The 115,343-nt window shown below is 33.6% G+C and carries 113 protein-coding genes, 1 tRNA gene and 1 pseudogene (1 of these 115 running past the window's edge); 53 read left to right on the forward strand and 62 right to left on the reverse strand.

The genetic code is table 11. The features are described 5' to 3' along the window. Positions 1–199: 199 nt before the first annotated feature. The 3 genes from J7E44_RS10740 to J7E44_RS10750 all read right to left on the reverse strand — a co-directional run bounded on the left by J7E44_RS10740 (position 200) and on the right by J7E44_RS10750 (position 5,371). Positions 200–1,381, reverse strand: coding sequence for a hypothetical protein (locus tag J7E44_RS10740; RefSeq protein WP_214829237.1), 1,182 nt, complete (start codon positions 1,379–1,381; stop codon positions 200–202). A 541-nt stretch (positions 1,382–1,922) separates the two neighbouring features. Next, positions 1,923–5,045 (reverse strand): N-6 DNA methylase, encoded by a 3,123-nt coding sequence (locus J7E44_RS10745; protein ID WP_214829239.1) that lies wholly within the window; start codon positions 5,043–5,045, stop codon positions 1,923–1,925. Continuing rightward, positions 5,045–5,371 carry a helix-turn-helix transcriptional regulator gene (locus J7E44_RS10750; protein ID WP_214829241.1) on the reverse strand — a complete coding sequence of 109 codons (327 nt, stop codon included), beginning with the start codon at positions 5,369–5,371 and terminating at the stop codon, positions 5,045–5,047. Before J7E44_RS10750 ends, J7E44_RS10745 begins: the two co-directional genes overlap by 1 nt. A gap of 1,229 nt (positions 5,372–6,600) precedes the next feature. On the opposite strand from J7E44_RS10750, the gene J7E44_RS24120 reads away from it, so the two are divergent. Beyond that, the gene (locus tag J7E44_RS24120) at positions 6,601–6,729 is read left to right on the forward strand and encodes a hypothetical protein (protein WP_285439752.1); all 129 of its coding nucleotides are present in this window, start codon (positions 6,601–6,603) and stop codon (positions 6,727–6,729) included. Between the two features lie 382 nt (positions 6,730–7,111). On the opposite strand, the gene J7E44_RS10755 is transcribed toward J7E44_RS24120, so the two are convergent. Next, entirely contained in the window at positions 7,112–8,323 is a 1,212-nt protein-coding gene (locus J7E44_RS10755; protein WP_214829243.1) for a site-specific integrase, read from the reverse strand. Between the two features lie 552 nt (positions 8,324–8,875). On the opposite strand from J7E44_RS10755, the gene J7E44_RS10760 reads away from it, so the two are divergent. From J7E44_RS10760 to J7E44_RS10785, 7 genes are all read left to right on the forward strand, one after another. After that, positions 8,876–8,949: transfer RNA gene (locus J7E44_RS10760), tRNA-Asn, on the forward strand. 1,056 nt (positions 8,950–10,005) lie between these two features. After that, on the forward strand, positions 10,006–10,530 hold the full coding sequence (locus J7E44_RS10765; RefSeq protein WP_214829245.1) for a hypothetical protein: 525 nt from the start codon (positions 10,006–10,008) through the stop codon (positions 10,528–10,530). Between the two features lie 70 nt (positions 10,531–10,600). Further along, positions 10,601–10,897, forward strand: a complete 297-nt coding sequence (locus tag J7E44_RS10770; protein ID WP_214829252.1) for a helix-turn-helix domain-containing protein — start codon at positions 10,601–10,603, stop codon at positions 10,895–10,897. A gap of 69 nt (positions 10,898–10,966) precedes the next feature. Further along, positions 10,967–11,467 (forward strand): hypothetical protein, encoded by a 501-nt coding sequence (locus J7E44_RS10775; protein ID WP_251040554.1) that lies wholly within the window; start codon positions 10,967–10,969, stop codon positions 11,465–11,467. 94 nt (positions 11,468–11,561) lie between these two features. Continuing rightward, the gene (locus J7E44_RS10780; RefSeq protein WP_214829254.1) at positions 11,562–11,783 is read left to right on the forward strand and encodes a cyclophilin-like fold protein; all 222 of its coding nucleotides are present in this window, start codon (positions 11,562–11,564) and stop codon (positions 11,781–11,783) included. Positions 11,784–11,976: 193 nt separating this feature from the next. Continuing rightward, positions 11,977–12,156 (forward strand): hypothetical protein, encoded by a 180-nt coding sequence (locus tag J7E44_RS23935; RefSeq protein WP_251040555.1) that lies wholly within the window; start codon positions 11,977–11,979, stop codon positions 12,154–12,156. Between the two features lie 25 nt (positions 12,157–12,181). Beyond that, complete coding sequence (locus tag J7E44_RS10785; protein WP_251040556.1) at positions 12,182–12,502, forward strand: cupin domain-containing protein; 321 nt, start codon at positions 12,182–12,184, stop codon at positions 12,500–12,502. Here the strand turns inward: J7E44_RS10785 and J7E44_RS23940 are convergent. From J7E44_RS23940 to J7E44_RS24400, 8 genes and pseudogenes are all read right to left on the reverse strand, one after another. Next, positions 12,430–13,044, reverse strand: coding sequence for a glycosyltransferase family 2 protein (locus tag J7E44_RS23940; RefSeq protein WP_251040557.1), 615 nt, complete (start codon positions 13,042–13,044; stop codon positions 12,430–12,432). The two genes, J7E44_RS10785 and J7E44_RS23940, sit on opposite strands and share 73 nt — an antisense overlap. A gap of 28 nt (positions 13,045–13,072) precedes the next feature. After that, positions 13,073–13,939: a Dabb family protein gene (locus tag J7E44_RS10795; RefSeq protein ID WP_214829256.1), complete on the reverse strand. Its 867-nt coding sequence runs from the start codon at positions 13,937–13,939 to the stop codon at positions 13,073–13,075. A 362-nt stretch (positions 13,940–14,301) separates the two neighbouring features. Then, positions 14,302–14,472: a DUF6759 domain-containing protein gene (locus tag J7E44_RS24255; protein WP_353050477.1), complete on the reverse strand. Its 171-nt coding sequence runs from the start codon at positions 14,470–14,472 to the stop codon at positions 14,302–14,304. A gap of 52 nt (positions 14,473–14,524) precedes the next feature. After that, positions 14,525–14,881 (reverse strand): helix-turn-helix domain-containing protein, encoded by a 357-nt coding sequence (locus tag J7E44_RS10800; protein ID WP_214829257.1) that lies wholly within the window; start codon positions 14,879–14,881, stop codon positions 14,525–14,527. Between the two features lie 13 nt (positions 14,882–14,894). Next, the gene (locus J7E44_RS10805; RefSeq protein WP_214829264.1) at positions 14,895–16,310 is read right to left on the reverse strand and encodes a peroxiredoxin family protein; all 1,416 of its coding nucleotides are present in this window, start codon (positions 16,308–16,310) and stop codon (positions 14,895–14,897) included. A 211-nt stretch (positions 16,311–16,521) separates the two neighbouring features. Continuing rightward, complete coding sequence (locus J7E44_RS10810) at positions 16,522–17,799, reverse strand: FISUMP domain-containing protein (protein ID WP_214829266.1); 1,278 nt, start codon at positions 17,797–17,799, stop codon at positions 16,522–16,524. A 721-nt stretch (positions 17,800–18,520) separates the two neighbouring features. After that, entirely contained in the window at positions 18,521–19,117 is a 597-nt protein-coding gene (locus J7E44_RS10815; protein ID WP_214829268.1) for a Crp/Fnr family transcriptional regulator, read from the reverse strand. Between the two features lie 407 nt (positions 19,118–19,524). Continuing rightward, positions 19,525–19,889: pseudogene (locus J7E44_RS24400) on the reverse strand (hypothetical protein). Positions 19,890–20,172: 283 nt separating this feature from the next. On the opposite strand from J7E44_RS24400, the gene J7E44_RS10820 reads away from it, so the two are divergent. Continuing rightward, positions 20,173–20,655, forward strand: coding sequence for a hypothetical protein (locus J7E44_RS10820; protein WP_214829269.1), 483 nt, complete (start codon positions 20,173–20,175; stop codon positions 20,653–20,655). Between the two features lie 934 nt (positions 20,656–21,589). On the opposite strand, the gene J7E44_RS10825 is transcribed toward J7E44_RS10820, so the two are convergent. Beyond that, positions 21,590–21,781, reverse strand: coding sequence for a hypothetical protein (locus tag J7E44_RS10825; RefSeq protein ID WP_214829271.1), 192 nt, complete (start codon positions 21,779–21,781; stop codon positions 21,590–21,592). 777 nt (positions 21,782–22,558) lie between these two features. Here J7E44_RS10825 and J7E44_RS10830 point away from each other — a divergent pair. The 11 genes from J7E44_RS10830 (at position 22,559) to J7E44_RS10880 (ending at position 28,200) form a co-directional block, all read left to right on the forward strand. Next, positions 22,559–22,969 (forward strand): hypothetical protein, encoded by a 411-nt coding sequence (locus J7E44_RS10830; RefSeq protein WP_214829273.1) that lies wholly within the window; start codon positions 22,559–22,561, stop codon positions 22,967–22,969. A 143-nt stretch (positions 22,970–23,112) separates the two neighbouring features. Next, positions 23,113–23,391 (forward strand): hypothetical protein, encoded by a 279-nt coding sequence (locus tag J7E44_RS10835; protein ID WP_214829275.1) that lies wholly within the window; start codon positions 23,113–23,115, stop codon positions 23,389–23,391. A gap of 231 nt (positions 23,392–23,622) precedes the next feature. Continuing rightward, complete coding sequence (locus J7E44_RS10840) at positions 23,623–23,865, forward strand: hypothetical protein (protein WP_214829277.1); 243 nt, start codon at positions 23,623–23,625, stop codon at positions 23,863–23,865. Then, complete coding sequence (locus J7E44_RS10845) at positions 23,862–24,107, forward strand: hypothetical protein (protein ID WP_214829278.1); 246 nt, start codon at positions 23,862–23,864, stop codon at positions 24,105–24,107. Before J7E44_RS10840 ends, J7E44_RS10845 begins: the two co-directional genes overlap by 4 nt. A 418-nt stretch (positions 24,108–24,525) precedes the next feature. After that, a complete protein-coding gene (locus tag J7E44_RS10850; protein WP_214829280.1) occupies positions 24,526–24,882 on the forward strand; it encodes a hypothetical protein in 357 nt (118 codons plus the stop codon). Continuing rightward, complete coding sequence (locus J7E44_RS10855; protein ID WP_214829282.1) at positions 24,879–25,178, forward strand: hypothetical protein; 300 nt, start codon at positions 24,879–24,881, stop codon at positions 25,176–25,178. The genes J7E44_RS10850 and J7E44_RS10855 overlap by 4 nt, the downstream gene beginning before the upstream one ends. Further along, positions 25,175–25,363 carry a hypothetical protein gene (locus J7E44_RS10860; protein ID WP_214829284.1) on the forward strand — a complete coding sequence of 63 codons (189 nt, stop codon included), beginning with the start codon at positions 25,175–25,177 and terminating at the stop codon, positions 25,361–25,363. The genes J7E44_RS10855 and J7E44_RS10860 overlap by 4 nt, the downstream gene beginning before the upstream one ends. A 59-nt stretch (positions 25,364–25,422) precedes the next feature. Continuing rightward, on the forward strand, positions 25,423–25,668 hold the full coding sequence (locus J7E44_RS10865) for a hypothetical protein (RefSeq protein ID WP_214829286.1): 246 nt from the start codon (positions 25,423–25,425) through the stop codon (positions 25,666–25,668). Positions 25,669–26,150: 482 nt separating this feature from the next. Continuing rightward, positions 26,151–26,510: a DUF6876 family protein gene (locus J7E44_RS10870; RefSeq protein WP_214829288.1), complete on the forward strand. Its 360-nt coding sequence runs from the start codon at positions 26,151–26,153 to the stop codon at positions 26,508–26,510. A gap of 60 nt (positions 26,511–26,570) precedes the next feature. Then, a complete protein-coding gene (locus tag J7E44_RS10875; RefSeq protein ID WP_214829290.1) occupies positions 26,571–26,798 on the forward strand; it encodes a hypothetical protein in 228 nt (75 codons plus the stop codon). A gap of 343 nt (positions 26,799–27,141) precedes the next feature. Continuing rightward, positions 27,142–28,200, forward strand: a complete 1,059-nt coding sequence (locus J7E44_RS10880) for a 3-oxoacyl-ACP synthase III family protein (RefSeq protein ID WP_214829292.1) — start codon at positions 27,142–27,144, stop codon at positions 28,198–28,200. A 139-nt stretch (positions 28,201–28,339) separates the two neighbouring features. Here the strand turns inward: J7E44_RS10880 and J7E44_RS10885 are convergent, their stop codons facing one another. Both J7E44_RS10885 and J7E44_RS10890 read right to left on the reverse strand, forming a co-directional pair. Further along, positions 28,340–28,531 (reverse strand): cold-shock protein, encoded by a 192-nt coding sequence (locus J7E44_RS10885; protein WP_214829294.1) that lies wholly within the window; start codon positions 28,529–28,531, stop codon positions 28,340–28,342. A gap of 94 nt (positions 28,532–28,625) precedes the next feature. Beyond that, positions 28,626–28,817 carry a cold-shock protein gene (locus tag J7E44_RS10890; protein ID WP_214829296.1) on the reverse strand — a complete coding sequence of 64 codons (192 nt, stop codon included), beginning with the start codon at positions 28,815–28,817 and terminating at the stop codon, positions 28,626–28,628. A 455-nt stretch (positions 28,818–29,272) separates the two neighbouring features. Between J7E44_RS10890 and J7E44_RS10895 the strand changes: the two genes are divergently transcribed. The 4 genes from J7E44_RS10895 to J7E44_RS10910 all read left to right on the forward strand — a co-directional run bounded on the left by J7E44_RS10895 (position 29,273) and on the right by J7E44_RS10910 (position 32,266). Beyond that, positions 29,273–29,608, forward strand: a complete 336-nt coding sequence (locus J7E44_RS10895) for a hypothetical protein (protein WP_251040558.1) — start codon at positions 29,273–29,275, stop codon at positions 29,606–29,608. Between the two features lie 300 nt (positions 29,609–29,908). Beyond that, positions 29,909–30,865, forward strand: coding sequence for a zincin-like metallopeptidase domain-containing protein (locus tag J7E44_RS10900; protein WP_214829298.1), 957 nt, complete (start codon positions 29,909–29,911; stop codon positions 30,863–30,865). Between the two features lie 368 nt (positions 30,866–31,233). Beyond that, positions 31,234–31,710 carry a hypothetical protein gene (locus J7E44_RS10905; protein WP_214829300.1) on the forward strand — a complete coding sequence of 159 codons (477 nt, stop codon included), beginning with the start codon at positions 31,234–31,236 and terminating at the stop codon, positions 31,708–31,710. Between the two features lie 100 nt (positions 31,711–31,810). After that, positions 31,811–32,266: a hypothetical protein gene (locus J7E44_RS10910; RefSeq protein ID WP_214829302.1), complete on the forward strand. Its 456-nt coding sequence runs from the start codon at positions 31,811–31,813 to the stop codon at positions 32,264–32,266. Between the two features lie 483 nt (positions 32,267–32,749). On the opposite strand, the gene J7E44_RS10915 is transcribed toward J7E44_RS10910, so the two are convergent. Next, a complete protein-coding gene (locus J7E44_RS10915; RefSeq protein WP_214829303.1) occupies positions 32,750–34,486 on the reverse strand; it encodes a helix-turn-helix domain-containing protein in 1,737 nt (578 codons plus the stop codon). Between the two features lie 276 nt (positions 34,487–34,762). Between J7E44_RS10915 and J7E44_RS10920 the strand changes: the two genes are divergently transcribed. From J7E44_RS10920 to J7E44_RS10935, 4 genes are all read left to right on the forward strand, one after another. Beyond that, positions 34,763–35,008: a hypothetical protein gene (locus J7E44_RS10920; protein WP_214829309.1), complete on the forward strand. Its 246-nt coding sequence runs from the start codon at positions 34,763–34,765 to the stop codon at positions 35,006–35,008. A gap of 228 nt (positions 35,009–35,236) precedes the next feature. Further along, on the forward strand, positions 35,237–36,040 hold the full coding sequence (locus tag J7E44_RS10925; RefSeq protein WP_214829311.1) for a helix-turn-helix transcriptional regulator: 804 nt from the start codon (positions 35,237–35,239) through the stop codon (positions 36,038–36,040). 135 nt (positions 36,041–36,175) lie between these two features. Continuing rightward, positions 36,176–37,681: a DoxX family protein gene (locus J7E44_RS10930; protein WP_214829313.1), complete on the forward strand. Its 1,506-nt coding sequence runs from the start codon at positions 36,176–36,178 to the stop codon at positions 37,679–37,681. Positions 37,682–37,714: 33 nt separating this feature from the next. Next, entirely contained in the window at positions 37,715–37,969 is a 255-nt protein-coding gene (locus J7E44_RS10935) for a DUF6520 family protein (RefSeq protein WP_214829315.1), read from the forward strand. 30 nt (positions 37,970–37,999) lie between these two features. Here the strand turns inward: J7E44_RS10935 and J7E44_RS10940 are convergent, their stop codons facing one another. Genes J7E44_RS10940 through J7E44_RS10950 form a run of 3 tightly spaced genes read right to left on the reverse strand, consistent with a single transcriptional unit; the run spans position 38,000 to position 44,887 of the window. Further along, entirely contained in the window at positions 38,000–40,582 is a 2,583-nt protein-coding gene (locus tag J7E44_RS10940; protein WP_214829317.1) for an alpha/beta hydrolase family protein, read from the reverse strand. Then, positions 40,582–42,009, reverse strand: a complete 1,428-nt coding sequence (locus J7E44_RS10945; protein ID WP_214829319.1) for a RagB/SusD family nutrient uptake outer membrane protein — start codon at positions 42,007–42,009, stop codon at positions 40,582–40,584. Before J7E44_RS10945 ends, J7E44_RS10940 begins: the two co-directional genes overlap by 1 nt. Positions 42,010–42,019: 10 nt before the next feature. Beyond that, positions 42,020–44,887, reverse strand: coding sequence for a SusC/RagA family TonB-linked outer membrane protein (locus J7E44_RS10950; RefSeq protein ID WP_214829321.1), 2,868 nt, complete (start codon positions 44,885–44,887; stop codon positions 42,020–42,022). Between the two features lie 633 nt (positions 44,888–45,520). Here J7E44_RS10950 and J7E44_RS10955 point away from each other — a divergent pair. Both J7E44_RS10955 and J7E44_RS10960 read left to right on the forward strand, forming a co-directional pair. Then, on the forward strand, positions 45,521–45,850 hold the full coding sequence (locus J7E44_RS10955) for a hypothetical protein (protein ID WP_214829323.1): 330 nt from the start codon (positions 45,521–45,523) through the stop codon (positions 45,848–45,850). A 73-nt stretch (positions 45,851–45,923) separates the two neighbouring features. Continuing rightward, positions 45,924–46,643: a hypothetical protein gene (locus tag J7E44_RS10960; RefSeq protein ID WP_214829325.1), complete on the forward strand. Its 720-nt coding sequence runs from the start codon at positions 45,924–45,926 to the stop codon at positions 46,641–46,643. Positions 46,644–46,761: 118 nt separating this feature from the next. Here the strand turns inward: J7E44_RS10960 and J7E44_RS10965 are convergent, their stop codons facing one another. The 7 genes from J7E44_RS10965 to J7E44_RS10990 form a co-directional block, all read right to left on the reverse strand. After that, the gene (locus J7E44_RS10965) at positions 46,762–47,601 is read right to left on the reverse strand and encodes a thiopeptide-type bacteriocin biosynthesis protein (protein WP_214829326.1); all 840 of its coding nucleotides are present in this window, start codon (positions 47,599–47,601) and stop codon (positions 46,762–46,764) included. 4 nt (positions 47,602–47,605) lie between these two features. After that, a complete protein-coding gene (locus J7E44_RS10970) occupies positions 47,606–49,837 on the reverse strand; it encodes a lantibiotic dehydratase family protein (RefSeq protein ID WP_214829328.1) in 2,232 nt (743 codons plus the stop codon). 1 nt (position 49,838) lies between these two features. Further along, the gene (locus J7E44_RS10975; RefSeq protein ID WP_214831303.1) at positions 49,839–50,219 is read right to left on the reverse strand and encodes a prolyl oligopeptidase family serine peptidase; all 381 of its coding nucleotides are present in this window, start codon (positions 50,217–50,219) and stop codon (positions 49,839–49,841) included. 19 nt (positions 50,220–50,238) lie between these two features. Next, a complete protein-coding gene (locus J7E44_RS10980; RefSeq protein WP_214829330.1) occupies positions 50,239–50,388 on the reverse strand; it encodes a hypothetical protein in 150 nt (49 codons plus the stop codon). 39 nt (positions 50,389–50,427) lie between these two features. Continuing rightward, positions 50,428–52,596: a prolyl oligopeptidase family serine peptidase gene (locus J7E44_RS10985; protein ID WP_214829332.1), complete on the reverse strand. Its 2,169-nt coding sequence runs from the start codon at positions 52,594–52,596 to the stop codon at positions 50,428–50,430. Positions 52,597–52,599: 3 nt separating this feature from the next. Further along, complete coding sequence (locus J7E44_RS24125) at positions 52,600–52,728, reverse strand: hypothetical protein (RefSeq protein WP_285439755.1); 129 nt, start codon at positions 52,726–52,728, stop codon at positions 52,600–52,602. A gap of 186 nt (positions 52,729–52,914) precedes the next feature. Beyond that, a complete protein-coding gene (locus J7E44_RS10990; protein ID WP_214829334.1) occupies positions 52,915–54,627 on the reverse strand; it encodes a helix-turn-helix transcriptional regulator in 1,713 nt (570 codons plus the stop codon). Positions 54,628–54,997: 370 nt separating this feature from the next. Here J7E44_RS10990 and J7E44_RS10995 point away from each other — a divergent pair, with 370 nt between their 5' ends. From J7E44_RS10995 to J7E44_RS11045, 11 genes are all read left to right on the forward strand, one after another. After that, complete coding sequence (locus J7E44_RS10995) at positions 54,998–55,921, forward strand: GLPGLI family protein (RefSeq protein WP_214829341.1); 924 nt, start codon at positions 54,998–55,000, stop codon at positions 55,919–55,921. Positions 55,922–55,964: 43 nt separating this feature from the next. After that, entirely contained in the window at positions 55,965–56,135 is a 171-nt protein-coding gene (locus J7E44_RS11000) for a hypothetical protein (protein ID WP_214829343.1), read from the forward strand. 81 nt (positions 56,136–56,216) lie between these two features. Then, positions 56,217–56,387 carry a hypothetical protein gene (locus J7E44_RS11005; RefSeq protein WP_214829345.1) on the forward strand — a complete coding sequence of 57 codons (171 nt, stop codon included), beginning with the start codon at positions 56,217–56,219 and terminating at the stop codon, positions 56,385–56,387. A 344-nt stretch (positions 56,388–56,731) separates the two neighbouring features. Further along, positions 56,732–58,729, forward strand: coding sequence for a prenyltransferase/squalene oxidase repeat-containing protein (locus tag J7E44_RS11010; RefSeq protein WP_214829347.1), 1,998 nt, complete (start codon positions 56,732–56,734; stop codon positions 58,727–58,729). A 3-nt stretch (positions 58,730–58,732) separates the two neighbouring features. Then, a complete protein-coding gene (locus J7E44_RS11015; protein WP_214829355.1) occupies positions 58,733–59,962 on the forward strand; it encodes a zinc metalloprotease in 1,230 nt (409 codons plus the stop codon). Further along, on the forward strand, positions 59,952–61,355 hold the full coding sequence (locus tag J7E44_RS11020) for a radical SAM/SPASM domain-containing protein (protein WP_214829357.1): 1,404 nt from the start codon (positions 59,952–59,954) through the stop codon (positions 61,353–61,355). The genes J7E44_RS11015 and J7E44_RS11020 overlap by 11 nt, the downstream gene beginning before the upstream one ends. Positions 61,356–61,358: 3 nt before the next feature. Beyond that, positions 61,359–62,552: a cytochrome P450 gene (locus tag J7E44_RS11025; protein ID WP_214829359.1), complete on the forward strand. Its 1,194-nt coding sequence runs from the start codon at positions 61,359–61,361 to the stop codon at positions 62,550–62,552. A gap of 1 nt (position 62,553) precedes the next feature. Beyond that, positions 62,554–63,207 carry a hypothetical protein gene (locus tag J7E44_RS11030; protein WP_214829361.1) on the forward strand — a complete coding sequence of 218 codons (654 nt, stop codon included), beginning with the start codon at positions 62,554–62,556 and terminating at the stop codon, positions 63,205–63,207. Beyond that, positions 63,200–64,015 (forward strand): hypothetical protein, encoded by an 816-nt coding sequence (locus J7E44_RS11035; RefSeq protein ID WP_214829368.1) that lies wholly within the window; start codon positions 63,200–63,202, stop codon positions 64,013–64,015. The genes J7E44_RS11030 and J7E44_RS11035 overlap by 8 nt, the downstream gene beginning before the upstream one ends. Positions 64,016–64,060: 45 nt before the next feature. Next, positions 64,061–66,724 (forward strand): hypothetical protein, encoded by a 2,664-nt coding sequence (locus J7E44_RS11040; protein WP_214829370.1) that lies wholly within the window; start codon positions 64,061–64,063, stop codon positions 66,722–66,724. Positions 66,725–66,734: 10 nt separating this feature from the next. Then, a complete protein-coding gene (locus J7E44_RS11045) occupies positions 66,735–67,646 on the forward strand; it encodes an ACP S-malonyltransferase (protein WP_214829372.1) in 912 nt (303 codons plus the stop codon). A 69-nt stretch (positions 67,647–67,715) separates the two neighbouring features. On the opposite strand, the gene J7E44_RS11050 is transcribed toward J7E44_RS11045, so the two are convergent. After that, positions 67,716–68,948: a MutS-related protein gene (locus J7E44_RS11050; RefSeq protein WP_214829374.1), complete on the reverse strand. Its 1,233-nt coding sequence runs from the start codon at positions 68,946–68,948 to the stop codon at positions 67,716–67,718. A 285-nt stretch (positions 68,949–69,233) separates the two neighbouring features. Here J7E44_RS11050 and J7E44_RS11055 point away from each other — a divergent pair, with 285 nt between their 5' ends. Then, entirely contained in the window at positions 69,234–69,476 is a 243-nt protein-coding gene (locus J7E44_RS11055; protein WP_251040560.1) for a hypothetical protein, read from the forward strand. A 241-nt stretch (positions 69,477–69,717) separates the two neighbouring features. Here the strand turns inward: J7E44_RS11055 and gwsS are convergent, their stop codons facing one another. From gwsS to J7E44_RS11075, 4 genes are all read right to left on the reverse strand, one after another. Then, positions 69,718–70,821 (reverse strand): grasp-with-spasm system SPASM domain peptide maturase, encoded by a 1,104-nt coding sequence (gwsS, locus tag J7E44_RS11060; protein WP_214829376.1) that lies wholly within the window; start codon positions 70,819–70,821, stop codon positions 69,718–69,720. 172 nt (positions 70,822–70,993) lie between these two features. Further along, positions 70,994–71,923: a grasp-with-spasm system ATP-grasp peptide maturase gene (gwsG, locus tag J7E44_RS11065; protein ID WP_214829382.1), complete on the reverse strand. Its 930-nt coding sequence runs from the start codon at positions 71,921–71,923 to the stop codon at positions 70,994–70,996. Positions 71,924–71,930: 7 nt separating this feature from the next. Continuing rightward, positions 71,931–72,098: a hypothetical protein gene (locus tag J7E44_RS11070; protein WP_214829383.1), complete on the reverse strand. Its 168-nt coding sequence runs from the start codon at positions 72,096–72,098 to the stop codon at positions 71,931–71,933. 66 nt (positions 72,099–72,164) lie between these two features. After that, complete coding sequence (locus tag J7E44_RS11075; RefSeq protein ID WP_214829385.1) at positions 72,165–73,076, reverse strand: GLPGLI family protein; 912 nt, start codon at positions 73,074–73,076, stop codon at positions 72,165–72,167. A 67-nt stretch (positions 73,077–73,143) separates the two neighbouring features. Between J7E44_RS11075 and J7E44_RS11080 the strand changes: the two genes are divergently transcribed. Continuing rightward, complete coding sequence (locus J7E44_RS11080) at positions 73,144–73,644, forward strand: TlpA family protein disulfide reductase (RefSeq protein WP_214829387.1); 501 nt, start codon at positions 73,144–73,146, stop codon at positions 73,642–73,644. 968 nt (positions 73,645–74,612) lie between these two features. Further along, entirely contained in the window at positions 74,613–74,942 is a 330-nt protein-coding gene (locus J7E44_RS11085; RefSeq protein ID WP_214829389.1) for a hypothetical protein, read from the forward strand. Positions 74,943–75,072: 130 nt separating this feature from the next. On the opposite strand, the gene J7E44_RS11090 is transcribed toward J7E44_RS11085, so the two are convergent. The 24 genes from J7E44_RS11090 to mobC all read right to left on the reverse strand — a co-directional run bounded on the left by J7E44_RS11090 (position 75,073) and on the right by mobC (position 97,199). After that, positions 75,073–75,711: a thymidylate synthase gene (locus J7E44_RS11090; protein WP_214829391.1), complete on the reverse strand. Its 639-nt coding sequence runs from the start codon at positions 75,709–75,711 to the stop codon at positions 75,073–75,075. A gap of 153 nt (positions 75,712–75,864) precedes the next feature. Further along, complete coding sequence (locus tag J7E44_RS11095; RefSeq protein WP_214829393.1) at positions 75,865–76,569, reverse strand: hypothetical protein; 705 nt, start codon at positions 76,567–76,569, stop codon at positions 75,865–75,867. 8 nt (positions 76,570–76,577) lie between these two features. Further along, on the reverse strand, positions 76,578–77,984 hold the full coding sequence (locus J7E44_RS11100; protein ID WP_214829395.1) for a hypothetical protein: 1,407 nt from the start codon (positions 77,982–77,984) through the stop codon (positions 76,578–76,580). 79 nt (positions 77,985–78,063) lie between these two features. After that, positions 78,064–78,672 carry a hypothetical protein gene (locus tag J7E44_RS11105; RefSeq protein WP_214829396.1) on the reverse strand — a complete coding sequence of 203 codons (609 nt, stop codon included), beginning with the start codon at positions 78,670–78,672 and terminating at the stop codon, positions 78,064–78,066. 19 nt (positions 78,673–78,691) lie between these two features. Continuing rightward, positions 78,692–79,876: a DUF3945 domain-containing protein gene (locus J7E44_RS11110; RefSeq protein WP_214829399.1), complete on the reverse strand. Its 1,185-nt coding sequence runs from the start codon at positions 79,874–79,876 to the stop codon at positions 78,692–78,694. Beyond that, entirely contained in the window at positions 79,866–80,708 is an 843-nt protein-coding gene (locus J7E44_RS11115; RefSeq protein ID WP_214829401.1) for a M23 family metallopeptidase, read from the reverse strand. Before J7E44_RS11115 ends, J7E44_RS11110 begins: the two co-directional genes overlap by 11 nt. A 42-nt stretch (positions 80,709–80,750) precedes the next feature. After that, on the reverse strand, positions 80,751–82,730 hold the full coding sequence (locus J7E44_RS11120; RefSeq protein WP_214829403.1) for a type IV secretion system DNA-binding domain-containing protein: 1,980 nt from the start codon (positions 82,728–82,730) through the stop codon (positions 80,751–80,753). A 74-nt stretch (positions 82,731–82,804) separates the two neighbouring features. After that, complete coding sequence (locus tag J7E44_RS11125) at positions 82,805–83,695, reverse strand: DUF4138 domain-containing protein (protein ID WP_214829405.1); 891 nt, start codon at positions 83,693–83,695, stop codon at positions 82,805–82,807. Between the two features lie 3 nt (positions 83,696–83,698). Continuing rightward, entirely contained in the window at positions 83,699–84,715 is a 1,017-nt protein-coding gene (traM, locus tag J7E44_RS11130; protein ID WP_214829407.1) for a conjugative transposon protein TraM, read from the reverse strand. 236 nt (positions 84,716–84,951) lie between these two features. Next, on the reverse strand, positions 84,952–85,332 hold the full coding sequence (locus tag J7E44_RS11135; protein WP_214829414.1) for a hypothetical protein: 381 nt from the start codon (positions 85,330–85,332) through the stop codon (positions 84,952–84,954). Further along, positions 85,332–85,946, reverse strand: a complete 615-nt coding sequence (gene traK / locus J7E44_RS11140) for a conjugative transposon protein TraK (RefSeq protein ID WP_214829416.1) — start codon at positions 85,944–85,946, stop codon at positions 85,332–85,334. Before traK ends, J7E44_RS11135 begins: the two co-directional genes overlap by 1 nt. A 2-nt stretch (positions 85,947–85,948) precedes the next feature. After that, positions 85,949–87,121 (reverse strand): TraJ family protein, encoded by a 1,173-nt coding sequence (locus J7E44_RS11145; protein WP_214829418.1) that lies wholly within the window; start codon positions 87,119–87,121, stop codon positions 85,949–85,951. 17 nt (positions 87,122–87,138) lie between these two features. Then, positions 87,139–87,957 carry a hypothetical protein gene (locus tag J7E44_RS11150; RefSeq protein ID WP_214829420.1) on the reverse strand — a complete coding sequence of 273 codons (819 nt, stop codon included), beginning with the start codon at positions 87,955–87,957 and terminating at the stop codon, positions 87,139–87,141. A 12-nt stretch (positions 87,958–87,969) separates the two neighbouring features. Continuing rightward, a complete protein-coding gene (locus tag J7E44_RS11155) occupies positions 87,970–88,647 on the reverse strand; it encodes a hypothetical protein (protein WP_214829422.1) in 678 nt (225 codons plus the stop codon). A gap of 1 nt (position 88,648) precedes the next feature. Next, on the reverse strand, positions 88,649–89,323 hold the full coding sequence (locus tag J7E44_RS11160; RefSeq protein ID WP_214829424.1) for a hypothetical protein: 675 nt from the start codon (positions 89,321–89,323) through the stop codon (positions 88,649–88,651). After that, positions 89,320–89,979 (reverse strand): hypothetical protein, encoded by a 660-nt coding sequence (locus J7E44_RS11165; RefSeq protein ID WP_214829426.1) that lies wholly within the window; start codon positions 89,977–89,979, stop codon positions 89,320–89,322. Before J7E44_RS11165 ends, J7E44_RS11160 begins: the two co-directional genes overlap by 4 nt. Then, the gene (locus J7E44_RS11170; RefSeq protein WP_214829428.1) at positions 89,966–93,025 is read right to left on the reverse strand and encodes a TraG family conjugative transposon ATPase; all 3,060 of its coding nucleotides are present in this window, start codon (positions 93,023–93,025) and stop codon (positions 89,966–89,968) included. The genes J7E44_RS11165 and J7E44_RS11170 overlap by 14 nt, the downstream gene beginning before the upstream one ends. Positions 93,026–93,036: 11 nt before the next feature. Further along, the gene (locus J7E44_RS11175; RefSeq protein WP_214829436.1) at positions 93,037–93,345 is read right to left on the reverse strand and encodes a DUF4133 domain-containing protein; all 309 of its coding nucleotides are present in this window, start codon (positions 93,343–93,345) and stop codon (positions 93,037–93,039) included. 2 nt (positions 93,346–93,347) lie between these two features. After that, entirely contained in the window at positions 93,348–93,683 is a 336-nt protein-coding gene (locus tag J7E44_RS11180) for a DUF4134 family protein (protein WP_251040561.1), read from the reverse strand. A gap of 145 nt (positions 93,684–93,828) precedes the next feature. Further along, the gene (locus tag J7E44_RS11185; RefSeq protein ID WP_214829443.1) at positions 93,829–94,371 is read right to left on the reverse strand and encodes a hypothetical protein; all 543 of its coding nucleotides are present in this window, start codon (positions 94,369–94,371) and stop codon (positions 93,829–93,831) included. 8 nt (positions 94,372–94,379) lie between these two features. Beyond that, the gene (locus tag J7E44_RS11190; RefSeq protein ID WP_214829445.1) at positions 94,380–94,766 is read right to left on the reverse strand and encodes a hypothetical protein; all 387 of its coding nucleotides are present in this window, start codon (positions 94,764–94,766) and stop codon (positions 94,380–94,382) included. Next, complete coding sequence (locus J7E44_RS11195) at positions 94,754–95,389, reverse strand: ParA family protein (RefSeq protein WP_214829447.1); 636 nt, start codon at positions 95,387–95,389, stop codon at positions 94,754–94,756. The genes J7E44_RS11190 and J7E44_RS11195 overlap by 13 nt, the downstream gene beginning before the upstream one ends. Next, entirely contained in the window at positions 95,386–96,828 is a 1,443-nt protein-coding gene (locus J7E44_RS11200) for a relaxase/mobilization nuclease domain-containing protein (RefSeq protein WP_214829449.1), read from the reverse strand. Before J7E44_RS11200 ends, J7E44_RS11195 begins: the two co-directional genes overlap by 4 nt. After that, the gene (mobC, locus tag J7E44_RS11205; RefSeq protein WP_214829451.1) at positions 96,825–97,199 is read right to left on the reverse strand and encodes a plasmid mobilization relaxosome protein MobC; all 375 of its coding nucleotides are present in this window, start codon (positions 97,197–97,199) and stop codon (positions 96,825–96,827) included. The genes J7E44_RS11200 and mobC overlap by 4 nt, the downstream gene beginning before the upstream one ends. 348 nt (positions 97,200–97,547) lie before the next feature. Here mobC and J7E44_RS11210 point away from each other — a divergent pair, with 348 nt between their 5' ends. Then, positions 97,548–97,853 carry an NUMOD4 domain-containing protein gene (locus J7E44_RS11210; RefSeq protein WP_214829453.1) on the forward strand — a complete coding sequence of 102 codons (306 nt, stop codon included), beginning with the start codon at positions 97,548–97,550 and terminating at the stop codon, positions 97,851–97,853. A gap of 38 nt (positions 97,854–97,891) precedes the next feature. Next, positions 97,892–99,220 carry an NUMOD4 domain-containing protein gene (locus J7E44_RS11215; RefSeq protein ID WP_214829455.1) on the forward strand — a complete coding sequence of 443 codons (1,329 nt, stop codon included), beginning with the start codon at positions 97,892–97,894 and terminating at the stop codon, positions 99,218–99,220. 229 nt (positions 99,221–99,449) lie between these two features. On the opposite strand, the gene J7E44_RS11220 is transcribed toward J7E44_RS11215, so the two are convergent. Further along, a complete protein-coding gene (locus J7E44_RS11220; protein WP_251040562.1) occupies positions 99,450–100,571 on the reverse strand; it encodes a PDDEXK nuclease domain-containing protein in 1,122 nt (373 codons plus the stop codon). Between the two features lie 119 nt (positions 100,572–100,690). Then, a complete protein-coding gene (locus J7E44_RS11225; RefSeq protein ID WP_214829457.1) occupies positions 100,691–101,920 on the reverse strand; it encodes a site-specific integrase in 1,230 nt (409 codons plus the stop codon). 629 nt (positions 101,921–102,549) lie between these two features. Here J7E44_RS11225 and J7E44_RS11230 point away from each other — a divergent pair. Then, positions 102,550–105,075 carry a DUF5686 family protein gene (locus J7E44_RS11230; protein WP_214829459.1) on the forward strand — a complete coding sequence of 842 codons (2,526 nt, stop codon included), beginning with the start codon at positions 102,550–102,552 and terminating at the stop codon, positions 105,073–105,075. Between the two features lie 91 nt (positions 105,076–105,166). Here the strand turns inward: J7E44_RS11230 and J7E44_RS24405 are convergent, their stop codons facing one another. The 4 genes from J7E44_RS24405 to rplU form a co-directional block, all read right to left on the reverse strand. Next, positions 105,167–105,334 carry a bacteriocin-like protein gene (locus J7E44_RS24405; protein WP_261510377.1) on the reverse strand — a complete coding sequence of 56 codons (168 nt, stop codon included), beginning with the start codon at positions 105,332–105,334 and terminating at the stop codon, positions 105,167–105,169. Positions 105,335–105,509: 175 nt separating this feature from the next. Then, positions 105,510–105,677, reverse strand: a complete 168-nt coding sequence (locus J7E44_RS11235; RefSeq protein WP_214829461.1) for a bacteriocin-like protein — start codon at positions 105,675–105,677, stop codon at positions 105,510–105,512. Positions 105,678–106,058: 381 nt separating this feature from the next. Next, a complete protein-coding gene (gene rpmA, locus J7E44_RS11240; protein WP_007842221.1) occupies positions 106,059–106,316 on the reverse strand; it encodes a 50S ribosomal protein L27 in 258 nt (85 codons plus the stop codon). An 18-nt stretch (positions 106,317–106,334) separates the two neighbouring features. Then, the gene (gene rplU / locus J7E44_RS11245) at positions 106,335–106,910 is read right to left on the reverse strand and encodes a 50S ribosomal protein L21 (protein WP_214829463.1); all 576 of its coding nucleotides are present in this window, start codon (positions 106,908–106,910) and stop codon (positions 106,335–106,337) included. 183 nt (positions 106,911–107,093) lie between these two features. Between rplU and J7E44_RS11250 the strand changes: the two genes are divergently transcribed. From J7E44_RS11250 to J7E44_RS11275, 6 genes are all read left to right on the forward strand, one after another. After that, a complete protein-coding gene (locus J7E44_RS11250) occupies positions 107,094–107,975 on the forward strand; it encodes a neutral zinc metallopeptidase (RefSeq protein WP_214829476.1) in 882 nt (293 codons plus the stop codon). 112 nt (positions 107,976–108,087) lie between these two features. Further along, positions 108,088–109,176 carry an acyltransferase family protein gene (locus tag J7E44_RS11255; protein ID WP_214829478.1) on the forward strand — a complete coding sequence of 363 codons (1,089 nt, stop codon included), beginning with the start codon at positions 108,088–108,090 and terminating at the stop codon, positions 109,174–109,176. Positions 109,177–109,239: 63 nt separating this feature from the next. Continuing rightward, positions 109,240–109,818 (forward strand): MiaE family protein, encoded by a 579-nt coding sequence (locus J7E44_RS11260; protein WP_214829480.1) that lies wholly within the window; start codon positions 109,240–109,242, stop codon positions 109,816–109,818. 24 nt (positions 109,819–109,842) lie between these two features. Continuing rightward, the gene (locus J7E44_RS11265) at positions 109,843–110,460 is read left to right on the forward strand and encodes a DUF502 domain-containing protein (protein WP_214829482.1); all 618 of its coding nucleotides are present in this window, start codon (positions 109,843–109,845) and stop codon (positions 110,458–110,460) included. Positions 110,461–110,545: 85 nt separating this feature from the next. Continuing rightward, positions 110,546–111,922, forward strand: coding sequence for a tryptophanase TnaA (gene tnaA, locus J7E44_RS11270; protein WP_214829484.1), 1,377 nt, complete (start codon positions 110,546–110,548; stop codon positions 111,920–111,922). A 274-nt stretch (positions 111,923–112,196) separates the two neighbouring features. Then, positions 112,197–114,632, forward strand: coding sequence for a TonB-dependent receptor plug domain-containing protein (locus J7E44_RS11275; protein WP_214829486.1), 2,436 nt, complete (start codon positions 112,197–112,199; stop codon positions 114,630–114,632). A 56-nt stretch (positions 114,633–114,688) separates the two neighbouring features. Here the strand turns inward: J7E44_RS11275 and J7E44_RS11280 are convergent, their stop codons facing one another. After that, a protein-coding gene (locus J7E44_RS11280) for a PQQ-dependent sugar dehydrogenase (RefSeq protein WP_214829488.1) crosses the window boundary here: on the reverse strand, positions 114,689–115,343 show its 3' portion. The gene runs 563 nt beyond the window's last position; only the last 655 of its 1,218 coding nucleotides appear in the window; the start codon falls outside the window, past its right edge; it ends in the stop codon at positions 114,689–114,691.

Consider the following 115,343-nt stretch of genomic DNA (forward strand, 5'->3'; position numbering starts at 1 on the left):
TTTCAATAGGCCACATGGATCCTTTAAAGGAAAAACGCCTTATGAAATATTAAAAGCTAAACTAAAATAATTATCTTTAAGTCTACGAAGCCATGAAGTACGACACCTGTAAAGTTTTTTCTCTAGACGCTGTGGTAAAGGCAAAGAAAGAAATGTTAGGTTGCTGTCCACGGTTTTGAGCAGAGGCTTCTTCTAAAATCTAATCATAGATATTTACCACATCAAAGATATTTTCATAATGCTCGTTCAGAATTTTACAGATAGCTTCGGCTATAAAAGTTGTACAATCTAAATTTTGAGAATATGTGTTAAAGGTATCCTTCAATACATAGTATCCACTATGAATGTCGACTTTGCCATTCTCAAAAAGATAACGTATGGTTGGATTGTCAGCCTCCCAACTAACAATGTGACTCCAACCATAAAGTCCTCGTGTTTCATGTGTTTCTAAATACTCTTTTCTAAGTCTTTCTGCTTCCAACTTGCAGAATTCCAATACCTGATGTAATTTCTCAATTTTCTCCTGACTAAGCGGAATATAATTAAAGGTATAGAATACATTACTTGGAAGATCTTCTATTTTTTTTAATTTTCCTTGATTGAATAATTCAATAGCTAGGTCAAGAACAAGAAATTTAATATTTGCATAAAACAGGCCTGAACGTGTATGACCACTTTCTTGTATGGGTCTGATATACCTTTCTAGTTCCACAGCATCTTGCCTACTCTTAACAATAAAAATAACTTCCTCAAAAAATTCTCCATCAAAAAGATAAAGACCACGAAAGAAGTCGTCATCGATATCAATGTTAGGAAATATATCATCCTTACCTGCAATCCTCCATTCTCTTTCATGAGTCCAATCAATATTCTTTGTACTTCCTAACTGAAAAGCAACGTAGCGGTATTGTTCTTCTAATGGTAAAATGGACTCTTTAATAATCCTGAGATTGGGATTCTGCTCTGCCGAATCATCAAATTCAAAAACGTTATTAGGGGATAGACCATAGATAACAGGTCTTCCTCCTTTCTTAAAAAAATCCTTCTTTTTGACTGCTATTCCATAATCAGAAATCCGATAGGGGTTCTTTCTTAAATTATTATATTCCAACAGATTGAATAATGGCATTTCAGTGAAGCATACCACTGGCTTAGTACCATATATAGTCGCTTTTCCATTTCTAAAAGAGAACCCAGCTCTTAACCCCCCTTCAGATATTATATTAAACATACATTCCATCTCGGTCATTTGGGCAATCTTCTCGTATTCACTTAAGTGCATTCTTCCCCCGGTTTCAAATACAAAAGGAAGGTCTTTTACATCCTGTCTCCGTAGAAAATGAATAACATAATCTGAAATATCTGTCCTTTTAGTTTGCATTATTTACTTCTTGGTTACTTTGAATAAAGAATTCTCTCTAGTTTAAATATCTTAATTTGATAAACTTTAATTTTTACTTTCAACTATTATTTGGATCTTATACAATGTTTACTCCAAATAATTATAATTGAATCTAAGTTACTAATTATTTTTTATCCTTATCGCATTCAAAACTAATCATTCTATTATATGAAGAAAAATCATTTTACGATTATTATGACATTTTTGGGGACGATATATGAATTTACCCAAAGTGAAATTTAACGTTGTCATACTTATTGTTTCAGCTAGAATCGCATTTTATAGTAAATACTATTGCTCGTGAAATAAACAATACGTTTAAAAGAAAAATCCCATTTTTTACATTTCATGATTGTTTAGTGGTTAAGGAATCTGATTTAGATCAAGTTCATAAATTGATACATGAAATATTTATCCGCGAGATTGGCTATTCACCCAATATGACTAAAAAGATTTGGAATTTTTATATACGAAGCAGTGCACATTACTTGATTTATAATTTTGAATTTATTAAAAATGCCTACTCAAAGTCTATTTCTATTTTTGATATTCTGTCTAGTTCAGATATTATACTTTTTTTGATAAGTTGGATTTTATTTTGTTTGTCTGAAATTTCTTTTTGTATTTCAAGATCATATAAACTTTGCTTATTAACAGGAATGAATAATTCTATATTTTTTATTTTCCCAATTGTTGGTTTATTTTCCCAATTAAAATTGTGATCCGCAAATGCATTTATTAATTCAAATGTTAAGTAAGTATAGTCCAAGTCATCACTTTTCTTTATTAATAATCTTGCATCACCATTGATGCTAAATTTATGTTTTTCTCTAAAGAAAACGGTTCCCGCATAAACACCATTTGTTGTAATTTGGATACATTCAACATCATAATCAAAAGTTTTAATAAATCCAAAAACCCCATTTTCTTTTGTATTTGCAGAATAAACAACATATTCACCTCTATTTGCGTTTAGAAACTTTTGGGTTAGGTGTGAGTTTCCACTCTTTATATCAAATAGTTCGTCAATTGTAAATTTCTTTAAAATTGAAGTATTTTCTATCTCTACTGCAAGATTTTCGATTTGAGATTTGTATTCTTCAATAGCTTTTTTAATGTCTTCGACATATAAGATTTTATCTACAATATCTTTTTGTATTTCTAAATCAAAATTACCTTTCTCGTCAACAGGAATAATAATTTCAACCTCTTCAACCATTCTTGGATAAACTTTTGTAAATTCATCTGAACCGTTTTCTCCCTTTCTTCCCTTTGCTAATTCTCTTAATTTTGGCTCAACAATATTTTTTACATAAAGCAAATTAATGTTTGACATTTTAGGCTTTAATAAACCTCTATCCCCATTAATTGAGAATTTCCCATCAATCAACATCATATAACCTGCAAATCCATTTGTTGCCCAAGTCAGATATTGTCCATCATAATCATTCGTGTTGATATAGGTTAGAGGTGCATTATTAGATGCAGAATAAACAGGATTGTCTCCTTTATTTAAATTACCGTAATTTTTGGTGTATAGAGATTTACCTTTTTCAATATCAAAAAGATCTTTGATTTTATAGGCTTTCTTATTTAGTTCAGACTTTTTTTTTTCAGACAATTCCTTTATGCCCTCTTGAAAAGTCTTTAAAGAAATTGACATATCTTCTACCAATGAAGAAAAGTCGAGCAATCCTAATTTGTCTTTTTTCTCACTTATTCCAAGTTCGATTTTTTCTTCTTTACTCCACCATTTATCTATTATCCAAGAATTTTCTAATGAACCTGTGAAGTCTGTAAAAGGAAATACTTTACACCTTTTGTCAGTATTAATTTTTGCAAAACTTATCTTGTTCCCTTTGAAAAAAGAATATAGAGTAACTGCTTCGCTTAAATCATCTTGATCAATATCAAATCTGTAAACGTCTCTTGTTTCTCCCATTTCACTTACTAAATAAGTAAATACAGGGTCAGTTTGAAGGTCCTTTTTGTTTGCTTTTTTGGTTAAGCAAAGAATGTATGTCTTTTTGTTTGTGGTAAAAAATGTGTTTAATGGTAATGAAACGATACCATCAATATAACATTCGTCTACTATAAACTGTCTTAAATTTTTATCATTTTGACGATTGAAAATTCCATCGGGAACAATTATAAAAGCCTTTCCATTTGGTTTTAATGCCCTAATAATCCACTCCATAAACAAACCTTCAACACCAATTGCATTGATTTTGTAATAGTTTACGAGAGTTCCGTCTTTTTTGATTTCTTCCTTTAAGTTACTACTCCCACTTGTTACATAAGGTGGATTTGTTACAATAAGGTCGTACTCATTTTCAACTGGTTCAGAAAGTGTCCCTAAAATGGAATTTGTTTTGAGTAAAAAACTATCGTTAAAAAGCTGGGCAAATTCCACTGTAATACCTGGGTTTTCTTTGATAATATCAGAAAAGTAAATCAACATATTGGCTTTTGCCAATATGATTGTTTTTTGTTCATCTTTATCAAAGCCTTTGTCGTAACCATGAATAGTAATTTTAGGAACTAATTTTCCTTCCTTAATTTCGTAGAACTGATCAAGTTTTGTAATTATAGGTTCTAATAAGAATTTTCCAACACCACAAGCTGGGTCACAAATTTTCGCACCTACTTTTATGTCGTCTTTTGCCATTTCTACGACAGCTCTAACTACTTTTAGAGGTGTGAAAAATTGTCCCCAATTTTTCTTGCTGATACTTTCTTTTAGGAAACTCTCAAAAAGTTGACTTTTAAAATCGTAATCAATATGTTCAAGTTTTCCGTAGTCTTTAAACTTGGTCAATACTTTTTTGAAAACTGTACTATATCCTTTTACAGCTTTTTGGTCTTTACTGACAAAAATAGTTCCGTTAATAATGGTTGTCTTGTCTGCTGGATTTTCAGGAAACAAAGTTTTGATCTTAGGACGTATAGTACTTGCATACGTCTCTAAAACTTCGTCTTCTGTATTTCCTCTAAAACTATTATAAAGAGTATTGAAGTTATACATTCCTTGCAATACTCCTAAATCACTTAAATATTTAAAAATGAAAAGCTCAACAAATGTATAAAGACAATTTTCTGGTGTTGCTCCACTTACTGACCAAATGTCTTGCCAAATCTGTTTAGCCAAGTCAGTTGGATTTACCAATTGTTTTGGCTTAATTTGATCATTTAATTCGTTTATCGAAAAAATAATTTTCTCAATAAGTTCTGGTAATTTTTCGTCTTTTAAGTCAAAATTTGTTTTTATTTCTTTTCCACTCTCGTCCTTGATTTTATTACCTGTTAAGACATTTACCCAAACAGTTTCTTTAGTGTCTGTTGCAATAATTATATGAGCATCAAGTTTTCGAGCAACTTCTAATTCTTGTTTTATTGCCTTATTTTTCTGGGCTGCTGTTTTAAATTCAGACGGTTTCTTATATTCGATAACAGCAATTACATTTTTCTTCTGAACAATTAAGCCGTCAACTTTCTTTTTTTCTTCAGCTCCGTAATTTACATTGCGAATAATCCCGTGTTCTTTTAATGCTTTTACAGACGTTGCACCAATATTGTAGAAATCCCACTTGCCAAGCTTTTGGCAGTTGTCAATCAAATCTCTTTGTAATAGTTCCTCACTCATCAGTCGAAATTTATTTTGCCTTGTTTAACATTTGTATTTTGTAGATATTTAACATTGTTATTGGCAACTACAAAGACATTTTCTGAACAATGGTTTTTGTACGCTTCAACTGCAAATTTATCTGCATAAAATAAATCATTTACTTTCTGAAATTCCATTTCAAAAAGTTCTGCAAGCTCTTTCAGTTTTGTTTTGCTGAATTTTTGGGAATCATTTTCAATTTTACTGATAGCAAAAGCATTGATGCCAATTTTAGCACCAAATTCGGTTTGTGTCCAACCATGTTTTTCTCTTTCTTCTTTTATAAAATGTCCAAAACTTGCCATTTTTATATCTGTATATTTTTAACTTGACCTATAATTCGCAAACTTAAATAAAGTTATTCAAATAGTCAACTATATTTTGTTAAAATATTTAATATTTTTTAGGATAAGTACTAAGAAAAGGTTACAGGATTTACTTGTCGCTAAAATTTCAAATTTGATCAAGAACAAGAATTGTAGTTTTACCTCCTTAAATGCTACAGAAGATAAAATAAATTCGATCTTGCATTAAAGAAAATTACTTTAGAAGATTTAAGTATATCTTCTAAAGAAGAAAAAATGAGTTCTTAGGATTATGACTCAAAAGCTTAATACTTTGAAAGGCGATAAACTAGAAAGGTTTTACGATCAGATACAAGAAATAATGCACTCCAAGAGTTAAAAATCAGCTTTGGGAAAATAACCACATCAATATTATGTAAGGAATATCCTGCTTTTCAAGGAATACTAATACTTTTCTCCTTTCATCATCAAAAATCCTTTTCTCCACTGAAATCAATAATTAGACTGCTCAAAGAAATATTCTTTTTTGCACAAAGTTTTTTCCATTTTTCTTTCTTCTGTTTTTGGATTCCTATGAAAATACGTGCTTCTTTATTCTATTATTCGTCATTTGTACTTAATAATTGGACTCAAAAATTCTGAGGCAAATTAGTATTAAAAAAACAATAAGTCAATAGTAATGAGTATACTTAACTCAAATAAGAGTATTCTGGAATCATCTAGAACTTCAAAAGATTAAAAAGAATATTCTGGGTTAATCTGGAATCCTTAAATAATGTTTCAAAACAAAAAAACAAGTTCCGCCGTTTTTTCTCCTTTTTGCAAAAAAGGCAAGATCGTCTTTGGACATACAACTTGAAAAGTTTGTATCTCCAAAGACACATCTTGCAGCCAAAACCCACTCATTTTTCAGCACTCTGAAAACAACAATTACTACAAATCAAAATACTGATATCCAATCATTTAACTTTAAATGCATTTTTTTGCTTTTGAACGAAAAAGGTACTTCAAATACTTGAAAGAAAAATACATTAACCTATATTCATGTAACTCATGTAAGAATGTAATCTGATACTATTTTGTACAGGTATTACAATAAGGTGGGTGAATTTTACTCAGGCTAGAAGAAAACCTGCGTAATTTTCATGCATGTTCAACTTTTACCTGTTACTATTATACTCACGTAAAGGGCAATAAGAGCAGATGATGTTCTTAATATCAACCTTTGGATGAGACTGGACAAGCCATTAATTGACGAAAATAATCCGCCTGCCTGCATGAACCTGTCTCTTAATGATCTTCCTGATGAAAACTGGAAGTCTGTACCTGATTTTGAAGAGACGTATCTTGTTTCATAAAGGGAGAGTTAAGCGATTGAGCGGATGGGTTACCGGGAAAAGTAAAACATACATGGGCGAACAGATTATGAGGCTTAAGTGTGAAGCTAAGCCCAATAATAAAGATATAGTTCGTTTCTGTGTCTCTCTAAGGAAAGGTAAAGAAAAGACAAAAAAAGAAACAAGGATAATTTTTGTATGAAACTACTTTTATGGAACTACACTTTCTAAAATTCGATCCCAAGATAGCTTTTTCTTAAAAATAAAGTCTTCCTCATTTGCGAAAGAAAGGTTTTCAAAACACAAACACTAAGGATGAAAAAATAAACATCATTATCTAAAACGAAACTCTACAATCTGCTTACCTCATAACTTTCTAAATATTGGCTTAGAAAATGGTAGATTATCTTAAAACGTCTTCAATTATCCTATCCAACTTGTTATCAGGAAGGGTGTTAAGATATGACATGGTGGATTTAATATCTTTCTGTCCCAATGCTTCTCGAATGGTTTCAATCGAAATATTATTAAACTTTAATACGGTAGCAAATGAATGACGGGCGCAATAATAAGAAATATGTTTATTGATCACCAGCTCTTTCATTATTTCTTTCAATTGTTGGTTAATATAATACGTCAATACCTTTTTTGATCGATTCTTAAGATAGACCTGTGTGGGGTTTTCCGTATTGATAATATTGAAAATATATTTGGAATCTTCCTTTGAGCAATATTGCTGAATGATATTATGGGTATATTCATTCAGTTTAAAACTGACAGGAACTCCGGTTTTACTCCGTATATAGTTTATTCTTTCTCCATTAAGAGCGCTTTTCTCCAGCTTAATCAAATCCAAAAAATTAATACCTCTGGAATAATAGCTAAAAAGAAACATGTCTCTTGCAAATCCATATTTTTCGTCTTTTGGTTCGTAAGTTTTTAGTAGCTCCATTTCATTTTCATTCAAGTATTCTTTTTTACCACTCACTTTTAGCTGTGATATTTTATATTGTTTAAACGGATATTGTTTTTCTGTTATAATCTGGCTTTTAATTGCCTGGTTAAAAACAGAACGCAAAGTCCGCATTCTGATGGCGATGCTCGATTGTTTGTTTCCTCTCGAAATACAATAAGACTCAAATTTTTTCAAAGCGACGTAATCAAGCTCATTGAATCCAATTTCTCTTTTCCGGAAAAACCGTCTCAAGGAATTCAGAGTGTCTTTCTCTATTTGGGCGGTTCCTATTTTATCCGCTTTATTCAAATCATCAATCACACCTTCATGAAATTTCGTATAGGTTAAGGTTAATTTTCGACCGCTTATGGTTTTTAACTTGCTGGTCAAATCTGTTAAAGTAAAGAAAATACCATTTTTATCATATTCATCTATGATCTCGTCTATGATTTTAATTCTTCTGTCTATGAATTTATTAATGTTATTATGGTTAGGATGTGATTTTTTAACCCTCGACGTCTCAAAGCTCCAGTCTTTTTCTTTACAGGTTTTACCTATCGAAAGACTGGTATTTTTCCGGTCTTTGATAAAAGATATGATAATGCTTTTTTCTCCGTTTACATTCTCTTTGGGTGCTAAAGTAAAGTTATAAGTGATCATTTTGTTTTTTTATTTATAATTTTCACGAACATGAAGTCAATAAACATTTTATTTATCTACATTCATCTATTTATTTTTCACGAACACTTCACGAACATTCTGCTTACAAATATAAAATATTATATGTAAAAATAAACAAAATAAAATTATAAATTACTGATTAACAGAACATATAAAGAAAACTAAAGTATTCTGTAATAATTATAAAATAGCCAAAATCCGACTGTTAATCAGAGGGTCGCTGGTTCGAGCCCAGCAGGAGGAGCCAAAAAGAGTTGCAAATTTTGCAACTCTTTTTTTATTTCTACCTTTCAATTCTATTTTTTTAATTTCTAATTCCAACTAAATAGATAGACTTATTCGTAATTTTCAATTCCAAAATATTGAAATAGAGACTGATAAAAAAATCTTCTCTATCATGCATCAAACCTGAATAAACCTGCTTTTACTCAAATTTTGAATTTTCTTAATTTTTTATGGTAATTGCCCTAAAAAAATTTGCTTCATATTAATATTCATATTATATTTGCACCACTTAAAACAAAGGAAAATTCCTCCTTAGCTCAGTTGGTTAGAGCATCTGACTGTTAATCAGAGGGTCGCTGGTTCGAGCCCAGCAGGAGGAGCTGCTGAAAATCAAGCACTTGCATTAATTTGTAAGTGTTTTTTTTGGCTTATACAATTTTAAGTACAACATTAGTACAACAAAACTATTCAAAGTTACAAAATAAAATTCCACTTTTATCAATCAATGTTTTTCAGTTACTATTTTTGTAATTTGGTTGTATTAGAGTTGACCCAGCATAAGTTACTCAATTCTCAACAATAGCTCTCAAAATATATTAAAAAATAAGTTAATTCATAGAATATGAAATTCATAAGTAAACATTTCAAATTAAGATGTTTTTAGTAATTCTGGCTTTATTGATTTTATATACTTTTATATTTACACCAACAGGATTTAATCGAACAATTATGTGGAGGTGGTTTGATAAATTAAATTCCTTTATTGAAATTTATTTCCAACTCATTTTAATTTTTTATTTGGTTATGGAATTTTAACTTTAATAAAAAGGAAAACTAATAAATATGTATCAATTGTCCATACTATAGCTATTCTTAGTTCTATGTTACTACTAAAGCCACCAACCGAAAATATTTTTGGGTTGCTATCAATTGTATCATTTGTCTTTTTTCTAATAAATGTGACTTTGAGGCTGAAAAAAACGACCTCTCAATAAATTAAATTTGCTTTCTCTACAATTAGATATTGTCAAAACAGTTTTTAGTGACAAATAGTTGAAATATCAATAAAAGCCATAAAATTCCAATATTAGTTTAATCCTCACATTTATATTTCCTTTAATCTAAAAGATGTTAGTGATAGAAAATACTTCACCAATGATATTAATTTTAAAAATAATTTAGATATTTGTTAATGATTGCAAAATTATTGTGTTATGATCGAAAAATATTTATTTGAAACTCATCATTTGGTTATAAATTTTCAAAAAACGATTAGCAATCATTACCGTAACTTTTTAAATTCTAAAATATTTTGGTTATTGGCATTGATTATTATTCCGTCTTTTTTGCTACACTATAACTTGTTCTTTTTTAGAGAGAACGTCTATTTTTTTACGATTTATTTTTTGTCAACCATCTTTCTTCTTGGTTTATTAATGCCTCCAATATTTTACAGGATTAGAGGCTTGGATTTCTTTGCTCTCAAAAGAAAGTATTTTCAAAAAGAAAAAGTCAAGGATAACAGAGAAAAATCAATAACAAACACATTTAATGAAGAGTTGACAGAATATCTTTATTATCTATTGCATGACGAATGTCGTCTTTTAGACACTACCCTTGTTTCAGAACAATCAGACAATTCCTATGACCTTACTGAACTCTTCTCCAAGAATTATATTATGAATTCAGTAAATAGCCTTAAAATCTATAAACATACTGATACTTGCATTTATATGACCTGCGATCAGAAGGTCGCAGGATATATTATCCATGAAATATTCAGGCCCCTTTTGAAAATTGAAACAAAACAATTGTGCAATTATTTTTATTATTATAAAAACAATGAATTCCGAAAAGTGAATTATGGTTCTATCAACTCTACTTCTAAAAGAAAGGAACTGAAGAAAATCAAACTAAGAATTGAGGAACTTTTATCAAAAAGTTATGTTTCAGAAAAATAAAGTTCTGCTGCATAACTTTTAACCTTTTCATCTCTTTATACCCATTTATTTTCGTGTCAAATTTTAAAATATGACACCGATTCAATTACAGCAAGAGCTTAATGAGATTAAGAAACTTGTCCATCAGAATTACATTAACAATAAGGAAGTTTTTAATAGTACCGAATTAATTTCGTATTTAAAAATTTCCGAAAGCCTGCTTTATAAACTTACTTCCCGTAAGCTCATACCCCATTGTAAACCTACTAATGGAGTGCTCCTTTTTTTTAAAGAAGAAATACACGATTGGATTAAACAGCACCGTATCTATACAATTGAAGATGCTCAGCGTATGATTAGGAATCATAAAAGAAACAGGACTAGTTAGTCACTTTTCCTATGATGCTATATCTTTTAATCCACTAATGTTATACTAATGTTATACTAGAATAGGACTATGCCATTTCATACAACAGAACAAAAAATTATTCGCAGGGCATTCGAAGGTACAAGGCTTCAGCAGCAGATACGCCTTGGAAATCATTTCGCGGATGACTTTATTTTCGAGGACCAGCAGGCGGCAGATATTCCTATTAATGCATTACGTGTGATTTTTAATTTTATTTCCATTCTTAGCAGTGAGCAATTCCGTCCGGAAGGTCGTCCAAAGCAACTTTCATTATTTGACCAGGAATTCGAGACGGAGAACAACATTTTCGCTTCTATGAGAATTAAAAACAGTAAGATTTCACCCAGTGGCTCTACCAAACAGCTTATCGAAGTCTATGAATTCTTAGCAAAGTTCAAAATGGGCTGGTATAAATCTGCTAACTCTGGAGGAAAAGAGATTAGAACCTTTGGCGGGCTGATCTCAATCCGAGTTATGATAAAAAAGATATTATATAAGACAATGACAATCAACAATATGAAAATCATCTACGGCTTATTTTTTTACTAAACGTTATGCAGGTTCATACCTGCCATACAGAAAGGGAGACGAATATCAAAGAGAAATTGTATCAAAAAGAGAGCGTATGAAACTGAAAATAATCTTGGGCAGCCGTACCCTTACTGCAACATTGGATGATAATCCTACAACAAGGGATTTTATCGCACTTCTACCACTTATGGTAAAACTGGATGACTACGCAAGCAGCGAAAAGATTTTTTATCCATCGAAGAAGTTATCTACCCAAAATGCCCCAGCGGGTACAGACCCAAATTTGGGTGATATTACCTATTATGGCCCGTGGGGTAACATAGCTATTTTCTAGGATTTTGGTTATGCCGGAGGATTAGTGAAAATTGGTCGCATTGAAAATGGTATCGAAGCATTCCAGGTATCGGGTTCTATAGACAACGTGTATTTTGAACTAGTGGAAGAAAAGTAAGGTAATGTTGATGCCCGGCTTCCAAAAATTTTATCGAAGTAAGTATTTATTAAACAGTAACATAAAAATAAGCGATATGATAAAGACCATGAAATTAAAGTCTATTATGCTAATTATCAGTGGTATGTTAACAATAGCAGCATGCAATAACAACGGTACAAAAAACAATGACACAAAAAACAATAACGATATGACAGAACAGAATAATAGCTCACTTTTTCCCAAAGGAGAAAAAAGTATCGAGCGAATGGTTTAGAGGTAACGCTTTTCTGCACCCATTATTGGCAAGGGATAAGAATAATGATTTTGCATTGGGTAGTGTAACTTTTGAACCCGGAGCAAGAACCCATTGGCATACCCACCCCAAAGGACAGGTTTTAATTGTAACCGGGGGCGAGGGGTTTTATCAGGAAAAAGGGAAGCCTACCCAACGTATTAAAAAAGGCGATGTAATAAACATCCCCGAAAACATCGAGCATTGGCACGGTGCAACGGCCACCACCAAAATGGTACATATCGCTGTAACAAACTATTCGGGTGAACAAAACGTAACATGGTTAAGCTCTGTAACGGATGCAGAATTTAATGAAGTAAATAAATAATACTGAATATGATGAGCAAAAGCAGATTTGTAAAATGGATAAATGCTTTTTGTTTTAATCTTAAACGTCAATACGATGAATGCACAAAATAACGCTGATAGCCTGAATGCACAGTAACAAGGCTTGGTAACCATTTCCACACTTACAGCAACAGGAGATTTGGTAAGCCTCAAAGTACAGCTAAACAGGACACTTGATGCCTTTGGATCTTTAAAAAGTTCTTTTTCGGCATCGAACCTATTGGGAAGAAAATAGTCATCCGCGTCCAGAAAGGCAATAAACTCACCACTTGATTTCTCTATTCCCAGATTCCTGCTTGCCCCTGCTCCATGATTTCTTTTATCCGGATGCTGATAAAGTTTTACCTTTTCATATTTTTCACTCATCTTTTTACACACCTCCAGGGCATTATCCGGAGAATTATCTTCAATAAGGATTACTTCATGAACTTCTTCAAATTGTAATGCTGACTCTATGGCATTTGAAACATATTTTTCCGCATTATAAACAGGAATAATAACTGAAATTTTCATAGTATTCATAGGTTTGAGTTTTTTTTAATCGTGTCTATCATGGTCTTATCACTTCGTAGTCGAAAACAAGGACCCCTCCAGTAGGATTAAGATATGGACCTACAAAATTTTTAAAGTCATCATGCATCGGATCAAAGGTCCCGGGATCAGTTTGAAAAGGTTTTCCTACATAATAATCACGGTCTTTTAGCGACGAAAACCCTACCCTGAATGCCACATCAAAACCTCCGGCTTCCTTTACTCTGTTATCCTCATATCCATATTCTATAAAAGGAATATACGAAGTCCCATTTTTCACTGAATTCTTCAGAGCCAAAAAACGGTCAATGACCATTTGTTTCTCTGGGGGTGTTATATCACTTCTGAATTTAAATAATACCCAGTGGTCTAATCTGTATCCTTTACCGGGAACATCTTGGTCTCCTTTTTTATTACTGGTAAAATCAAAGGTGAAAAGCCCATTATCAGTATCCAGATAGGGGGTAATGAAATGCTTAAAATCATCATACATTGGATCAAACTTTCCGTTATTTCCGGTATCAGTTACTCTTGATTTTCCTTCAAAGTAGTCCCGGTCTTCCACGGATTTAAAGTAAACCCTAAAGCCAATCTCAAATCCACCATCCAGCCCTTCCTTACTGTTTTGAAAACCATATTCCGCTTTTAGGTACTGCTTGCCGTTTTTTAAAGACCGATTAAGAGCCATAAAACGCTTGATTATTTCCTGTTTTGTTGTCTCAGAAGTATCTTTACGTAGTTTAATTAATATGAGGTGCTCAGCCCCTTGTCCTTGTATTACATCCTCAGAATACTGACCACAACAAATAATGCATAATGCAAGAACTATCATAGTTCCTGCATACCGCAAGCATAAACCCATTACTTTCCTATTTAATCTTTTCATTAACTATAGTTCATTTTAAAGGTCAATAAAAGTTAGTCGGTAGGTCCCGGAATATAAGTAAAACCCTATTTTTCACCATGTTATTCAGCTATGATTTGTTTAACCTTATTGAATGGCATTATTAAATATTGAGAGGCATTATCAAATCCTGTGCTTATGCTCAATCATTCATTTTTAGTATCTACAAGAAAGCTGAAAGATTCTAAAAACTATACGTTAAATATCATATCGATGTAAAAAGAGCGCCTTCATTCCCGATCATTCTAAACATCTCTGGTAGAAATCACCTCAGATCTTATCCATATTCGTAAGTATGAAACATCTCTAAGCAACATACTATATATAGCATGTTATATATATTTCTAGAGTTGTCTTAAAGTCAAACATATCCCTTTATTAAGGTCCTTTATTTGCTCATAACTCGATCCGCAAATATTTCCGGTAATGCTGTATTTCCCTTTTTCAAGAACAATAAAATTCTCTCCTTTCGCCGGGATAGCCAACTTATAATCATGCTTATTAGCAATTCGCAAAATAATATTGCTAATCTCTCGTCATCTTGTATAAACAATCATGTTTTATTTACTAAGCAGTTTTACTGAACACTTTTTTCCATTTTGTGATCGTATTTCTGCTCGTACCGAACTTAGTAGCCAGTTCCTGATTACTGCAATGGTTTTCTTTCTGAAAATTAAGGATCTTCGAAATCGTCCAAACATCATAAGACTTATGCTTGGCATTAAAAAGATCAGTCTCTTTATCACTCTTCCCAGTTATGATTCCGCTAAGCTGCATGACATCATAAGCCAGTAGTTTGTCTTTCTCTAAAAAATGTTTGCACCGGTCAAGTAAATCCGGGTACTTCAAAGTAATAAGATCCGTATATATCTTTTTATAATCCGGTACATGGGATACCGATGATGTTACTTTTGTATGTTTCATATATTATTTTTTTTTACTTTTCAGGTACCCAAGGTCTGGGAGGCTTACGGATCTTTCTCCAGAGTTCTTTCGAAGGACCTAAAAGATCATTCAGGATTGGAAGCGTAGCACTTCCGCGCGTTAGAATATTTCCTTTCTCATCCATAGTAAATAAAGTAGGAGTGGCCTGAACTCCATAATTCATAAAATTAGGTCCTTTCATCCCTTGAAGATCACAGGATACAATTCCTTTCCAATTTAGTTTGGCGGATGTTTCTTCAAACACCTTTTTGTCTGTATCCGCAGATATAGCAATCAACCGGATGTTATTTTTAATCAGCTCATCCTGTTTGCTAACAATATCATTCATCACTGTATCACAATGTCCACATCCTGATTGATAGAATACCAAAAGGGTCTTTTGGTATTTACCATCACTAAGATCCACTTTCCCGGATGATGCCGTTGAATTTTTATTTGGAGTTATCATTACATCTGGTGCTTTACTGCCAATAACCGCTTTTTGGTATACCGAAAGAACACCATCATAGGAGGTTATTTTTCCCGAACTGCGAATAACTGGAGATAAGTGCGTCATAACATCATCGCGGCCAGCTTTGGTCAGGTAATAGGTGACACGCTCTGCAAAAGAAGTATAAAGCATCTTATCTGAAATTCGTCCACCTATAGTCTTAAAATCCCTGGCAAAACCAATCCCACCATCGGTCTTATCCTCAAGTTCGGTAAACATACCGATCACCCCATCCCAGTTCCCCGAAGTATAAAGAGCATCCCAGCGGATATCTTCTGTCATTGTCCTTATCAGTTCTTTTTTGTTTTCCTCTTCTGTATCCTTAAGGGCAGAGCCCATGCCATTTGTGATATTTACTAATGGGATATAGCTGGAAGGATAATCTTGCTTTTTTTGTAATTGCTTTTGAAACTCAGCATACTTATCTTTTTGTACATTAAGTTCACCCTGATAGAGCGCAAAATTTTTGTCCTCTTTTGTGTATGAATTTGTTACCATTTTCATCGCCATATATTTGTCAATAATAGATTTCTGATGCTCGTAAAGTGAGTCTAAAAGCGCATTCTCATTATTACTCTTGTAGATAATATTTTTATTATCCGGTACAGCCGATACGCATTCTATGGAAAAATCATGACCGGGAATGATCATATCTAGCCCGCCACCTTCCTGCGTACCTGTAATAAGCCAGCGGGACATTCCTTTATAGGGGGAAAGTTCTTTTGGAACTTCCAGTACAAACCTGCCATCAGTAGGAATAGTTCCTTTCTGAACCTTGGTATCGTGTCCCTCAAAAAGGATAAAGTCATAGGTTTTTCCAGCAAACTTAGGAAAATACATACTCACCGATTGACCATAGCTTCTTACTGTTACTGCCAAAAACAGGAATATCCAAACTAATTGTTTTTTATAATCCATAAATAATCTTTAAACATGGGAGTTAATTTTTAAAGTATCATCGCTACTATTTTTCTATTCAATGACCTCTTGCAGCCACCAGTAAGCTTCAAAACTTATTTAAAAGTGCGGCAAAAATTCCTTTGCCGCACAGAGCTTAAATCAATTTAAGTAATAGAAATAATAGTTATTTTATTTAAGGTATCGTTTATGTAAAATTAATTGCCAAAAATTATTCATTAATGCAACGTACTGAAAATCCGAACGGGCGCTCGGCGCTCTCTGCGGGATCGATATTAGAACTGCTGAAGAATAAGCGGTAAGCGTTTGAACTGTTCTCAGTGCTGCTCCAATAGCTTGTGTAGTAGGCGCGACCGTCCACCTCTCCCGTCTGGAAGTAGCGGCCCCCTGAGACAGGGAAGGTTAAGGTGCTCCCATTATTAACAAATTTCCTGGCAGCACTAAAATTATTAGTACCATTTGCGTTTGTGGTAGCCCATGTTCCTATAATACTTGTGGTACTTGCCGTGTTAAACCCTACCCATTCATTTCGGGTAGGTACCCGGAAACCTGCAGGACAAGGGTCTTTAGAAGTTTTAATAGGGGCAGCTTCCGTACCGCTATTCCAGGATCCATTTGCAGCAGAAGCAGTACTCCATCCCGAGATAGCATTGGTGCTAGTATAAGCCGTAGCCACCGGATTCAGTTTACCCCATTGGTAATCATTTCCCATAATTGCCTGATTAGGAACATTAGGATCAAGCGAGGTATCAGCGCCTAAATTATGCGTCATCATCTGACGCGTTTGCCCATTGATAACAACAGGAACCACATCAGGAAAAGAGCCACCAGCTGCCACAGTACGGGTAAATCCACAAGTTTCGCCTGCAAAACTAATGGTAAAGACCGCAGTACCCGCGGCAGAAGGAGTACCTGTAATATTAAAGACCAGCGTACCGTTGCCGTTATTAAGCGTACCGGATGGAATGGCAGCAGTAAGTCCCGTTACACCCGTAGAAGGAACACTGATCCCGGAATAAACACCTCCATTACCTCCCGTATAGGGGATTGTAGTATTAATCCCTGCAGCAGGCTCTCCCGCTTCAAGCACCCCAATATCTGTAGAACCCGAGCAGCTCAGCTGGGTAATATCAGCCGTAACAGTACCACTGTTGGATGTCATCTTGACCCAGCGGTTACTTCCGGCATCAAAGTAATAAAAACCTCGGCTGTCCATTCCTTCCACCTGCCCGGTACGGTTAACAGGATCAGGCGCCGCCGTCACAAAGGCCAGCGCAGCATCCTGATCCGCGCCATATACCGCTGCTGCTTCAGCTGCGTGCAAAGCGTTTCCTGTAACACGCGGAATAAGAAGTCCCTCCGAAGTACTTCCATCCGTTGTTTTACTTTGTACATCCAGGGTTATTTTAGGAGCAACATTATTGATCCCCACCTGTCCATAAGACAAAGCACCTATCAAAACTATTGGTAATAAATACATTTTTCTCATCGTAATAATATTTAAATTATTTGTTATTCTTATTTGTGTGATCAAAAGTTGATTTAAAAAAATATAGGATATTAAGACAATATCCATAACTCTAGTTTTCCATCCCTACTTTTCTTTTTACCTTATTAATTGGTGAAAAATCACATTACAAATGTAGAAATCAACTTTTAATATCTGATTTGATGATAAGTCATATTATCACTAATATATTGTAGTTTTTTAACTAACATAGTCCTGTAATGATTTGCATCATGTGTCGATGAAATTAAAAATTGGAAAATTCCACTAGAAATGATTAAATCGACAAGAGGAATAATACCCATATATTTAGGAACAGCTTTCAAGCTCCTTAGAAATCATAGATAAAAAGAAAATATAAAAACAGGAATAAGCTGTCCCTTAGGATTTTACTTGAAACTCCATTGTGCTTTATGGTGATCTACTATCTATATTTACCATCAATGAAAATTAGAAGGTTCATAAGCCTTATCCAAACTCGAGGCCTTCGCCATGAAAGGCAGTATTCTAACTAAACTATCTGATTTTGTTAAATTGATAAAATATCTCGAGGATATAGATGACAAGGGATTTATTATGAAAAGTGTGCTAAAAAATTTAAGGTAAATGAATTAAAAATACATCGTTATGCTAAATGGAGTTCGTAATCATATATAACGCATCGTTTGTAATTAGAGCTGGGCATTTCAGCAAAATACCCATATTAATAATAAATCTTCCCTACTACTATCCTTAGCATTAACTCATTTTCCATTTTTTTTACCGTCCTGATAACAGTTTCCACACGCAAACCTGTTAAGTTTGCTAGCTGCTGCCTGGTTAGAGGGACAAGAAATGAATATTTTGATGTATTGGTTTTAAAACTCTTAAGATAATTCATAATACTATCAAGTTTAAAAATAGGATTAGTTGAAGAAATATTAAACAACATAATATATTTATAAAACAATCTGTCGGCAAGACACCGGAACATATTAGTCGCCGCCTCGGTGTCATATTGAATTAATTTAAGAAAATTAGACCTAGAAAGTTTTAGTATAGACGTTTCAGATTTTACCACCGCATTCATTGGATACGGCTTTTCGTTAAATAATAGCGATTCACCAAAACTTTGTCCGTCCGAAAGAATATTTTGTGTAAACTCTTTACCATCTTCGCGATAATTGTTAAGTTCAACAGTGCCATATACAATTTGAAAATAATACTGTGGCCTATCCCCTTCATGAAATATTATATCGTTGGTGTTATATACTTCATACTCCGCCCCATTTGCAAGCAAAAGTTCTTCATTGATTATCATAATTATAAATTATTTAAGTTATACAATGAGCAATTTTTGCAAATTGAACTTATATAAAGTGCAATAATTGAACCATATGGAATATATAATGAAATATAAATAATTATAGACCCTTTTCATGCTAAAATATAAAACCACATGTTTTCATATCAATTATTCTTCACATTTTGAGAATCCGAATCCAGTGCAAGACTAAATAATATGAAATGATGGGAATAATTTATACCATCTCAGTAGTAATTCTATCAATGCTTTTACTTCATACATTTCCTGTATTTTTAGCTCAGAACATCCAAAAAATTCAGACGCTATACCAATCTCTATTTTTGACTCTGTAACTTTCTTTGATCAGACTTTCAACATGAATATTTTACCCCCTATAAATTACTATTTAACCCGAGTTCGGTTTAAGCAAAGCTTAAAAATAGTTGACCGTCATTTACTTTTTTCAAGTTGGGTGACGGTTTTTTTGGAAAGAAACAATATGCCGTAAGTCCACCTAAAATATTCATCATAAAAATTATTCACACTACGACGTCTGGAATGTTCTAGCTGATAATGATTTTAAGTTCGTCATTAATTGTTTTGTGAGCCCCCAAATGAAAACCAATCAAAATGGTGATCATTTCAGAATCTACATCAGAGACTTTCTGTTTCTTCTTTTCTTGCTATCGCCGAGTGCTTCAAAATTCATTTTTCTAATTTGACATCAAACTCTTTACAAAAATCATCAATTTGTACAAAATATTGTAATTTGATCTTTCAAATTCATAATAATAATTCGTTTAAATGTTTGAATATCAGAAACTTAAATATACGAATTACTTTTTCTTACAAATTCTTATTAGCTGCTTATCCCGAACTCAGGTTATTTATGTATTATCTCTAAATAAAAATGAGAGCTACAAGTGTCTCCAATGTCTTAACTAATATAAATCGATTCCAGAAATAGTCGTTAATTATTATTTAATAATAGAAAAAAAATTAATAATTGAATAACATAATACATTAATTTTGCAATTCCCTTAAGATAATCTATAATTTAATAGAATTTTATGATTGTAAGTAACAGAAACAAAGTGGATCTAAAGATGAAAGCATTTGCAGCTATATTGCTTTTTGACACCATTTTAATAGTAAGTGGATATGTTTTAAAATCATTAATCAATGAGGAACTGAGATGGCATCTATTTTTCGTTTCACTCACAGTTGGTTTATTTATGATAAACAAATTAATAAATCTAAGAGTCTTTTACTTTGAAAATAATGGTGTCACTTTTTCAATAAGACATTATCATCCTCTAAAGAAAAGTATAGGATACTCTAGGATCGAATATCCTGTTAATAGACTGAGAACTTTTACAAGAGAACAGTTGTTATTTTTAGATATTTTCAATATCGAAATTGGATCAAGTGAAAAAAGTACTCCAATTAAAATAAGGATAAAGGTTTCTGATCTAAGTAATAGAGATTACTTACACATTATAAACTCTTTTCATAGAAGAATGCGAGACATGCACTCTTATGTGGGATTATAACAATGATAAGCTAACAAATAAAAAGAATTTTGTTTAGTTATAGAATAATAAGTTACTAAGGATGTCCACATTAGCTGACCTTGTAAAAACATATAAAATGGCATTTAGCCGTGAACCGATGACGAAATTGTTATGAACTTTGGGGAGGTTTTTATGATTGAACTTCCCAATAATCATATTGAAATTCTATCTATCCTATCGTTCAGTCAGTGCAGATAGCAACAGAACTCAAATAACCCCGTGCTACCGGATATTGTTATCTCAAATTAGTATTGACCAAATACAAGAGAGGGACAAGACTCTCATATATATTTAGGGATATTTAAAGACAGCGGCTAAGGATTAATATTAAATAGTGATAGATTTAATCCAGCAATTATTGTAAAGCAATAAAAACACCGTAAACGGTCTATGCCAGTCTATGCCTATTTCTCGATCTATAAGGCATTAAATCGTTTTTCCAGAGATTCCCTACGAGTCTTTGAAGTGAAGGTTTATAAAATAAGTGACACTAAACTTCGCAACTTCATCACAATTTAACTCTATCTTTGCGTACAAGCATAAAAGAAAAGAATAAAAAGACACGACTTTTTATTAATTGGTATTTTTTTAAGTTGATCTTCATGGTTTGGTCTAGTGGTCCGGGAAACCCGGAACCGCAGGCTTCATTATCTTTACAATCATTTCCCAAGCATTGAATAAATCCTAGAGAAAAACATGTTTTTTTCTTTCTTCAATTTTTCGATCTTGGAAAGTTTACCAGGAGATCCTTCAATTCTTGTTCGGAAATAAACTTTTGACTATTTACAATTTTTGCAATCTGGTTGATATTGGTTTCTATCTTAACAAAGATGTTGTCCTGCTTTTCAATGAAAGCCAATACTTTTCGCCTTTCATCATCCAGAATCCTGTTCTCTACCGAATGGATAGTTGGTTAAGGAGATTTGTTTTTCTGAGCAGATTTTCTTCCAGTTTTCTTTTCTGGATTTTGAATTCTATGATCAGGTCTTCTTTTCCATCCTTTCCCATTTTCAATTTTTCCTATGGTAAGTAACTCAGTGAGGTTTTGTTGATTAAAATAGTTCTGCGCTTTTCGGTAAGTAAAGCTTCTTATAGCCGGAAACATATTTTTTTCTAAGCTGATCTCTTTTTGCTTTTAGCAGGTGAATTCCTCGAAGTATGGTCAGTTTCATTAGAATTTTGGTGGATGTTGGTGCTCATAATTTGATGTTTATAGTTTTATGGAGTATCTAACAAAACAGCTTAGGACACCACACTTACCGATACTGAGGTATGGTATAGCCGACAACGAATAAGCGAGCACCTACACCTATAGCATAGGCGTCTTAATTGTTGTGTTGTTGTCTTAAAAATTACCAGTTTTCAGTACCAAGACTTGAACCAAAAACACTTTAAAAGTAACTTTCTTTTACAAAGATAGAAAAGCTGCGAGTTATTCACAACCATCCAAATAGTACAAAACTATGTTTTATCATAATACTTATAATTGCTGCCTTCTAGCTAAAGTGTCTATCGGTTTCCTGTCCGCCAGATTATTCCTATAACTGAGTCGTTTTCAGATTGCAAAAGTATAAATCTGATTTCCGCTCAAAAAAATCTTTTTGGGTTTCTAAAAAAATTCTTTCCGCAAGCTTCAACAATTTCCATAGACACTCCTAAATCCTCCGGACAAAAAGATTTCGGAGCCTGCATTCCATTATGTTCCATTCCGGTTTTGTGCTGAAACAGGATTTCTATCGTCGGTGAGCAAAGAAAAACGACACCTCAGTTAGACGAATAAAGCAAAGCGTTCATTGACATTTCCGAAAATAAATAAAAGAAAAAACACGGTGTCCTCGATACCGAATAAAACAGAAAGTATTAACAATTAAAAATATCAATTATGAAAACAGAATTTGAAAACTTAGTATTTATCAGTGAAGATTTTAAAGAAGCATTTAAAAAGCTTATGGAAAACGGTTTTAAGCTAATAATTCCTGAACCAACAGAAACATTCAAGAAAACCAATTATGCATATTTCTCAGATGGTGATAATATCGCCTATCTGCAACAGGAAAACAAATATCGTGATATCAGTATTTCAAGTGTTCATAAACCATCAAAGGAAGTCGGAACCGGATTTAGAATATCAGATGATTATAGCCTGGAAGTAGCAAAAGAGGCATTATTAACAGTTTGTCCGCACTGGGCAATAAACAGCAGGAACCATGTTATCAAATATAAAAATCTCAAAGAGTTTATGGAATCTGGATCTCATAATTGGCATCAATTAAACATTTATGAAAAACAATAAAATGAAACAATTACATATAATCTGATAGGAAAGAATTTCACTGCCGATTTTGGAATAAAGTATCAGGAAATTCACTTTGAAGCAATAACAAAGACAGGCAGATATATTGAAACCGAAATGAAGAAAATACAAGCAATAAAGATATGTCACGGGTAAAAATAATTAAGAAAGAAAATGCTCCTGAAAATTTATGTGATTTTCCAAACTTCCACAAATCAGGTAGTATAACGGGTATGAAAAAGCTTTACTACGGTAAGGATGCCCTATTAGTAAGATGCGGGGATTATATCTACAATGTTACTTCCGAACCGGAGATTTATTACAATGCAGAGAAACTCATTACCTACTGTATTATAACAACAAGCGAAAAACCCCACATTGATATTCTGAATGAATATTATCCGAAACCGCAAATCCGATGACTTCTGCCGCTCAGGATGAGCCCGTCTTTATCAAAAAATCAAATACATTATCAATTTTAAGGAAAAAGCAAAGGTTTGTTACGCTTATAATTTAAAGCAGGCATGTACAGATGCAGAAGTATTTGCTGGAAAATATAATTTATCCCCAGAGTTTACAATCGAAGATACAGGGGAATTCATTGATAATCCTCCTCACTTCGGTATAAGAGAACCTTTTTAAATATTTAGAAAATGAAAAAATTAGCAATAAAAACTCAAAATAGAGCAGGAAGCGAGCCTAAATATAAAGAAAATTTAGGCTTTGCTTCAATTTTCCTGCATCCGCAGGATTGGATCTCCATAGACCTGTTTGAAGGATTTGGTGATTCCTATAGGCAAAGAGAAACAGAGGAAATTACTATTTCCGACAATGGAAATATTGTATTTAAAGGAAGTTTCAGAGAATTAATCCAAATTTTAAAACTTACATTATGACTAAGACACCAATATTAGAACAGTATTTTAATAACATTTCATTAAATAATTTATTTTGGGATTTCTTCCATGACGGAAAGAATTACACGATTTCAGATTACTCCCTTTCCAATGTATTAATAAATACCCGCTGTGAAAGCTGGAAATCAGAAATATTATTACACTCAAAAGCTGTTGAATCTATTTATCTCATTAGAAATTATGACATGATAGGTTCAGGTTCACAACGCATGAAAAGCTAAATTTTGATAAAGTTGATAAAGTTGAGGAAAATAGTTTCAGGTGTGAAAAGAATAATGAAATAGAATACTGGAACAGTGGAAAGCATTATAGCGTTTCAGAAGTGCCGGAAGGTGAGAATTATAATAAAATTTTCCTGCCCTATTTTGCGAATGTTACTGAAGATATAAATACTCCAATAGCATTGAAAAGAAAAGGATTACAGCCTAAAAAATATAAAAACTGCCAGTTAATGACAGAAAAGAAAGGAGGCTATTACTATTTCTACAGCCATTCCAAAAAGAAAAAGTTATTAATCGCAATAAATTCTCACTCCTACGAACCGATAAACAAGTAATGACCCATCTCATTGCATTTTATAAAATGTTCAGAAAAGTTAACAACTATAAACTTTAAAACCCCATGAAAAACCTATTTACAATGGAAAATATTTTTTTCCAAATAAACAAAGCTGATATATACATTAATGATTACAAAGAAGATGATAAGCTTTGTGGATACGAACTAAACACCTATACACGCAGAGGTGTAAATCAAATTCTGTTTTTGGATTTTCGGGATACTCAATTGGATCCTGAAAATCCAGAAGATTTTTTTAAAGTGTTATCTCATCGAATTGATGATATTGATATAGATGAAGAAATAGAAATTCATCGCCAAATGTCGGATTACAGAAAAATATTTTCAATTCGTGAATCTTTGGAAGACTTTAAAGAATGGAAGAAAAATTTACAACGATTGGCTAAAGAAGTCCAAAACTTAAACCTTAAATTATGAAAACATTTACACAGAAACTAGAAGAATTAATAGAATCTGCTCATTTAATTATAGCAAATTCTTTAGTATTAATAGGTGAAGAAAGCCGTCACAGTAATCAGATTATTATTCCCATCCGAAAAGAAGAATTGCAATTCAACCTTGATAATGGAAGATGGTTAGAGGAAATTGGCAGTGTTGTAATTGACAACAAAGGGTATCAATACAGCTTATCATTTCTTGATGATGAACAGGTATTCAGTATTACAGACCATATAATGGAGTTAGGCAAAATAGAAAACCTTAATAGAATATGAAACCACAAAAAGGGCAACTATTAATTATTCAGAAGTATTTTAATACATCTTCTGACAGCACGGAAGTAATAGCTGAGGCAGGAAATGATACTGGAAATTCTTTTTTAGGAAGTTTTATCGTAAAAATAAAGAAAATAGGAATTTTCCGATTTAACGATGGCTTACTTATAAGACGAATAAAATAAGCCAAGGAAGCTAAACGATCATAACAAAATTAATTTTTAACTCTTAAAATTATATTATTATGGCAACAAGAACCTATAAAACAAAAACTCTTTTAAAAAGACTCGATAATTACGATCAAAAATATTATGATACAATTTGTAAGCCCTCAAACATTGGTGTTGGTTACGCAATGCGTGCCTATCACGCTTTAAAAGTCCAAAATCCACCGGAATGGAAAATTCGCAGTAAGGCAGAAGAGGTAGCTGAAGAACTTCGGATAAGAGGTGTAAAGTTTACTACTCATTTTCTAAAACTATCAAATTAAATAGTAAGCCAAGCTGGAATAATAGTTACATAAGATAATTGTCATTAAAAATTACAATTTTTACGTCCCGAGACGGATAATCTCAAATTTAGCACATTTGGTTCACTTAATTCATATACAGTAAAATTCCGAATCTTCACTTTTTCTCTAGCCAGTGAGCTGTTTTCATATTGCAAAATTATAAATCTGCTTTCCGCTCAAAAAAATCTTTTTGGGTTTCTCGAAAAATTCTTTCCGCTCATCTCCAATAATTTCCCCAGACACTCCTAAAATCCTCCGGACAAAAATATTTCGGAGCCTGCATTCTATTCTCTCATTCCGGTTTCGTGCTGAAACCAGATTTTTTTCGTGGGTAGGCAAAGAAAAACAACACACCGGCTAGATGAAAAAAAGCATAGCGTTCATTGACATTTCCGCCAATTAAAAGACAAGCCGGAGTGTACCAACCAAAAATGAATATTAACAATTTAAAATTTCAGACTATGAAAAATCCAAACATTTCAGCAAATGAATACTACAATCACTTTACAGGTACAGAATCCTATTACACCTACCTTTTAGGATTGCTGTTAACTGATGGTGTAAAAACCATTGCAGATGAAGAACAATGTTACTGGTTCCTCGACTGCATTGCATCTTACCAATTTGAAGAAAAATTTAAACAGGAAGAATTCCAGGTATGGAAAATCAAGAGGATTAAAGATACTAAGTTCAAACTTTCCGCAACAGACGGAAACAATAATCTCTTGATTTCAAAAGATATTGAATTTTCTGATTTCTTCTTTGATGAATTAACCATTTGGAAAGAAACGAATGTATTACTGCTCCCAAGTGAACATTAATCACCAAATACCTCACGATGTATAGGCAATCGTATTTTTTTAATCCCAAATTATAACAATATGAATAAAGCAACATTTGAATGGAAAATAGAAATCGAATTTTGGTTCGTCTATAATGAGGACTTGGACAATTTATCTTCTGAAGAAAGAGAAATGCTGGAAAAGCAGGCAAAAGAAAGCATTTTTCACTTCATCATAAAAAATGGTTACTCCGCCGGAGAACTCTGTGAAACTATCAAAGACAAGGAATTTTATGGATGGTGGAACTACAAAATCACAAACAATTAAACAATTATATTATGGGAACTTATTCAATTATATATTATATATCGAAGTTTAAAATTATTCAATATAAAAAAGCTTAAACAATTTCATTTGTTACAAGAATAGTTTTTCCATAAAATATACCTAAGGATTGGAAAATATTAATCCCATTATCTGCCATATATTTATCTGAATATCCAGAACAAGGCATTATTACATATAATATTTCAATAGTACTTATTAAGATTTGATCTAACGTAAATATTCTCTAATAATTCTTTATTTCTAGTTAAATAATTGTATAAATTAGCACCTTTTTTGAATTCTTCGATTAGAAACAAATGCAAATCATATAAAATTAAATTACATGACAAGTAAAATAATTGGTGTAGGAAATTATATACCCTCGGAGATTATTGATAACGAATTTTTTAATAAAAACCTTTTTTTTGATGAAAAGGGCAAGAAATTGGAACAGGACAATGCTGTCATTGCAGAAAAGCTCAAAGAAATTACAGGAATAGAAGAGAGACGTTATGCATCTAAAGAACTGGTAACTTCTGATCTGGGACTTATTGCTGCAAAAGCTGCCATAGAAAACTCTAAAATAGATCCTGAAATATTAGATTATATCATATTCGCCCATAATTTTGGTGATGTTCCTTATGGCGGGATTCAATCCGATGCAGTTCCGAGCTTAGCTTCAAGAGTGAAGCATCAATTAGGAATTAGAAACAATTACTGTGTTGCTTATGATGTGCTATTTGGGTGTCCGGGCTGGGTTGAAGGGGTTATTCAAGCCAATGCTTTCATTAAAGCGGGTATTGCAAAAACTTGTTTAATTATCGGAGCAGAAACATTATCCCGTGTATCTGATGTTCATGATCGGGACAGTATGATTTACGCAGACGGTGCAGGCGCTGTAGTCATTCAGGCAACAGAGGGGAATGTTGGTATTAAATCTCATGTTTCGGCTTCTCATACTTTCAAAGAGAAGGATTATCTCTATTTCGGAAAATCAAATAACATAGCAAATCTTTCAGATACGAAATTCATCAAAATGACCGGGAGAAAAATATATGAATTCGCTCTCTTACATGTGCCTGATGCTATGAAAAAATGTCTTGACGATAGTGGCTATAAGATAAACGAACTAAGTAAAATTATTATTCACCAGGCTAATGAGAAAATGGATGAAGAAATTGTAAAGCGTTTTTGCAAATTATACGATGCATCAGCACCTAAAGATATTATGCCTATGGTCATCAGTAAATTAGGGAATAGTAGTGTAGCAACTGTACCCACGTTACTCTCTATGATTTTAAATAACGAACTCCAGAATCATGATATCAAAGAGAATGATGTAGTATTATTTGCTTCGGTTGGAGCCGGTATGAATATAAACGCCTTGGTATATAAATTTTAAAATATAATTAACCCGAAAAAGTAATAATAACATTTAAAAGTGCAGCTACTTTGGGACTTAACAAAAAAAAGCAGAGAACAATTATAGTTCTCTGCTAATATTCTATTGAGAAAGAAGCTTTTTAAACTTCCATCTTAATTTATGCTATTTTAACGTTAACTGCGTTAACGCCTTTATTACCGTTTTGTAAATCGAATGTTACGACATCATTTTCACGGATAGAATCTACTAAACCTGAATTATGTACGAAAACATCCTGACCACCATTTGAAGGTGTAATAAAACCAAATCCTTTGGCATCGTTAAAGAATTTTACTGTTCCTTGTTGCATTGTATTGTATTTAAAATTGTTGTATTTACTGATAAATTGTTTTTGGCTGTTGCCCTTACTGTACCGATGATAACATCAAAACAGTATTTTTAATTTACGCTCTTTTAACGTTAACTGCGTTAACACCTTTATTTCCGTTTTGTAAATCGAATGTTACGACATCATTTTCACGAATAGTATCAACTAAACCTGAATTATGTACGAAAACATCTTGACCTCCATTTGAAGGTGAAATAAAACCAAATCCTTTGGCATCGTTAAAGAATTTTACTGTTCCTTGTTGCATTGCATTGTATTGTATTGTATTGTATTGTATTGTATTGTATTGTATTGTATTAAATTATTGTATTAGTAAAAAAAATATTTTTGGCTATTGCCATCACTGGCTTGATAATTACATCAAACAGTAATAAATCGATTTGTGAACAAGAAATGATGGGGTATTTTTTAGAATCTTGAGAATATCAAGATGAAATGGTACTGCACCTGTTATATTGAGGACAAAAATTAGCGGCTGAAAAAGCGAAAACTGATAAAGAGTGTGAACTCAAAGTTTCAGAAGAAGCATCGGCAGGAGCCTGATTATTTTACAAATGTACACATAATTAATTGAAAACAAGCAATTTTTTATTTTTTTGTTCGAGCAGATTAAATTTATTGAATATATTTCTATAGATCATAAAACGGCTAAAAACAGGTTTAGCAAAAAAGTTAATGACAAAGAAAAGTACAATCTTGAATATGAAAATTATAACTGTGTCGATTATGGTATTTTTTTTTACGCAGGAAATGTTCGATGAAGATTTACGCTTTGTGAACGAAGATCAGGAAGGCAAAGCCAACCTTCCACACTATGAACGTCCGATTTCCAGAGAAACTTATTATTGGCTTCTATTTGGATCAGGAAATTGTTTTGGTGACATTGGAACTGTCTGTATTAAAATATCCTGTATCATTGAAAAAGATGTAAAAACTATTCAAGTTTTACAGGAGTTTTCCAAGTTTCCTGAGTTTAAAAAGTATATCAATTTCAGTAAATCGAAAAATCTTCAAAGATTGCTCCGTATTCGACTATGATTTTTCTTTTTTTAAAGCAATTGGAATCCTTCTGATTGCTTTTTTATTCCGACTGTTTCCTGTTTTCCGTTTGCAAAATTAGAAATCTGCTTTTTGCCAAAAAAAATCTTTTTGGGTTTCTAAAAAAATTCTTTTCACAGGTTCTATAATTTTTTCAGACACTCCTTAATCATACTGACAAAAAGATTTCGGAGCCTGCATTCTATTGCTTCCATTGCGGTTTTGTTTGAAAGCAGATTTATATGGTTAGAAAGCAAATAAAACAAAAAAACAGTCAGAACAATTTAAAATCACAACATTATGGAAGCTTTAAAAAAAAAAACAAATTCAAAAACATCTGTCTCACAACCAAAAGAAGACAAATTCATTTCCAAAATCCTTGAAAATCTTGATAAAGTCAATGCTCAGGATTGGGAACAATACGCCAATGTACAATTCCATCATCCGAAAAATCTTTTTACTAAAAAAGAATATCAGGGATTCAATACCATTGCATTATACATTGACACTGTTGTCAATAAATTCAAAACATCCTACTATGCAACATTCAGTTCCATCTCTAAAGCTGGCGGAAAGCTGAAAAAAGGAGCGAAAGGAACTGTCATTGAATTCTTCAACTATGTTTTTAAGCATAAAAAAACTGGAAAAATCTTCACTTCCGAACAGGTTTCCGAAATGTCTTCAATGGAAAGAGAAAACATTTCCAAAATTGCCTGCCTAAGGAACTACACAGTTTTCAATTCAGAATTTATCGAAAATTTGGAAGAGATCAACATCAATATTGATTTTGAAGATGAAAATCATGAACTGGATTTCCAGAAGCAAGCAAAATGTGAGAGCTTCATTACGAAAATCATTGAAGACGGAAATCTGAAAATTACCTATGCCAGGCTAAACATTGCCTGTTATTCACCAATAGAGGATTATATCGCTATTCCAGAAAAGAAATTCTTTGTCTCTGAAGACAGATATTATTCTACCTTATTCCATGAGATCATTCACTGGACAGGACACGAAAGCCGATTAAACAGGGAGCTGAAAGGTCATTCCGATATGACAAGCTACTCATTTGAGGAACTGATCGCCGAAATGGGCAGTATGCTGATTTGTTTACAATTTGGAATTACTTTAGAATTTATCAATTCTGTACGCTATTTAAAAAGCTGGTCTGTAAATAATTCAGAAAACAGAATTGAGAATATCAAAAAAGCTTTTGGATCTTCCAAAAAAGCGAAGAAATATCTCGAACAATTCTAGTATTACTAAAAAAAAACGAGGCTGCTTTTGTGGCAGCCTCTTATTATCGTCCAGAATTGTATTCTAATTAAAAATCTTCCTGACAAACCTTTTTATTGGGGCTTTGAAGATATTCCAGCCAACGACGATAAGAAGTAGCACAAGAGATATTTTTCTTGCATCATTATTGTCCGTAGTAGTTCCGATAAACGAAAACAAAAATATGTAAAACGCTATTGCACCGTAAACTACAAATTTTATTATCCTTTTCATTACTAATATTTAAGTAAGTATGTAAATATAAGAAAAAATTTTATACTAGTTCAATTATTTTTAATTGGTATTGTAGGTAAAAAATAGTATTTTTGTTTTGTTCTTATAACAATATAATGGAAGAGAATACCAATAATAACCTGTTTACTGATATAGCAAGAAGAAATTTTTTTATGAAACAGTTCTTCAAAGCTAATGATATTCATATAAGTCTGCTTGGAGACATTAATAATCCTTTGGTAGTAACTGGGGATAATATTGTTCTAAGCTGCTATGTGAGCAATTTCAATCTTATTTTTAAAGATGATTCTTTCGATGGCAGAGAAGTCTTTACGGTAAAGCTCAAAAACGAACCTCCGCTGTGTAGGGAAAAACTATTGAATTGGATAAAATCAGCTAACCACAGGAAAATTTATGTATTCACTTCAGATGAAGGCTTGTATTATTCAAAATTTATACGGGTGTTCAATGGAAAGCTGCCATTATTTAGCCCTGCTAAAGAACTGGCATATTATGTTTTTCAACGACAAAAAGCTATAGAAATCGTACAAACGCTGAAAAAAGACAATATTAAGGTGTCTATTGTTTTATAATTTTTGTAAAACCGGAATATTTCAAAAGGGGATGTCCGGTTTTAGTTATTTTTGTTATAATTTGTTGCCGTTTTACGGCAAGTTGGCTAATAAATACAATATGTGTGCAAAAAAAGCATCTAAAGAAACTAAAAACTTGTTGATTAAAACTGACAAGTCTTTAATTAATAATTTCAAAATTCACAGTTTTACCTACTACAAAGACAATGACCTGCTGTCTCTGTTTTCTTTCAGGCATTACCTGGCTTTAGTACTTCTAAATATCCAGAAGCATTTTTTACAAAAATATGGTGAAATAACAGAGCCTGGTGAACAGTATTTAGTATTCTACAAAAAACGAGGAACTAAAATAGATATGATAAAGGAGGAAAGGATATTGGAAAGTATCAATTTTTTGTTTCCGAATGAGTATTCCAGGCTTTATTACAGTCTGATGCATACCTATTACATCAATGAAAAGTCCAATTCATCAAGTTATTCTATTTCAATATTTTTTGAATTCATTGTTTCTTTTATCAGCAATAATGAATTAGAGCTTTTTACTGTTGAATTGTAATATAATTCAACAGTAAAACTTTTAAATATTTATATGCTTATATAATTCCATATTTATGTAATTCCGTATTTGCACTACTACAGTGTTGAACAACCACTCTTATATAAGAGTATAAATCAGTAAATATATAGTTACAGCATTATTGAGATATATATTAGTATAGATCTGTAAATCAATAAGAAAATAAATATTCATTTAGACTATTGTACTATTATATAATTGTATCAATGGAATTTGGAAAAGGAATTATACAATTGTACACAGTTACTGCATCTGTCAATACAGGTGGTCGTGTTTTTTTGTGGGTGCAAGATGTCCTTTTGGACGTCCATTTTTATGAAAAATGGCCGTAAAAGTGTATCCTGCCTTTTTGCAAAAGGATGAAAATCATTCGGAACTCATGATTTGGCTAAGAATGATTTTAGAATGTACAAGAAAAATATTCTCTAAAAATCGACTACGGTATTGAGGATAAATATATTTTCAGGCAGACTTTATATTAGTTTGAGATTTTAAATTAGCCTGTAGTTCAGCCTTTCTCTTTCGTATAAAATCAGTGGGGCGTATCCCATTAATTTCATAAAAAAGGCTTGAGAAATTCTGCCTGGAAGCAATGCCGCATTCTTCAGAAAGGCTTTCTATTTTATAATCGAGATATTTTTTATCGTTAAAAAGGAGCTGCGTTATATATTCAATTCTCAGTTCGCCTAGATATTTGGTGAAGTTTTTACCCTTATATTCATTAATAACGTAGGAAAGGTATTTATCGTTGGTATTAAACTGTTGCGCCAATTTGTAAATGGTAAGCCCTTTCTGGATGAATTTTTGTTTATTTTCAAAAACTTGCAGTTTGTGTAGAAGCTCTTCTATTTTATTTTTGCTCAACCCATATCTTTTATCTTCTTCGTTGTCCAAATGAACAGCTGGTTTTGAAGGAATTTTCTTTGTTGTAATAAGTTTTTTTTCCAATACCAAATATTGATGCCGAATTTTCTTTTCCCGTTTATAACGTATTGTTAAGGCCACTGCAAGACTTGATGCCAAAATGAACAGTCCGCCATTGATAAAGGTACCCCTGGAATTTGCTTTTTCCAGCTTTCTTTTTTCATCCTGTAAAGTACGGGTGTCATATTCTTTATGAATTTTTGGTAACAGATAAACAAAGTCTTTCCCCAGAATCTTATCTGCTTTTAACAGTTGGCTTGTATAGTATAACTGGCGCTTGTCATCATTTTGTTGTTGATAATGCTTGATTAGTAATTCATAGTTTTCCCTGAGCTCAGGTAATATAAAATGGTAATTTTGAAAAATTGAATCCATCTTACGGAGATTAACTATTGCTTCTTTCGTATTATTCTGGGCCAAATAGGATTTTCCCATATAAAAGTAGATGATTGGTTCCCACGTAATATCTGTGTTTCTTGTGATTTCGGGAAGCGATTGTCCAAGTTCCTTTATAGCTTGCGCATAATTTCTCTTCTGGTAGCTCGATATTCCTTTACACTTAAGGAAGTAGCTATGTTCCAATGATAGGTCATCATTAATAGAAGTGTGCCTCAGCCCTAATTCGATTAATGAATCTGCTTTTGCATAATTTTTTAAGTTCCTGTTACATATAACCATTTGATGTAATGTATTGTAGTATCCTTTTGTATTATTATAGACTTCATTAGGGTGTAATTCTGCATTGAGTTTTGATCTGAAAAATATCCTGCATTTTTCAAACAAAATCAAAGCATCTTTATAATAACCCAAATAGCTTTTCACAACACCCAAATGATACAATATTTTATGCTTAAAATATTCATCCTCCGAATTTTTGGAATATTCATAAGCTATCATATATTCATCCAATGCCTTTTGAAACTTCTTGTAATTATAGTAATAAACGACACCTTTCCCAAGATGGGCGACACTTATCAGGTCATCTTTTCCTGATAATCTAGCGGCAAGAATGGTACTGTCCGCATACATCAGTTTCCGTTCTTTTGTAGCTGAAAACATCACCGCATCTTTATAACCCTGGAATAACTTCGGATAGTTCTTATCTTTTTTAGCTTTTGCAATATAAAGGCTAATATGAGGCAATGCCCTTGCGTCACTGTCCTGATAGTTTTCATACTTATTACGAAGGGCTGCATACTCATTGAGAGTGTTTTTTTGAGAAAAAACAACTATAAAAAACAAAAACAAGATAATAAAGTAAACTTTTTTGTTCATTAATGATACTATGAGGTGGTGAAAGGTTGTCAAAATTACATAAAATATGTTGTTTTTTAATTATGGGAATTGATTTGAAACGTGTTCACCCTAATTGATTGAATTCTATTGATTTATATCTGTTTATTGATGTTATTTTTCCCGAATTAGAACGTCGTATTTCCCGAAAGACGCCAATAATTTATTTTTCCATCGCAGAAGACCAGCTAATTTCGAAAACAGAATTCTAATAAACATTCCAATCCGGCCGGAGATAACTTTTAATATCAAAATGTAATGAAAGAGTTAATCTCATCTTTAACGGTTATTCTGTTGATTATATCCACTCAATCATGTAGAGGAGAAGATATCACAGATGAACCATTTTATCAGAAAACAAATAGAAAAATAGGAACTACTTTAAACAGTAAAAAAATGGACAGTATCACAATTATAAAAAGTGCGGAACAGGAAATACCTCCCGCTGATGGCGAAAACGAACCTCCACCCAAAGACGGTATCAGGTGGAGAGTAAAACAATAATAAACTATCTAGTCTAAAAGAGTAAAAATATAAGAAATCAATTTTTCAAAATGAAACTTACACACACTAATCAATCATTTTAGCCAGCGATAAGTAACCTGAATAATTACCATTCAGGTTACTTTTATTTTTTTACGTAAGCCATTTACAAAATATAATTGCAATAGCCCGTATTGCTACATTCTGAAATAGACACCTTTAACTTCATATTACTGTATACCTAACAAAATGCATATCTATCAGCTTACCATCATTGATAAAAAACTAAAGGAAGCAATAGCTAAATTTTCATTGCTTCCTATCAATACTTCAATTTTTGATGCAGGCTTATTTGAACAGCTTTTGCATGATAGCAGGGTTCTTATTAAAACATATATTTCGTTACTGAAGTTACTCCAAATTTTACCTGAACAAAATCAGTACTATAAAGGACATTTTTTAATAAAACATACTGCTACCGGAGTTGAAGCAGATGGGGAAATTCATCCGGATTATCTCACTGCTATTCAAAATCTTGTTTTACCACATTTGCTTAGTCGTACCTCTGATAGAAAACAAATATTACCAATCCATATTCATTTCACAACAAGTAAAGAAGTTTATTTGTTTTCAGGAATCAGCTTGCTTAAACAGGATGAATCAACAATGTATAGCTTATTACATGAAATGTCAATGCCGATAAATCATATTAGCTATACTTCCCATTCACGATGCAATTACCTTCTGTCTATAATTTATGCTATTGAGTATAATGAGAGACAAAGTATTCATAACCTATATCCTATTTATAATATAAGTTACAGGCAGTTTAGAAAGGATTGCAAAATCTGCCTGGGAACCACTTTCCATAACTTTTATATTAAAATGAAAATGCTGGATGTGCTTAATGATATTATGCTGACCAATCTATCACTAAAGGAAATTGCCCACAAAAATAATTTTTCTAGCTACATTGCAATGTACCAGTTATTTAAAAGAAAGTACAACTTCCCATTAAACATAATTCCAAGAATATTAATTGGATCCAACTGATAATTTTTCAACAAAGTGTCACTTTTTACTATGTTTTTGTCATTTTTTACTATGTTTTGTACAAATTATACAATAGTATAATTATATAATTTACAGAACTTTACACCACTAACTAATCACCATAAAATTAATATCATGAAAAAGTTCTCTTATCACTTTCCTGGTATAGTAGCCATTTTTTTTGTGCTGCTTTTTGTATATGCGGCGACAAGCAAGCTACTAGATTTTGAGGCTTTTCAGGTACAGTTAGCACAATCACCGCTATTAAGTGCTTATGCAGGATTTATCTCTTATGCTGTTATTATTGTGGAATTAATCATAGCAGTGTTGTTATGTATTAGCAGTACGCGATTAGTAGGACTATATGCATCATTCGGACTAATGGTGAGTTTCACGATATACATTTACCTGATTTTAAATTTCAGTGATTTTGTACCGTGTTCCTGTGGTGGAATTCTTGAAAAGCTGGGATGGACGGAGCATCTGATCTTTAATGCAGTATGTATTGCCCTTGCCTTGGTAGCTATTATCTTTTTGGAAAGGCAGAGAGGAACGAATCAGCGGCGTTACCTTATTCTCTCCGGAACCATTGGAGTTATAAGCTGCGGGCTGGTGATTTTTTTATTCATCCGCTCGGAACATATCATGAAGACAGAGAATAATTTTACCCGGCGCTTTCTTCAGCATCCAATGGAAGAGGATAAAAAAATGAACCTGGGAGCGAATTCTTATTATTTCGCAGGAGCCGCTGATGATAAAATATATTTGGGAAATTATACAACTCCCCTCATTTTAACAACAATTGATACAGCTCTGGTAGCAAAGACATCTTTTACCTCAGTAATAGACCGCCATAACCATCCGTTCCGGTCAATACAAACGCAGGTTCAAAAGCCTTACTATTATATTTATGATGGCAATGTCCCTGTTATTTACAGAGGTGAACTCGGTAAGCAAAATGCCAAGACAATTAGCTATAAGGATGCATACTTCAACCAGATCATTCCTTTGGATTCTACGCGCTTTGCCATAAGGACGCAAAGTAGCGAAACCCAAAATCGTGTATTGGGTATTTTGGATCTTCAGCGAAAATCAAAGGTGAAGCTGTATTCAGATGTGCTGGAAAAACAAAAGGACGGGGTTTTCGATTCAGATGGCAAAATGATTCGGGACCCTGCAACTGGAAAGCTTTTGTATACCTATTTCTATCGCAACCAGTTCATGGAAATGGATCATGAGCTGAATGTACTGAGAAAGCTTCATACGATTGACACCGTTACCAGGGCACAAATACAGGTAACGCAACTGAAAGACGGACAGCACAAAATGAGTGCACCGCCCTTAACAGTGAATAAAAATATGGTTGCATATCGCAAACTCTTGTTTAACGAATCTAATCTAATGGGAAAGCATGAATCCCGAAAAGCCTGGAAGCAAGCAGCTATTGTAGATGTGTACCGTACCGACCGGCAGGAATATGTGGGAAGTTTTTATGTCTTTCACCGCGGGAAGGATAAGATTTCCCATATGCTTGTTACCGATAAGTATTTCTATATCCTTATCGGAAATGAAATTGTCAGGTATCGGTTATACCCGTCCCTTACCCGGCATTTCAGCACAGGGAAAGCCGAAAACCTGTAAAAAAGAGTAGGCATAACATCAAAATCTTTTTATATGAAAAAGTTTATTTTGCCTGTTGTAGTTTTCTTAACAGGCGCAGGAGGAGCATTTGCATCCACCGTATCTAAAACCGCAGATTCAACAATGGTCCCTGGTCACAGGTTTGATCCATCTGCATCAGAAGTGAAATGTATCGAAGTTGCCCAATGCAGCACCATCGAAGGTGCAGAATGTACCTGGAACTCCGAAGTACTGAGAGAAAAGATCAATGACACTGCATGCGGAGCGCCATTGTACCGACTTAACTAAAAATCTGAAGGGTGTCAAAAGCACCCTTCTTTATTTATTATTAACCCATATTGCCGTCTTATGATCTCTCAGGTAAAAATCAAACCAATCCAATATCTTGTAAGTAAGGTCTGTCTTAGAAGCCTCTTGCCACATAGAATGTCCGTCATTAGGATAAAATAATGCTATGACATTCTTTTTATTCCTTTTCAGAGCATTGTAAAACGTCCGGGTTTCTTCCCAGTTTACATTCTTATCCTGCATACCACACCACAAAAGTATAGGTGAAGTAACCCGATCGGCACGATACAGTGGATTGTTTCTAAAATAAAGCTCCTTATTCTGTGAAAAGGATTTTCCCATCCTGTACTGCCCGGATTCATACCGCCAGAATTCCGGCATATGGTAATTCTCATTAAAAGTATGGTAAACATGCACAACGTCGGCATTGGCCGCTCCCGAAATATAGGTTGTGAACAGATCTGATCGGGTAGCGATAAAATTAGCCTGATATCCACCAAATGATTGTCCTATAAGCCCAATTTTCAGGGGGTTAATAGAAGTATTTTTTAGTACAGCTTTCATAGCAGATTCTACCGAATACAGCGCAGAAATTCCCGGACCTTCCGAACCATAAGCGATATCCGGTAAAAAGACAAAATATCCCTTTTCCTGTAATAACCTCACATTAAAGCCCAGGCTATTTTTATAAGTTGGCCGCCAGTACTGTGAGCTTAAGTGATGTTGCGTTTCATAAATATGCGCCACCATCGGATAGTTCATCGAAGGATTGAAATCTATAGGGTAATAGAGCAGCCCCTTTAATGGAGTATTCTCAGGCCCAATATATTCGATGACATCCATTCTTGCCTCTGAAATCTTAGTATCCCCTTGATTACTTTGATAGATCACTTTACTTTTATTATCCTTTGTAATTACAACGCGGGGTGGCATATTATAATTTTCCTGCAAATAAGCAAAGGTACTAAAAGAGGGATTATACAGAAGAGAACTCATTCTGCCATCTGTAGGAGGAATGGCAGTATAGCTTTTATTCACATGTAATCTCTCATACCCGAACCGATTATTCATTTCATTCCGGTATTCTACGATCAGTTGAGCTTTATCATCAATCACCGAACGATAAAAATTGTAATTGGCTAAGAGCGATTCCCTTTTACTTTCCATAATACGAAATATGTATCCTTTAGTAGTTGCGGTTAATGTTTTAAAGCTTTCTTTCCGGATATCATAGTACCAGAGAGCATCATTCCCACCAAAAACAATTCCTTTACCATCATTGGTAAAGTAAGGCTGCTCTACTCCATTTTTTGAGATAAGAATTGTTTTCCCATCAGAAATCCTGTATAATTTCCAGTACTTGTTTTCGGGGTAGAGAAGATATTCTCCCTTTGCGGAAGTATATAATTCAGTCCCTATGGTATCAACTTTTACGGAAATATTGCTTATCCGGTCGTATACAGAAATCAGCAAAGAAGGTGTTTTTTGCGTATAATCTTTTAACTCTAGAGGCTTGAAAGCCAGGAAATACCTATGGTTATGCAGCGGAATGATTTTTTGAAATCCACTGCTGCCATTCAGGTTTTCAAGCTGCCCTGATTCAGGTTCCCAGAGATAATACGTTTCCTGAAATTGTGGTAAAAATTTCTCTTCAAGATTTTTATCATCACCGTACCAAATCTCGGGTGACGATTTCTTTGTCTCTGTCTTGTTTTTGATGGTGTGAAGAAAAAATAATTTTTCCTTCCCAATGCTTTTTACCGTAATATGATGGAACAAAAGGCTTTCGTCTAAAGGATAGCTTTTAAAATCCTTAAGACTTATAGATACCATTTTCATATACCCGGTCGTAAGGTCTTTTTCAAAGCTGATCAGGCTTTCTCCGTCAGGCGCAGTGTAAATACTCTCAATTGGCCTGTTAGTCTGGTACAGCAACCGTTTAGCAGAACCGGAAAACTTGAAAATGCTGTACTGTTTGACTTTTTTATCTTCGTTTCTTTCCTTCTGCACCGCATAAAGTTCAAAATTCCTATCTAATAGATAAGTCATAATATGTTCCAATACCTGTATGGGATGTCCGTTTGCCGAGTACCATACAAGGGAATTCGTTTGCGAAGAATCAGACCATAACAAAAATTCTTTGCCGTTTTTAAGAACTTCAATTTTTTTTATTTGATTAAAAATTTTACGATTGGCAAAAATATTACCTTCACTATCTTTCTCTTGTGCTTTTCCCTTTTTTTTCTCCCCTAAGCTCAGATATTCCGCCTTTCCTTCTTTATGCAACAGCAATACCCTGTTATTGATAAGAAACTGTAATTCCGAAATATTAGTTCTTTTAAGGGCAATGGATTCGGGGACATCTGTTCTTAAGATCATCAAAGTGTCTTGCCCAGAGTCCATTATCTTTTTTACAGCCAACCAATTTCCGTCCGCTGATATTTTGAGTAGCTGGATTTCATGGGATTCTGAACCTAACTTTTGAAGAGGATGGATGTCTTTTACTTTAAGGTCCTGTGCGGAGAATAAGGGCAACAATACAGGTAGCCACTTAAGTAAGTAAAGTAAAAGCAGCGTTATAAGAATCTTGGCCAAGCGGCAGGCTGTTTTCATCAGTATCCCTGGTTTTGTGGGTTAAGGTTAGCATTCAGTAGCAGCTCTTTTTGTGGAAGAGGCCATGCCGTATGGTAGCTTTTCCAGTTAGGCTTTACGCCTATCAGTTCTCCAAGACGGCTAAACCTTTTTAAGGTGAGAAACCGCTGTCCCATTTCAGCAAAGAATTCTCTTCTGATTTCCAATAGTAATTCCTGAAGAAAGATATCTTTTGTACTACTTCCAAGAGCAGGAATTCCGGCTCGCTCTTTAATAGCATTAATATAAGGCAGAGCTTCTGTTATCTTATTTTGCTGAGCAAGAGCCTCTGCCATTATTAAATAAACTTCTTCAAGCCTAAAAACTATTGAATATTCATCGGTATTTCCTGAAATATTTTTGTATTTGGCTGTCCGGTACCATGTATTTTGAGAAGTCGTAACAGGGATGATCCATGCTTGTTTTCTTAGATCAGAACTGCTGAAAGTACTCATTAAATTCGGACTAAGCGCATAAGCATTTGGAGCAGCATTAGAAAAATAATACAGTGAAGCTTCTTTGGTAGCATCCCCGGAATTAAGTGGTTTTAACTGCCAAAGGATATGCTTTCCTTCTTTTTTGAAAACTTTTGTAATATTGGGCTCTAACTGATAAAGAGAGTTTTGAAGAATGCCGTCTGCCAATTGCTGAGCCAAATTCCATTTTTGCTGTAGTATGTATACTTTTACCAGCATCAATTCTGCTGCTTTTTTATTGGGATAAATCCTTTCGGTACTGCGGTAGGTATCGGAAAGTAAGCTAATGGCAAGATTCAGGTCAGCCTCTAATTTCTGTAACAATGCTTCTTTGGAAAGTTTTGACAAATGACTGTTAAACTGATAGTCTGTCGTATCCGTATAGGGGATTTCCTGATAAATCTGTTGCAGATAGAAATAAATAAGGCTTCGCACTAAAAGGGCTTCCCCTTTGATCCTGTTTTTATCTTCTGTACTCAGCGACTGTGAATTGCTAACTCCCATTATAATGGAATTAGCAGCATAAATTTGCTGATATGCCGTATTCCAAACTTTTTCTATCATCGGATTGGTGGGAATCTGCTGGTTTTGGTAGAGCTCCAGTGCCCCGCTGTTATTATTCATATAGTAGCAGTCCAGATCATCGGTATAGGTTCCCAAAAGAGCTCCCATACCATCGCTTCCACCGCAAATAAGTGAAGAAGTGAATAATCCTGAATATAATCCTGATAAAGCAGCATTAGCACTTTGCAGGTCTTCAAATACCTGATGAGTCCCGATCTGGTTATCCGGATCATCTGCCTCAACCAGCTTTTCGCATGAAAGTGTTGTGAACAAAAGGAAAAGAAAGATGAAAGGTATTTTTATAGCTGTAAAAGGTATCAAGGTTATAGAATTAGTAACCTCGCTGATATTGATATTATATTTTTTCATTTTCTTTGTTTTAAAAGTTAAGCTGAATTCCGAAGGAATAGGTTTTAAGTGGTGGTAAAAAACCTGTAAGAACAAATTCAGGATCAAGCCCGAAATAGTTGGTCCATGTCAGCAGGTTTTGCCCCTGAAAGTAAATAAGCACATCCTTTATGATACTGCTTTCCGGCTTTAACCTGTAGCTCAGTTGAATATTTTTCAACCGTATAAATGAAGCATCATCAATGGCCGCCGTACTGTTCTTGAAGAGAGTTTGCAAGGTGGTTTTCTGAGTGTCAGCTCCTGAAGTGTAGGGCATATATGTTCCTCCCTGATTATCAGCAGACCATACATCCAACAGCTCTACTGGCTGATTGTTCATCGTTCCCGGGGTAGGCATATAATTGTGGTAATTCCAGTTCCTTTGCTTAACAAACTGTAATAAAAAAGAGAACGTCCAGCTTTTATACTGGAGCTGATTCTGTAACCCTCCAAAATACCGGACACCTATTCTTTCGATCACCTGATTATCATCCAGCGAAGTGATTTTACCATCACCGTTAAAATCCTTGAACCTGTAGAGTCCAGTAACCGGATCTATTCCTTCATACTGATAGACTTTTACAATAGAAACAGGATATCCCAAAACATATTGATTGGCATAAGTAGAGCCTTCCAGCCCGGGAAATGATACGAGTTTGCTTGTCGGAATGCTGATGTTAAAGCTGGTATTCCATTTGAACTTAGAAGATTTTATCGGATACGCATTAATATCTAATTCAAATCCTTTGTTTTCAACCGTTGCCGGAAGATTGGCCTGAATAGAACTGAAACCTGTTGTCCCCGGTAATGGAATTCCTACCAATTGGTTAGAAGAGCGGTTTCGATACCATGCTGCCGAAAGGTTGATGCGGTCTTTCAAAAAGCCCAATTCCACTGCGGCTTCGAGCTTCTCTGTTTTCTCCCAGCTGAAAAGAGGATTATACAATCTCGAAGGATTCAGTGCCGTAATCCCGCCATAACCCGTCCCTGAAATGGTATAGGTATCCAGATATTGGTAATCGCCAATCTTATCATTACCGGTAGTCCCGATGCTGCCTCTGAACTTTCCAAAGCTTAGCCATCTACTTTCCCTTAGAATATTTTCATTTGAGAATAACCATGCAGCTCCTACAGCTCCAAAATTAGCAAATCGTTTTTGCGGGCCGAATCGGCTGGAACCATCCCTTCTTCCGGTAACATTGAGAATATACTTATTTTTATATTGATAGTTGATACGCCCGAATAAGGCGGCATATCTATATTCACTGCCTGCTTCGGTGATAATTTTGGTTTTTGCCGCGCCTATATTGTGGATCAGAGCATTACTTTCAAATCCATATCCCTGGTTCTGGGACTGGTAGCCGGAATCCTGCTGGAAGGTGCCTCCGGCAAGCACATCAAACTGATGGTCTCCAAAGTCATGCTTCCAGTTAATTTGTGGTTCTATGATATAGGAGAAATATTGCCGCCTGTTCCTCAGTGCTGAAGAAGAAGCACTGGTTAAGCCGTAAGATGGATTGTACATGGTATGGGGAAGCAATGAATATTCCTCAAAAGCCCGGTAATTAACCCCACCATTGAGCTTAACCGATATTCCTTTGTATACTTCATAACCCATATTGATATTGGAAGTGAACTGTTTATTGTCATTGGAGTAGGTACTTACGAAAGGTGCAATGGGATTATCAAAGGTATTATTCTCCCAGTTGATACTCCCGTTTGGCGAATATAAAGCCGGAGCATTAGGGCTAAGGAATAATGATTTGTTGGTAATCTCCTGATTGAGCATATTATTAGTCTGAAAGGAAATCAGGTTAGAAATATTAGCTGTAAATTTTCTGTCTTTTGACTGATGAGAGATGTTGCTCGTGATATTATTTGTTTTATATCTGAATGAAGCGGGAAACACAGTGGTCTGCTCTTGATGGCTGCCGCTTACTAAAAACGAAGTACCCTCACTACCTCCGCTTATAGAAATTTGTGTACTTATAGCTTCAGCGGTATTACCAATCAGTACTTTCTGCCAATCAGTGTAGCGGGACTGGTTCCAAATTCCATTGATATCGTAGGCCGTAGCAGGATAAGCAGTAATCCCATCATTAGCATACGCCTCTTTACGCATACGGACATACTCTGCGGTATTCATCATCTTCATCTTGGAAGCGGCACTGCTTAAGGCATAGCTGCTGTTAACGCTAAACTGTGTCTTTCCTTTTTTTCCCTTTTTAGTAGTGATAAGGACTACACCATTAGCTCCCCGCGAACCATAAATAGCAGTAGCATCGGCATCTTTCAGTATTTCGATGTTTTCAATATCATTAGGGTTAATGCTGTTTAATGGACTGATGGAAGAGTAAGGCATAATGCTGCTCGAATACCGGGATGGGTTCTCGGAACTGATCACCACGCCATCGACAATATACATCGGGTCATTGCCCTCTCTTCTAAGGCTGTTTTTCCCACGAATCTGGATATCAAAACCGCCACCGGGAACACCGGAATTCTGAATGATATTGACACCGGAGACCCTACCCTGTATTGCAGAAAGTACATTAGCTACAGGCTGGTTTTCGATATCTTTTGACGATACTTTTGCTATGCTTCCGGTGCGCTCTTTGTCTTTTACCTTATAATATCCGGCATTAAGCACAACTTCTTCAATGTTGCTTACTTTTTCTGAAGGGGGCTTATTTGAAGGGGATAAGGTATCGGTCTTTTTCCTTAATACGGATGCTTCAGCAATACTCTTTCGGGAAATAGTATCAGAGCTTCTCTGTACCTGTGCCTGAAAAGAGGTGCCTGCTACCGTCAGCATAAGGACACATGAAATGTGCCCTATGCTGGTATAGGATTTTTTCATAAATTTGAAAAGTTTAATTTAATTAAGCAATTAGGCTCTTTCCTGCTCAGCTGTCAACTTTTGCGGAAAGGGCTTTTTTATTTCTTACAGTACAAGATATACAGCCTTACGTATCGTTATAGTAAGTGAAATTCGGCTTCATGTTGTTCTTTATGTTTTCTTTGTGTCTTATAGTTTTTGCTGTTTTATAATTTGTTACGGGCGGAAACTATAGCCTCCGGCTCGAACAAATATTAACATGAATGTAAGATTTAGTCCTCTCTAAGCATTACTGCCGCAATGGTATTGCACCATTGTATCTTTCTCAATGCGAACTTATTTTGTAAACTTTTGCTTAGATGTGTGTGAATTCCGGAAATAAAACGGCATGAGACCCAACATTATCTGACTTGAGGTACTGCCATACCGTGCAACAGATAAGTGGGCTCATGCCTAGGTCATGAGCCGCTTACTTATCATCTCGTTGCATAAGAAAATTGGCAGTTTTCAAGTCGAGACTCTAAGCAATAGCTTCTATTATTATACTTTGAAGTATCGCAAAATTACTGTTATTGTAACTTATAATGCAAATATAATAAAAATAACGACATATACGTCGTTGAAAATGTAAGTTTTTATGAATTATTTTATATAATGAATTACCAACTACAATCTTTTAGATACAGAGTAGCTGTAGGAATCACTTTCAAAAAATTGAGGGTGGCAGTAAAGATTGATAATAAAGCAATGACGCAAGAGTATCTAAATAATGATATTTTTGTTAAATATTCTAAAACCTGGAATGCAGCGAGAGAAGAAGCATTACCAAATACAACGCTCGAAAATCTTTTTATAATTGCTAACTACTTTAACATTAGTATTGAAGAATTATTTGAGCAAGTAGCTAAAGTTTCTAAAGATGAAATTGATTCTGCTATTAAAGAAAAAAAGATTTTGAGGGAAAAATATAATACAATGAAATAATGCCAATATAATAAATTTATTTCTGGTGCTATAGTAAACAGTTAAAAGTTTTTTTTTGAAAATTTGCCATATTATGAAAAGTCTTCCGGAGGAAATTAAAATATTAAAATTAATAAAGGTAAGGTTAGATATTTTAATGGCTAATGGCGAAACTGCTGTTGAAATCAGATCAAATGAATTATATGACTCAGTAAAGAAAGACCCAGTATTGAATACTTATTTCAAAGATGGGAAAATGTTCAACCAATTCTTGCGAGAGTATCACAATAACGGAATTATGAAACAGATAATTCCAAATTATAATGTAGATACCTTTAATAAAAACTTTTATCAATGGTATTTCAGCACAGAACTGAAAAGCAAAAATGAATCTCGAAAATTGGTCGAAACAAAGAAAAGTGATTTAGCTTATTATAAATCCAGCTTAAATATCATTGCAGAAGACGGAACAAAACTAAGATCATTACAAGAAAAGAACATATATGAGAATTTGGTTAAGTGTAATTATTTGACAATTTTCTATGATGCACAAATTCAAGGGAGTTACGAACGAAAGTATGCTGATTTTAAAATAGTGAACAGGCTAACTCAAAAAACGTTTTATTGGGAACACTTTGGGATGACACATTCGGAAAAATACTTAGAGTCAATGACCGAAAAAATTGAATGGTACAGAAATAATGGTTTTAAAACAGTTGAAAATAAGGGAAATGTCATCTACACTTATTACTCGACAGAAAATAAGTTTGAAAAGGATATTAAGAAGTTTATAGAAATTATTTTACGAAAATAACTTGAGTTAATCTGAATTAGTCAATATTTGATCTGACAGTTGCAATCATTGATAAATTTACAATAGTAATAAAATAAGTGAATAGTTTATGATCTTTGTAAATTGCATTCCCAAAAAACTAAGTATACAGTTTCATCTTATAGTATCTCAGTAGATAATCATAAATCACCATTTCAAACAATCTCTGATTGGAAACAAACAATCTATTAATATTCATATGAAAAATACTTTGAAAGAAGCTTTGCAACGAGATTTCTAAAGTTTTGGTTTCATGGTGCTTAATAACATTATGCAATGCTAAATTACTTTCTTCAATATTAGAAATAATATAATTTCTCTCCTCTGAGAATTCTTCTGATTGGATAAAATCTAAATATTTTGGTTTAAACTCTCGATATTTTATATCTAATTGAGAATTTAAATTTTTATCCGCATTAAATTCTTGTTTAAAGGCAGCATTGAAATCTTTGATCCAATCCAGTTTTTCGTGAACAGACAAGTTTAACTTATTTAAAAGTCCATCAATGTAGAAAAGTGTTACAATAATTTTTTCTTCATCGTCGTAATGGAGGCATTGCAAAGTATACTCACTGTTTATTTGAAATAAGGTTTCTGCATTTTCTATGGTGTTCTCTCCATACCTTTCAATTTCCCTATTATAAGTATCAATCAGGATATTCGAAATTTCTCCACTGTCTAAATATATTAGTAGGTTTTCATTGATCTTGTTTAAGACAAAATTATAATGCCCAATTTCATTTAACTTGAATCTTAGTCTCAAATGTGGTTTCGGATCATGATAACGAATGAAAAACCATTTTGAAATATAACTATTTTCCTGCAAATATTCTATCAAGGGCTGTAATGCTTCTTCCAAAATAATATCTGAGGTCTTTACTCCTGTATAAATCTTCATATATAACCATTCACTTCCGGGAATAAATTTTCTTTCAATCATCGCCTTAATTTTTGGTCTTTACTTCTTTTTCTTTATTGTACATTGAAAAAATAAATTGATGCATAAAATCACTATTATCATTGTAGATAAATTCCTCAATCATGATTGATTTCTTTTTTTTCACAGCATCAATAAATAGTTGAACCAAATCATAGTTCTCAAGATTAATGGTAAGTTTATTATCTAATTGTACCCATTGTATCCATTGTGGAATTTGCCTTTTATTTCTCCAAATTCTTAATTCTGCCAATATTTGTTCCTTATTATTAATAATGTCATTTTGTGCTAACATTAAAACATGCATAATTTCCTTTTCTGAGATTTTCCACCAAGCCTTTGAGAGAATGATATTTTGATATTCAACTCGCGGTAAGAATTGATATAATTTTTTTAAATCTCCCCAATTAAAATAGAGTCCCGATCTTATGTTTTGTGAATGTAAATCACACAAGAAATGATAGACAGGCAAAGAGTTAGCAGAATAATTATGAGCGTTGGTTAAATAAGGTTTGACCTCCTTATTTAATTCTTTAGAACGTAATACAATTCTGTTATTTTTTAAAGAAATATATAAGTCATTTGTCGGGATTTGATTTTCCTTTGGCTGGATAGATTCTCCCAAATATGGTATTTCAAATTGTCGCAATGTTGGCCTTCTAATCACATTTCCAATTCTTGCTTCCGGCAAATGAATGATTTCTGCTAAAATATAATCAGAATTTAGTTCTTCTTCTTTTTTTGCAATTGTTTTTGAAAGGTTTTGCACTTCCGAACTTTCAGAACAAAACCTTGCCATTAAATTAGCCGCGCTGCTTCCTCCATTAACATCAATAAACAGTTTTTCATGGTTTTCTTCCGATATGATTTCTGCCATAAAGGAAATTGTATCGTGTAAATCACTCCAGTTTTCATTAAAATCTATAAAATCATCATCCGATAATTCGATTGTATATTGATTCTCCAATGAAGCTTCCTGAAGTTTTTCATTTAAAATCAATTGGACGGGATCAAACTCAGTTTTTAAAGTAACTTTTTCTTGAGATAAAGGAAGATCTAAATCTTCAAGGTAAGGATGAACGCCTTTTGTAATACTATCCTGCCTGTAACCAATTCCTAATTCTGTATCCAAAGCATATGTTAGAGAAACTTCATCTGTTTCGAATCGCTCATAAAATGCTTTTTTAAATTTTTCTAAATGATTGTCTTTTTGAGATAATGTGATTTTATTCAGAAAGCTGATCGCTTTTTTTAATTCTATTTTCCAATGGGATGGCAAACAAAATTCGGCTTTATTATAAAGATCAGTTTGGAAAAGGTACTTCTGTTCGTATTCTACATTTAGAGATCTTACTAATTCTTCGATTTCAGTATATTTTGTAGATAAGTTTCCGATTTTTAAATCTAAGTCATTCAGCTTACTTTTTATAGAGATTAAAATTTCAGTTTCATTTCTAGCTCCTATTTTATCTAAAACAGAAATGATAATATCTAAAAAATCATTACCTGAAACATTAGGTTCCAATTCACTTATCAAAACTTGATTATCAATCAATTCTTCTACAAACTCTTTGGCTTCATTTTTTGCTATTTCATCATCGACAAGAATACTTGCAATGTCTTCAATGGTTTTACCTTGTTTTGAAAAATCTAATATTTGTTGTAATTCATTTGAAAATGGAGCCGATGAAATGGTATAATATCTTTTTCCATTATTATATTCATATTCCACATACCGGATTTTATTTCCGACTTTATAGATACTGTTGTTGGATGAAAATAAAAGTTGATTTCTTATTTCATGTGTTTTTACCAAATTTTGTGATAAGGCTACCAGAAAATGCATGTCAAGTTTTGTATCACGTAATTGGTTAGTTTTTAGGAAATAATTGACAGACGTTGATACCTCTTTGTTAAACTTTCCTAAACCAACTCCTGAAAATAAGCCGAAAGGAGTACACCGGTCACTCATTCGGCTATAGTATTTTAAAATGGTGTTTTTTAGTTTTTGATATTGATTTGGAGATAATTTTTTTGTATTTAACCATTGATTCAGCTCTTCATGCAAATAAGGTGATGCTAAGTAAATAGCTTCTTGAAAGATTAAATTACTGCAAATTTCTCTGAGCTCATCATCTGGTAATTCAATCTTCTCTAATTTTTCCCTAAAATTTTTACGTGAAAATAGAGGGGTACGAACTATATACTCTTCAAAAAAATGATATGGGAAACGAGACATTTTATTTTTTTATACTTTCTTTAGGTTGAAAATCCGGGAGTCCTAATTGCCATGCAGCGAAGGCGAAAATTTCCCCTATTCGGGCATATGCGTGCGCAAGATCAACCCCACTACTTCCATGCCCGCCTTCATAATCTACTTTAAAGAGTATTGGATTATTAGAAGTATCATTGGCAATGATCTTTGCTGCAAATTTTGCAGGCATCCATGAAACTACGCGGCTATCATTAATTCCGGCTGTAATCAAAATGGCAGGATATTTTTCTCCTTTTTTAATATGATGGAAAGCGTCCATTTCTAGTAATGCTTTAAACTCATTTAGCTTTGTGACAGTTCCAAATTCCGGAACATTTCCAGGACCATTCGGGGTTATTTCATCCAGTTAATAGTGACGGGATCTTTTAAATCTTCCAGGTTTCTATATTCATCAATATCTTAGTTCCGAAATATTCGTCAACAGCAGATTTTGAAGGAGCTAAATTTGTTTTTTGAGCATTGATAAAGTTGCAGAAAACAAAATTAATCAAAAGAATAAAATGTTTTTTTCTCATATATTTTAATAATATGAATAACATTTATTTACCGGAGTGCTACTCTTTTGGCTGATAGTCAGGATGTCCTAATTGCCATAATGCAAACGCAAAAGAATCTGCTAAATTATCATATTTCTGTGCAACCGGGATATCTCCTCCATGTCCACCTTCATAATCTACTTTCAGAAGTATTGGATTATCTGATATATTATCTGCCATTAGTTTGGCTGCAAATTTTGTCGGCATCCATGGCGAAACTCTTGGATCATTAATCCCGGAAGTGATTAATGTTGCAGGGTATTTTTCTCCATTTTTAATATGCTGGTAGGCATCCATTTCTAATAATGCTTTGAATTCCGGCTCAATGCTTAAAGAGCCAAATTCTTTTGCGCTATTTAATCCGTTAGGAGTAAACTCCATCCTTGATGCATTTACAATGCCTGCATCTATAATACTTACTTTAAATAAATCAGGTCTTTCAGTCATTGCTCTACCAATGGTAATTCCTCCTGCACTTGCTCCCCAAATCGCAATATTTTCGGGTGACGTATAATTTTCTTTGACTAGATATTCTGCACAAGAGATTAAGTCTTTCCAAGAATTCGGTTTTGTACTTTTGTAACCTCCTTTATACCATTCTTCACCTTTTTCACCTCCACCTCTTACATGAGCAACCGCAACAATACCTCCTTGTAAGACCCAAAGCATATAGGTTTTAGCAAAATATGGACTATTATTGAATGCATATGCCCCATAAGCATCCATTAATAAAGGATTATGCTTGTTTTTTTGAATATTATTACTGTAAATTAAAGAAAGAGGAATGTCTAAACCATCATGTGATTTTACTACAATTTCCTCTACAACAATATCTTTAAATTCTGGATATTCAATTACAGGAGCTAAATTTTCTGGTACAAATTTTCCAGTTAATGAATTATATTTAAACCTAGCTGTCTCATTTTTCCAACCACTACAAATGATCCAAAAATCATTAGACTGTTCATTTTGAGTGGTTACTGAAATATCGCCAGCTGTAAATGGCAACGTAAGTAAGTTAATTTTTTTATCTCTATATACATATAATTTAGCTTCAACTCCATTTTTGGACGTATTAAAAGCAAAGCCATCTTTTATACTATATATATTATTAATTACTTCATTTCGTATATTTTGGACTAAGATTATTGGAGCTTTAAAGTTTGGATTATTTAATGACGTACTATAAATTGCATTGGTTCCGTTTTTTTCGGAAATATAAATAATATCATCCTCTTTAATGATAAAATCACTTACTTTATCCTCTTTACTGAACAAAAATTTCCATTGATTTTTCTTATCAATATCTTTGACAGACATATAATAAGTATCTTTAAATTTAACGGGTCCAGATATTTGCCCGATTAAATATTTACAGTTTTTTGTAGGTAATGATACATTTGGAAAATCTTCAGTCTTTATATTCAAATTTGAATTATTCTTTCTTGACAATAAAATGTTTAGTTTCAGAGGGTCATCATCTATCTTATAAACTACAGATTGCATATCCTTTAAAAATAAAGGTGAATTAGGATCAATAACAGGGTAATGCAAATAAATAAAACTATTATTATCAGGAAGCCAAGATATGCCACCACCATCTGACGGCCAACAATGAGTTATCGTATAAGGAAGTACTTTATTTTGTATCAAATCATAAATTATCATTTCAGAAATTTCTTTCCCACTTTCTGTTAAGGCAATTGCTACCTTAGAACCATCATAATTAGGCTTAATATAATTTATTTGATAATTCTTTTTATTTTCAGGTTTATATTTTTGTGGGTCAAAAACCTCTTTTTCATCTCCACTAAATTTTTTTTTAAAAAATACCTTCACAGTATTTTCTCCAGGTTTTTGTTTTAAATAAAAATAAAAGTCATTTTCAGTAATATTTATATTTGATACCGAAAATGACTTTCTTTTGTCAAATTCTAATCTTTTGTTAATATAATACGCCCTGTTAGGAATGCTGTGCAGAACAGATAAAGAATACTTTGTTTGATCATTCATCCATTTGATTGTTGAAGGATCTTTTAAATCTTCTAGATTTCTGTACTCATCAACTACTTTAGTATTAAAGTATTCATCAGTGACCGTTTTAGAAGGTGCAAAATTTGTTTTTTGAGCACTTACCATTCCTAGAAAAACAAAAAATGTATAAAAGATTAAATTTGACCTCTTCATTGTTTAGTCTTTTCTTGAAGTTCCTACAGTTCCAGTATTACCACCATCATTATCAATTATATTTAGCATGGTAGTAATCCTACTACAGTCGTCTCCTCCTCTTATTACTTTAGGATTACTAATTCTTACCATTTGTAATTTTTTTAATGATAATTTTTTTTCTGTTTGTTTTTTTTGTTTCATAATTTGCTTTATTTTTTAATTACATCTACAAAGAAATAAATAAATGTACTCTCATTCAAAAAATAGATGCCGAAATTTATAAATTTCGTGTTATTTAAAATCTAAATAATTAATATTCAGTATTTTATGATTTTGTCAATTACTGTTTTCTTGAAGCGCTTTTATAAAATAAGAAGGGAGAGTATCTGTCATTTTTTTAAATGCATTTGTAAAAGATTCCGCATTATTATATCCTGCTTTATCAGCAATAGCAGCTATTGTGAGTTTCTGTAAATTTTTATCTGTTTTTAATTCATTAACTATATATCGAATTCTTAGCTCATTAAGATACTGAGAAAAATTTTGCCCTTTCAGCTCATTGACTGATTTTGATAAATAAGCTCTGTTTGTATTAAATTCTTTAGATAGAATGTCCAAATTTACTTTCTTGTCTAAGAATCGGTTTTCAATTTCAAATTCTTCCAACTGTAGGTTTAACTGTTTAAGTTTATTATCTGGCAAAATTATTTTTGATTTTTCTTTTTGAAAATCTAAATTTTCCTTAAGAGGGAGATTTGCTATTTCAGTGACATCTGGATAAATTGAAGATTTTGTTAGTAAATCTGCCTTACTTTGATATACTTTAACTTTTCTTCTATTTTTGTCGTAGAGATAAAACAAACAAATGATAATTATTCCTCCTATCCCCAGTATCCAAAATAAGGTATAATTCTTAGAACTTAAGTCTGAAATTAGAATTTCTTTTTCTTTTAAAAGAAGAGGTGTATCATATTTTTTGTTTATTTCGGCAGTTAAAAAATTATTATTCTTATTTAAAATACTATCAATAGACAATAAATGTTCTATATAAAATAATTGTTTTTCCTTATCTCCTGTTTTTTTGTAATGATCAATTAATATAGGATAAGCGTCTCTTAATTCAGAAGTAACATTTTTAGTTTCAATAATAATAGAATCAACTGTTTGAAGTGTATTTAGAAATGAATCGTCATTGTTATCATATAGTATTTTTCCTATATAGTATTCACTGATAGCCAGGTTTTGAGGATTATAAGAATTATCTTTTATCAATTTAGATGCCTTTCTTAAGATCTTCAATGCAGATCCATATTTTTTTCTTTTATAGGCATTTATACCCGAAACTAAAAATAAATTTGCTTGACATTCGCCATCATTCATCTCATAGCTTTTCTTTAGTCCAAGTTCAACATACTTGTCAGAAGAGTCAATATCATTTGCCTGGCTATAAGTATAAGCTAGTGCATATATACAACTTACATAATCAAGCGACCTTTCAGCATTATTTTTTTCCAAATATTGCTTGTAATTGAGAAATAATTGAATAGATTGTTGATATTCTTTTAATTCAAGTTTTAACAAACCGATATTAAAATTGAGAATATAATATGTTTTGCTGCTCTTTTTTGCATAATTTATTGCGGCTAAATTACTGGCCAAAGCTTTTGAATATTCACCTTTCGCATAGTAATAATTTCCTTTGTACATATTGCCATCCGCTAAATAATCAGAATTTTGTATTTTTTTTGATACCATCATCATGCTATCCAAATACAATAATGCTGATTCATCATTACTCAATCGGTGTAACATCAAATATCCATCAGCAATTTTTTCATCATTTTTATTATTTTTTCCTTTTAAAAGAATTGTATTAGCATAGACTTCTGCTTTAGCTTTATTGATATAAAGATTTTTTTTAAAGGGTTTTTCTAATTGCTCATAACTTTTATTGTCCAAAGAGTCTGGAATACAAAATCCCTTTATACTTTGTGAAAAATATAAATTCTGGCAAAGAATCAGTAGATAAAGGAAAAATTTTTTTTGCATTGTGTTTAAAAATGCAAAAATACGCATTTTAAAGTCCCTTCTTATTATTGAAATAAATTATTGATGCAAGTACTTGATAATTAATATTTTAAACAGTGTTTGTTTTGTCTGAATTTATAAATTTCTTATAGCATTTACCCAAAATTTATAAATTCCGATATACTTTTCTTGTGTCATCAAAAAAGCTCTTGCATCTTTGCTTCAGGTAAAAACACAAATATTTATTTTTTTATGTGTACAGTGCAAAATCTAAACAACTAAGTAAATTGAAAGTTTTTCTAAAAATAGTATTTGTAAAAGTATTAAGAAAATCTAAACTTGATTATATTTAGAAATACAATTAAATAATATAAAAAATAAATTTAAAGAAATGAATACATCCCCTAAGCAAGTTTTTATTATTGATAATTTTCTAAAAATACGCCTTGTTGCTTTCGCTATTTTTTTTATCCCTTTATTATATAGTTCTCAGACTGCGCAAAGATTTTATTATGAGTTAACATACAGGCCTAACAAGACAGCCGATCTCAAAGAAAAAATTACAACAATTCTTGATGTCGCTAAAGAAAAATCAGTATATCGTGATTACACTGTTATGTCTCAGGATTCAATACTTCAGTCCGAAGTTGAGAAAATGAAAAAAAGTGGAGTATATGTCCCAATGGAAAAGATGATTAAAATGCCAAAGTTTAGCTATAGGATCTATAAATTTTATCAAGATAACACAATTGGCTATGTTGATGGCATTGAAAAAAGTTTATATGGTTACAAAGAAAAAATAAATTTACCATGGGAGGTTGCAAATGATAAATCTGTTATTGAAGGGTACAACTGTCAAAAAGCCAGTGTAAAGTTTGGGGGTAGGGTTTGGTCTGCTTGGTTCACTCAGGATCTGCCATTCCAAGAAGGGCCTTATAAATTTTATGGTCTTCCTGGTATGATTGTTAAAATTGAAGATTCCGAACAGGACTATGTATGGATATTAAAAGGAAATAAAAAAATGGATAATTATAACGAATTTTCATTTACTGACAATTTATACTATAGAGGGAATTTTAATGTAATTTATATTAATAAAAACAAATTTGAAAAAACATATAACGAATATAAAAAAGATCCTTTAGCTGCAATGAAAGGGCAGGTTAAACCAGAAATGCTGACTCAAAAAATGCCTGGAAGTGAGGTAACTTATGGTCAAATGTTCGAAAATCAAAATAAGCTTTTAAAAAATATACTAAACTCAAATACAAATCCAATCGAATTAAATCAAAATATTTCTCAAAAGAAAAAATAAATACTACAAAAAACAATTTGTCTAATCCTTTAAATTAAATTTTATGAACAAAAACGATCAAAAAATGAATGAAAATTTAAGTATCGAAAGCATTTCAGAACAAGAAATGTTAGAACTTTTCAAAGTTGAAGAGCTTGAAAACAGACTAGAAATGGCTGCAATTGCTCCAAGTAACAGTCTTGAGCCAGCAGACACTAATAAAATTTGTTGGTAGACTGTAGCAAATCAAAATCTTTCTCAAAAGAAAAATAAAGACTACAAAAAACAATTTGTCTAATCCTTTAAATTAAATTTTATGAACAAAAACAATCAAAAAATGAATGAGAATTTAAGCATTGAAAACATTTCAGAACAAGAAATGTTAGAACTTTTCAAAGTTGAAGAACTTGAAAACAGACTAGAAATGGCCGCGATAGCTCCAAGTAACAGTCTTGAGCCAGCAGACACTAACAAAATTTGTTGGTAAACTGTAGCTCTAGTCAACTCTATTAAAGAATAATAAAGGCTATCCTTGGAAAGCCTTTATTTTCTCACTATTTCTTAAAATAAACAGGCATAGGATTTAGTTTTAAAATCAGTTATTGAATTTCAAAACATATCTTTAATAGTCTTAAACTCCTGACATCTGTAATTTTTGAATAATAAAATTACAGTACAAATTCTCTAAGAAGTCGCTTAGGGAATACCGAATTTTCTCAAATTTTTTATTTCAAATTCAAACTCATTTTTAATAGTGTGTGTCATTGCATATGGATTTAATAATGGGAATTGTTAAAATTTTTGTATCACTATAAATCCAATTAATATATAATGTTAAACCTAACTAATAAACTTCAGATAGATCTAAATGAAAAAGATTTGAGTTCTTCTGTGGCTCATATATATGATCATATAGACAGAATAAATATTCCTGCTGCTCTAAAGCAAATTATTTTTCCGGAAAATTTTTTAGATCACAGATTTTATTTTATTATTCCTAAATTTTTTAAAGATATATACCAGACAAAAAATAAGAAATTTGTAAATGATATATGCAATTCGGGTTACTTTTATTTCAGATATCTGCTTTGCCTAGACTCTTTAGCAGATCAAGATATATTACTAGAAAATGAAGAAGCGAAAAGCAATCTATACAAGATGCAGATTTTGCAATCACATATATACCATGAACAAGCTTTAATCACACTTGGTCATTATTTCGGAAAAAACAAAGATTTTTGGAACACCTGGGATAAAAGAAATAAAGATTTTTTACAAAGTATCCAAATGGATAGTTTTTATAATATTTCCTTAACTATTCAAGAATATGAATCTCTTTGCATTGGGAAATGTAGCTTTACAAATGTAGCTGTTGATGTTTTTGAATTTTACACTAAAAATAAAGATCAAGAAATATATAATGACTTAATTGAAATCAATAATCTTTTTTCAATAGGAAGATGTATTCAGGATGATATTGAGGACTTTAAAAAAGATTTAATTTTTAAGAAAAACAATTTAGGGCATGTTTTCTTGAATAATTGGTTGAAATCAAAAAATCTTGATATCAATAATTATAGTCATGAGGAACTTGAAAGGCTTTTAATTTCGTCAGGCGAACTAGAAAATCTTCTTATGCTGTCTATTCAATATTTTAAAAGAGCAATTAATTTATGCGAAAAGTATGGTTCTAAACTAATCAAATATAAAAAACTTCTTTCATCAATTTTAAATACAATCATATTTTATAAAGTTCAGGTGGAAGCTTATAGAATTGATGTATTAATTAAAAATAAGGTTGGTAAGTTTGACAAATTAGAATCAAATAATATACAAAATGCCATTACGATCTCTAAAGGATATATTAGTAATCTACAATTCCAGAATGGTAGTTGGTATGAAAATTTAAATAAGCAAGGGTTCAGTAATTCTTGGGCTACAGGATTTATTACTTCATTTTTAGATGAATGTACTGAAAAAGACAAGTCTATTGAATTTCTTAAAAAATCACATGAAAACAATCTTTGGGGTTACAATACTGACTGGTCTTATGACTATGACTCAACTACTTGTTCACTTATCAATATCGTAAAAACCAAAAAAGATGGAGATCTAATTAAAATTTGGCAGAGCGGACAAAATGACGATGGTGGTTTTAGTACATATCCAAAAAAAGATTCCAGTTTATTAGAAAAAATAAATCTAAAAAGCAGTAATGTAAAAGGTTGGGTACAATCACATATTTGTGTGAGTGCTTTAGCATATTATTTTGTAGTTTCTAAAAAAATGGAAGATCATATTGATTTCCAAAAATTAAAAAATTATATTTTTTCCAATACAAATAAAGATGGGATTTGGGAAGCATATTGGTGGACATCTCCTGTGTACCCTACTTGTTTTATTCTTCAAGGAATGATTTTGGAAAAACAGACAGAACCAGCTCTGATAGAAGAAAAATTAAAAGTATTATTTAGTTTACAGAATGATAATGGCAGTTTCAGCTGTCCTGTAAATAAGACTGAAAGTGCTTTTTATACTTCACTTGTTTTGGATACGATCTGCCTTGAAAAAAAATATTTTGATAAATTTTCAATAAAGGCAAATAAATTATGCAACTGGCTTCTTGAAAACCAGCTTTCAAATGGATCATTTGACAATACTCTTTATCAGGTAATTCCAAACCCGAATGTAAAACAATGGAAAGCCAATCACAAATTCAATAATAATAAGTTTGGAGGGAGTAATAGTATTACCGGCGAACAATACGGTTTATTTTCAACAAGTGTCGCTCTTAGAGCATATAGTCGTTTCTCAAAAATAAATAGTTAAATAATGGATGGTTTAATTGATGTGTCTATTGTTCCAAAAATAAGTGAGAACTGTTCTTGGAAAAAATTTGATGAAAGGAATTATCTTATTTGTATAGACGATGGTGATAAAAACTCAAAACTATATATTTCAAAGGAAGTTATAGAAATTCTGAATTTAATAGATGGTAATAATTCTTTAGAAGATGTTAAAAAAATTTATAATGAAAAGTCAAAATACAAACTGACAGATGAAGCCATTTTTAAAATATTTCAGAAAAACTTATCCGGCTATGGAATATTTAAAGATGATGATGAAAGCAGAATTAAGATTAAAGACAAATATATATGGCTGAAAATGACAATCTTCAACGAGTCTGTTGTTAAGAAAATATCTAAAGTCTTAACTCCGGCTTTTAATGAAAAAATTTTCTATCCGATATTGTTGTTTTCTCTTTTAATTACGGTATTACCTTTTTTCCTTGTAGATTTCTCAATAGTCTTTCAAACAGTTGATGGAAATCTATTTATCAACTTTCTCTTAATTAATATATTGACATTAGTTATTCATGAATTCGGGCATTCATCTGCTTGCGAAAGATTTGGAGCTAATAGCGGAAAAATAGGGTTTGGATTATATATTATGTCACCAGTCTTTTTTTCCGACGTGTCGGATGCGTGGCGCCTACGCAGAAAAGAAAGATTAATTGTTGATTTAGGCGGCATTTATGTACAGCTTATTATAACATGTTTATTAAGTCTTTTCTTTCTTATAAGTCATGACGTGAGAGTTTTGTCTCTTACTTCCTTAATTCTTATTGGTGTTGTTTTTAATCTAAATCCATTCCTAAGATTTGATGGATATTGGGCATTAAGCGATTATACCAATATTACAAATTTAAGGGAAAGAGCAACGAAGGCTTCTGTAAAATTTTATTCATGGTGTGTGGGTCGTAATAAGAATTTTCAACCCAGTAAAAAAGATGTTTTTTTGATATTATATGGTAATTTTTCTATGCTTGTCGTAATAAATTTCATCTTATTCATGATAATTAAGCAACATAATTCAATCATATACTTTCCAAAAAACCTTTATCTCTTTGTTCATGAAATTATAACAGAATTTCCTTCTGATTTTAACTGGTATAAAAGAAACCTTGTTGCCTTGTCCCCTTTAGCTGCATTTTATATCATGTTTACTATTTCAATTTATAAGGGGTTTAAAAAATATTTAAAAAAACGCTATGGAATATAAATTATCGCATTATCTAATATTTACTGAAAGTCATACTGATCCGAATCAGGTTTTAATATATTCTACGGTTTCAAGTAAACTACTAAAAATTTCAGCTCTTTTTGCTCTCATTTTACAAAGGAATGAATTGCATAAACTACCTAAAGAAACATTAGAAAGGCTTATAAATGACAGAATAATTATAAAGGAAGAAGAAGATGAATTGCTAACGGTAATTACTGAAAATAAAAAAAGTAGTACTGAAAGCACAAATTTATATGAAGTAATTCAGCCAAGTGCTTGGTGTCAGCTTGGATGCTATTATTGTGGACAAGATCATACAAAAAATGTTTTATCAGACCTGTCTGTCAAAAATATTACAGACAGAATATATGTAAAATTAAAAACTGGAAAGTATAAAACTATGAATATTGGCTGGTTTGGAGGAGAGCCTTTAACTGGTTTAAGTACAATGAGGAAGATTAATAATATTGTAAGACTTCATTGTGAGGAACTTGATATTGAATTAAAAGGTTCTGTATTGGTAACTAATGGTATGAGTCTGAAACCAGATATATACAAGGAAATGGTTAATGACTTTAAAATCAATCAATTTGAAATTACCATTGACGGGATCGGGGAATATCACGACAAACACAGATATTTAAAAAAAGAAAAAGCGGGGTCTTATGAATTGATCTATAGGAACATCAGTAATATTCTTAACTCAGATTTTTATGCTATTGCCCATCAAAGTATGACTATTAGGTGTAATGTTGATAGAAAAAATTTCGATGGCGTAGATCCGCTTATCAGACAATTGGCCGAAGATAATTTGCATAACAAAATAAACCATTTATATTTTGCATCCATATACTCTTGGGCACAAAACGATGCTCATAAAGAGTCTCTAACAAAAGAAGAGTTTGCCTATTATAAGTTGAAATGGGAACTATTAAAACTTAAACTGGGATACAATTCAAATGAGCTTCCGAAAAGGAAGCTAAATACATGCATATTGACAACCAAAGATTCTGATATGTATGATGCCTATGGAAATGTATACAGCTGTTCCGAAGTTTCTTTAACGGATGTTTATAAAAAATCCAAATATGTATTAGGAAATGTAAATAAGGAAGTATCCAATGATAGAAGTTATACAGATTGGTATGATAAAGTTTGGGAAAAGAAAGAGTACCAATGTAATTCGTGTAAGCTTTTCCCCATATGCGGCAGTGCTTGTCCAAAGTCTTGGATGGAAGGAAACCCACCATGTCCTACAATCAGATATAGTATAAAAGACGATATAAAGCTAAAAGAAATAAAAATTCATAGCGAAACCAAAGATGAATTGATAAAATTTATTGACTCTTTTGAAGAGACCTTAGCAATTGAAAACATGAAGTATTGTTAAAAAATGAAAAATAATTTACTGAAAAGCTTTTTAGGAGATATTCCTAATTTATTTAGTGAGAAAACCCCCTATAAAGATTATAAAAAAATAAGAGAAAAAACACCTTTGTATAGAATTTCACCTATGAGATGGATGGTGATGAAGTATGAAGATGCCGTTTCTTTAATGCAGAATCCGTCTGTTTCACACTGGGGACAGGACACAGAAACGCAAAATGCATTATTTGGGAAACAAAAAAGCATGATTTCCAAAACCATGTATGCTTATGCTCCTGAAATCGATAGCCCGTACAGAAAAAATGTATTACATGGTCTGGCTGCAAGAAATTTGAAATTCGAAAAAGAGGAAATGAAAATATCCGCAGAAAAATTTCTTAAAGAATGTAAGGAAAAAGGGAAGTTTGATTTTATTAATGATTTTGCCCACCACTATACTTTTGAGACGATTAGCCGAATTATAGGAATTCCTGAAGAAGATATTTCAGAATTAACGGAAGTCGTATCTAAATTAGATAACGGATATTTAAAACTTATCAATAATCTGGAAACTAGCAATCCTGCTGAACAAAATTTTATTGCTTTTTTAAGAAAATTTATTCATAAAAAAGAAAAAGCTCTTGGTAAAGATTTGGCAAGCGCATTAATTGAGTCATGTCAATCAACTGATGAATCCACTGATTTTGCATTATGTTTATTGATTTTCCTTTTTTATGCAGGACATGATAATATGATGAATTTTTTAGGAAACGGCTTTTTATCTCTTTACAATAATCAACACGTTTTTAATAAGTTAAAAAGCAATCCTCAACTTATTCCAAATTCTATCGATGAATTATTGAGATTTGACAGCCCTGTTCAGTTTTTTACAATGTACACAAAAAATGATATTATCATAAGAAATACAAAAATTTCAGCAGGTTGTCAAATTCTAGTTTGCGTCGGTTCTGCTAATAGAGATCCCGAAAAATTTGAAAATCCGGATGAAATAAAGATTGATAGAAATCCTCAGCATCTAAGCTATGGTTTTGGAGCTTATAGATGTATTGGAGCAAGGCTAGCTCAACTGCAATCTGCTACTGCAATAGAGGTTCTTGTAGAAAATCTAAGTATAGAAGATTTAAAAGTTTCAAATTTAGAATGGAAGAATGAACAATATATTCAGAGAGGACCTAAAAAATTATTGATAAGTACCAAATAGTATGAAATTTAAATTATCAAAATATATAATTCTGAGTGATACTTTTAAGGAAGGAGACGATGATAAAAAAATATCCAAAATTCTTTTTTCCTCAAGAAAAAAAATGGGTATTAAAATACATGCAGGATTAATTGACTTGTTGAATAAAGGACTTTTTGATAAACTTCCGGATAATATTTTTTCGATGCTCATGCATTATGAAATTATAATACCTCAGGAAGAAAATGAAGAATTATATCTTTTAAATTTAAAAAAAGTAGTCCTTAATCATAATAGCAGTAATCGAACTCATTCGGAAGATGTTTTACAACAAGGCAGTTTATATGAATTTTTAAATAAAGAACATTCAAAGCTATTACAACTTATACATGATGGTATTTCATATGATTTTTTAGATGAAGAATACAATATGTCATTGATATACGTTCAGGAGAAAAATCTTAGTTTCATACCAATTGATGAACCTGATATATCTAAAAATTATCATTACTATAAAGAAATGATTGAAAAATATTCAAGCAAAGATTCCTTCTTGCTACCTATAGATCAATATAAGGCATTTGGAGAGATTAAAAAAGAAGATCTAGATTTAATAATTGAGAATTTTAAATTAATGCTTCTATTAAAGTATAAAATTATAACTAAACATGATTAATAATAAAAATAGGCTTCAATGGCATAAAAATTCTCTTATTGAAAGAAGTGGATATGTTCTTTTTTATATGAATTCTTTGCGGGATCATCTGCCTATTGAGGATAGGCAAACACTTTATATGATTTCCAAATATTTTACTGATGCGGTGGAGTTTGCAAGAACTAATATTCATGCTGCTAAGTATTTTTTTGAAGTTGGAGAACACTATCAAAGCGAAATTCCAAAGGATAAAATTTTACTGAATAAACTGATTTTTAATTCTTACGACAGAGCAAAATCTTATTACTATTTTAAAATTAAAAATTATGATAAAGCAAATGAAAGGATAAATAATACTCTTGAAATTAATAAAAGTCTTAAAGAAAAATTTCCAATTTTGGTTTTTGATAGCATTTCTCATTATCAGAATTTGTTAAAAGTACTTGTATTTCAGAATAAAAAAGAAGAAGCGAATACAATAATCTATGAGCTGGTAAAATTCTTATTGACCGGAAATACAGAATTAAGAACCTTGGAAAATTCCTTCCATGTTATTGGTGAAGATGTATTTCATGATTTTAAGCAATTTTTTCTTAATGAATTTATATTCAATTATATGTTTTTAAATTCAGATTTTAATGATGCATTAAATAATCTCCTTACTCTTTATGAAAACCATAAAGAACTTTTCAAGAATGGACCAATATTCGATTTTTTAGAAGTATATCAATCCGATACTATTAATGAAAATATGCTTGAGTTTTTTAAAGAAAAATATGACAATTATTTTAGCGGTATTCCATTAAAAATACTTCAAGAAAAGTTATAGTATAATCTTTTTCACAATCCTTATTAATAAATTTAACATAAAATTATGCGTGATTTTTTTAAGAAAATTATCACTTTTAGTGTACTACTTTTACCATTATTTTTTTATTCTCAAAAAACACTTTCCGGTATTGTAAAAGACACTGATGGTTCACTAATTATCAGTGCAAGTGTTACTGTAGAAGAGCCAGGGAAAGATGTTGTTATTGCTTATGGTATCACCAATGCAAAAGGGGAATATAAAGTTATTTTTACTTCTACAGAACCAAGTATAGATGTGAAAATAAAAGCCTTTAATCATAAAACATTGGTTACAAAAATAAACAATGATAACCAAACGTATAATTTTACCATAGAAACAGAAGCTACCGAAATACAAGAAGTAAAGCTAAAAACAAAAATCATTACTAAAAGAGGAGATACTATTTCTTATGATTTAAAAGCATTTGAAAATAAGGCAGATAGAACTCTGGCTGATGTTCTTAAGAAAATTCCAGGAATAGAAGTAAATACTGACGGATCTGTTCTGTATCAAGGAACAGCTATTAATAAGTTTTATGTTAATGGTAAAGATCTAATGGAGGGTGGTTACGGAACTGTCAATAATTCACTTCCGAAAGATGCAGTACAGAAAGTGGAGGTTATGGAAAATCATCAGCCTGTAAAAATTCTTCAGAATAAAGTTCCTTCGGAACAGGCAGCGATCAATGTAAAATTAAAAAGCAAAATTACAATGACAGGACGCGGAGAAGTAGGGAGTGGTTTTGGAGATCCCTGGCTTTGGAATGTAAAGCTTACTCCCATGTTTTTTGGACAGAAAAATCAATGGGTTGTAAATTATAAGACCAACAATACAGGGGAAAGTGTAGAAAAAGAAGGTAATATATTGGCTTTTGGAAGCAGTTGGGAAGGAAGAAGGATCAATACTACACAAAATAACTGGTTAAATGTAGATGCAGCATCCATACCTAATCTTCCAGAGAAAAGATATTTAATGAATAACGTTCATTATTTATCTGCAAATTTGCTTACAAATCCTTTTAAAAATAAAGAATGGGAACTAAAAGCAAATGTCAATTATACTAATAATATAATAACGAGAGAATCCTATTCAGATACACACTATTTTCAGATAGACAATCATATAATTAGTAATATTTTAAATCATTTATCCACAGATAAGGCAAAAGGAGAGATTGTTTTCACCAAAAACGCTGAAAAAGGGTTCTTTAAGAATACAACTACATTTACTCAGTTCTGGAACGTAGATAAAGCTGTAGCGTATAGAAGTTCCAGTAACACTTCGATACAAGGAAATGAAACTGTCGAATCTCCTACTACCTCTTTCCAAAATTCATTAAGTGCAATAATTCCATGGAAACAAAAATTGGTAAATGTAAAGTCTTATATCAATTACCAAAAAGATAATCAAACTTTAGACATAACACCAAAAGATTATGCAAGCGTAATATCTAATAATATTACTTCTTATAATGTTCTCCAAGCCTTGAAAATGAATACATTTCAGGCGGTTCATTCAGTTAATATTAGTTTTACACAAAAGGCTTGGACCTTCACCCCTGAAATTGGATTAGATCATCTTACAACACAGATGACCTCAAATATTTCCACTCTTAAAGAAAATCCTAATGACTATACTAATAATATAAAATACATAAACTCTAGACCATATGCTTCATTAGACATAAATTATAAAATGAATGCTTGGATGTTATATTTAAGAGCACCAGTTAATTTTAACAGTATTACTTCTGAAGATCCTATAAGAAATGTAATAAGATCTTTATCTAAAACAACTTTTGAACCAAATCTCTTTGCTCAATATTCATTTGCATCTTTTTGGAAAGCATCGATGAGCGGAGGAATTAATTATACTTTTGGAGATATCAGTGATATATATGCAGGCTATATATTATCAAACCCTATCTATTTGTCTAAAACGAATTCTGATAACCCTGTTAAAGAAATAAAAAACAAAAATATCGGTGGAAAAATAGAATACAGGAACCCTCTTAATAATATTTTCTTTAATCTAGGATATCGCTATTCCCACAGTACGAAAAATTTAATTGCCAGTATACAAAATCAACAGGATGGTTCTGTAATAACAGAATATGATATACTTAAAAACAGAAACTATTCAAATAATTATTTTGGAGAGTTCGGAAAATACTTTCCAAAATTTAAAACAAATTCTTCTATCAGCTACAACAAGATAGAATCTGTTGGATTGCAAAAAATAAATGATGATTTGAAAGATGTAACAACCAACTCTCAAAATATTGGGTTTAAATTTAATAATGCATATTTCAGCTTGTTGAGTTTAGACTATACACTTACTTACGTATGGGCAAAACAGAAAGGGTTCAGCAGTAAAGAAATTAGTAATAAAGGATTTAATCATAATTTAAATCTGTTTATTTATCCTATCAAAAATCATACTATTGGATTTAATTGGGATCAGATAAATTCAAGCGATATAAATTCCACCTATAGAAATGCATTCTATGATATTTCCTATCAGTATACATGGGCTAAGAAGAAAATAGATTTTGAACTGAAATGGCTAAATGTTGGGAATCGAAAAGTTTTTGAGATGTACAGTTTAGATGCTGCTTCAGAATTGTATTCAAAGATACAACTTCGTCCGCGACAGGTAATACTTACAGTGAAATTTAATTTTAAATAATCAGAACATAATGACAAAATACGCTATCCTATTTGCTCCTGCGGTTCTTTCTCATGATATGAAAGACTATAAATTATTATATAGATATAATGATTTCGTAAAAAAAAGATTTGATGAAACATCATTTTTAACAGGTATTCCCGTCAATGTGCTTTTGAAGGATCAGGAAAATACTACTGATTTTTCTCATTTCCAAATAGTAAAATTTGGTTTATTTGCCGGAATGATGGGTATAGCAGAACACATATGCTCGCTAGAAAAAAACTCTCCTTTCATTAGTGGAGGAATAAGTTTGGGAGATTTGAATGCAATATGTTTAGCAGGCGCAGTCAAATTTGAAGACGCAATTAATATCTTGAAAATAAGAAAGGAATCAGAAGGTGACAAAGAAGCAGTAGCTCTTACCTATGTTGATAAAGATGAAGATTATCAATACTATAACAAATTTCCAAATATGAATATTGCAGTAAATTTCGGAATGGTTGATACTGGCTTAAGAAGAATGTTAATGTTGTCAGGTGAAAGAGAAGTATTAGAAACAATAGGAAGGCAAGGTCCGGCAGAAATTAATATTATGCCTAAGGAAATGTGCCGGGCTGCTCTCCATTCTAAATTTAGAAATTATGTAGCCGAAGAAACAAGGACTTACTTAGAAAGCAATACAATAAATGATCCTGCGTTTCTAATAGCTAGTGCTGTGAAAAGGTTTGATATTATAAAAGAAAAAGAAATGATAAGAGAAAACGTCATAGTGAGTGAAACAAATACATTGGATCTTAATCATTTAATTAAACAAGTTGAGTCAACAAATGTTGATAAAATTTTCTGTGTTGGTCCTTTTTTGAGAGATTTAAATATAAATTTTAAATCAAGTATAAGTGTTGAGTATTTGGATAAAAAAAACATGATTCATTTATTGTAATTGCATTATCATTTTATATAGATTTATGACACTTCTAGAATAGTTTCATAAATTATATTGATTGTCCGTCTATTTTAAAAGTTCATTTAAGCCATACTGATCAAATAGCAGTTTTCCTATTTCAAGTTTAGACCAGCCCTCTTTCAGTTTATAGGTAAATGATAGATGATTATTATCAAGAAAACATTCTAAATTCAGCAATAAAACATTCTTATTTTCTGTTAAATGATTTTCGATAAGATTTAAATGTGTGGAAAAAATAAACAGGGAATTTTTAAATTTAGATAAACCATTCACTGTTTTGACGGTAATCTGTGCTGCATCATTGATGTTGGTTCCGCTGAATACTTCATCAAACACAACGAAACAGTTTTTAGATTTTAGTTCTAATAAAACGCTCTTTACATTCATAATTTCCTGAGCGAAATGGCTGTAACCTTCTTTAAGATTATCATTAACAGAAAAATATAGGAAAATACTGTCATAAAAAGGAATATTACAGTATTTAGCCGGAACGGCAATTCCCAGGTGAGCAAGTAGAACAATAATACTAATCGACTTCATTGTGGTAGATTTTCCCGACATATTTGCTCCTGTGAAGACAAGTGTATTTTTATTCTTTATATCTAAAGTATTTTTAACAGCTTTTTCCAGGTCTAAATGGTAGAAATCTTCAGTTATAAAAGTATTTTCAGAATTAAACTGAGGAAATACCAAATTGTTCAGCTTAATTCCCTTTGCAATACTGGAATACACATCAAACATGTAAAAAAAATCCCAGAATAAGTCAAAATTTCCTTTCTCAATTTCGGGTGCAATTTTGATAAGAATATTTTTTCTTTGCTTAAAATCAAGCTCTTTATTATAAAACTCATTAATGGGCAATGATTCGATGAAGGCAATCATTTTTTCAACCTCATAAAAATATTCTAAACAGGTTTCTTTCTTTTGGAAATTTTTTAATAGCAATCCAAAATGATAAAAGAAGTCAATCAACAAAGAAATATTAGTATTGATTTCTTTAAAATATTCACGATAGGTAAGGCTTGTAAAATAATTATATTGACTGGCATCAATTTCATCCAGAAATTTTTGAATTGCAGAAACTCTGTTTTCTCTAATCTCATAATGATCAACAATATGAAAATTATCTAAGAATAGCTTCAATTTTTGTTGGACATAAAGTGTCTGATTTTTATTAAAAGATTTTTGAGTGAAAAATGATATTAAATACTGCTTAGATTTTCTTGTCTTAGTGAAATTAAAATAGGCTATTATTTCAGAAAGGTTTCCATGACTCATTTATGTTGATATTTATATTTGTAAAACTATGTATTTAAATCTCAAGCATGTTTTAAAAAAATCCTAAAATTATTGTCAGACAATATTTGTTTACAATTTTTATAGACATTTATCTGTTTTTATAATCTTATCCGCTGAACCAAACGGTTCTTTTATGAAGGTCCATCTATAAATTAAATTGAAGAAAAAGTTATCTATCAAAACGGAAACTTTACATTCAACAAATTATGGGTATGGCGATCTAAAGAAGGAAATTGGAAAGTTTTAAATCTGGTTGAAAATTAAATGAATACCGCTGAGAAACTACTTGAAGCTATAAATGAACAGGCAGAATTATTTTTAATTGAAAATGGAGAGTTTGCTCCGTATCGCACATACAAGAGCAAACGGAGATTTAATCTATATTGGAGCTTATTCAGAAGGAAAATGTATGATCTTTTGTTAACCGGATTTTATGACGATTTAAAAGATGAAGATATAAGAATTTGCGCTATTGGTCTGGACGACATCAGGGAAAGGATGTTTTAATAGTTGAATTTATTTTATCTCCAGAAGACATATATAAATTCATGTATCCTTATATTTTGGAAAACAAGAAAGTAACTTTTGGGTAACAAATTAATTATAGCAAAGATCTTTTTTAGTCTCTGAATTGGGAAAACACTTCATATTATGTCATTTTTGAAGTCCTAAAAATTGAACACAAATTAGAATGGAAATATATACATAAATTTATATAATGGACTTTTTTAAAGGTAGGACTATCCATTTATTTCTGTACAGAATGCAGATTGTAATGCGCTAAAACTATTTGTTTTAAAGGGTTTTTGCTCCAATCTTCCCACACTCCAAGATAAGGATCATAGCCGCATTTTAAAGGCTTAGAATTATCCCTGCCTTGGGTGTCAAATGAATTTTTTTCAGTATAAGCTCTGCAGTCCGTGCATACATATCTAAATTCACACTCGCGGCAGATATTGATTTGGTCCTTGTTCATATTCCAATATTCCCTAAAGCTTTGAGATACTGCAACATCTCTTAAGTTTGTTGTTTTTACATGACCGAAATTTGCAGGCATAGCTGGGCAATTCTTGATATTACCATGAATATCAATCGCAATTTTTTTATGAAGACAGGAATTATGGTTGACTGCTTCAGTATACTTAGGTAGATTTATACTAAAGTTTTTGAGATCTATTTTTCCACAGTGAGAAAAATTGTTAATTTCTTTTGTCACAAATTGTCGATGAAAAAGAATGTTTTTAGTTTGATTCCACTGTTCAATTGAATCAAAGGGTGATGAAGTAAAGACCATTTTGCAGACCTGTGGACAATCTGGGTTGATTCTCATGAAGAATGTATCATTAAGACCTTCATGCCACTTTGAAATCATTTCGATGGATTTGATTCTATTTTGAGGGATCTGCTCGAAAATTTCTAAAAAACACCATTCATTGATCTGCTCATAAAAAACAATGGAAATGTCGAAACAACCTAAATCTTCCAATTGAGATAGGTAATCCCTTAAGTAATAGATTGAACTTAATTTAAGTTCTATAATCGCATTTGTGATTTCAGATGGTACAAAAAACTCAGTGGACATAGCTGGAAAACAAGAAAATAGTTCAGCAGAACAATAAATACCAAATTCATTATTTATCATGTAATCAAGATTAGCGTCAATGATTGATTGTTCGTCTTCAGGGTATTTTTGCTTTACTTCTGCTACTGTTTTCCCGGTGTCAAGCTCTGATAAAAATTCTGAAAAATCAAGAGGTAAAAATTCGATTTTCCCGCGTTCAATATCATGAAGAACAGCATTTACCTTACCCTTTATGATTTTTATGTTCGGAAATAACTTAAAATAGTTCATATAAGACTATGGATATTTTTATAGAAAGAGTCAATAATGTAATTACCGTTATAGTACTTGCTGTATAGAATTTTTCGTTTTCGTTCTGACATTGGTTGCACTTCAAGAAAGAACATCGGTAAGGAAAATCGAGTAGGGTTATCCTTTACTTTTTGTTTGAATTCAATTAATTTCATAATTTTTCTGCCATAATTTTTTCTAAAGGGTAATTACATGTCATGGACAGGTTTGAAAACTGTCCCGTAGGATTCACCTCCAGAAAGTAATAATTATTGTCTTCTGCTAATATCCAGTCTATCGAGCCTGTTCGTAAATCAAGTGTCTCCATTAATTTACACAATGCCCGCTCTAAATGGGCCGGGATTTTAAATGGAGTATTTCTGTTTGGTTTCTGATTGTTATACCTTCTGTAATCATCTTTTGTTTTCTCGTCCTGCTGAGAAAAAATAGCCATTGACCAGGTTTTTCCATCAAGATAGAAGGTTCGGATTTCAAAAACTTTATTAATTTTTTCCTGGATTAAGGTAGGTGCAAATACGTCCGGTAATTCTCCTAATTCATCAATTTTCAACACATTTGTATAAATGATAGCCGCACAATCATCAAACTGAAACATGGAGGTATCTGTTTTCATCTTAACAATAAATTCTTTGTCATCATTTTTTTTAAGTAGAGTTTGGATATCTTTCTTCGTCTCAACGATATAGGTTTCAGGAATATGCAGTCCACTAACTTTAGCCTGTTCCAGCACGATCAGCTTGTTAACCGTATTTTCATTTATAAAGTCACCAATACTTTTCTTGTCTCTTAGTAGGTGCGAAACATAACCTTTTGTTACGCTGCGTTCATTAGCCGTTATAGGATCATTACCGGAATGTGGACCCAGAATTTGGCCTTTTCTGAACCAACAGGCTGAAACTTGCTTTAAATTCATTCCTTCTGGATCATGTCCATTTTCTGGAACAAACTTTACACCTTCTAGCCCAAAACTTATGTTTTTCAGATTGTTATTTACACGGATTGAATTTTTCTCGTAATAACACAACCAATCCTGAACAAGATTGGTTGTGAAATCATTTTGATTAGATAAAATCAATATCATTTATCTACTAAGGATAATGGTACGTACTTCCGTCTAACCTTGTTCCATCAATAGAAATCAACTGACCGCTGTCGCTGTAATACGTAACTTCGCTGTCTCCATCGTTCGCACCAGTACAGAAATCCTCTCTTCTCGTTGATCCTTCAGGAAGAAGACCGCCATTGATAGCGTCCATTGTTTCTTTTTCGATGCAAATGCTCTTTGACTCTTGAAACTCTTTGATTGTTTTCATAAAAATAGATTATTGTTTTGTCCTACTCTTTAAAGGATTTTCGGTTACTCCTATTTTAAAGTCATTTATAAGTTTATTGTTATTTCTTTTTAAGATCTTCCGACGTGATTCCCGTTGATTTTTAATGTAGTCAGTCTGGGAAACCTCATTTCCCGATGAATCATAGAATTTAGAAGATACAACCTCACCAGCATTATTGGATGGAATGACGTTATTAACAAAATCACCATCATTGCTGATTAGTAACTTTTTAAATTCTTTGGTACTTAAAATAACTTTGGTATTATTCGAAGTAAGCTGTTTGCTCTGAAACATAGGTATGAAATCAAGGTCAACAGTCTCAATGTTAGAAATTCCAGTTAACCTAAACGAATGTGAGTTCAGATCATCCTCAGCAATTAAGATTAGTCCCGGAAGACCATTGAAGTAATATGGGCCAGAATTGATGGGAATCTCTTTTGTGAACCAAGCTGTCCATTTCCTTCCGTTTACTTTTGCAGTAGCTTTTTGCACCTTAAAATTCTCATATACTTTCGTATCGGGTAAAATCGTCCAATTGATTTTTTGATCCAACTTTATTTCATAATAGTTCCTTGTTGGTCCTCCCATGAAATACAACTTTGGAGTCTCATTCTTTTTACTAATGATAACTTCGTGAAATAATACATCCCTATAAGGATATCCCAAAAACTTGGGCGGACTTCCTTTTGGATCTCTTAAATTATATAGGGAATCAATCTGATTAATACGGTGACTATAAAAAATTGTACCATCTGCGCTCGCGTCAAGTGCCAGCAATTCTTTAGCCTTATTTTTCAGGTTTGCTGAATCGTTTGCAAAATTATATTCGTAATAAAACCGTTTGTTCTGTCCATAGAGAATCCCTATGAATAGCACAGAAATGATGGTTATTAATTTCATTACACTGTGATTTGGTTGGCTAATATATAAAAAATTTAATATATTGGTTAAAAAAATATTATTTAACATGAAAAAAATTATTTTTATACTACTTTTCACAATCTGCAACTTCCTAATTGCTCAGAATAAACAACTTAGGACCTTTCCGGATATGGAAAGTAAATTAGATACCAGATTTCCGATTGAGAACTTTAAGGATCAATATGGTAATAATTTTAGTCCGGACTATTTAAAAGGGAAATATACGCTGATAAATTTGTGGTCAACAACATGTGCACCCTGCCTTCGTGAAATACCATTACTCAATAGCTTCAAAAGTTCCCTTCCAGACGTAAATTTTGTTGGTATAACATATGATAAGAAAGAAAAAATAGATAATTTTCTTTTAAAAAATAAATTTGATTTTATACAAATACCTGATGCGGGAAAAGAACTTGAATCTTATCTGGAAATCCAACGATTCCCAATGACATTACTAGTAAATAAAGAAGGAATAATAACTGACGTTATAGGACATATTACAGAGGAAAAACTTCCAGGTATCCGGGAAAAACTAACTGGGAAATAACAAGTAGATTATTGTATTTTTTATAAACGTTTTTAAGGTAGATCGATCTTAATTGAATTTAGGATTTATTTGACTTAAGAATAAACGTGAAATCCTAAAAAGGTTGACTATATTAGGACTTCATAGTTTCTTAGTTACTAGAGATTAAATTATTTGTATTCCTTTGAATACCATGCTAAGTGGAAAACATCACACGGCTTAACCCTGCACATTTAGCACAGGCTAAACGGATCTAAAAAATGGTTTAAAAAATATAAAATAATTGTTTACTCTGTACTGATTTTATGATCAGCTTTTTTTCCTCTCATCGATTCACCTTTACTAGCTCCAATACTTCGGAGAAGCCTTTGGCTTTCTTCATCAATTCATCAAGACTATCTATTAAATTTGCAATTAATAATTCTTCTGAAACGTTTCTAAGGCAAAGCTAATCCTCACTCACATCAAAAATTGACGTGTTTAAAATTCTTTTAGTACTGTGTTTCGGATTATATTGTCCTCTCAAAATATAATCAATTGATACTGCATAATAATTAAAAACCATTCCTGTTTGGGGAATGGTTTATTTATGGCTGTCAGTGTCAGATCATATTATGATATCATAATGTTAGTTCGATCAATATTAATAATTGAAGACTTTATTTAAAACAAATAACTAAAATGAAAGACTATTTATTCTTTCAAATGCTGTATTAATTCCCGAATTAGGACGTCTTGATTCCTGAAAAACAACAACATAAATTTTATTTCCATGATTCATAGATTTAAATTGCAGCTCAGTATTCCACTATAATTTCTACTAAAAAACACATTGATTATCAATTCTATAAAAAAATATCCAAAATAAACCTAAATATTTAAATTATGATTGATAAATCAATTAAAAAAAAGGTCTTAGACTAGACCTTATGAGCGGTGTTGTTACAACTAATAAAAGAAAAAAAGGGTGTTTCTTATATTTTTTAATTTTGAGAAAAAATATAAAATCTCCTGATCAGCTTCTTTTTTCATTTGTTATTCCTGTAAAGAATAAAAAATACACGGAAACCAAAATGATTGCCAATAACCCATTTGAAAAGGATAATCAAATTCTTATTAGCGGCTCTCTTCATTTTAGAAATGGAAAGGTCTCCTTCGATTTGTTCATAACACAGGATCATGAAGCCTATTTGCTAATAAATGATCAGTTATTTAACGCGGCTAACGGAGAGATTATTAGGATTAAAAAATCAAACAAAGGGATTCTAAAAATACAGCAACAAAGCCTCAAAAGCTTTCTGACCACATTATTAACATAATGCAAATAAAAATCCCAGGCCACTAATGATCTGGGATTATTTCTGGTTTCAATTATTTTTTAGTTTTTCCATTATGAAGAAACACTTGTAAACATAAAGCCTTTCATACCGAAAGGCATTTTAAACAGGTTTAATTAATATTTAAAGTGAATTTAACGGCCTCACCATTCAACAGCTTAATAGTTTGATCAATATTATTTTCATAGATATGAACATTCCCTAAAAACAAATGAATGCTTTTTAGCGACATATTGATTTGTTTGCTGATCAGATACAGGTGGTAAATATCACTTGGTAATCCTAAATTAGCATCTGAACTTCTTTGATATGCCGATAGAATCAATTTATCGTTTTCAATTTGAAACTGAATTAAAGATAAACAGGGCTGTTGAGTACTTTCTGTGTTATTGGCTCCCAAAAACAACACATAATTTTTAGATGTTCTCTTCTCTTTGTTAATTTTAGTAATCAAAGGCGGTAACTGTTCAAAATAAGTTGGATAACTATTAATCAAAATAGGACCGCAATAATCCCACCAGCTTACACCAATATCCCTGTATTTTTCCGTTAGCCGTTCCCCCTTCATAAACAGTCCTAATTCATCTTTTAATTTCTTACGGGCTATGTTGTGCCCTTCAAACAGTTCTAGAAGATCTATGGGTTTCAAATCAATTCTTTGATTCATCAAATATTTTATTTTCCCTTTTTTGTTATCTTGTATTTTCCCTTTTTGCAGGATTTTACTTAAAATTCTGTGATATTTATTCATAAACTTAAGATTTATCTTTTTTATACCATCTTACTCAAACAACAAAACAACATTTCTCGATTTGCCAATACACAAAAGTCTGATTAATTTCTCTTTTTTATCCCTTGTTATTTGTTGTTGAATTATTAATAATAATCCGGGCCACATGCTCGATCATTTTTCATTTTGTCTGGGATTTACGTAAATGCGATCAACAGCATGATTATATTCAAAAATTTCTTCTGCTTCTTTATCCAGATTTCTTCTTGGCAGCAATACGACTGTAGTGAACAGATCTCTTTTCTTGTCATAGCTGTCAATACGTTCCAACCTACCGCCGTAATCGCAATCGGCAATTGGATTAAGTGAATAAGGAAGAATCGTATCGGTTTTGGCAATATAGAAAATGCTGTAGTTTTCCGGAGTAAAGACCTGAAACCTTTTGAACTGCTTTCTACCATAAAGTAGGGTATCAGTCAAATTTTTTCTCTTATTATAACCATAGATTGGGATATTCACCCAAATAGCACCTGATTTTTTATGGTATAGATTTTTCGGTATCTCATAAAGTTGCTTTTCCTTGAAAATGAGAGCTTTGGCCTCTGTCTGATTTCCGGCATTAAAGTATACTGAATCTTTGATATAAAAAATACTATCAATAATTTCCGGTATATTGATATTGGGAACAAGCTCAATAATATCCTGCTCCCAATAATTAATTCTGGAAATAACAATCTGCTGATGATCATCCAGCCCTTTAGAAGCATTATAATAAATATTGGTAACTACATCAATACCTCCCTTTTCACTCCGTACTCTTTTATCTTTGTGGCAGGAAACAAAAAAAGAAAGCATTACTATCAAAATGAAATTTTTCATAAGGTATTTTACATTTTACGCGAATAGTTTTGCTGGTTCTTCACTTCCTTTGTCTCAGAATTCTCCTTTTGAAAAGCTTGTTCATTAGAATTGATCCGCTTCATTTTGTTGTCGTACAAATTGAGCATTTTGTATTGGGGATTCAGAATCGCTTTTCCCTCTGACACTTTGTTATTCTGATCCGAGAACTTTACTGAAACAATATTTCCTTTTTCCAACGATTTCTGGGTGATCTCTTTATGCTTTTCATCATCAAATACCAATTTGGATTTATCCATGATTTTTTCCACATCAATGCCATAATTCTTATTGAATACCTGAAGTTTGAAATTACCCTTTTCATTTTTTTCTTCGTTGAGCAAAAGCTTAATAAACGCTTCTTCCTTATCATCAGAATGCTTACTATTAATTTCTGTTTTGACCGATCTTCCTTCCAGAAGATTAATAGCTTCTTTGGCTGTAATTCTGCCATTTGCAGAAAATGTATGAGTTAGCTCCATATTCTTTTCTTCGTTCTTAAGGGCAGCCTGAAAAGTATTAAGGTACACTTTATTGTTTGAAGAAGATTTTTGAAAATTAAGCGTAAATTCTACCTTATTCTTTTTAAAAGAAGCTTTATCTGAAGAGATTACCATAGAAAACTCTTTAACTCCTGAACCCGTCTTTTTTGCCAGTTCTTTATGCATGGCAGGATCTTCACCCATGCCGAGATATTTAATCTGGTCTTTCAGGTATCCAAAGTTTGTTTTTTCTTTCTGTTTAGCCGGTGCTTCATTCTGTTGGGATTCAGTCTGTTTAGCCTCTTCATTATCGGTTGTTTCCTTTGCCTGTGTATTATTCTTCTTTGCTCTTTCAAATTCCGATTGAAGGGTCTCGAGAATGTTTCCTTTTTCCATTTTTTCTTTCGGAATTTCAAAGGAAGTACCATTGATACTTATGCTGAGACTTTCCTTTTCTTCGAGCTTTTGTCCTGCTTTTTGAATCTGAGTGACCAGATTATTGGGCGTGGACATTTTATCAAAGAAAGCTTTTTCCTGCCCAGGTAATTCAATTTTTACCTGTAAATCTGCTTTTTTGCTTTCAAATAGGTTGTTTTCCATAATTTCTGAATTTTGGTCTTTAATAATGCGAACGAACTTATCGATTTGTATTTTTTCTTCTGGTCCACCACTCTGTGCAAAAGTATTATCATTCACTATCTTTTCAATTTTTGAAATTTCCTTTTCCAAATACCCTGCTTTTAATTCAGTGTATTGGTCAAGTTCTTTCCAGGTAGATCGGTCAGCAAAAAAATTATCAAAGTCTTCAACTTTTGTTTTGGCATATTGCAGCAGTAATTCTTTTTCTTTTGGTGTAAATGTTGAAATCGTATCTAGAATGCTCTTGTGAGCTTTTTCTACTTTTTCCTGTTCCATAAATTTTGTATTTATTATTGTTACTTGTTTATTTCTTGTCTAATTTCCGGGTAAGGAAGGTTTTTTAAAAATTAATGATTTACCACAATAGGCTCTGGTTAGCTATATACCGTGATAAATAGTGATTACGTATACTGTATTTGCGGTCGTTAATCCCCAGGAGAAAACAAATCCTGGATTTACTGATCTGCTCAAAACTGATTTGAGTTTGTACATCTTTATACCGGATTGCCAGAAAATTTTTCCCATTGAATTTTACAGTTCTATAAGTAATTCCTTTATCCAGAAGATCGAGGTATAGCGCTGTCATTTCAAAGTTCCCTGCGGAATGGAAAAGATGGAGTCTGGGAATATTCCGTTTATTTTGGATATAATTTCTAAGTAAAAAAGATGTAATAAACTTATTGCTTCCCAATCCGGAAATGATAATAAGGGCATTTCTGAAAAAATCCTCTTTTTTAATTTGAAAAAATAGTATTGCTTCCTGGATGTATCGGAAGCAATACATATTGTGAATCAGGAGATCCCCGAAAGGGTTGATGATCTTGTAAAACTCTTGCGTTTGGGCGCTGGTAAAATCAGGATATACAATGCACCAGGAGTTTTCATTATTCCCCAAAAAATACAAATTGCCTGTTTCATTAATCTTTCCCTCAAATACATGAAGGATATCTAAATCCAGCTGCATTATTATTAAAATTTAATTTTTACCGGCTTCTGGAAAAAGATTGTGATTTTTCGGCATCCTTTTCATTCCTCCTTTCCTCTTCTTTCTTCTGATTAGCATCTTCAAACAGGTCAGGATCACCTACCTTTAAGCTTACTGTGTCGTCATTCTTTTCCTGAACCAGATTTTCCATACCTCTGGCCTGGACATTGGAAATTTCTTTTCCGACAATATTCAAATCGGTAATGATTTGCTTATTGTCTGGATATTGCTCTGCTTTGGACTGAAGAAAACCTTTGAGTTTTTGAAGCTCTGCGAGGTATTTTTGACTTTCCTGCTGTTTTTGGTTCTCTTCCTGCATTTTTGCTAATTTCTGAATTCCTTTAATGATCAGGAATGTCAGTCCGCCATCAATAGCAATGGAAGTAATAAGCAGCATTTTCACCGAAGCAGAAAGTTTCTTTTCATTATCTGCCTTCGGGCTTAGCTGAATGGTGGTCTCATCATCCAGTTTCACTGCTTTTCCTTTACGCAGCAATTGAAGCTGCTTTTCCGACAGGGTATGCCCGTTTACCGTTTGCAGTTCATATTTAGTGGTATCAATATCCTTAATGCTCTTCTCTTTTGCATCCAATTCAAAAAGCCTGGATTGGAACTGCTTGTTTTTTTCGTTCAAAGGACGAATGATAAAGAGATTGTCATATCTGGTCATCTCCTTTATTTCCCCGTCTATATTGGCTCGCAGAGCAGCTTTCTCGATTCCGGTCTGATTGATCTGAACCTTATCCCCGATTTTAAAGCCAGTGAGACCCTCTTCCAGCTTATTTCCAAAAAATCTTGTTTTTCCTCTTTCATTTTCAACTTCTACAAATAGGGTGATCTCATTTTCAGGGTTATTATTGAAATTGTTTTTCCCGATATGGGTGATCATGCCATAATCAGCCATCACCTTATAAAGATTGGTGTTTTTTGAGGTGATTTCAAATAATTCCGCTGAAGACAAGTCCTGATGGCTCACCCAATCTTTAGTGTAGGCATTGACATTCAGCTTATCGTCAGCTATCTTAAAAGTCAGCCTGCTTGTATCATTTTCAGCAATCAGCACCCCTCCTTTGAGGAAGTTGTAGACTTCCTGCTGCGAGAGCTTTTGGGAGAACTGGTTGTCTTCGGTCATGATCCCGAATTTCTTTAAATCGTCTGTGAGAAATGTTGTGTTATTTTCCATTGTTATAATCTGCTAAAGCGTTATTGGTTTGTATTAAATCGTTTAAAAATTGAATGGGATTGATATATCTTCCGTTTTCTTTGACTGCAAAATGTAAATGTGGAGCGGTACTTTTTCCGGTATTGCCGCTCAGGGCAATAATATCCCCGGAATAGATGATATCACCTTCAGAGAAAAAAATCCTGGAAAGGTGCATATACATGGTTTCAAAATCACCGTGACGTATTTTAATGTAGTTTCCGGCACCACCACTGTAACCTGCACCTGTTACAATGCCGTCCAGAACAGCAAATACATAATCGCCATTGGCACGTAAATCCACTCCTGCATGAAATTTCTCCACTTTATCTACCGGATGGAACCGGGTTCCGAAATTTGAGGTGATAATCATTCTTTTGAGCGGCATAAAAACAACCTGCTCTTCCCTAAAATCATTGTTACCCTCGGTAATCAGGTCTAGCTTTTTATACCGCTTTGTCTTCCCTACCGCTTCATTATTTTCTTCCAGGGGTAGATCTTCCTCTACATCGCCGGCTTCCGGTTTTTCAGTTCCCGGTACAGGCTGCTTTTCTACAAAAGTTTCCGATCGGGATTTTGATTCTTTTCTTTCTGTGGATTCCGCACCTTTTCTTTTATCAGCTTCCCTGGGTTCTTTTAGTTTTCTGCCGGACCTGCCTTCAATATGGTAGGACAGGAAACTTCCTCCAAAACGGTTCTCTGAAAGAGGGGTAACAGCAATGCTATTGAGCCTGCCACTGTATAAAACCGTATTGAACTGTGAATAGAATTTTGAAAAAAGAAACAAAGGAATGAGGATTACTATTTTTTTCATTTACTTTTTTTTAGGTATTATTAAAAGTTATGCTTAGGCATTTCACATAAATTCCTGAATGACAAGCTCTACTTCACGGTTGATCCGTAGAAAATTGGACATCAGTATTTTGTTTTTGTTGTCATTTCCGGATTCATCCGTAAAGTTGTAGTACACCGGCAGGTCAATATAATTCTGCTCTTCAGTTTTAAGAGCTTCCCTATCCAGGTTAATCTTTCCGTGAATAGCCGAAGTTGTATATTCCTGCGTTTCATTCTGCTCGTCTTTGGCTACAATCCCAACCATTTCTCCGGTTCTGAGTCCGGCTATCTTTCCGGCCGGAATCAGGTTATCCATTTTCTCCTGAATGGAAATCGTGGTCTGATTGTTATTGATCGACATCGACTGTGATTTTTGCTTCACTTTTCCGAATACTTTTTCAAGCCAGTCGAGCGTGCTTTTATCCCTTGCACTACCGCTGAGGATATTCCCAATAATAGCGGTAATGGTATCTGCCACCTCTTTTTTATAAAATTGTTTAAACTGCGGAATTTCCTGCAATCCTAATACAACAGCTACTTTATTACTCCGTGCCGTAGCAATAAGGTTGTCGATTTTATGGATATAGATGGTAGGCAGCTCATCGGCAATAATCCCGCTGGGAAGATTCCCTTTGGAATTGATCTGCTTTAATAACCGATTCAATACCGTGGAATACAATGCCGAGTTAATATCCTGGGTATTGGGATCAGATGCCAGAACGATAATGGTCGGATGCTTCGGATCGGATATCTTCAGGTTGACTTCATCCCCGGAGAAAACCCAAAAACTTTCTTTAGTTGCTAATCTCGACAGGAAGATCTTAAGGGTTCCGATTTGTCCTTCCAGCTGGTCAAAAGCCTTATTGTCATAAGCGGATTTGAACGTAGACAACAAAGAATGCAGCTCAATATTGGTAAACAGTGTACTAAAAATTTCCTTATAGCTTCTGTTCATAAAAGCCAGCAAATGCGGAAGGGTTGAAAATTTCCCATTCTCGTATTTTGCCAGAAACGCAATGCACGACGACAGGAAATTAATGGCGGATTGGGTAAAGAACTGATCGCTCCCACCTCCTAAACCACCTCCTTTCTGTAGCGAAGAGACCATTGCTTCTGCCATTTCCTGTGCTTCAGCCAGTGTGGACAGGTATTCTTTCCTTAAGGGATTGATACGCCTTGATTTCTCCACTTCATTGAGGTTAATCACAGCAAAATCATAGTTATAATCCTTTTCATGCTGCTTTTTCAGCCTGTAATGATAATAAGCAATCTTTCCCAAATCCGGGTGTTTATAGTCATAAATACAAAGGCAAAAATTTTTCTGGATCAATTGGCGGATCGCAGGGGCTATAATTCCAAAAGATTTTCCACTTCCCGGAACTCCGATCACGATCGTGCCTTTAAAAGGATTGATATTGATCCAGCCTTTGTTCATCCGCTTGTTATAATAGAACAGGTACGGAATATTAATCGAGAAATCAGTATTAATCAGTTCCTTATTCTGGTCAAAGCTCTCTTCTTCAATATTCCAGCGGTCTTTACCCAATTGATGCTTCATGATCTTGCTGATATTATCGGCTCCCAATAAAGTAATCAGTACTCCCAAAAATGACAGCAGGGCATAAGCTGCCTGATAGATGTTAAAATGCGGAGCTAAAAGCATCGCATCTTTTCTAAGGGTATCATTAATAAATAGTAATGAGCCGAACATCATCAGTAGCCCACAAATAATCGGAAGGATAATGGATTTTGCAACACCCATGTCCTGATTCTTTTTCGGCTTTGTTCCGATGGCAATCAGTATAATCAGCACAATTTCTGCACACTTCGCATGAAGCGGAGGAAACAGAAATGGCATTTTGCCCAATGATTTTAATAATTTTGGAAGTATCGGAATTTGCGCTGTCCCAAAAAACAAAATGCTGCATTCTATCAAAACCAGCATATACACCGCTTTCTGAAAGAAACCGTATGTTTTCTGTTGTTCTTTACTTTCCTGCATAATCTTTAGGATATAAAAAACAGACAGCCCGGAAATTCCGGGACTGTCTGCTAAGGTTAGTATAAATAGGTTTGTCAGAAAGTATCCGCCTGTAAAATATCGGAATATTTGACTTCCAGGTTAATGGTTCGTCCGCTGATCTGGTTTTCAATCAGCCTTATATTCAACATTTTGTTATTAGGATAAGTGAATTTTTTGAACACAAAAATATTCCGGTAAGACTTTTTGAATTTCTTTACGTTATATAACCTAAAGACCGGTTCAATCTCAATGGATTGTACATTCGTTGCTTTATAGATTTTCCTGTCATCTATTGAGAATTTAAGCTTGTCAATGTCATAGGCAAGATTGGTTTTGTTTTTAAAGCTGACATCCAGAAAAACATAATCACCGAAAGTATAGACGTTATTCAATTGTGATACCATGCCTAAATCCTTATTCTTCCTGAGAATTTTATTTTCCTTTTTTTCAATCAGCTGCATTGAATATTTTCTCAGCTCAGCATTGGACATCTGAAATTCCGGATATTCCAAAGGCTGCATATCGTGAGGTGAAATTTCGATGTTGGTAATGATATCATAAGAACTATCTTCTTTAAAGATGAGTTTGTATTGAGCCATAAAGGATTGCCCGACAATTGTAATGATACCCAGCTCCTGGTGATCAAAATAGGCTATAGGAATCTCCACTGTCTTTTTCAGGCTGTCGTTCACAAAATGTTTTTCCTCTTCGCTCTGCTGAATTTTAATCCTGACCACATTTTCGGCAGGCAGATCACCAATGAGGCGGTTGGTGCTTAAATCCACAAACTGCACCGGTTCGGGGCTTCGGAAATGCAGGTTGACATCCCTGGAAATATTGATTTCGGGAAGCCCGCTTTTATACACTTTGGAAAGAGCCTGATTTTGTGCAAAAGTATATGCTGATATCAGCATCAGGGTGAGGGTAAATAATAGTTTCTTCATAGGTTAAGGATTGGTATTGGTTTTATAAATGTTCTTTTTCTTATTCTCCAGCTCTTTGTTATCAATGAGATAGACAAAAGAATTGTATTTGATCTTCGCTTTATTCTTCCGAATCACATCAGCAATGGTCTTGGAGGAGGATTGGTATACAGAGGTCAGGGTCGTGGTAAAGAAATCTGTACTTCCGGTTGAAAGGTTTTGCCCCTGCACAATATTTTCGCCCATAGAACGGGTCATTTCCCGGAATGCAGAACCCGGTACATATAAGCCTTCCATTCCGTCAATATCATAAATATTCAGGTTGATGGGCAGGATTTCATTCTGATGCATAACCGATACAATATGCAGGCTTACCCTTTGAAGTGAAAATCCACTGATCAGGGCATACAAGGGTGTCCCTTTCGAGATTTTGGTATTGCCGACATAGACATCTTCCAGCAGGCGGATACGAATCCGGCTTCCCATAAAGCCTTTGATATTTTCATCAATAACCGCTTTAATAAAAGAGCTTTGCTTTTCCCGGTAAATAGAATTGAAATCAGCACTTTTGGCAGCTTTGGTAACTTTCAGAGTAGAGTTCAAAAAGAAATCTTTTTCCTTTTCATTTTTTTTCAGCTTTTCCACCAGCTTAGCCTGCTGTTTCAATTCCGGGTTGTTGGCTTTTTCAATGCTGTCCATGAGCATCATTTGCTCACGCATGAGCGCCATTTGTTCTTTCTTCCAATCCGCAGCTTCATTCTTTTGTTCCCGGGAATCCCCGGAACCTTGCTGCTGGTTGTCTCCGTTAAGCATCTTAAGCATCTTCATGCTTCGTTCATACTGCTCGTCTTCACGCTGTTTGCTTTGCCTTCCGTCGATTGCGTTGTAATAGGACTGCTGGCCTGCCCGCCTTGAAAGGTTGTTAAGCCTTTCTTTTTCCCGGGCATAATTCAGGCTGTCAATATGTCTTTTTTGACGGTCAGAAAGGTTATCGTCGAATGTTTCAAGATTTTCCTGTTCGTCTCCAAAGCCGTCAATCATGGTCCTCCCGTCTGTCCGCCTGTCAAAGAAATCGGCATAGGCATCGGCTTTGCCCTTGATCTCAGACCGTTCTCCGACTTTTCCAAGGTCGGTAGATATGTCCTTACTCTCGGCAAGCTTATTCTTATCTTTTTCTGATCCTTCTGCAAACTGGGTATAAAAATACCCTATCATCAGGACGAATGGCAGGGCAATGAGCGGAAGGACGTATTTGGGTTGCTTTACATTAAGTTTCTTCATCGCGTATTCTTTATTTGGTATTTATCCAGCAGGTATTTTATCCTTACGCTGTCTGATGTGCTCAGGACTGTTTTTCTGCGGTAATAGTCGAGCTCTTTCAGGGCCTGCCGTAGATCCATAATTTTTTCTGTTTCCCTGACGGTCGCCCCAAAGGAGGTTGTCGCGTCTTTCAGGATGTTTTGCTTCTTCATCTTTTCATACTCAGGAACGGAAACTTTCTGCACATAGACCAGGTTCCCGATCGTAAAAAGGACGGAAAAGAAAATGAGCCCGAACATGATATAAAATGCTTTTTGGGGATACTTTTCCGCGAAATGCTCCGCCCTTTTCCAGAGCAGGATTTTTTCGCTGTTCATTATTTTTTGCTGTTTTTCCATTATCTGAATTTTTCTTTAACGGATATATCCGAGTTATCTAAGGTTTTCCATTTTTCGATCAGTACACCGTGGGGATTGTTCGGGGAACGTGGAATATCCTTTACAAATCCTTCTGTAACCAGCTTCCTGACAATAAGCTGTGTCTTCCGGTTAATCACCTGTGTACCATAATAGATAAATTTTAAATTCTGCTCATCAAGCTTTACACTATCAGCTTTTACCGTCATCACACTGTTGGAGGAAATAATCTGGTTATAAAAGCCTTTCTCTTTCAGGTTCATATATTCTTTCATCCCGCTGTCATCAATGAGATACAGTGCCTTTTTGGTCTGCTCCCTGATGTAATCATCATCGGCAGATAAGGTGAAAAACAGGGAATGAAAGAGATCGATCTGCGCTTTATATTCAACAGGACGGTTCATCAGTAAATCGGTCTGCTTTACCAGAACCGGAACACCGTTATCCAGCACATAGATGGATTTTCTGGCGTCCTGAATCTGCTTGTAGGAAAACACAAGCCCTGCAATAACCACGATCACGGATAGGACAAGGCAGCCTATAGAGGTCACCCGGTTGATTTTTATTTTTTGTTCGATATTTTTTACGAGTCCCATAATTATATTTTCATTAGTGATGCACCTTTGGTGGCGACTGCCATTCCTGCACGTTTCATTTTGCTCATGACCCCTGCATTACTGCCTCCTGACGGTATAATATAGTTGGCAAGAGTGGGCACACATAATATACCTACTGCTGTAATCAAAAAACACACAATTACGAGTCCGAAAGACATGATACCGCTGCTTGAATAGGTAAGCAGCAAATCCATGTTTTTGATACTTCCGTCACCATTGATGATCTGGTCATAGCGTTCAATTTCAGCTTCAAAGGCAAAAAGCTGGAGCAGTGTCCCGATCTTCAGGATAATAAATGCTACAAATCCGTACAGATTGACATTGATAAACCTTGCAACCCATTGCGACAGGAAATTGGAAAATGCCGGGAATACCGATAATCCCACCGGAATAGGGCCGACGATGATCAGAATCGTTGAAAATATCAGTTGGATAAAAAATATGCCATACACACAGACTCGTAATATCCATAATCCGATCAGTTCCAATGCACTGGAAATCGCAAGCTGTAATCCCACCTGTAAACGGAGATAGAGTTCATACACAGGACTCATCAGACCGGTTAAGCCGTCTCCCATCATATCCAGCCCTTGTTCAATCAAAGACTGGTCTCCGGCTTCCTGCTGTTGTATTTCGGCCTGTGCCTTTGCCTGCTCTTCAACAATCCGGTCTACAACCTGCTGCTGTTTCTTGAATCGTACCCAACGTAAAGAATTGAGCTCCTGCTGGCTTTCCACAAAGCTTCCTTCTGATACATCCTGTAATTTCATTAATGGGGTCCTGAGAATTCCCACAAAAGATACCCAGTTCATAATAACAAGACCGATGGCAAAGGGTTTAAGCATCGGAACAATTTCCCATTCCCGGTCTCCACTGATCATCTGCCAGCCGATATTTCCGAGATAAAGCAGGGCCCCGACCCCGGCAACTGCCTGTCCGAAAAGGATGAACTTTCCATACTCTGCCGTCATGAAGCTATCGTATAAAGGCAGGAATTTTTCGGTAAACCATCCTTCCAATACGCCTTCGCCCTGTAAAAAGTCCATGGCCTTCTGATAATACTCATCGCTGTGAGTGTCCTGCGAAAAGACAAGGCATGGGATAAAGAGAAGCATTAACAGCGTAATGCTTCTTACTATCATTTTTTGTTTCATAAATTCTATGTTGCTTATTAGTATAAGTGCCCGGTTAAAACATCCATAAATATTTCAGCGTCACGCCGCTCTTTAGTGATCTTTCCGGGATTTTTAGTTTTATAACTTTCCAGTCTGGCTTCCGCCTTCAGCCTGTTTTCAGCCTGCGTGTTCAGGTAGGCAAGATATTTCTTCATCTTACGCCATTCGATAAGGCAGTCGTGATAGGCAAGAATCCGTTTGCCTCTTGGCATATCTACCGTTTTGGCTATCCTGTATTTATCCTGCATTACATCGATCTTTCGTCTGCATTCTCCTATAATTCCGTAATTGTTAAAACGTTCCCACGCTTTATAGGAGGTAAATCCCCACTGATACGGAACCGGAGAACTGGTGTCAAAATTGTCAAGGCTTTTGAGCATATCTTTATAATACAACAGGTACAGGGGGTCTGCTGATGAAGTGGAGCTCGTATAGTGGTAAAACTCTTTCAGGTTTTCCTCATAGGTATTTTTTGCTTCCTCCTGGATTTCTTTTGTTCTATCCTGCTGTACAAGGGTAGTGGCATAGCGCTGGTTTTGAAGTCCCCAGGGGCCTAGTGGGCGGATGTCACTACCGCTTTTGTAATCACGGTTACGGCTTGGGGCCAGCCAGCCCCAAACCATTGCATAGGCATAATTGGTCTGAATACCCAGAAAATATTTGGGCTTGGGCTGCCAGTCGCCCCACTCGTAGAATACCTGCCGTTTTTCCTGTCCTACGATATGCTTGTCTTTTATCCTTTTAATACTTTGCCCTTTCCCTTCAGCGAGGGGGAACAATAACATTATAAATGTCATGATTAGAATATTTCTCATCGCTAAAAAATTTTACCACCCGTTAAGGTTGTACTGATAATTGTTAATGATATTTTGAATCATGGCCCTGTCCTGTATATACCAGCTATTCAGTACACCAATGTGCCGGAAATAAGGTTTCTTGTCTGCATTCCGGAGGTAATTGATAATATGTACCGTCCAGCCGTTCATGATCTTGATCTCATGCTGTATCTTGGAAAGGATCTTCTGCCTGTCATAGCTGTCCATCAGGTAATCGTTTTCCTCATTCATCACACAGCTGCTGATATTCTCATAGGAGTTCATGGCATGGAGATACAGCTTGGAATAATAATTGGTAATCAAAACGGCGTATTGGGGTTTTTGACCGGACAATTCAAGCATTTTTTGCATGTTTCTCACCAGCTTTGAAAAATCATAGTAGATGGCTTCAAGCTGTTTTCCCTGCTTCAAGGCTGAATTGACATTCCGGAGCTGATTGTAAATGTGATTTTTGATAACCACCACCTGTGTGGCTTTTTCTTTAATATCATCATAAGACTTTCGCTGTTTTTCATAGGAATTTTGATAGAGCTTTTCTGATACAACACGTGCCGCCTGGTTGGCGGTCACCTGTGCCTGCAATTCCAGGTTATAATAGAGCTGATAATAATACTGGGCACTGCCTTTGATGAAAAACAATAAAGGCAGTACAATGAATAGTTTTCTCATTTTAATAAAGATTTGCGTTGTTAATGATATCCTGGATGATCTTTTTATCACGGTTTACCCAATTTTGCAAAAGATTGTTCCGCAGCTTCATTTTTCGTTTGGCATTCACAATTTTTTGCAGGGTAGAATATGATTGCTGCCGGAGTCCTTTAATTTCCGATTGGGCATAATCCAGCAGTATTTTGCGTTCCGCTTTTTCCATCCCGTTGATGGTTCCGTAGGACAGTACAATCCCTGCCATCAGCCTGATATCCATCTGTAAGCTGTTAATGAATTCATATTGCCCGCTTAAAGCGAGCGGAATCCATATCGGAGCATCAGACAGTTCATCATAGATTTTGGACTGTATCTCGTAAATCTTGTCGATCTCCTTTACAATACTGACAGAGGCGGGAATAGCCTGAACTGCAAATGAAAGGTTATTGAGCCTGCCTCGTATTTTCTCGGTGACATCCCTGTATTTGTTCCATTCTTCTTTATTGGCAGATTCCAGCGCTAAGTTCGTAAGCTGCTTATTTCTCATTTCTTTTTGCTTTTCGTTTTCCTGCATTGTTTTCTGAATTTCGGAATTGATCAGGTAATAGCAGATGTAATTGCCTCCGGTAAACTGTCCCCGTAATGAAGAAGAATATATAATTACCAGAAGAAACAGTAGAGGTGTTAAAAACGATTTCATAATCCTAAAGTTCCTGCGTTATTTAAAATCTGCTGAAAGATCTGCTTGTCAGTGTTCACATAGGTCTGAAACGGATTAATGGATTTCCAGAAGCCTTTTTTCTTGGCTCTTTTGATCGCCCACCGCACATTGATCAGATATACATTCATCAGGCGGGTGTTGTTCTCAATATTGAACAGCAGCCGCCTCCGGTCTCCGGAAGTAGCCAGGTTCAGCTCACCACTGGTCAGAAGGTCAGCAACATCGGTATAAATATCGGTAGCTTTATTGGTGACCAGCTGGACGGATTTGTAGGCAAAAACACTGTACTCCGGTGCATCCTGAACTTCATCATAGATACCGTCTACATTGGTAATGATTTTGTTTAGATTATTGTAAATATTCTGAACCTGAATCCCGTTCTTAAGGGTTCCGTTAACTTCTTTCAGTCCTTTATAGACTTTATTCTGAATGTCATTGGCAATAACCATCTGGGAAGAAACGAAGGCTTGTGCCTGCTGAAGCTTATTCATTTCATCCACTGTTTTCTCCTGCTCATTTTTGATCTGACTGGCATAGAGTGCCATGGCAGGAGCGGTCAACACGTCGATATACGGAGTTTGTGCTTTAAGGAAACTCACGATAAAGACAAAGAGGAATACACTATATTTTTTCATAAATTGTTGATTGTATTTTAATAAATTCCTGTAAATTCATATCATGGCCCAGTAACTCATGTTTGATGATCTTGAAAAAATCTTTTCCTTTATGCTGCTTCTTAAAAGATTGATAGTAACTGATAAGTGGCTTATCTATCGGCTTTTGATACAGGTTGACCAGTGCCACCAGATTAGGCAGGCCATCCCCTAAGCTTTCTATATCCTTAACAAAATGCTCGAGTGCCTGCTGGTAATTTCCGAAGGCATTAGCATAGTATTCCAGAGCTGATTTCTCCGGCTTTTCAGTGGTATAGGTCAAATACTGGTAAACAGACACCTCGTTTCCATACACTTCACCTTTACTGCCCCGTTTGAGATAAAATTCCTTAAAACGGCTTCTGCCGCTTTTGTTATTCAGGTTATTGATCGTAAAAATCTTGCTTTGTTCCACTTCATTAAGGGAGAGTAATGCTGCTATACGGTCAAAATTGTCAATAAACTTCGTTTGATCCAGCAGTATGAAGGTGTCTGAATTGTTGATGATGCTGTCCTTGACAACTGTATTTCCAATGATATCATCCAGTTCCTGCGTAACCACTATCGCCTCACCCCAGAACTTTCTTACGGTCTTATATAAATAGAGAATATATCCGCCCATCAGCTTACTGGCAATGGCTTTCCATGCCTCTTCCAGAATGATCGCTTTCCTGCGGTCTTTTCTGAGACGCATTTTCTGGATAAAAGTATCCATGATAATCAGCGTTACAATGGGAAAAAGTTTGGGATTATCCTTCACATTGTCAATCTCATAGACAATAAAGGGTTCTTCAAATAAAGAGTTGTCGGTACTTTCATTAAGGGCCGTTCCATATCTTCCGCCTTTATAAAAATCTGCCAGCACATACAGGAAAGTTCTTAGATTGAATTCATTTTCGGCAATCCTGAATTTTTTGTTAGATAAATAAATAGGCAGAAATTTTTCGGCGTACTCATAAAAGCTGTTGAATGAAAGCTCTGGAATATGCAGCTTTTCTTCAAGTTCCATCACTTTTTTGATGAGCGCCCTTCTGAAAGCCTCTTCCCATTCCGTGGTATTGATCTTTGCCCTTCCCATAACTTCTCTTCTCGAAAGAACAAGCTGCGTCTCATCGTATACTTTCCTTTTTTCTTCATTAGAAAGGGTTTCGTATGCTTCATGGATTCTGTCGAACTGGCTGTCATCATACTCTTCGTTGTTGAAATTTTTATCCGGATGATACTGAATGGCCAGTTTTCTGAAAGCTTTTTTGATCTCATCCTTTTCTGCCGTCATAGGAATACCGAGAATATGGTAATAGCTTTCATGCTCCCTGAACTGATTTTCGAAATCGGCATACAGCTCCTCTTCATAGATGTTGTACTTGCTTAGGTACAGGATAAGCTCCCGTGATGTTTTATGCGTATACCAATTTGTTCCGCCATTGAAATATTGATGATAATAGGCCAGCAGAAGATTATCCAAAATGGATTTCTGCGTGGTGGTCATGGAAGCATCAGGACCTAGCCAGATCAGGAAAATTAAGTTTCCTAAAAATTCTATCTTTTCAATATTGAACTCTGCCTTATCCATTACAAATGGATTCATCGTAATAGGCTTTTCTTCCGTATACTGGATATATTTCCCGTTCTTGTATTTGGCAGTTCCGCTGTAACTATCCCCAACATCGACGATGACTACATCATAATTATAGGTGAGGTACTGCTCGATAATACTGTTCATCAGGAAAGATTTTCCACTGCCGGAGGGACCTAATACAAACTTGTTTCGGTTGTTGATCCTTCCGGTCTGCATCGGCAGATCGGAAGTGTCGATTTTAAGCGGGACACCCTGCCTGTCGGTAAACCGCAGGTAAAAACCGGAATGTTCATCTATCGGATAACTTTCTTTAAAAAAAAAACACAACGAGGCTTCGCTCGTAGTGGTAAAGAGATCGTAGTCTTTCAGCTCATTGGCATTACCGGGCATGGAAGCGCGAAAAAGCTCCAGCTGATTGTAGCTGCTTTTACTGGTAATAATCCCTTTCTGAAACAGCTGGTTTTCAATCATCGACTGTGTTTTCTCCATATCCTCCCGGGTTTCGCAGCTGATGACCAGGCTGTAGTGGGCATCTACAATAAGCTGCCCATCTTTGGCAATATTATCCAATAGCAACCCGATTTCCTCCGCACAAATACGGTTCAGGGGTTCATTCTGAAACCCTTCATGGCGGTTTTTCTTATTGGATAAGAATTTGACCCTTTCTACCTGGTCGGGAATAACAATAACCTGATTGTAGATGATCGTATTGTACAGTGCCAGATCATTCAGAAAAGAAAAGTTGTCAACTGCTGTATTTTTTGTAGCCCCGTTTCCGCCTAATGTGGTATAGGGATACATTTCGTTGGGAAGTTCAATATTTTCAACATCCACCAACGAAACAGCTTTTACATAAGAATTTCCGATCTGAAGGTTGTTGTCAAGCGATCGAATATTATCCAATGCTTTTGTGGATCTTCCGAAATTCATGGAAAGGATGGAAGAAATATAATATTCAAATTCCTTTTCAAAGAAGAATCGGGGTTCAAAGCCGTTATCCTTTAGAAGCATAAAGACTTTTTCTGCTTTATCACGCAGTTCCTTGTATTTTTTTTCAGAATATTTGTACTGATTTTTCTTTTTGCCCGGGTCGATCCGGTGGGTAAACACCAAAATACTATCGATGGTTTTAAAAATCCTTCCCTCGAAATGATCTGAGTATTTCTGCTGTAAATATTCTGCATGAGGTTCTGAATGATAAATCTTCTTATCAAAAATATCCAGCTTCTGGACAATATGCCCCTCACCAATGATACTGATGATATTCAGTAAAACCGAATGGTACTTAAGGTAAAGCGCCCGATCTGCCGAATATTGGGTGACAATATTTTTGATTTGAATGGAGATAATAGGGTTTCCATATTCACCTATCAGAACATCATAGCCGGTGCCAAGCTCCATACCATAATCATAACCGATAAAAGGAAGGCTAAAGGTTTTCTTTTTCATTTCTTTACTATTTACGTGGATTCGTACTTCTGTTTCAGCCTGATTCTTATGGGAACTATATAAATTTCATTGTGGTTCGTGGTCTTATTATAAAGACCTCTGGTTTTCTGAAGCCGGAATACATTCCACATCAGTCCGCCACCGATACCGAAAGCAAGCGCAATTCCGATAAAGAAACCGATGACTTTGCTTAGAATGATCCCTAAAATCATAGTTCCTGCGAACGCAGCCCCTGCATAATAGATATATTTCCCTTTCAGTCCCTTGAATACAAGAGGCTTTTTAAGCCCCTTGTAAAGAAAAAAACTCTTCTCTTCCATCTTTAAATACCAAAGAATGCCTGGATAACGGTCGGAACAAGCAAGAGGAAAATACAGGCCCCTCCCCAGCCAATAAGCTCCTTGTTGACGTCATTATCGCCATTATTCCATTTGTTGTAAATGCGGACTCCGCCGACAATTCCGACAACGGCTCCAATCATCTGAACCAGGTTTGATACAGGCTCTACATATTCTTCAATATCCGATGTGGCAGAAGAAATGGCTCCGGCACCGCCTGCCTGTGCCAGTGCAAGGTTGGAAACAAACAGTAATGCGACTGCCAGCAACTCTAAGGTGATGTTAAATTTTTTGAATGATTGTTTGATATATTTTTTCATTTTGATCTTTAAATTTTTAGTTGAACAGATATTGAACGGTGTTTTCAAAAAGCCTTTGGCTTTGAATAAAAAATTCCAAAGCACACTGTGTATACTTTGGAATCGAAACGGGCTGCGGCTAAGCCGTGCCACTGCTATTTAACTGTTAAAAAACTAAACTTGATTTATAAAAATTCTGGCCACTTTCACTACTGACAACAATATGGCGGGAGGCTTTTTCAAAGAAATCCCGGAACATCTCATCCGATATAACAGTCGGAAGAATTTCAGCTTCCCTGGATAGTACATCCTGCTCTTTAATGGTAAGGGCTGAACTTATCCTGGAAAGAAAAGATGTTTGACCGTCCTTCTCTTCAGTTGTGGGTTCAGGGTCCGCATTGTAATTGTCAATCGCTTTTTCTTCTTCGTACCGGGTTTGATGTATTCCCGATTCGTCGTTATTGTCAGAAAATAATCCTTCTTCATCTGAAAAGGTATAAGAACCGGGCATAGTAAGATCTTCTGTTTCCTGTTCACTGACACGCACAGTGTCAGTTGGAATTTCATCAGTAATGCTTCCGAGGCTTATCACTTCTCCTTCATTTTCATTTCTAAAGGCCGTAGGGGTTTTTATAAATAAGTCGTACACTATATTTCCGGCATAGTACAACAGGTACAATATGCCGGTAATTATAAAGACTTTTCCCATTAAAATTGTTATTGTTTTAGAATGTTTATGATGGTATCATAATCCTTCGACTTCAGGGTGAAATGCACGGCAAAGCTAATGAATCTGCTCACCGAAATCCCATCGGCACGTAAGCTGACGAGTTTCCGGTATTGAACATCCTGTATCCTGATCATTCTGCTTGTTTTGTCACTATCCTTATAGGTTTGGACAAATTCGCTGATAATTGATAATAATTCATCATCAAGAATGGGAGATATTTTCTCCGTTATTTTTTCTGCTGTTTTTTTTCCTGAAGCCCCGGATTTTTTCCTGGCGGTATTTATTTTTCCGGTTCTCTCATCTACAGGCAGTTTTAGGTTCCTTGCCAGCTCTTCTTTATCGTCGTCTGTAGCATAGCGGTCTAAAATTCCCATACATGATAGATTAATTCGTCGAATGTTTCTTTTACGGCCAGCCTTTGCTCATAGGTTAATCCTTTAGTACCTATATTAAGCAGGCTTTTTCGCGTAAATACCGGACTGCCTATTACTTTCCCGATTGCATCAAACTCAGCATCCATTACAGGTTTCAGCTCATAGCTGTCATCTTTCCGCATATTACTTCTGATAAAATACAATGTTGCATTGACCTTGATCAGTTTCAGTAAGTTGAGAAAGAGAACGGTAGACATCATTGTTACATTAGAATATTCAAAAGGTATAATGATGGCATCACTATATTGTAATACTTGTGTATAATTATTTTGGATATTACCTGCTGTATCAAAAAGAAAAATTTCTTCGCTCGCTTTGAGCTGTTGCAGAATTTTTTCGTTTTGGGTAAGGTGAATATTTTCTTCCGAAATTTTTTCCACTTCGTACAAATATTCTCCCTTTACATCTTTGTCTTCTGACCATCTCCTGTAAAATGAACGCTGAAAATCAAAATCAATCACATTAACCTTTTTATCGGTAAACAGGGAAAGATAATTGGCAAATGCAATGGCAAGAGTGGTTTTGCCCACGCCGCCTTTTTGATTGGCAAAAGTGATAATCATCTCTTTTTCTTCTTTTTTCTGTGATTGTTTTCATGTTCTTCGCCTGTCGGCTGTGAAGGCCCCGGAAGATCAAATAGGGAAGAACGCCGGAGCATTGCTTCGAAATCTGATGAGCCCGGAACCTGCCTGCCGCTTACAATAGGATGCGATTCGAAATTTTGTGAGGTAAGCAGCCGGGATAAATAAAGATTTTGCTCATGCTCTCCAACCAATTCTTTTAACGTAAATATCGCATTGTCGTTATGGTTTATAACGTACAATTCATTTGAGAAACTGAGTATCTTAATCTTATCTTCAAGGCTGCTTGCTTTTCCAAAATTCCGGATATGATCCATTGTTAAATTTCGTGTTTCTTTCCAGATATTATATGATGTCTTTTTTGAGTTTTTCAAAAATATCATATAATCCCGGATCTCGCATTTGTACTCGTCTTCCAAATGCTTTTTATAAGCTTCCTTCGTTTCGATTGTTAAATTTGAATTGGCCAGAATTTCAAAGAGCTTTTTATCTAATACTTCGGAGGTCATCTTGAAGAGGTCGCCCATTTTCATGATTTCACTTCCTTTATATATTGTTTTTGTTTTGTGGTCGATGATGGTGTAGCCGAAAGGCTGTTTATCATCTTTGAATGAAAGAACAACGTCAATCCCGAATTTCTTCTTTAGTTGGTATTGAAGTTCTGATTGGTAGTAGATGTATTTTCCTTTTTCGTCTGTAACTTTAAAAACAGAGTTTGAAAATACCTCTTTGTATTTTTTGAATATCGCAAATATCTGTTTTTTTCTGATATCTGTCCCATTTTTTTCTGAAAATTTTACATCTTCTACATTAATTGACTTTAAATGCAAACCGTTGCAAATGAAATGAATAGTATTTTCTTTTTCATATATTCCGAAACCGGAATTTTCCAGCAGTTTTTGTAATTGGCTTGTATTACTGTAAGAATACCCTAAAAGAGTATCAAGCTTTTTGTGGACATCCGTGCCGTATAATTCCTTTAAAACTTCCTGAAGCGCGGTCTGGCTTTTATATTTTTCAAAATCGCGTTCTATCCGTTTTCCGGAATGTTTATTAACCCTGGAACTGACGATGTGGACATGATTATTGGATGTGTCGTTATGAAAAACAATAATGTAGGGCTGCTCTCCATATCCCATTTTCTCCATAAACTTTTCAGCAGTAAGTGCCAATTGTTCCTTTGAGTGTGCTCTTCCTTTACAAGAAATAGTACAGTGAAATTGAGGATTTTGAATACGTTTGTTATTATTGGATAAGGCTTTGAAATAATTCTTAACATCTTGTGTCCCGGAAGATGAATTGATATAGGCAGGAAAGTTTTTCATGACCAGAAGCTCCCCTTTCCCTTTGTCGATCTTCTTATCATTGTACGTAACCCCGTTAAATTCCTTTGAGGTTTTATTTAAAATTTTGATAATCATCTGGCAAGTTCTATGTAGATTTTTTTAATAATTCTGTTTTGTTCTGTTTTAAGGCTATTAAGCTGCTGAAGTTTGGAGCTGTACTCTTTCAACAGTTCTGTCGGGATTGATTTTTCTGTATTGACGTACTTGGCGATCTGATTGATATTGTTTTCAATTTTTGCAAAAATATTTCCCTGTTTTTCTATAAAAGTCATAATTTCCTTACGGTCGTTTTCAAGCATTTTGCCTTCAACAGTATTCACAATAAAATCTGAAAGGTAAATATTGGACTTCTGGCAGTGTGACAGCCAGTTATCTTTGATTTGCTGTTCTAAGCGCAGGGTGATTCTGGCACTTTTAGTGCGGGTAGGAAGTTGGTCTTTTTTCATTTGTTAATGCATTTTATAGGTATAGTTCTCATACCTATAATAAAGGTTTGATAAATTGTTTAGTAAGTTTAAAGCAGATTAGCAAACGAGAAAAGAATTCCCCCAGAGTGTATAATTGTATAGCTAAAATAGTAAATTTTTGATAGAATTATTTTGTTGCCTTATTTTATATCGTGTTAATCAATTGCATAAAGGTATTTTAATACATTAAAGAGGATCAATTTTTTTGAGAAAGGCTTGATAGGATTTACTTTAGTGAGGGCTCATTTTGATATTTTGAAATTTCGCTTTAACTTCGAACTAAACAAATGCAATAAACTATAATTTGATAAAAAAATATTTCGACCCATGAAGCTGCCTCCTGAATTAGAAGACCAATATGTAAAAGATGTTCTTTACAATAGATCCTTAGAAAACCTTCCGGATGAAAAATGGAGGCTGATTGAAGGTTTTGAGAATTATGTGATCTCTAACTATGGACGGGTGAAGAGTTTGGAACGTATGTCTTTGTCATTATTTGGTAAAGAACGCTGGCTTCCAGAACTCATTAGGAAGCTGACTTCTGTAAAACAGTTTAATAACTATCTTCAAGCTGATGTTTTTATGTTCATTGTGGATTTATATGGAATGGCCGTAAATATACAAGATCGGTAGCACGTTTGGTCTATTATCATTTTGTTGAAGAATTTGATATGAATGACCGTTTTATTGTTATTTCATATAAAGATGGGAATAGCCTTCATATACATTGCAATAATTTAGAGAAGATTTCAGCCAGTGAAAAAAGATTAAAAACCTTTCGGCAAAATAGAGCAAGGAATGTACATGTTGACTATCTGCAACCCGTCAGCCAATACACTGCTGAAGGAGATTTCATCGCTGATTTTAAAAGTATTTATGCTGTAGAAAAAAAAATAGGTATTGCCCCGGAAAGCATTATGGATGTAGTTAATAAAAGATTTTTAACAGCAGGAACATTTCGATGGTTTTTGCAAAGTAATCCTCCGAAAAAGGAAGACTTTATCATCACTACACCGTCATATATTTTAGATGATTCATTTAACCAGTTTCTTTGGGAGAAGCTGGGTAAACCTTTAATTGATAAAGATAATCCTCCTCCATGTATGAATCTCTCACTTGAAGATCTTCCCGGAGAATCCTGGATTCCAATACCAATCCAAAATTTTGAAAATCGTTTTATGATTTCTAACAAAGGGAGAGTAAAACGATTAAATGGCTGGACTTCAAAAGGAAGAAAAATATTTTTGAGAGAACAGATATTATCTCAGTTCATGGTACACAATAGCGATACAACGTATTCTTTATATTGCAGATTAAATAATGAAGATAAAGAAGTCCAGCCTGTAATGAGCAAATTACTTTATTATTGTTTTGTAGAAAGATTTGATCTTAAAGACAGAAGCCTTGCTGTGGTGAATGAAAATAATCCGCAATGGGATATAGACCTGTCAAAACTTTCATTACGTCCCGTTTCTTATGTTCTTCGAGAAAGAAATAAAGATTTTGGTGTTGTTAAGGTGAGAACAATATTTAATTCAAAAAAAATATTTAACGATTTGCTTTGGAAAAAGCTCGGTAAGCCACAAATTAATAAGAAGAACCCACCTGCTGTTTTTGATTTATCGATAAAAGACTTACCAGATGAACATTGGAAATCGGTACCCGGCTTTGAGGGGAAATATGTAATTTCTAATAAAGGAAGGATAAAACGATTAAGTGGCTGGAGGGCTGGGTATCAATTTTTCGGAGAAGAGCAAATTATCTCTCTCAATGTAATAAAGAAAGATAAATCCGGTTACCTTTATTTTAAGCTACACCCGAAGGAAGATAGAAACCCCAAAATGCTTTTACGGCTGCTTTACTATTGTTTTGTCGAAGAATTTGACTTGAATAACAGAACGCTAAGAGTAATTAATGAAAATGAGACACTATGGGAAATAGATCTCTCAAAACTTTCATTGCGTTCTCTGAATTCTTTGCTACCGAAAAAGATTGATTAATAACAATCAACTAATTCACCACAAAGCAAACTAGATGAGCCAAAATTTATCTTGACTTATCGAAATTTGAAAAATTCTATTTATCTTACATAGTTTAGTGCCTAAAATTACACCTTAGACGCCCCTTCCATCAATTCCTGCTCTGATTATAACATTGATTGCAAAAGTAGTTAAAAAGCTATTTTTAAAAAGGTTCAATATCTTTTTTTAATAGAAATAAACTCTTAAACTATTCAGAGTCTTCCTTTCTATCAATTTGTTCCCGGGCAATAGCTATCGCTTTTTGGAGTTTTTCATGTAATACCTGTTTGTCTGGTAATTGGGTATAGTATTGTGCCACTTTGATAGGACTATCTTCTAACATTAGATATTCAATATGTTCTGTGTTACCTTCACTACATAAAATTAAGCCAATTGGAGATTCTTCATTTTCTCTCCTGTCATTTTTATCCAGATAACGTAAGTATAAGAGCATTTGACCTTCGTGTTCGGGTTTGAATTTGCCAAGCTTTAATTCAATAACGACAAGTCTTCGTAATCCACGATGATAGAAAAGAAGATCTATATAATAGTCCGTAAAATCAACTGTTATGCGCTTTTGACGATCAAGAAAAGCAAAATCAGTTCCCAGCTCACTTATGAATGTTTGTAAGTTTTGTAAAATAGCATTCTCTAGCGTCTTTTCAGAAAAAGAATCTGACAATCCCAAGGTATCCAGAAAATAACTACTACGAAAAACAAAATCCGGTGTTAAAATATTATTTGTTTTTACTTGTTGAAGGTTCTGTTTAATAAGTTCTTCCGGTTTTCTACTTAGTGCTGTACGCTCGTATAGCATTGCATCAATTTTTTCGTCTAGGGTACGGGTATCCCAACGCTCCAGACGCGTCATTTCAATATAAAAAGCTCGCTTTAGATGGTCATCAATGCTCATAAGTGAACGCAAATGTGTCCATGTCAATTGTGTACGCACTGCATATTTAATTTCTTCTTCCGAAAAAGTGTACGCGCTGCGTACACAATGTTGTAGTTTTTGCAATCCCCAGCCTTTGCCAAATTGAGAAACAAGCTTTATAGAAAGATTTTTTAAGATTTCCTTACCATATTGAGCTCGCTGGTTATAAAGCACATCTTCTTTTATCCGCTTACCAACTTGCCAATTCAGCATAATTATTTCTGAATTTATATTAACTGCTAACCGAACCCTAGTTTCATCAATGATCGAACTAATATCATTATATAGCTTGATTTCTTCTAATTTATTACTCATAATTTTTTGTGAATATGATGATAAGGCAAATATCCAAGCCCCAAAATCATCTAAATTAATTAATCTTATACTTAATTTCAAGTTAAATATATTTCATATGTCTATTATTTTATACAAATTCAAAGTATATGACTAAAATAATACACAAATATAAATAGTAAAAATTACTATAATTTCCTACAATTTGTTTTTTTGATTCCTCAAAAAATACTGTCAATTACCATATCCACTTCATTAGTTGAAAAATCTTCGAGATAACTTTCTGTTGTGCTAAGTTTCTTATGTCCCAAAGACGGTTTGATAATATTGATGTTTACATCTTTTCTTAAAGCTGTTGTCGCAAAAGTATGCCGGGCTGTGTAGAATGTAATGTGCTTATCTATTTCACATAATTTAAGAAGATATTTCAATTGCTTATTGTAGTATTTTCTTACTGAATATTTTCTATTATATAATTCTTCCGCAGAATATTCTTCCTTATTCATTTTCAAAATAGGAAATATATAAGGGGTATCGTAAATCCTGTATTTCCTGTAGAAATTTAGCACCTCCCCAATGATTTCATTTTTTGGTAATTTCACGTTGATATGAGCTTTCGTTTTTATCCTGCTATAACTAAATTTTAAATCTTCCAAATGCGACCATTCTAATTCTGCCAGATCTGTAAAGTTCATCCCTCTTGCGTAATAACTGAAGATATACAGATACCTTGCATGTCTGACAGATGGAGCTTTCTCCACATCAAAATCAATAATCTTTTCGAATTCTTGTTCAGACAAAGCCTTTTTCTTCTTTTGACTTTTTAATTTCGATATTTTGTATCCTTCTTTTGAAAAAGGATAATGAATTTTGGAGACAACTTTTGCTTTAATTGCTTTGTTATAAACCATTCTGACATTCCTCATATAGACGGCAATCCCACCATCATCTGCATTTTTACGGAGATGTCTCTCGAAGCCGTTTAAAAAAGATTCGTCAATATCTTCAAACCTGTACCTGTCAATATTCCTTTTAAATTTTCCGAGGGCTCTTATTGTTGTTTCCAAGGAAATTTTATAGCTGATTTGTCCGTTTTCCTCCATCAATTTAATCTCTTTTTCAAAAAACTCTTTGAGTAGGATTCCGGAGTTTCCACGAAGACGATAATGGTTGTCAAATTGTATTAAGGTGACAATTCCCTGCTCTTTTTGGATTTTTTCGATAATATCGGTTGCTTCTTCTTTTAGGGTTCTCAAAGATGAATTAAAAGCAAGATGATTTCTAAATTTAGAATTGAATTCACCTGTTTTAGAATTCCATTCTTTTAGTGTACATTTGTAAGGAGTTGAGTAAAATTTATTTTTCCTGTTTATCGTTATCCTTAAATAAATAGGATACAGTCCATCTTGTAACGGATTCTTCTTACATACAGTCTTAATACTCGGTTTCATATGTTTAATTTTTAAGTATAACATTAGTATAACAAGTTGTACTTCCAACCAAAATTATATGAAACCAAAAGTAAAGCAGCTAATCCGTAACCAAAAGAGAATCAACATATTTGAAGCTAAATACAAATAAATGAAACCCTAGGGTTTTCATCTGTTAATCAGAGGGTCGCTGGTTCGAGCCCAGCAGGAGGAGCTTAAAAAGAGTTACAATTTTGTAACTCTTTTTTATTTGACTAAATCCAAACTCTACTTTCTATTTGTATTTTCATCATTTATTAAATAAATATCTGCCTTAACTTAACATTCCGTATTATTCAACTTTAAACCCTTTTCTCAATAAGTTCATTTTGCAAAATTTTATAATTTGTATTCATACATAAATAAGTTATTTATTTTAATGAAGAACAATACAGCTGTTTTTTGCATAAAACTACTCCTATATGATACTTAAACAAGCTATTACTGCTTCGTTAGTAAATTGAAACTCCCCAAATATCATATTGAGATGGTATTATTTTTTGGTACATTTGCATCTTTTGTAAATAAACACGAAATTTTTTATAATCTTATCCGTTTTAAAAATAAACAGCATACTTTTTGTTTATGCTAAATGCTTGAAGAAACTACGAATGTTAATTAATAACCCCAAATACCACTACCTCTACCTTTTCCTCTTATTTTCCGGCATTGTCTGCGCACAAAATACAGCAAGTGGCAAAATCGTTGATGCTAAGACCAACAAAGAAGTTACCGGAGTGGATATCTTTATCAATGACAGTAACCAGCCCCTTTTAACAACAACTAATGGGGATTTCAGTGTTCAGTCGGACAGCATTATTTATAAACTAAAGTTTCTAAGAAAAAGCTATGCATTAGAGAGCGTTGATATAACACCTGAAAATGCCAACAATATTTTTGTAAAACTTTCTAAAGAAAAAGTAGAAAGTATTCAGGAAGTTGTCATTCACAACGAAAAAACAAAATACAAAAACAAAAAAGAAAACCCTGCTTATGCTATTATGCAGGAAGTCTGGAAAAGAAAAAGAAACAACGGACTGAATAAGTTTGACACGTATACCTACAAAGAATACGAAAAGATCCAGTTTGACGCCAACAATCTTGATAGTGCCTTTATGAAGAGGAAGATCTTTAACAAGCTGGATTTCATTTTTGATTATGCAGATTCAACAGCGAGTGGTAAAATGGCACTTCCCGTTTTTTTAAATGAAGCAGTTTATGAAAATTATGGAGAAAATAAACCCGGAAAGAAAACAAAAAGACTATTAATTGCTCAAAAAACTTCTGGATTTCAAGATAATCAAATCGTTACTTTAACAGCAAAAAACCTTTATCGGGATATTAATATTTATGATAATACATTGAATTATTTTGATATTGGTTTTCCAAGCCCGGTAGGAACTGACGGATTTAGTACATATGATTACAATTTAGTTGACACCCTTAGTGTACGTGGGGAGAACGCTTATAAGATCAGATATCAACCCAAAAGAACAGATATTTTAGCTTTCCAGGGCTACCTCTATATTGATACCGATACCTATGCCGTAATAGGAGCTACATTGAAATCAACACAGAAAATGAACGTTAATTTCGTGAATGGAATTTCTACTGAATTAGAATATGATAATCCTGACGAAAATACTTTTTTGCCTAAAAAGTTTGTAACAGAAGTAGAAATAACACCATTTTCAAAAAAGAAAACCTCTAAAAGCATAATTGCCAAAAGATCTGTTGATTATTCAGACTATGTATTTAACAAACCTCTTGCTGCATCAGTTTTCACCCGTAGAGAGGAAGAATATGATAATAAGTTCGTAGATAAAGACGAAGCTTATTGGACCAAAGCAAGACCCGACTCGTTGTCTAAATCTGAACAAGGTGTGTATGATATGCTTGACAAGCTTCAACAGGTCCCAAAATTCAATCGAATTGTAAAATTGTATGAAACCCTTGGTTCAGGATATTACAACGTCACAAAAGGGATAGATCTAGGTCCCATATTCTCAGTATATGGAGTAAACGAAGTAGAAGGGGATAGAATAAGATTGGGAGCCAGAAGCTATTTTACCATGAACGACCCTTGGAGAATACAATTCTACACTGCTTATGGTTTTAAAGATCAACAATTTAAATATGGTGTCGAAGCAAAATACATGTTCAATAGAGTTAACCGATTTATGATCGGAGCTGGAACGAGAAGAGACATTATGCAGCTGGGAGTTCAGCTAACAACTGACGATGGAATCATGTCCAGATCATTTGCGTCTTCAACCGTTTTCGCAAGGGGAGATAATGCCTCTTTAAGTTCTTTAAATCAAACCAATGTTTTTGCGGCTATTGAGCCTTGGAAAAATTTTCAGGTTAGAATTGACGGAACCATGCAAAGCATTAAATCTGCCAATCCTGATGGATTCAGTCTTATGTACTATAGAAATGGAAACTTAAGACAAACGCTTAACGACTCACATGTTACTATTAGCTTAATAGCGAGACCAGGAGCTAAATTTTCACAAACCGGAGTTGACAGGCATGAACATGGAACATTGGCACCCACAATTGTCTTAAAATATACCCGAGGACTTGAAGGTTTATTTAATGCAGATTTCAATTACAATAAATTGCAATTCTTATTTTATAAACCTGTTTTAATTGGAAGCTGGGGAAAAACATTAATCAATTTTGAAGCTGGAAAAAATTTCAACACAGTTCCATTGGCTTTACAAAATGTGATCCCAGGAAACCAATCCTACAGTTTAGTAGGGAACACATTTGCTCAACTTAATTACTATGAATTTGTAGCAGATACCTACACTACCTTGCATTTGGAACACCATTTTAACGGTAAAATCCTTTCTTATATTCCGTTGATCAAGAAGCTGAAATTAAGAGAGATTGCATTTATAAGAAGTGCATACGGAACATTAAGCGATGCTTCCAAGAACATTAATGTAGAAGGATTCAAATACTCCGCACCAAGTGATCACATCTACTATGAATATGGATTTGGGATTGAGAATATAGGATTTGGAAATTTAAGGATCTTCAGAGTAGATTTTAACTGGCGGGGCAACTATCTAAACAGACCTGATATTTCTACATTTGGAATAAAAGCTGGTTTCCAGGTTGGTTTTTAATTTAGATTAAGTAAAACGAAAAAATTGTTTATACATTTTAATTATAAACATAAAGAGGTCTCAAATAATTGAGACCTCTTTATTATATTATTTAGCAAGTTTCACAGAAATCGATAACCATATTAACACATTTTCTCTTCTGCTGTTCTGTCCATTGGCACCACTCTGCACACCATGTGGCCGGTACGGGACAATCTGAACCAAGTCCTCCGTTAATGTTTTTCAAATCCTTCTTTCCCAATTTTTTCAAATTTTTCATAATAAATAGTTTTAGTTTGTTGCCTACTCTTTATGCTTTTCGGCATTCGCATTTTATTTAATAAATAAACGATGATAAATATAAAATATTTCACGAAAATTGGAATATTATAAAAAATATTTGCCAAAAAAGCCCCAACATTGTTGAGGCACTATATGTAAGTATAAAATTCAGACTAGCATGGACATGGATCTGGATCTATAATCATATTTGGGCATCTAAGCCTTTGTTGTGGCGTCCATGAGCACCATGCTGAACAGGTAGTTGCTGGAGGAGGACAAGCTGCCGCACCACCATCAATTGATTTCAATTCTCTTTTCGTAAGTTTTTTTAGGTTTTTCATAAAATAGTTTGTTTTAAAAATTTGTACTCATTCTTTTCAATTAACAATCACATGGTGTATCAATAACAGCATTGATACAATGTGCTTTTTGCCAAGCTGTCCATGAGCACCATTCTGCACACCATGAAGCTGGTACCGGACATCTTTCAGCGCCACCATCAATCGTTTTTAACTCTCTTTTTGTCAGTTTTTTTTAAATTTTTCATAATAAATAGTTTTAGTTTGTTGCCTACTCTTTATGCTTTTCGGCTTTCGCAATCATTTGTATATGAACGCTAACAAATATAAAAATATTTCACAAAAATTGGAATATTATAAAATATTTTGCCAAAAAAAAGCCTCAACACTGTTGAGGCTTTTAATTTTTATAGAACGCTTAGATTAAGCGTTTGGTTCTACAGATACAAAAGATCTGTTATTTGCTTTCTTTCTGAAAACTACTTTACCGTCTACTAATGCAAACAAAGTATGGTCTTTACCCATTCCCACGTTTTCACCTGGGTGATGTTGAGTACCTCTCTGTCTGATAATAATATTACCGGCAATAGCTTCTTGTCCACCGAAAATCTTTACACCTAATCTCTTAGAGTGAGATTCTCTACCGTTTTTGGAACTACCGACTCCTTTCTTGTGTGCCATTTTATTTGTAGATTATTATTATTTATTAAGAGCTTTAAATTGATCAATGTTCTTAACGATAGCAGCATCAACTTCTTCGTGAGTAAGAACTTTCTTCTCTAATTCAACTTTAACAGCTTTTCCTAAAGTAATTAAAGTTTCTCTGTTTTCTTTAGACTGAGACAAGTTGTTTTTCTTTAAGTGATAGTTCAGTTCATGATCTTCACCAAAGTTAACAGTTGCGTTGTCTGAAAGAACTTCAGCCTTTACTGTTTCTTTTTTAGCAGTCTTTTTTGCTCCAGCTTCAAATCCAGTGATTCCTGTAATTTTAATCTGAGTTAAAGATTGTCTGTGACCGTTTTTAACTTCGTAACCTTTTCTTCTTTTCTTTTTGAAAACGATTACTTTATCAGCTTTAAAATGGTCTAAGATCTCTGCATCTACAGTGATCCCGCTTACAGCTGGGGCGCCTACAGTGATTGTACCGTTTACAGTAAGAAGAACTTTATCGAAAGAAACTTTTCCTCCTTTATCTCCTTTTAAACGGTGTACAAACAACTTCTGGTCTTGCTCAACTTTATATTGAAGCCCTGCTATTTCTACAATTGCAAACATTGTTTATAAATTTTTAGTTATTTCGAGGTGCAAATATAAGAATTATTTTCTAATTACCTTACAATCAAAACAATCTTTTTTACTTAAAAGCTTTTTCACTATATAAGGAATAATTTTAACTATTTATGTATTAGTAAATAAAAAATAATTTATATCTTCGTTTTCACCAAAAAAATATTTTATATGAAAAACTTTAAATTCTGCTTTCTAGCAGGAGCAGTTGCTGTATTCTCTTTAACTGCATGTAATGATGACAAAATGGAAGACAATGTCTTACCAAAATCACAATCGGAAAACGCAAAAATTGAGCAACCTGGGGACAAAGAAAAAATTTGTTACTATGTAGATCAAAACTGGAGTTCATCATCTGTTTTAATGACTGGCTTACAAACCACTGCTGATACGAATTTCATGAATAGTCAAATGACCAAAATCGCAAGCATGTGGGGAAGAAGTAATCCTACCCTACGATTTGTAAATGATCCTTCGAATTTCAATTCCACTTACAATGCAATTTCATATTCAAGCGGAAAAATTTATTATGGCTATGCTATTTATGCTGATGCAAAAAATAAAGGTGGAGACATTGTCAATGCGATGATTTTAGCTCATGAATATGGTCATCAATTACAGTATATCTTTAATTTACCTTCTGTAAATGAATCTACTGCGAGACCTAACGAATTAGAAGCAGATGGATTTGCAGGTTACTATTTAAGAAGACCAAATGGGTATAACAAAACCACCTTCGCAGAAATCGCTTCTGCTTATGAGTTTGCACAAAGTATTGGAGACAATCAGACGAACAGTCCTAATCACCACGGAACTCCACCACAAAGAAGATCTGCTGTACGTTTAGGTTTCCTTTTAGGACAATACAGTCTTTCTGCAGCTGATTTCGATTATAACTTCTTCTATTATTATCAAGGTGTTTTAAACGGAACCTACAAAATGGGGAAAAATTCAAGAAATCCTGAAATTGACGCTTATATGAGTCAATATATGGATGAATTAAGAAAAATTCAAACCGGAGAAATCTCTGCTGAAGAATTTAAAAATCTATAAACACTCATTTTTGCATATTTAGAAAGGAGGTAAAGTTATTCTTTACCTCTTTTTTATTTACTCAGAATAATTAATAAACTTTATTTACTTTTGAACTTTATCATACAATACAATGAATAGGGATCTCTATATTGATTTTGCAAAAGGATTAGCAACCATTTCAATTATATTTATTCACACTGCTTTCTGGTCAGGCCAATTTTATATTCCTGCCGAAGTAAGAGTCTTTTCATTGGTATTTGATGTTGCCTTATTCTACGCATTAAGTGGGATTACTTCAGGAGCTAATATTGAAAAAACGTTGTATCGGTTACTGAAATTACAGATCACCTACATGATTTTTGTAACGTTTCTTTTCTTTCTCGACTACTTCTTTAAGGTTTTCGGGCTAACCTTCTTCTCCATGGAATGGTTACAAAAATTTTATTCAACATTTGGTTCAAAATACGCAACAACGAGTATATCAATGGAACCTCAATGGCAAAATCTAGGTAACTGGTATCTTCATCAGTATACCAATGCTGATACGTTTCCTGTAGTTATGGGAAGCTTCTGGTACTTAAAAGTGTATTTTATATTAACCGTTTTTGGAGTTTTAACTTTAAGATTTTTTCCAAAACACATCAATTGGTTTATCGGATTATGTATTGCTTTAACATTAATATTTAATCTCTTTCCCTGGCTTTATCCAACGGGACAGGTCGGTTATGTGGCATTTTATTTTGCCGTATTTTTAATTGCCAATAGAATGAGAGGAAAAAAAATTCCGACTAAAATAATCCCCATTCTTTATGCAATAGTTGCAGCCTTACTATTATGGATGTTCTGGTATTACGGATCCGAAATATTTTATAAGATCAATAAAAATAAATTTCCACCTCAAGTCCCTTATATTATATGGACATTATTCTCTTTAGTAACATTATTTGTCTTCTATAACCGGTTAAAAATCACAAAGGAGAATTTCATCACCTATATCGGTAAGAATGCCATTTTCTTTTATTTTGCCCAAGGAATAAGTTCTTCTCTGGTGTATTTTCTGGTGGTTTCTTTAAATGAAAAAATACCGTGGTGGAGTTTAATGATCATCATCTATATCATTAATATCGCTTTAGCAACAATAATAGCAAAAGGCCTGAAGAAAATAGATAGCCTGGGATGGAATATTCTGGAATTCCTTCGAAGAAACACAGCTTCTTAAATAACTGAAATAAAAGAAGATTTGTTATGTCAATTTATTTTAAATTTACAAAAAATTTAAAACATGTTTAAGTTGAAACTTCCTACTGATCCAAGGTGGGCAAATATTGCAGAGGAAAACATTGAAGAAATTTTAACGGATCATGCATGGTGTGAGCAGAAAGCAGCAACAAACGCTATCTCTCTTATCACGATGATGCCTGAACAAACTGAAATTGTAACCGGACTTCTTGCTATTGCTCAGGAAGAGCTTGATCATTTCAATCAGGTTCATGAGATTATTAAGAAAAAAGGATATTCTTTCGGAAGAGCCAGAAAGGATGATTACGTAAATGAGCTTGCCAAATTTATTGTTCAGGGGAAAAGAGAAGATCTTATTGTTGACAAAATGCTTTTTGCGGCTATGATAGAAGCAAGAAGTTGTGAAAGATTTAAAGTTCTTACTGAAAACATCAAAGATGAGGAGCTAAAAGTGTTCTATAGAGAGCTAATGATCTCTGAAGCAAACCATTACACAACATTCATAGGGTTCGCAAGACAATTAGGTGATCCTGAAAAAGTGAATAAGCGATGGGAAGAGTGGCTAGACTATGAAGCTAGTATTATCAAATCATACGGAAACAAAGAAACAATACACGGTTAATCCAAAATACATTAAAAACACAAGTTGAAAAAACTGACTTTTGAAAATATTGCCAACTTTTTCCTGAAAAATTTCTTTCAGGGACTTGTGATTATTGGACCTATCGGACTTACTATTTTTGTAATATGGTATGTTGTAACCTCTATTGACAATATAATACCATCTGTTGCAAAAGAAATTCCGGGGTTAGTTTTTGTATCAACCATTTTAATTACCGCAATTTTAGGATATCTGGGAAATAAATTCGTTGTGGGAAGATTCTTTTTTGACACGATGGACAGTTTGTTGGAAAAGACTCCTGGAGTAAAACATATTTACACTCCTACAAAAGATGTTATGTCTTCATTTGTGGGAGATAAGAAAAAATTTAATGATCCCGTTTGGGTAAAAACCAATGAAAACCCGGAAATCTGGAGGATTGGATTTTTAACTCAGAAAGAAATGTCTGATGTGGATAAGCACAATTATGTTGCTGTATACCTTCCACATTCATATGCTATTTCCGGATGGGTAATTGTTACAGAAGAAAAAAACATCAAACCTGTAGTGGGCATGACAGCCGCATCAGCTATGAAATTTGCTGTTAGTGGCGGCGTAGCTGGTTTCCACTCTGATGAAAATATATTTAAAGCTCCAGAGTAATATTCATTATTCTTTTAAATATACTTGATGAATTGAAATTATTTTCAAACAAATTTTCTTTACAAAACAAATAAATACTTAACTCATGAATTTACCGTACGCGGAACCTTTCCGTATTAAAATGGTTGAAGAAATTCGCCAGTCAACAAGAGAAGAAAGAGAACAATGGCTTAAAGATGCCAACTACAATTTATTCAATCTAAAATCTTCACAGGTTTTTATCGATCTATTAACTGATTCCGGAACGGGAGCAATGTCAGACAGACAGTGGGGAGCATTGATGACCGGTGACGAAAGTTATGCTGGTTCTCGTTCATTTGACCAACTTCACAACACTGTAAAAAGCATAACAGGTTTCCAATATCTTTTACCTACACACCAAGGAAGAGCTGCAGAAAACGTTCTTTTTTCTGTTCTTGTAAAAGATGGTGATGTTGTACCTGGAAATTCTCATTTCGACACAACAAAAGGACATATTGAATTTCGTAAAGCCCATGCCATTGATTGTACAGTGGATGAAGCTTTTGACATCAACGATCTGCATCCATTCAAAGGGAATATCAATCTTGAAAAACTGGAAGAAGTTTATAAAAGCCACCCAAAAGAAAAGATCCCTTTCTGTCTGATTACGATCACTTGTAATTCTTCAGGAGGCCAGCCTGTTTCTTTGGAAAATATGAAAGCAGTAAGAGAACTTTCTAATAAATATGGAATTCCTGTTTTCTTTGACTCTGCAAGATTCGCTGAAAACGCTTACTTCATTAAGAAAAGAGAAAAAGGTCAGGAAAACAGAAGTATCAAAGAAATCTGTAAAGAAATATTCTCTTACGGAGATGGAATGACCATGAGTTCTAAAAAAGATGGACTGGTAAACATCGGTGGTTTCATTGCATTAAATAGTGAGGAAATTTTTAGAAAAGCATCCAGTTTTACTATTATTTATGAGGGGTTCATTACTTACGGAGGAATGGCCGGGAGAGATATGGCCGCTTTATCAGTAGGACTTGATGAAGCTACAGAATTTGCCTATTTAGAAAGTAGAATTTCACAGGTTGAATATCTCGGAAATAAATTGATCGAATATGGAGTTCCAGTTCAAAAGCCAATTGGAGGACATGCTGTTTTTATCGATTCATTAAATTTTCTTCCTAATGTTGCCCGTGAAGAATACCCAGCACAGACTTTAGGTCTTGAAATTTATAAAGAAGCTGGGATCAGAACAGTAGAAATCGGCACTTTACTTGCCGACAGAGATCCGGAAACGAGACAAAACCGTTATCCAAAATTGGAATTGGTTCGTTTGGCCATACCTAGAAGAACATATACCAATAACCACATGGATTATATTGCCGCAGCTATTAAAAACGTTTATGAAAGACGCGATGAAATAGCAAAAGGATATAAGATCACTTGGGAGCCTGAACTTTTAAGACACTTTACAGTACAACTGGAAGAAGCATAAAAATAAAACCGGGATTTATTCTCGGTTTTTTTATTTCTCATTGGCTTATTTATAAGTAGTTAAAAATATCAACTACAAATCAATTTAGGACAAACATTCTTTTCAGATTTCATAATTTTAACTGATTTTGGCTATTTAATTAAAATTTTTCATTTAATTATGCAATACATTTATTTTTCATAATACTTTTCAAAGAATAGTGATTTTTTCTGATGATTTAAAAACAAAAATCAATACTTTTGATAGAATTACCAATCACAGAAACTTGATATATATGAAAATTAAATACTTAAGTGCCTTATTTCTGGGCACGACTTCCGTGCTTTATTCGCAACAAGTGAACGATACTATTTCTAAAGAAGCAAAAATTGAGGAAGTTGCTATAACCGGAAGCCGGAATAAAAAAAGAACCGTGGTAGATACTCCAGTACCCATTGATGTCATTGATATTAAACAAGTAAGCCAATCAACAGGGCAAGTGGAGGTCAATCAGCTTTTGCAATTTGCTGCCCCTTCATTCAATTCCAATAAGCAATCCGGATCAGATGGTGCAGACGCAGTAGACCCTGCGACTTTAAGAGGACTGGGACCAGATCAAACTCTACTTTTATTGAACGGCAAAAGATATCATCAATCTTCACTTATTAATCTTTTTGGCACCAAAGGAAGAGGAAATACAGGTTATGATATGAATACCATCCCTATCGGAGCAATCAAAAGAGTGGAAGTACTTCGTGATGGAGCAGCTGCCCAATATGGTTCCGATGCAATTGCCGGGGTCATTAATATCGTACTGAATGATCGGAATAAAGGATTTGAAGGAAATGCTTTTTATGGAATGAATCTCTTTAAAAGTCCAGGAAGCAATGATGTTGTATCCGACCACAAAATAGATGGAAATACTTTTGATTTCAGTGGGAATTATGGAACGAAAATAGGCTCTCAAGGTGGTTTTGCCAATTTTACAGCTGAGTTCATCAATAAAGAATATTCTATTCGAAATGCAAATCCAGCAATCTATGATGCTCCAAGACAAAGATTTGGTGACGCAAAATCTCAAAATGTATACTTCTTTGGAAATATCGAAGTTCCTTTATCTGACAATCTAAAATTTTACTCCCATCCCGGTTTCTCCCAAAGAAATACAGATGCCAATGCGTGGACCAGAAAAGCAAATGCTGACGGAAATGTACCAGAAGTATACCCAAATGGTTTTAATCCAATCCAAGATACAAGTATAACAGATTTCACGTTCGATAATGGCCTGAAGTTCAAAGTTGCCGGATGGGATGTTGATTTTTACAATGCTTTCGGAAGTAACCGATTTACTTATCAGATTGATAATACGATCAATGCAACCCTGGGTGTAAAATCACCTACCAGTTTTAATGCAGGGGGACATTCTATCTTACAAAATACGACAGGCTTTAATGCGACAAAACAATTCAATGTACTGGAGGGATTAAATATCGCTTTTGGATCTGAATTCAGATATGAAAAATTTAATGTTATTAAAGGTGAAGAAGCTTCGTATGCTATGTATGACGTTAATGGAAATATTGTAACCTCCAGTACACCACAAAATTTATTGGTAACAAACCCTTTAAATGGCAACACAAGACCCGGCGGTTCACAGGGTTTTCCAGGATACTCTCAGGAAGTTAATAAAAGTAGAAACAATTTTGCTGCTTATGTAGATACTGAACTGGATATTACCAAAAAATGGATGGTAAGTCTTGCCGGAAGATTTGAAAACTACAACGATTTTGGAAGCACCATTAATGGAAAATTCGCAACAAGATATGCCATAACTTCTCAATTTGCCCTTCGTGGTTCTGTTTCCACTGGTTTCAGAGCACCTTCTTTAGCACAAAAATACTATGCTCTACAATTCACCAATTTTCAGGGAGGTAATTTAGTAACTATTCAATTAGCCTCAAATGACAGTCAACTTGCTAAAGATGTTGGAATTCCGCAATTAAAACAAGAAACATCATTAAACGGAAGTGTTGGATTTACATTTAACACTGGAAAATTCACAGCCACTGTTGATGGTTATTATATTAAAGTGAAAAACAGAATTGTTTTAACTGGTAATTTTGCGCGAACAGATCTTCCGGAACAGGTTCAAATAGATTATCCATATATAGATCAGGCACAGTTTTTCTCTAATGCTATAGATACCAAAACAAGAGGTGTTGATGTTATTTTAAGCTACAATGAAATTATTGGAAATGGAAAATTAACTACAAGTTTAGCCGGAAACTATAATGAAATGCAAATCACATCTGTAAATGCTTCCGACAGATTAAAAGGCAAAGAAGACATTTATCTGAGCCCAAGAGAACGGGCATTTATCTTAGCCTCAGCACCTAAAACAAAAATAAACTTAAGCTTGAATTATAAAATTTCAAAGTTCAATGCTAATTTACAATTGGTTAGATTTGACAAGCTTACATTAATCGGCTATAATGGGGCTGATGACTATCAGACTTATAATGCAAGAGTAACCACTGACTTGTCATTTGGGTATGATTTTTCGAAGAGTATTACATTGACATTGGGAAGCAAAAATTTATTCAACAGATACCCAACCCTACAAACAACAGCTGTTTCAGCTGGTAACACAGAATCCGGAGGAATTTTTGATCCTGTACAGATGGGTTTTGCAGGAAGACAGGTTTTTGCACGATTTAATTTCAAATTTTAAAGAATAGAAAAAGGCTCCCGATAACTTCAGGAGCCTTCTTTATCTATTTATTTATTTTATTTCTTTGATATTTTATACAATTTCCCACTATCTGTTACTGCATAAATATTTCCATCCATCCCATCGAGTACATCCCTGAATCTTTCTTTCTGATCAGCTAAAAGACGTTCTTCACCTACAACCTTATTGTTCTTCATTACAATTCGGTTGATATGTTCTCCGCTTAAGCATCCAATGATCAAATTCCCTTTCCATTCATCGATATTTCCCGTATAGAAAGTAACTCCACTTGGTGAAATCACAGGATCCCAATAGTAAACAGGCTGTTCAGTTCCTTCTTTTTGAGTAATTCCCTGTCCTACTTTTTCTCCAGAATATTCAATACCATAAGTAACATCTCCCCAACCATAATTTTTACCGGGTTGGATAAAATTAATCTCATCACCCCCTCTCGGTCCCATTTCAACATCCCAGAGATTTCCATTTGGGTCAATAGCCATTCCTTGAGGATTTCTTACTCCATAAGCATATATTTCGGGCTTATATCCTGCTTTTCCAATAAATGGATTTCCCGGAGCCGGTTTACCATCTTTTGTGATTTTAAGAATTTTACCTAAGTAATTATCTGTTTTCTGAGCATATATCCTTGTTTCTTTGTCTGATCTTTCACCAGTACTTACAAATAAGTTACCTTCTTTATCAAAGGCCAAT

It is taken from the genome of Chryseobacterium sp. ISL-6 (genome assembly GCF_018613715.1).
In the GTDB taxonomy this organism is placed as follows: domain Bacteria; phylum Bacteroidota; class Bacteroidia; order Flavobacteriales; family Weeksellaceae; genus Chryseobacterium; species Chryseobacterium paludis.

What these genes read in the sequence shown, in the direction of transcription:
- J7E44_RS10870 (WP_214829288.1), top strand. Translation starts at nt 26,151, where the DNA reads ATGAAAAATCCAAACATTTCAGCAAATGAATACTACAATCACTTTACA.
- J7E44_RS10810 (WP_214829266.1), bottom strand. Translation starts at nt 17,799, where the DNA reads ATGAGAAAAATGTATTTATTACCAATAGTTTTGATAGGTGCTTTGTCT.
- J7E44_RS23935 (WP_251040555.1), top strand. Translation starts at nt 11,977, where the DNA reads ATGATAAAGACCATGAAATTAAAGTCTATTATGCTAATTATCAGTGGT.
- J7E44_RS11215 (WP_214829455.1), top strand. Translation starts at nt 97,892, where the DNA reads ATGAATGACCGTTTTATTGTTATTTCATATAAAGATGGGAATAGCCTT.
- J7E44_RS11230 (WP_214829459.1), top strand. Translation starts at nt 102,550, where the DNA reads ATGTTAATTAATAACCCCAAATACCACTACCTCTACCTTTTCCTCTTA.
- J7E44_RS10930 (WP_214829313.1), top strand. Translation starts at nt 36,176, where the DNA reads ATGAAAAAGTTCTCTTATCACTTTCCTGGTATAGTAGCCATTTTTTTT.
- J7E44_RS11095 (WP_214829393.1), bottom strand. Translation starts at nt 76,569, where the DNA reads ATGAAAAATTTCATTTTGATAGTAATGCTTTCTTTTTTTGTTTCCTGC.
- J7E44_RS11105 (WP_214829396.1), bottom strand. Translation starts at nt 78,672, where the DNA reads ATGCAGCTGGATTTAGATATCCTTCATGTATTTGAGGGAAAGATTAAT.
- J7E44_RS11275 (WP_214829486.1), top strand. Translation starts at nt 112,197, where the DNA reads ATGAAAATTAAATACTTAAGTGCCTTATTTCTGGGCACGACTTCCGTG.
- J7E44_RS10745 (WP_214829239.1), bottom strand. Translation starts at nt 5,045, where the DNA reads ATGAGTGAGGAACTATTACAAAGAGATTTGATTGACAACTGCCAAAAG.
- J7E44_RS10910 (WP_214829302.1), top strand. Translation starts at nt 31,811, where the DNA reads ATGTGTGCAAAAAAAGCATCTAAAGAAACTAAAAACTTGTTGATTAAA.
- J7E44_RS10885 (WP_214829294.1), bottom strand. Translation starts at nt 28,531, where the DNA reads ATGCAACAAGGAACAGTAAAATTCTTTAACGATGCCAAAGGATTTGGT.
- J7E44_RS10860 (WP_214829284.1), top strand. Translation starts at nt 25,175, where the DNA reads ATGAAACCACAAAAAGGGCAACTATTAATTATTCAGAAGTATTTTAAT.
- mobC (WP_214829451.1), bottom strand. Translation starts at nt 97,199, where the DNA reads ATGAAAAAAGACCAACTTCCTACCCGCACTAAAAGTGCCAGAATCACC.
- J7E44_RS11010 (WP_214829347.1), top strand. Translation starts at nt 56,732, where the DNA reads ATGTTAAACCTAACTAATAAACTTCAGATAGATCTAAATGAAAAAGAT.
- J7E44_RS11035 (WP_214829368.1), top strand. Translation starts at nt 63,200, where the DNA reads ATGATTAATAATAAAAATAGGCTTCAATGGCATAAAAATTCTCTTATT.
- J7E44_RS10995 (WP_214829341.1), top strand. Translation starts at nt 54,998, where the DNA reads ATGAATACATCCCCTAAGCAAGTTTTTATTATTGATAATTTTCTAAAA.
- J7E44_RS11135 (WP_214829414.1), bottom strand. Translation starts at nt 85,332, where the DNA reads ATGGAAAAACAGCAAAAAATAATGAACAGCGAAAAAATCCTGCTCTGG.
- J7E44_RS11040 (WP_214829370.1), top strand. Translation starts at nt 64,061, where the DNA reads ATGCGTGATTTTTTTAAGAAAATTATCACTTTTAGTGTACTACTTTTA.
- J7E44_RS11150 (WP_214829420.1), bottom strand. Translation starts at nt 87,957, where the DNA reads ATGAGAAATATTCTAATCATGACATTTATAATGTTATTGTTCCCCCTC.
- J7E44_RS11180 (WP_251040561.1), bottom strand. Translation starts at nt 93,683, where the DNA reads ATGAAAAAATATATCAAACAATCATTCAAAAAATTTAACATCACCTTA.
- J7E44_RS10895 (WP_251040558.1), top strand. Translation starts at nt 29,273, where the DNA reads ATGAAAATTATAACTGTGTCGATTATGGTATTTTTTTTTACGCAGGAA.
- J7E44_RS10855 (WP_214829282.1), top strand. Translation starts at nt 24,879, where the DNA reads ATGAAAACATTTACACAGAAACTAGAAGAATTAATAGAATCTGCTCAT.
- J7E44_RS11045 (WP_214829372.1), top strand. Translation starts at nt 66,735, where the DNA reads ATGACAAAATACGCTATCCTATTTGCTCCTGCGGTTCTTTCTCATGAT.
- J7E44_RS10945 (WP_214829319.1), bottom strand. Translation starts at nt 42,009, where the DNA reads ATGAAAAAATATAATATCAATATCAGCGAGGTTACTAATTCTATAACC.
- J7E44_RS10805 (WP_214829264.1), bottom strand. Translation starts at nt 16,310, where the DNA reads ATGGATTATAAAAAACAATTAGTTTGGATATTCCTGTTTTTGGCAGTA.
- J7E44_RS11125 (WP_214829405.1), bottom strand. Translation starts at nt 83,695, where the DNA reads ATGAAGAAACTATTATTTACCCTCACCCTGATGCTGATATCAGCATAT.
- J7E44_RS10825 (WP_214829271.1), bottom strand. Translation starts at nt 21,781, where the DNA reads ATGTTTCCGGCTATAAGAAGCTTTACTTACCGAAAAGCGCAGAACTAT.
- J7E44_RS10985 (WP_214829332.1), bottom strand. Translation starts at nt 52,596, where the DNA reads ATGAAGAGGTCAAATTTAATCTTTTATACATTTTTTGTTTTTCTAGGA.
- J7E44_RS10920 (WP_214829309.1), top strand. Translation starts at nt 34,763, where the DNA reads ATGAAAGAGTTAATCTCATCTTTAACGGTTATTCTGTTGATTATATCC.
- J7E44_RS11225 (WP_214829457.1), bottom strand. Translation starts at nt 101,920, where the DNA reads ATGAAACCGAGTATTAAGACTGTATGTAAGAAGAATCCGTTACAAGAT.
- J7E44_RS24405 (WP_261510377.1), bottom strand. Translation starts at nt 105,334, where the DNA reads ATGAAAAATTTGAAAAAATTGGGAAAGAAGGATTTGAAAAACATTAAC.
- J7E44_RS23940 (WP_251040557.1), bottom strand. Translation starts at nt 13,044, where the DNA reads ATGAATACTATGAAAATTTCAGTTATTATTCCTGTTTATAATGCGGAA.
- J7E44_RS10770 (WP_214829252.1), top strand. Translation starts at nt 10,601, where the DNA reads ATGACACCGATTCAATTACAGCAAGAGCTTAATGAGATTAAGAAACTT.
- J7E44_RS11260 (WP_214829480.1), top strand. Translation starts at nt 109,240, where the DNA reads ATGTTTAAGTTGAAACTTCCTACTGATCCAAGGTGGGCAAATATTGCA.
- J7E44_RS11235 (WP_214829461.1), bottom strand. Translation starts at nt 105,677, where the DNA reads ATGAAAAACCTAAAAAAACTTACGAAAAGAGAATTGAAATCAATTGAT.
- J7E44_RS11175 (WP_214829436.1), bottom strand. Translation starts at nt 93,345, where the DNA reads ATGGAAGAGAAGAGTTTTTTTCTTTACAAGGGGCTTAAAAAGCCTCTT.
- J7E44_RS11070 (WP_214829383.1), bottom strand. Translation starts at nt 72,098, where the DNA reads ATGGACGCTATCAATGGCGGTCTTCTTCCTGAAGGATCAACGAGAAGA.
- J7E44_RS10775 (WP_251040554.1), top strand. Translation starts at nt 10,967, where the DNA reads ATGCCATTTCATACAACAGAACAAAAAATTATTCGCAGGGCATTCGAA.
- J7E44_RS11030 (WP_214829361.1), top strand. Translation starts at nt 62,554, where the DNA reads ATGAAATTTAAATTATCAAAATATATAATTCTGAGTGATACTTTTAAG.
- J7E44_RS11195 (WP_214829447.1), bottom strand. Translation starts at nt 95,389, where the DNA reads ATGATTATCACTTTTGCCAATCAAAAAGGCGGCGTGGGCAAAACCACT.
- J7E44_RS11075 (WP_214829385.1), bottom strand. Translation starts at nt 73,076, where the DNA reads ATGAAATTAATAACCATCATTTCTGTGCTATTCATAGGGATTCTCTAT.
- J7E44_RS10850 (WP_214829280.1), top strand. Translation starts at nt 24,526, where the DNA reads ATGGAAAATATTTTTTTCCAAATAAACAAAGCTGATATATACATTAAT.
- J7E44_RS11190 (WP_214829445.1), bottom strand. Translation starts at nt 94,766, where the DNA reads ATGGGAATTTTAGACCGCTATGCTACAGACGACGATAAAGAAGAGCTG.
- traM (WP_214829407.1), bottom strand. Translation starts at nt 84,715, where the DNA reads ATGATTGACGGCTTTGGAGACGAACAGGAAAATCTTGAAACATTCGAC.
- J7E44_RS10990 (WP_214829334.1), bottom strand. Translation starts at nt 54,627, where the DNA reads ATGCAAAAAAAATTTTTCCTTTATCTACTGATTCTTTGCCAGAATTTA.
- J7E44_RS10800 (WP_214829257.1), bottom strand. Translation starts at nt 14,881, where the DNA reads ATGAAACATACAAAAGTAACATCATCGGTATCCCATGTACCGGATTAT.
- J7E44_RS10950 (WP_214829321.1), bottom strand. Translation starts at nt 44,887, where the DNA reads ATGAAAAAATCCTATACCAGCATAGGGCACATTTCATGTGTCCTTATG.
- J7E44_RS11200 (WP_214829449.1), bottom strand. Translation starts at nt 96,828, where the DNA reads ATGATTATCAAAATTTTAAATAAAACCTCAAAGGAATTTAACGGGGTT.
- J7E44_RS10960 (WP_214829325.1), top strand. Translation starts at nt 45,924, where the DNA reads ATGAAAAGTCTTCCGGAGGAAATTAAAATATTAAAATTAATAAAGGTA.
- J7E44_RS10765 (WP_214829245.1), top strand. Translation starts at nt 10,006, where the DNA reads ATGCCTCCAATATTTTACAGGATTAGAGGCTTGGATTTCTTTGCTCTC.
- J7E44_RS11090 (WP_214829391.1), bottom strand. Translation starts at nt 75,711, where the DNA reads ATGAATAAATATCACAGAATTTTAAGTAAAATCCTGCAAAAAGGGAAA.
- J7E44_RS24125 (WP_285439755.1), bottom strand. Translation starts at nt 52,728, where the DNA reads ATGGTAAGAATTAGTAATCCTAAAGTAATAAGAGGAGGAGACGACTGT.
- J7E44_RS10880 (WP_214829292.1), top strand. Translation starts at nt 27,142, where the DNA reads ATGACAAGTAAAATAATTGGTGTAGGAAATTATATACCCTCGGAGATT.
- J7E44_RS10795 (WP_214829256.1), bottom strand. Translation starts at nt 13,939, where the DNA reads ATGAAAAGATTAAATAGGAAAGTAATGGGTTTATGCTTGCGGTATGCA.
- J7E44_RS10865 (WP_214829286.1), top strand. Translation starts at nt 25,423, where the DNA reads ATGGCAACAAGAACCTATAAAACAAAAACTCTTTTAAAAAGACTCGAT.
- J7E44_RS11115 (WP_214829401.1), bottom strand. Translation starts at nt 80,708, where the DNA reads ATGAAAAAAATAGTAATCCTCATTCCTTTGTTTCTTTTTTCAAAATTC.
- J7E44_RS10955 (WP_214829323.1), top strand. Translation starts at nt 45,521, where the DNA reads ATGAATTACCAACTACAATCTTTTAGATACAGAGTAGCTGTAGGAATC.
- J7E44_RS11015 (WP_214829355.1), top strand. Translation starts at nt 58,733, where the DNA reads ATGGATGGTTTAATTGATGTGTCTATTGTTCCAAAAATAAGTGAGAAC.
- J7E44_RS11155 (WP_214829422.1), bottom strand. Translation starts at nt 88,647, where the DNA reads ATGAGAAAACTATTCATTGTACTGCCTTTATTGTTTTTCATCAAAGGC.
- J7E44_RS10970 (WP_214829328.1), bottom strand. Translation starts at nt 49,837, where the DNA reads ATGTCTCGTTTCCCATATCATTTTTTTGAAGAGTATATAGTTCGTACC.
- gwsG (WP_214829382.1), bottom strand. Translation starts at nt 71,923, where the DNA reads ATGATATTGATTTTATCTAATCAAAATGATTTCACAACCAATCTTGTT.
- J7E44_RS11100 (WP_214829395.1), bottom strand. Translation starts at nt 77,984, where the DNA reads ATGGAACAGGAAAAAGTAGAAAAAGCTCACAAGAGCATTCTAGATACG.
- J7E44_RS11185 (WP_214829443.1), bottom strand. Translation starts at nt 94,371, where the DNA reads ATGGGAAAAGTCTTTATAATTACCGGCATATTGTACCTGTTGTACTAT.
- J7E44_RS11005 (WP_214829345.1), top strand. Translation starts at nt 56,217, where the DNA reads ATGAACAAAAACAATCAAAAAATGAATGAGAATTTAAGCATTGAAAAC.
- J7E44_RS10965 (WP_214829326.1), bottom strand. Translation starts at nt 47,601, where the DNA reads ATGATTGAAAGAAAATTTATTCCCGGAAGTGAATGGTTATATATGAAG.
- rplU (WP_214829463.1), bottom strand. Translation starts at nt 106,910, where the DNA reads ATGTTTGCAATTGTAGAAATAGCAGGGCTTCAATATAAAGTTGAGCAA.
- J7E44_RS10900 (WP_214829298.1), top strand. Translation starts at nt 29,909, where the DNA reads ATGGAAGCTTTAAAAAAAAAAACAAATTCAAAAACATCTGTCTCACAA.
- J7E44_RS10750 (WP_214829241.1), bottom strand. Translation starts at nt 5,371, where the DNA reads ATGGCAAGTTTTGGACATTTTATAAAAGAAGAAAGAGAAAAACATGGT.
- J7E44_RS10925 (WP_214829311.1), top strand. Translation starts at nt 35,237, where the DNA reads ATGCATATCTATCAGCTTACCATCATTGATAAAAAACTAAAGGAAGCA.
- J7E44_RS11120 (WP_214829403.1), bottom strand. Translation starts at nt 82,730, where the DNA reads ATGCAGGAAAGTAAAGAACAACAGAAAACATACGGTTTCTTTCAGAAA.
- J7E44_RS10740 (WP_214829237.1), bottom strand. Translation starts at nt 1,381, where the DNA reads ATGCAAACTAAAAGGACAGATATTTCAGATTATGTTATTCATTTTCTA.
- J7E44_RS11250 (WP_214829476.1), top strand. Translation starts at nt 107,094, where the DNA reads ATGAAAAACTTTAAATTCTGCTTTCTAGCAGGAGCAGTTGCTGTATTC.
- J7E44_RS11025 (WP_214829359.1), top strand. Translation starts at nt 61,359, where the DNA reads ATGAAAAATAATTTACTGAAAAGCTTTTTAGGAGATATTCCTAATTTA.
- J7E44_RS11000 (WP_214829343.1), top strand. Translation starts at nt 55,965, where the DNA reads ATGAACAAAAACGATCAAAAAATGAATGAAAATTTAAGTATCGAAAGC.
- J7E44_RS11170 (WP_214829428.1), bottom strand. Translation starts at nt 93,025, where the DNA reads ATGAAAAAGAAAACCTTTAGCCTTCCTTTTATCGGTTATGATTATGGT.
- J7E44_RS10815 (WP_214829268.1), bottom strand. Translation starts at nt 19,117, where the DNA reads ATGATAATCAATGAAGAACTTTTGCTTGCAAATGGGGCGGAGTATGAA.
- J7E44_RS11160 (WP_214829424.1), bottom strand. Translation starts at nt 89,323, where the DNA reads ATGAAATCGTTTTTAACACCTCTACTGTTTCTTCTGGTAATTATATAT.
- J7E44_RS10820 (WP_214829269.1), top strand. Translation starts at nt 20,173, where the DNA reads ATGATTGTAAGTAACAGAAACAAAGTGGATCTAAAGATGAAAGCATTT.
- J7E44_RS11210 (WP_214829453.1), top strand. Translation starts at nt 97,548, where the DNA reads ATGAAGCTGCCTCCTGAATTAGAAGACCAATATGTAAAAGATGTTCTT.
- J7E44_RS10875 (WP_214829290.1), top strand. Translation starts at nt 26,571, where the DNA reads ATGAATAAAGCAACATTTGAATGGAAAATAGAAATCGAATTTTGGTTC.
- tnaA (WP_214829484.1), top strand. Translation starts at nt 110,546, where the DNA reads ATGAATTTACCGTACGCGGAACCTTTCCGTATTAAAATGGTTGAAGAA.
- J7E44_RS10835 (WP_214829275.1), top strand. Translation starts at nt 23,113, where the DNA reads ATGTCACGGGTAAAAATAATTAAGAAAGAAAATGCTCCTGAAAATTTA.
- J7E44_RS24120 (WP_285439752.1), top strand. Translation starts at nt 6,601, where the DNA reads ATGAGACTGGACAAGCCATTAATTGACGAAAATAATCCGCCTGCCTGC.
- gwsS (WP_214829376.1), bottom strand. Translation starts at nt 70,821, where the DNA reads ATGAACTATTTTAAGTTATTTCCGAACATAAAAATCATAAAGGGTAAG.
- J7E44_RS10940 (WP_214829317.1), bottom strand. Translation starts at nt 40,582, where the DNA reads ATGAAAACAGCCTGCCGCTTGGCCAAGATTCTTATAACGCTGCTTTTA.
- J7E44_RS10890 (WP_214829296.1), bottom strand. Translation starts at nt 28,817, where the DNA reads ATGCAACAAGGAACAGTAAAATTCTTTAACGATGCCAAAGGATTTGGT.
- J7E44_RS10915 (WP_214829303.1), bottom strand. Translation starts at nt 34,486, where the DNA reads ATGAACAAAAAAGTTTACTTTATTATCTTGTTTTTGTTTTTTATAGTT.
- traK (WP_214829416.1), bottom strand. Translation starts at nt 85,946, where the DNA reads ATGGGACTCGTAAAAAATATCGAACAAAAAATAAAAATCAACCGGGTG.
- J7E44_RS10830 (WP_214829273.1), top strand. Translation starts at nt 22,559, where the DNA reads ATGAAAACAGAATTTGAAAACTTAGTATTTATCAGTGAAGATTTTAAA.
- J7E44_RS11050 (WP_214829374.1), bottom strand. Translation starts at nt 68,948, where the DNA reads ATGAGTCATGGAAACCTTTCTGAAATAATAGCCTATTTTAATTTCACT.
- J7E44_RS11145 (WP_214829418.1), bottom strand. Translation starts at nt 87,121, where the DNA reads ATGAAACAAAAAATGATAGTAAGAAGCATTACGCTGTTAATGCTTCTC.
- J7E44_RS11165 (WP_214829426.1), bottom strand. Translation starts at nt 89,979, where the DNA reads ATGAAAAAATATAGTGTATTCCTCTTTGTCTTTATCGTGAGTTTCCTT.
- J7E44_RS10840 (WP_214829277.1), top strand. Translation starts at nt 23,623, where the DNA reads ATGAAAAAATTAGCAATAAAAACTCAAAATAGAGCAGGAAGCGAGCCT.
- J7E44_RS11020 (WP_214829357.1), top strand. Translation starts at nt 59,952, where the DNA reads ATGGAATATAAATTATCGCATTATCTAATATTTACTGAAAGTCATACT.
- J7E44_RS11080 (WP_214829387.1), top strand. Translation starts at nt 73,144, where the DNA reads ATGAAAAAAATTATTTTTATACTACTTTTCACAATCTGCAACTTCCTA.
- J7E44_RS10980 (WP_214829330.1), bottom strand. Translation starts at nt 50,388, where the DNA reads ATGAGAAAAAAACATTTTATTCTTTTGATTAATTTTGTTTTCTGCAAC.
- J7E44_RS10905 (WP_214829300.1), top strand. Translation starts at nt 31,234, where the DNA reads ATGGAAGAGAATACCAATAATAACCTGTTTACTGATATAGCAAGAAGA.
- rpmA (WP_007842221.1), bottom strand. Translation starts at nt 106,316, where the DNA reads ATGGCACACAAGAAAGGAGTCGGTAGTTCCAAAAACGGTAGAGAATCT.
- J7E44_RS10845 (WP_214829278.1), top strand. Translation starts at nt 23,862, where the DNA reads ATGACTAAGACACCAATATTAGAACAGTATTTTAATAACATTTCATTA.
- J7E44_RS11255 (WP_214829478.1), top strand. Translation starts at nt 108,088, where the DNA reads ATGAATAGGGATCTCTATATTGATTTTGCAAAAGGATTAGCAACCATT.
- J7E44_RS10755 (WP_214829243.1), bottom strand. Translation starts at nt 8,323, where the DNA reads ATGATCACTTATAACTTTACTTTAGCACCCAAAGAGAATGTAAACGGA.
- J7E44_RS11055 (WP_251040560.1), top strand. Translation starts at nt 69,234, where the DNA reads ATGAATACCGCTGAGAAACTACTTGAAGCTATAAATGAACAGGCAGAA.
- J7E44_RS11110 (WP_214829399.1), bottom strand. Translation starts at nt 79,876, where the DNA reads ATGGAAAATAACACAACATTTCTCACAGACGATTTAAAGAAATTCGGG.
- J7E44_RS10935 (WP_214829315.1), top strand. Translation starts at nt 37,715, where the DNA reads ATGAAAAAGTTTATTTTGCCTGTTGTAGTTTTCTTAACAGGCGCAGGA.